This window comes from Xanthomonas sp. 60, assembly GCF_011761925.1.
The window spans coordinates 409,592-524,934 of record NZ_JAASQW010000003.1 but is presented as its reverse complement, the minus strand read 5'-3'; the positions used below and the strand labels follow the sequence as shown (position 1 = coordinate 524,934).

Annotated in this window: 91 protein-coding genes and 2 tRNA genes (1 of these 93 cut by a window edge); 44 read left to right on the top strand and 49 right to left on the bottom strand. The window is 67.7% G+C overall.

Annotated elements, in window-relative coordinates:
- Together FHY09_RS09240 and FHY09_RS09235 are read right to left on the bottom strand one after the other, a co-directional pair.
- Positions 1 to 11,772, bottom strand: partial view of an Ig-like domain-containing protein gene (locus FHY09_RS09240; protein WP_166926374.1) — the 5' portion only. Its footprint begins 84 nt before the window's first position; the window shows 11,772 of its 11,856 coding nt (coding positions 1-11,772); it begins with the start codon at positions 11,770 to 11,772; the stop codon falls past the left edge of the window.
- An 11-nt stretch (positions 11,773 to 11,783) separates the two neighbouring features.
- Positions 11,784 to 13,865: a DUF11 domain-containing protein gene (locus FHY09_RS09235; protein ID WP_166926372.1), complete on the bottom strand. Its 2,082-nt coding sequence runs from the start codon at positions 13,863 to 13,865 to the stop codon at positions 11,784 to 11,786.
- Positions 13,866 to 14,064: 199 nt separating this feature from the next.
- Between FHY09_RS09235 and FHY09_RS09230 the strand changes: the two genes are divergently transcribed.
- Positions 14,065 to 14,610, top strand: coding sequence for a helix-turn-helix transcriptional regulator (locus FHY09_RS09230; protein WP_456362755.1), 546 nt, complete (start codon positions 14,065 to 14,067; stop codon positions 14,608 to 14,610).
- Between the two features lie 17 nt (positions 14,611 to 14,627).
- On the opposite strand, the gene ung is transcribed toward FHY09_RS09230, so the two are convergent.
- The 5 genes from ung to rhlB all read right to left on the bottom strand — a co-directional run bounded on the left by ung (position 14,628) and on the right by rhlB (position 19,743).
- Entirely contained in the window at positions 14,628 to 15,353 is a 726-nt protein-coding gene (gene ung, locus FHY09_RS09225) for a uracil-DNA glycosylase (protein WP_166926370.1), read from the bottom strand.
- Complete coding sequence (locus tag FHY09_RS09220; RefSeq protein WP_166926367.1) at positions 15,350 to 16,192, bottom strand: response regulator; 843 nt, start codon at positions 16,190 to 16,192, stop codon at positions 15,350 to 15,352. The genes ung and FHY09_RS09220 overlap by 4 nt, the downstream gene beginning before the upstream one ends.
- 7 nt (positions 16,193 to 16,199) lie before the next feature.
- Positions 16,200 to 17,168, bottom strand: coding sequence for a permease-like cell division protein FtsX (gene ftsX, locus FHY09_RS09215; protein WP_166926599.1), 969 nt, complete (start codon positions 17,166 to 17,168; stop codon positions 16,200 to 16,202).
- 8 nt (positions 17,169 to 17,176) lie between these two features.
- On the bottom strand, positions 17,177 to 17,863 hold the full coding sequence (ftsE, locus tag FHY09_RS09210; protein ID WP_166926365.1) for a cell division ATP-binding protein FtsE: 687 nt from the start codon (positions 17,861 to 17,863) through the stop codon (positions 17,177 to 17,179).
- Between the two features lie 155 nt (positions 17,864 to 18,018).
- Positions 18,019 to 19,743 carry an ATP-dependent RNA helicase RhlB gene (gene rhlB, locus FHY09_RS09205; RefSeq protein WP_166926362.1) on the bottom strand — a complete coding sequence of 575 codons (1,725 nt, stop codon included), beginning with the start codon at positions 19,741 to 19,743 and terminating at the stop codon, positions 18,019 to 18,021.
- A 483-nt stretch (positions 19,744 to 20,226) separates the two neighbouring features.
- On the opposite strand from rhlB, the gene trxA reads away from it, so the two are divergent.
- The 9 genes from trxA (at position 20,227) to FHY09_RS09160 (ending at position 33,244) form a co-directional block, all read left to right on the top strand.
- Entirely contained in the window at positions 20,227 to 20,556 is a 330-nt protein-coding gene (gene trxA / locus FHY09_RS09200; protein ID WP_166926360.1) for a thioredoxin, read from the top strand.
- A 225-nt stretch (positions 20,557 to 20,781) separates the two neighbouring features.
- Entirely contained in the window at positions 20,782 to 22,584 is a 1,803-nt protein-coding gene (gene rho, locus FHY09_RS09195) for a transcription termination factor Rho (protein WP_166926358.1), read from the top strand.
- Positions 22,585 to 22,725: 141 nt separating this feature from the next.
- A complete protein-coding gene (locus FHY09_RS09190; protein ID WP_166926356.1) occupies positions 22,726 to 23,955 on the top strand; it encodes an FG-GAP repeat domain-containing protein in 1,230 nt (409 codons plus the stop codon).
- A gap of 78 nt (positions 23,956 to 24,033) precedes the next feature.
- On the top strand, positions 24,034 to 25,350 hold the full coding sequence (locus FHY09_RS09185; RefSeq protein ID WP_166926354.1) for a DUF2254 domain-containing protein: 1,317 nt from the start codon (positions 24,034 to 24,036) through the stop codon (positions 25,348 to 25,350).
- Positions 25,351 to 25,380: 30 nt separating this feature from the next.
- The gene (locus FHY09_RS09180; protein ID WP_166926352.1) at positions 25,381 to 26,010 is read left to right on the top strand and encodes a YiiX/YebB-like N1pC/P60 family cysteine hydrolase; all 630 of its coding nucleotides are present in this window, start codon (positions 25,381 to 25,383) and stop codon (positions 26,008 to 26,010) included.
- A 122-nt stretch (positions 26,011 to 26,132) separates the two neighbouring features.
- Positions 26,133 to 27,140: a LacI family DNA-binding transcriptional regulator gene (locus FHY09_RS09175; RefSeq protein ID WP_166926350.1), complete on the top strand. Its 1,008-nt coding sequence runs from the start codon at positions 26,133 to 26,135 to the stop codon at positions 27,138 to 27,140.
- A 344-nt stretch (positions 27,141 to 27,484) separates the two neighbouring features.
- A complete protein-coding gene (locus tag FHY09_RS09170; protein ID WP_166926348.1) occupies positions 27,485 to 30,475 on the top strand; it encodes a TonB-dependent receptor in 2,991 nt (996 codons plus the stop codon).
- Positions 30,476 to 30,482: 7 nt separating this feature from the next.
- Positions 30,483 to 31,502 carry a cupin-like domain-containing protein gene (locus FHY09_RS09165; protein ID WP_456362754.1) on the top strand — a complete coding sequence of 340 codons (1,020 nt, stop codon included), beginning with the start codon at positions 30,483 to 30,485 and terminating at the stop codon, positions 31,500 to 31,502.
- 173 nt (positions 31,503 to 31,675) lie between these two features.
- Positions 31,676 to 33,244: a sensor domain-containing diguanylate cyclase gene (locus FHY09_RS09160; RefSeq protein WP_166926346.1), complete on the top strand. Its 1,569-nt coding sequence runs from the start codon at positions 31,676 to 31,678 to the stop codon at positions 33,242 to 33,244.
- Between the two features lie 34 nt (positions 33,245 to 33,278).
- Here FHY09_RS09160 and FHY09_RS09155 read toward each other — a convergent pair whose 3' ends face one another.
- The 3 genes from FHY09_RS09155 to FHY09_RS09145 form a co-directional block, all read right to left on the bottom strand.
- A complete protein-coding gene (locus FHY09_RS09155; RefSeq protein WP_166926344.1) occupies positions 33,279 to 34,160 on the bottom strand; it encodes an energy transducer TonB in 882 nt (293 codons plus the stop codon).
- A gap of 59 nt (positions 34,161 to 34,219) precedes the next feature.
- On the bottom strand, positions 34,220 to 35,950 hold the full coding sequence (gene aceK / locus FHY09_RS09150; RefSeq protein ID WP_166926342.1) for a bifunctional isocitrate dehydrogenase kinase/phosphatase: 1,731 nt from the start codon (positions 35,948 to 35,950) through the stop codon (positions 34,220 to 34,222).
- A gap of 115 nt (positions 35,951 to 36,065) precedes the next feature.
- Entirely contained in the window at positions 36,066 to 38,297 is a 2,232-nt protein-coding gene (locus FHY09_RS09145; protein ID WP_166926340.1) for an NADP-dependent isocitrate dehydrogenase, read from the bottom strand.
- 305 nt (positions 38,298 to 38,602) lie between these two features.
- On the opposite strand from FHY09_RS09145, the gene FHY09_RS09140 reads away from it, so the two are divergent.
- Entirely contained in the window at positions 38,603 to 39,037 is a 435-nt protein-coding gene (locus FHY09_RS09140; RefSeq protein WP_456362766.1) for a hypothetical protein, read from the top strand.
- A 116-nt stretch (positions 39,038 to 39,153) separates the two neighbouring features.
- On the opposite strand, the gene FHY09_RS09135 is transcribed toward FHY09_RS09140, so the two are convergent.
- From FHY09_RS09135 to FHY09_RS09115, 5 genes are all read right to left on the bottom strand, one after another.
- A complete protein-coding gene (locus FHY09_RS09135; protein ID WP_166926336.1) occupies positions 39,154 to 40,176 on the bottom strand; it encodes a hypothetical protein in 1,023 nt (340 codons plus the stop codon).
- Positions 40,177 to 40,496: 320 nt separating this feature from the next.
- Complete coding sequence (locus FHY09_RS09130; RefSeq protein WP_166926334.1) at positions 40,497 to 41,024, bottom strand: hypothetical protein; 528 nt, start codon at positions 41,022 to 41,024, stop codon at positions 40,497 to 40,499.
- Between the two features lie 70 nt (positions 41,025 to 41,094).
- Complete coding sequence (locus FHY09_RS09125) at positions 41,095 to 41,385, bottom strand: LysM peptidoglycan-binding domain-containing protein (protein WP_166926332.1); 291 nt, start codon at positions 41,383 to 41,385, stop codon at positions 41,095 to 41,097.
- Between the two features lie 114 nt (positions 41,386 to 41,499).
- A complete protein-coding gene (queF, locus tag FHY09_RS09120) occupies positions 41,500 to 42,330 on the bottom strand; it encodes an NADPH-dependent 7-cyano-7-deazaguanine reductase QueF (protein WP_166926330.1) in 831 nt (276 codons plus the stop codon).
- Positions 42,331 to 42,845: 515 nt separating this feature from the next.
- Positions 42,846 to 44,156, bottom strand: a complete 1,311-nt coding sequence (locus FHY09_RS09115) for an amidohydrolase (protein WP_166926328.1) — start codon at positions 44,154 to 44,156, stop codon at positions 42,846 to 42,848.
- A 175-nt stretch (positions 44,157 to 44,331) separates the two neighbouring features.
- On the opposite strand from FHY09_RS09115, the gene FHY09_RS09110 reads away from it, so the two are divergent.
- From FHY09_RS09110 to FHY09_RS09080, 7 genes are all read left to right on the top strand, one after another.
- The gene (locus FHY09_RS09110; RefSeq protein WP_166926326.1) at positions 44,332 to 45,561 is read left to right on the top strand and encodes an efflux RND transporter periplasmic adaptor subunit; all 1,230 of its coding nucleotides are present in this window, start codon (positions 44,332 to 44,334) and stop codon (positions 45,559 to 45,561) included.
- A gap of 74 nt (positions 45,562 to 45,635) precedes the next feature.
- Positions 45,636 to 48,881 (top strand): efflux RND transporter permease subunit, encoded by a 3,246-nt coding sequence (locus FHY09_RS09105; RefSeq protein ID WP_166926324.1) that lies wholly within the window; start codon positions 45,636 to 45,638, stop codon positions 48,879 to 48,881.
- Positions 48,882 to 48,912: 31 nt separating this feature from the next.
- A complete protein-coding gene (locus tag FHY09_RS09100; protein WP_166926321.1) occupies positions 48,913 to 52,044 on the top strand; it encodes an efflux RND transporter permease subunit in 3,132 nt (1,043 codons plus the stop codon).
- A gap of 66 nt (positions 52,045 to 52,110) precedes the next feature.
- The gene (gene yccS, locus FHY09_RS09095) at positions 52,111 to 54,291 is read left to right on the top strand and encodes a YccS family putative transporter (protein WP_166926319.1); all 2,181 of its coding nucleotides are present in this window, start codon (positions 52,111 to 52,113) and stop codon (positions 54,289 to 54,291) included.
- 67 nt (positions 54,292 to 54,358) lie between these two features.
- A complete protein-coding gene (locus tag FHY09_RS09090; protein WP_166926317.1) occupies positions 54,359 to 56,245 on the top strand; it encodes an MFS transporter in 1,887 nt (628 codons plus the stop codon).
- A 108-nt stretch (positions 56,246 to 56,353) separates the two neighbouring features.
- Positions 56,354 to 56,713: a CD225/dispanin family protein gene (locus FHY09_RS09085; protein ID WP_166926315.1), complete on the top strand. Its 360-nt coding sequence runs from the start codon at positions 56,354 to 56,356 to the stop codon at positions 56,711 to 56,713.
- Positions 56,713 to 57,132, top strand: a complete 420-nt coding sequence (locus FHY09_RS09080) for a DUF2752 domain-containing protein (RefSeq protein WP_166926313.1) — start codon at positions 56,713 to 56,715, stop codon at positions 57,130 to 57,132. Before FHY09_RS09085 ends, FHY09_RS09080 begins: the two co-directional genes overlap by 1 nt.
- Before the next feature lie 13 nt (positions 57,133 to 57,145).
- Here FHY09_RS09080 and ampE read toward each other — a convergent pair whose 3' ends face one another.
- The 5 genes from ampE to FHY09_RS09055 all read right to left on the bottom strand — a co-directional run bounded on the left by ampE (position 57,146) and on the right by FHY09_RS09055 (position 60,744).
- On the bottom strand, positions 57,146 to 58,033 hold the full coding sequence (gene ampE / locus FHY09_RS09075) for a regulatory signaling modulator protein AmpE (RefSeq protein WP_166926311.1): 888 nt from the start codon (positions 58,031 to 58,033) through the stop codon (positions 57,146 to 57,148).
- Positions 58,034 to 58,094: 61 nt separating this feature from the next.
- Positions 58,095 to 59,000: an NAD(+) diphosphatase gene (nudC, locus tag FHY09_RS09070; RefSeq protein ID WP_166926309.1), complete on the bottom strand. Its 906-nt coding sequence runs from the start codon at positions 58,998 to 59,000 to the stop codon at positions 58,095 to 58,097.
- 73 nt (positions 59,001 to 59,073) lie between these two features.
- The gene (gene erpA / locus FHY09_RS09065) at positions 59,074 to 59,463 is read right to left on the bottom strand and encodes an iron-sulfur cluster insertion protein ErpA (protein ID WP_166926307.1); all 390 of its coding nucleotides are present in this window, start codon (positions 59,461 to 59,463) and stop codon (positions 59,074 to 59,076) included.
- Positions 59,464 to 59,494: 31 nt separating this feature from the next.
- Positions 59,495 to 59,995 carry a polymer-forming cytoskeletal protein gene (locus tag FHY09_RS09060; RefSeq protein WP_166926305.1) on the bottom strand — a complete coding sequence of 167 codons (501 nt, stop codon included), beginning with the start codon at positions 59,993 to 59,995 and terminating at the stop codon, positions 59,495 to 59,497.
- 5 nt (positions 59,996 to 60,000) lie between these two features.
- The gene (locus tag FHY09_RS09055; RefSeq protein WP_166926303.1) at positions 60,001 to 60,744 is read right to left on the bottom strand and encodes a DUF6776 family protein; all 744 of its coding nucleotides are present in this window, start codon (positions 60,742 to 60,744) and stop codon (positions 60,001 to 60,003) included.
- 218 nt (positions 60,745 to 60,962) lie between these two features.
- Here FHY09_RS09055 and FHY09_RS09050 point away from each other — a divergent pair, with 218 nt between their 5' ends.
- Together FHY09_RS09050 and FHY09_RS09045 are read left to right on the top strand one after the other, a co-directional pair.
- The gene (locus tag FHY09_RS09050; RefSeq protein ID WP_166926301.1) at positions 60,963 to 61,586 is read left to right on the top strand and encodes a DUF4126 domain-containing protein; all 624 of its coding nucleotides are present in this window, start codon (positions 60,963 to 60,965) and stop codon (positions 61,584 to 61,586) included.
- A gap of 30 nt (positions 61,587 to 61,616) precedes the next feature.
- Positions 61,617 to 63,479, top strand: coding sequence for an EAL domain-containing response regulator (locus FHY09_RS09045; protein ID WP_166926299.1), 1,863 nt, complete (start codon positions 61,617 to 61,619; stop codon positions 63,477 to 63,479).
- Between the two features lie 52 nt (positions 63,480 to 63,531).
- Here the strand turns inward: FHY09_RS09045 and bfr are convergent, their stop codons facing one another.
- The 3 genes from bfr to FHY09_RS09030 form a co-directional block, all read right to left on the bottom strand.
- Positions 63,532 to 64,002 (bottom strand): bacterioferritin, encoded by a 471-nt coding sequence (gene bfr / locus FHY09_RS09040; protein WP_166926297.1) that lies wholly within the window; start codon positions 64,000 to 64,002, stop codon positions 63,532 to 63,534.
- Positions 64,003 to 64,126: 124 nt separating this feature from the next.
- A complete protein-coding gene (locus FHY09_RS09035) occupies positions 64,127 to 64,333 on the bottom strand; it encodes a (2Fe-2S)-binding protein (RefSeq protein ID WP_166926595.1) in 207 nt (68 codons plus the stop codon).
- Between the two features lie 132 nt (positions 64,334 to 64,465).
- Positions 64,466 to 65,086 (bottom strand): RNA pyrophosphohydrolase, encoded by a 621-nt coding sequence (locus FHY09_RS09030; protein ID WP_166926295.1) that lies wholly within the window; start codon positions 65,084 to 65,086, stop codon positions 64,466 to 64,468.
- A gap of 118 nt (positions 65,087 to 65,204) precedes the next feature.
- On the opposite strand from FHY09_RS09030, the gene FHY09_RS09025 reads away from it, so the two are divergent.
- Both FHY09_RS09025 and FHY09_RS09020 read left to right on the top strand, forming a co-directional pair.
- Positions 65,205 to 65,281: transfer RNA gene (locus FHY09_RS09025), tRNA-Met, on the top strand.
- A 55-nt stretch (positions 65,282 to 65,336) separates the two neighbouring features.
- Positions 65,337 to 65,411 (top strand) — tRNA-Gln (locus tag FHY09_RS09020).
- A 307-nt stretch (positions 65,412 to 65,718) separates the two neighbouring features.
- On the opposite strand, the gene rpsI is transcribed toward FHY09_RS09020, so the two are convergent.
- Both rpsI and rplM read right to left on the bottom strand, forming a co-directional pair.
- Positions 65,719 to 66,111, bottom strand: coding sequence for a 30S ribosomal protein S9 (rpsI, locus tag FHY09_RS09015; RefSeq protein WP_166926293.1), 393 nt, complete (start codon positions 66,109 to 66,111; stop codon positions 65,719 to 65,721).
- Positions 66,112 to 66,113: 2 nt separating this feature from the next.
- A complete protein-coding gene (gene rplM / locus FHY09_RS09010; protein WP_166926291.1) occupies positions 66,114 to 66,542 on the bottom strand; it encodes a 50S ribosomal protein L13 in 429 nt (142 codons plus the stop codon).
- A 194-nt stretch (positions 66,543 to 66,736) separates the two neighbouring features.
- On the opposite strand from rplM, the gene coq7 reads away from it, so the two are divergent.
- The gene (gene coq7 / locus FHY09_RS09005) at positions 66,737 to 67,381 is read left to right on the top strand and encodes a 2-polyprenyl-3-methyl-6-methoxy-1,4-benzoquinone monooxygenase (RefSeq protein WP_166926289.1); all 645 of its coding nucleotides are present in this window, start codon (positions 66,737 to 66,739) and stop codon (positions 67,379 to 67,381) included.
- 42 nt (positions 67,382 to 67,423) lie between these two features.
- On the opposite strand, the gene FHY09_RS09000 is transcribed toward coq7, so the two are convergent.
- Both FHY09_RS09000 and speD read right to left on the bottom strand, forming a co-directional pair.
- Positions 67,424 to 67,744 (bottom strand): DMT family transporter, encoded by a 321-nt coding sequence (locus FHY09_RS09000; RefSeq protein ID WP_166926287.1) that lies wholly within the window; start codon positions 67,742 to 67,744, stop codon positions 67,424 to 67,426.
- Positions 67,745 to 67,848: 104 nt separating this feature from the next.
- Positions 67,849 to 68,643, bottom strand: a complete 795-nt coding sequence (speD, locus tag FHY09_RS08995) for an adenosylmethionine decarboxylase (protein WP_166926285.1) — start codon at positions 68,641 to 68,643, stop codon at positions 67,849 to 67,851.
- Between the two features lie 172 nt (positions 68,644 to 68,815).
- Here speD and crp point away from each other — a divergent pair, with 172 nt between their 5' ends.
- Both crp and FHY09_RS08985 read left to right on the top strand, forming a co-directional pair.
- The gene (gene crp, locus FHY09_RS08990) at positions 68,816 to 69,481 is read left to right on the top strand and encodes a cAMP-activated global transcriptional regulator CRP (protein WP_166926283.1); all 666 of its coding nucleotides are present in this window, start codon (positions 68,816 to 68,818) and stop codon (positions 69,479 to 69,481) included.
- 63 nt (positions 69,482 to 69,544) lie between these two features.
- Positions 69,545 to 70,306 carry a sulfite exporter TauE/SafE family protein gene (locus FHY09_RS08985; RefSeq protein WP_166926281.1) on the top strand — a complete coding sequence of 254 codons (762 nt, stop codon included), beginning with the start codon at positions 69,545 to 69,547 and terminating at the stop codon, positions 70,304 to 70,306.
- A gap of 122 nt (positions 70,307 to 70,428) precedes the next feature.
- Here the strand turns inward: FHY09_RS08985 and FHY09_RS08980 are convergent, their stop codons facing one another.
- The 7 genes from FHY09_RS08980 to FHY09_RS08950 all read right to left on the bottom strand — a co-directional run bounded on the left by FHY09_RS08980 (position 70,429) and on the right by FHY09_RS08950 (position 78,474).
- Positions 70,429 to 71,145, bottom strand: coding sequence for a haloacid dehalogenase-like hydrolase (locus FHY09_RS08980; protein WP_166926279.1), 717 nt, complete (start codon positions 71,143 to 71,145; stop codon positions 70,429 to 70,431).
- The gene (gene trpC, locus FHY09_RS08975; RefSeq protein ID WP_166926277.1) at positions 71,142 to 71,936 is read right to left on the bottom strand and encodes an indole-3-glycerol phosphate synthase TrpC; all 795 of its coding nucleotides are present in this window, start codon (positions 71,934 to 71,936) and stop codon (positions 71,142 to 71,144) included. The genes FHY09_RS08980 and trpC overlap by 4 nt, the downstream gene beginning before the upstream one ends.
- 66 nt (positions 71,937 to 72,002) lie before the next feature.
- Positions 72,003 to 73,034, bottom strand: a complete 1,032-nt coding sequence (gene trpD, locus FHY09_RS08970) for an anthranilate phosphoribosyltransferase (RefSeq protein WP_166926275.1) — start codon at positions 73,032 to 73,034, stop codon at positions 72,003 to 72,005.
- Positions 73,035 to 73,062: 28 nt separating this feature from the next.
- A complete protein-coding gene (locus FHY09_RS08965) occupies positions 73,063 to 73,641 on the bottom strand; it encodes an aminodeoxychorismate/anthranilate synthase component II (RefSeq protein ID WP_166926273.1) in 579 nt (192 codons plus the stop codon).
- Positions 73,642 to 73,646: 5 nt separating this feature from the next.
- The gene (locus FHY09_RS08960; protein WP_166926271.1) at positions 73,647 to 74,426 is read right to left on the bottom strand and encodes an SIMPL domain-containing protein; all 780 of its coding nucleotides are present in this window, start codon (positions 74,424 to 74,426) and stop codon (positions 73,647 to 73,649) included.
- Between the two features lie 61 nt (positions 74,427 to 74,487).
- A complete protein-coding gene (gene trpE / locus FHY09_RS08955; protein ID WP_166926270.1) occupies positions 74,488 to 75,978 on the bottom strand; it encodes an anthranilate synthase component I in 1,491 nt (496 codons plus the stop codon).
- Positions 75,979 to 76,137: 159 nt separating this feature from the next.
- Positions 76,138 to 78,474 carry an XVIPCD domain-containing protein gene (locus FHY09_RS08950; RefSeq protein WP_166926269.1) on the bottom strand — a complete coding sequence of 779 codons (2,337 nt, stop codon included), beginning with the start codon at positions 78,472 to 78,474 and terminating at the stop codon, positions 76,138 to 76,140.
- A 106-nt stretch (positions 78,475 to 78,580) separates the two neighbouring features.
- Here FHY09_RS08950 and FHY09_RS08945 point away from each other — a divergent pair, with 106 nt between their 5' ends.
- Positions 78,581 to 79,441: an ankyrin repeat domain-containing protein gene (locus FHY09_RS08945; RefSeq protein WP_456362753.1), complete on the top strand. Its 861-nt coding sequence runs from the start codon at positions 78,581 to 78,583 to the stop codon at positions 79,439 to 79,441.
- A gap of 99 nt (positions 79,442 to 79,540) precedes the next feature.
- Here the strand turns inward: FHY09_RS08945 and yegS are convergent, their stop codons facing one another.
- The 4 genes from yegS to FHY09_RS08925 all read right to left on the bottom strand — a co-directional run bounded on the left by yegS (position 79,541) and on the right by FHY09_RS08925 (position 82,143).
- On the bottom strand, positions 79,541 to 80,479 hold the full coding sequence (yegS, locus tag FHY09_RS08940; protein ID WP_166926268.1) for a lipid kinase YegS: 939 nt from the start codon (positions 80,477 to 80,479) through the stop codon (positions 79,541 to 79,543).
- A gap of 111 nt (positions 80,480 to 80,590) precedes the next feature.
- On the bottom strand, positions 80,591 to 81,103 hold the full coding sequence (locus FHY09_RS08935; RefSeq protein WP_166926267.1) for a GNAT family N-acetyltransferase: 513 nt from the start codon (positions 81,101 to 81,103) through the stop codon (positions 80,591 to 80,593).
- Positions 81,104 to 81,107: 4 nt separating this feature from the next.
- On the bottom strand, positions 81,108 to 81,782 hold the full coding sequence (gene rpe, locus FHY09_RS08930) for a ribulose-phosphate 3-epimerase (RefSeq protein WP_166926266.1): 675 nt from the start codon (positions 81,780 to 81,782) through the stop codon (positions 81,108 to 81,110).
- Positions 81,783 to 81,813: 31 nt separating this feature from the next.
- A complete protein-coding gene (locus FHY09_RS08925) occupies positions 81,814 to 82,143 on the bottom strand; it encodes a DnaJ domain-containing protein (protein WP_166926264.1) in 330 nt (109 codons plus the stop codon).
- 140 nt (positions 82,144 to 82,283) lie between these two features.
- Between FHY09_RS08925 and FHY09_RS08920 the strand changes: the two genes are divergently transcribed.
- From FHY09_RS08920 to FHY09_RS08885, 8 genes are all read left to right on the top strand, one after another.
- Entirely contained in the window at positions 82,284 to 83,210 is a 927-nt protein-coding gene (locus tag FHY09_RS08920; protein ID WP_166926261.1) for a phosphoribosylaminoimidazolesuccinocarboxamide synthase, read from the top strand.
- Positions 83,211 to 83,251: 41 nt separating this feature from the next.
- Positions 83,252 to 83,737: an Mpo1-like protein gene (locus FHY09_RS08915; protein WP_166926259.1), complete on the top strand. Its 486-nt coding sequence runs from the start codon at positions 83,252 to 83,254 to the stop codon at positions 83,735 to 83,737.
- A 329-nt stretch (positions 83,738 to 84,066) separates the two neighbouring features.
- Positions 84,067 to 86,898 (top strand): monovalent cation/H+ antiporter subunit A, encoded by a 2,832-nt coding sequence (locus FHY09_RS08910; RefSeq protein ID WP_456362752.1) that lies wholly within the window; start codon positions 84,067 to 84,069, stop codon positions 86,896 to 86,898.
- Positions 86,898 to 87,275: a Na+/H+ antiporter subunit C gene (locus FHY09_RS08905; protein ID WP_166926253.1), complete on the top strand. Its 378-nt coding sequence runs from the start codon at positions 86,898 to 86,900 to the stop codon at positions 87,273 to 87,275. The genes FHY09_RS08910 and FHY09_RS08905 overlap by 1 nt, the downstream gene beginning before the upstream one ends.
- Positions 87,272 to 88,807 carry a monovalent cation/H+ antiporter subunit D gene (locus FHY09_RS08900; protein ID WP_166926251.1) on the top strand — a complete coding sequence of 512 codons (1,536 nt, stop codon included), beginning with the start codon at positions 87,272 to 87,274 and terminating at the stop codon, positions 88,805 to 88,807. The genes FHY09_RS08905 and FHY09_RS08900 overlap by 4 nt, the downstream gene beginning before the upstream one ends.
- On the top strand, positions 88,804 to 89,310 hold the full coding sequence (locus tag FHY09_RS08895; RefSeq protein WP_166926248.1) for a Na+/H+ antiporter subunit E: 507 nt from the start codon (positions 88,804 to 88,806) through the stop codon (positions 89,308 to 89,310). The genes FHY09_RS08900 and FHY09_RS08895 overlap by 4 nt, the downstream gene beginning before the upstream one ends.
- The gene (locus FHY09_RS08890) at positions 89,307 to 89,591 is read left to right on the top strand and encodes a K+/H+ antiporter subunit F (protein ID WP_166926246.1); all 285 of its coding nucleotides are present in this window, start codon (positions 89,307 to 89,309) and stop codon (positions 89,589 to 89,591) included. The genes FHY09_RS08895 and FHY09_RS08890 overlap by 4 nt, the downstream gene beginning before the upstream one ends.
- Positions 89,588 to 90,007 (top strand): Na+/H+ antiporter subunit G, encoded by a 420-nt coding sequence (locus FHY09_RS08885; RefSeq protein WP_166926243.1) that lies wholly within the window; start codon positions 89,588 to 89,590, stop codon positions 90,005 to 90,007. Before FHY09_RS08890 ends, FHY09_RS08885 begins: the two co-directional genes overlap by 4 nt.
- A gap of 60 nt (positions 90,008 to 90,067) precedes the next feature.
- Here the strand turns inward: FHY09_RS08885 and FHY09_RS08880 are convergent, their stop codons facing one another.
- Positions 90,068 to 90,730 carry a hypothetical protein gene (locus tag FHY09_RS08880; protein WP_166926240.1) on the bottom strand — a complete coding sequence of 221 codons (663 nt, stop codon included), beginning with the start codon at positions 90,728 to 90,730 and terminating at the stop codon, positions 90,068 to 90,070.
- Between the two features lie 124 nt (positions 90,731 to 90,854).
- Here FHY09_RS08880 and FHY09_RS08875 point away from each other — a divergent pair, with 124 nt between their 5' ends.
- Positions 90,855 to 91,382 (top strand): hypothetical protein, encoded by a 528-nt coding sequence (locus FHY09_RS08875; RefSeq protein ID WP_166926237.1) that lies wholly within the window; start codon positions 90,855 to 90,857, stop codon positions 91,380 to 91,382.
- Between the two features lie 32 nt (positions 91,383 to 91,414).
- On the opposite strand, the gene hmgA is transcribed toward FHY09_RS08875, so the two are convergent.
- Together hmgA and hppD are read right to left on the bottom strand one after the other, a co-directional pair.
- Positions 91,415 to 92,713: a homogentisate 1,2-dioxygenase gene (hmgA, locus tag FHY09_RS08870; RefSeq protein WP_166926234.1), complete on the bottom strand. Its 1,299-nt coding sequence runs from the start codon at positions 92,711 to 92,713 to the stop codon at positions 91,415 to 91,417.
- A gap of 72 nt (positions 92,714 to 92,785) precedes the next feature.
- Positions 92,786 to 93,898 carry a 4-hydroxyphenylpyruvate dioxygenase gene (gene hppD / locus FHY09_RS08865; protein ID WP_456362751.1) on the bottom strand — a complete coding sequence of 371 codons (1,113 nt, stop codon included), beginning with the start codon at positions 93,896 to 93,898 and terminating at the stop codon, positions 92,786 to 92,788.
- 128 nt (positions 93,899 to 94,026) lie between these two features.
- Here hppD and FHY09_RS08860 point away from each other — a divergent pair, with 128 nt between their 5' ends.
- Complete coding sequence (locus FHY09_RS08860; RefSeq protein WP_166926232.1) at positions 94,027 to 94,515, top strand: MarR family winged helix-turn-helix transcriptional regulator; 489 nt, start codon at positions 94,027 to 94,029, stop codon at positions 94,513 to 94,515.
- Positions 94,516 to 94,571: 56 nt separating this feature from the next.
- Here FHY09_RS08860 and FHY09_RS08855 read toward each other — a convergent pair whose 3' ends face one another.
- The 5 genes from FHY09_RS08855 to FHY09_RS08835 form a co-directional block, all read right to left on the bottom strand.
- Positions 94,572 to 95,948: a pentapeptide repeat-containing protein gene (locus tag FHY09_RS08855; protein WP_166926230.1), complete on the bottom strand. Its 1,377-nt coding sequence runs from the start codon at positions 95,946 to 95,948 to the stop codon at positions 94,572 to 94,574.
- Between the two features lie 144 nt (positions 95,949 to 96,092).
- Positions 96,093 to 97,205: a hypothetical protein gene (locus FHY09_RS08850; protein ID WP_456362750.1), complete on the bottom strand. Its 1,113-nt coding sequence runs from the start codon at positions 97,203 to 97,205 to the stop codon at positions 96,093 to 96,095.
- Between the two features lie 106 nt (positions 97,206 to 97,311).
- Complete coding sequence (locus FHY09_RS08845; protein WP_166926227.1) at positions 97,312 to 97,905, bottom strand: thioredoxin family protein; 594 nt, start codon at positions 97,903 to 97,905, stop codon at positions 97,312 to 97,314.
- 26 nt (positions 97,906 to 97,931) lie between these two features.
- Entirely contained in the window at positions 97,932 to 99,437 is a 1,506-nt protein-coding gene (locus tag FHY09_RS08840; protein ID WP_166926225.1) for an oligopeptide:H+ symporter, read from the bottom strand.
- 229 nt (positions 99,438 to 99,666) lie between these two features.
- On the bottom strand, positions 99,667 to 100,521 hold the full coding sequence (locus FHY09_RS08835; RefSeq protein ID WP_166926223.1) for a tryptophan 2,3-dioxygenase family protein: 855 nt from the start codon (positions 100,519 to 100,521) through the stop codon (positions 99,667 to 99,669).
- Between the two features lie 345 nt (positions 100,522 to 100,866).
- Here FHY09_RS08835 and pdhA point away from each other — a divergent pair, with 345 nt between their 5' ends.
- The 4 genes from pdhA to FHY09_RS08815 are packed head-to-tail and all read left to right on the top strand — an operon-like array spanning position 100,867 to position 104,755.
- The gene (pdhA, locus tag FHY09_RS08830) at positions 100,867 to 101,949 is read left to right on the top strand and encodes a pyruvate dehydrogenase (acetyl-transferring) E1 component subunit alpha (RefSeq protein ID WP_166926221.1); all 1,083 of its coding nucleotides are present in this window, start codon (positions 100,867 to 100,869) and stop codon (positions 101,947 to 101,949) included.
- Positions 101,942 to 103,009 (top strand): alpha-ketoacid dehydrogenase subunit beta, encoded by a 1,068-nt coding sequence (locus FHY09_RS08825; RefSeq protein ID WP_166926219.1) that lies wholly within the window; start codon positions 101,942 to 101,944, stop codon positions 103,007 to 103,009. Before pdhA ends, FHY09_RS08825 begins: the two co-directional genes overlap by 8 nt.
- Before the next feature lies 1 nt (position 103,010).
- Positions 103,011 to 103,364, top strand: coding sequence for an SH3 domain-containing protein (locus FHY09_RS08820; protein WP_166926217.1), 354 nt, complete (start codon positions 103,011 to 103,013; stop codon positions 103,362 to 103,364).
- Positions 103,361 to 104,755 (top strand): dihydrolipoamide acetyltransferase family protein, encoded by a 1,395-nt coding sequence (locus FHY09_RS08815; protein ID WP_166926215.1) that lies wholly within the window; start codon positions 103,361 to 103,363, stop codon positions 104,753 to 104,755. Before FHY09_RS08820 ends, FHY09_RS08815 begins: the two co-directional genes overlap by 4 nt.
- Positions 104,756 to 104,839: 84 nt before the next feature.
- On the opposite strand, the gene FHY09_RS08810 is transcribed toward FHY09_RS08815, so the two are convergent.
- Complete coding sequence (locus tag FHY09_RS08810; RefSeq protein ID WP_166926213.1) at positions 104,840 to 105,475, bottom strand: Rossmann-fold NAD(P)-binding domain-containing protein; 636 nt, start codon at positions 105,473 to 105,475, stop codon at positions 104,840 to 104,842.
- A 103-nt stretch (positions 105,476 to 105,578) separates the two neighbouring features.
- Here FHY09_RS08810 and FHY09_RS08805 point away from each other — a divergent pair, with 103 nt between their 5' ends.
- Positions 105,579 to 107,117 (top strand): GGDEF domain-containing protein, encoded by a 1,539-nt coding sequence (locus tag FHY09_RS08805; RefSeq protein ID WP_166926211.1) that lies wholly within the window; start codon positions 105,579 to 105,581, stop codon positions 107,115 to 107,117.
- Between the two features lie 50 nt (positions 107,118 to 107,167).
- Here FHY09_RS08805 and FHY09_RS08800 read toward each other — a convergent pair whose 3' ends face one another.
- A complete protein-coding gene (locus tag FHY09_RS08800; protein ID WP_166926209.1) occupies positions 107,168 to 108,109 on the bottom strand; it encodes a DUF808 domain-containing protein in 942 nt (313 codons plus the stop codon).
- Between FHY09_RS08800 and FHY09_RS08795 the strand changes: the two genes are divergently transcribed.
- Positions 108,045 to 109,940, top strand: a complete 1,896-nt coding sequence (locus tag FHY09_RS08795) for an ABC1 kinase family protein (protein ID WP_456362749.1) — start codon at positions 108,045 to 108,047, stop codon at positions 109,938 to 109,940. The genes FHY09_RS08800 and FHY09_RS08795 overlap by 65 nt on opposite strands.
- Positions 109,941 to 110,142: 202 nt before the next feature.
- Positions 110,143 to 112,248 carry a phosphoglycerol transferase I gene (locus FHY09_RS08790; RefSeq protein WP_166926207.1) on the top strand — a complete coding sequence of 702 codons (2,106 nt, stop codon included), beginning with the start codon at positions 110,143 to 110,145 and terminating at the stop codon, positions 112,246 to 112,248.
- A gap of 17 nt (positions 112,249 to 112,265) precedes the next feature.
- On the opposite strand, the gene FHY09_RS08785 is transcribed toward FHY09_RS08790, so the two are convergent.
- A complete protein-coding gene (locus tag FHY09_RS08785; RefSeq protein WP_166926205.1) occupies positions 112,266 to 114,668 on the bottom strand; it encodes a DUF3772 domain-containing protein in 2,403 nt (800 codons plus the stop codon).
- 179 nt (positions 114,669 to 114,847) lie between these two features.
- Here FHY09_RS08785 and FHY09_RS08780 point away from each other — a divergent pair, with 179 nt between their 5' ends.
- Positions 114,848 to 115,342, top strand: coding sequence for a lipocalin family protein (locus tag FHY09_RS08780; protein ID WP_166926203.1), 495 nt, complete (start codon positions 114,848 to 114,850; stop codon positions 115,340 to 115,342).
- The last annotated feature ends 1 nt before the right edge of the window (position 115,343 follow it).

Sequence of the window (115,343 nt, the reverse complement as noted above, 5' to 3'; positions counted from 1 at the left end):
CACCACATCGATGCGTGTGGCGGCCGCGACAGCGGGTGTCAGCCGCGTCCGCAGCGCGGCGGCGAGGACGGCCGCCCTCTGCAGCGCGCGGCCGTCCTCTTGCGGCGATGCCGTCAACAGCAGCCGTCCACCACGCGCGCGTTCGACGGCCGCGGCCGCTTTCTCCAGCACCACGCCGTGGTCGGGCACCAAGGCCGTCCCGCCGGTCACGAACAGCCCTTCCCCGAGCTCGATCTCCACCGGCCCGGCGGTGACCGCGCCACCCGCATGCAGTCCACCTTCCGGCAGCACCACGCCGAAGTCGAAGCGCGCAGGCAATCCGGGGGTGATGCGGCGGACCAGCGGATTGGGCGTGGTGAAGCGGGTTCCCGAGGGCAGCGTGGAGGCATCGACCTTCAGGATGAAGTTGCGGCCACGCGCTGCTCCGCCCTGGATACCCACGAGGTGGTAACGCCCGAAGGCATCGGTTTCCATCAGCAGGCCTTCCACCGCCGCCACGCGGACGCCTGGAATCCCGCGCTCACCCGCATCCTGCACGCCGTTGCCATTGCGGTCATCGAACACGCTGCCGACCACCAGGCTTTCATCCAGCAGCGGATCGGCGGTCACCTCCACATCCGCCGAGGCGACATTGCCAATGCTGCGGTCCTGTCCGTCGACGGCGGTGATGCGGTTGGTGTGCGTACCCGTACCGGTGCCCGCACCGACGCGCAGGTAGTACACCACCGTTGCACTGGCGCCGGCCGCCACGTCGATGCCATCGATCCGCAGCGGCTGCACACCACTGGGGCGTGCACTGTTGTCGGCGTCCTGCACCGCAAAGCCGCCCTGCACGAAGGTGAAGCCTGGCGGCAGCGTGTCCAGCAGCGTCGCACCGTTGGCATCGACCTCGCCCACGTTCTCGACGGTGACGGTGTAGCGCACCAGGTCACCGATCTGCACGCTGCGCTTGGCCGACACCTTGGTCAGGCGCAGCACGGCCTGCTCACCGGCCACGGTCACCGCGATGGTGCCTTGATCGCACACGCGCGTCGGCACGGACACGTCGCACAGCTGGTACTGGAAGCTGTCAGTTCCTGCGAACGCCGGCTCAGGCGTGTAGGTGCACAGGCCAGCGGCGCACACGGCCGCGCCGTTGGCAGGCGCTGCCACCACCTGCAGCGAAGCCGGATCCAGCGGTGCGGTGCTGCTGCTCGCATTGGCCAGCGCATCCCAGACCACCGGTTCGCCGTCCGCGGACACCATGCGCGCGTCGGCCACGGTCACCGTATTGGTCGGCACGGCGATGGTTACCGTCGCCTCCGCGCAGAGGGTCGGATCCCCGCGGTCGCAGACCGCGTAATCGAAGGTCTGCACGCCGGCGAACCAGGTCCGGGCGGCGAAGCGGATGCGGGCCCGCGGCATCACTTCGGCCGTGCCATACGGCGGATCGCTGATGAGGGTCAGCACGATGCTGTCCGGATCGATCGGTGCCCCGTCCATGCGGTCGTTGGCCAGCACATCGATCTCGAGCACGCCGTTGGGCGGCAGGTCCACCCAGTCGTCCTGCAGTGCCACGCTGTCGATGCCGGCCTCCACCACCACGCTCACCGTGGCCGTGTCACACACGGTTGGCTGGCTGACCAGGCAGAGGGTGTAGGTGGTGCTCCAGGTCCCCACGCCGACACCCGCCGGGACACTCAACGAACCGTCCGCAGCGAACACCAGTTCTGCCGTGCCCACCGGGGCGAAGGTCACCTGCGCCGGATCCAGCACGCCGCCGTTGAACGTGTCGTTGGCCAGCACGTTGAGCAGGTTGGGCGCCGCCCGGCCCGCGGGAACCGGCCCGCCACTGTCATCCACCGCAAGCAGCGCGATCGGCGCGGCCACCTGCACCGTGGCGATGGCGGTACTGCAGTTGGTCGGCGCACCGTTCTCGCACAGCTGGTAGGTCAGCGCGTACTGCCCCGCGGCCGTGCCCGGTGCCACCGTGACCTGGCCCTGGGTAGTGAGGGTGAAGCCGGCCGGCGCGTTGACCAGCACCGCGACCACGCTGCCGACCGGCGGCGGAGCGACGCCGTTGAAGGTGTCGTTGTCCAGCACCGAGCCGCTGACCGTGCCACCGGTGGCCGGGTCCACCGGCGTGGCGCTGAAGTCATCGTTGACCGCCAGCACGACGTGGGTGGTGATGAGGAAGGTCACCGAGGCGGTGGCACAGACAGCGGCATCCGGTGCGGGCAGGCACACGCTGTACGTGAAGCCGATCTGCCCGGTGGTACCCGCCGGGGGGATGTACAGGTAGCTGCCATCGGGGTTGAACTGCAGGCCCGGCGGCGGTGTGCCCACCACGCTGAAGCGCGCGCCCGGCGGAACGTCGTCGTTGCTGCCGACATTGCCGCTGGACGTCGCGCCCGCCGCCACGGTGATCACATCCGGCTGCGGCGCCGGCGCCAGCAGCAGGCTGACCGTGGCCGAATCACAGTTGCCGGGTGCCGCGGCTTCGCAGACCTGGTAGGTCACCGTGACTGCACCGCGCACCGCACCGGCACCCACGCTGATCACGCCGTTGCCATCGATGGTGATGCCGGCCGGCGCGTTGGGCAGCGTCACCACGACGCTGCCGGGTGCTGGCACGGCCCCGTCGAGCAGGTCGTTGTCCAGCACGCTCGGTGTGCTGCCACCGGTCGGCAGCGGCACCGCGCGGAAGTCATCATCGGCGGCCACCAGATTGCCGGTGTTGACGTTGACCGTCACTCCTGCGCTGCCGCATACCGCCGCATACGGTGCAGGCAGGCAGACCTGGTAGGTGAAGGTCACCGGCCCGGTGGTGCCGGGCGGCGGCAGATAGGTGAAGCTGCCATCGCCGTTGAACTGAAGGCCCGGCGGCAGCGGTCCCACCACGCTGAAGCTGGCACCGGGCGGCACGCCGTCATTGCTGCCCACGGCACCGTCGACCGCCTGGCCGGCGGGCGTGGACACCACGTCGGCGACCGGCGCCGGCACGCGCACCACGGTCACCCGCGCGTTGGCACAGTTGGTGGGCGCCGCGCGTTCGCATACCTGGTAATCGAGGGTCACCACGCCGGCGGTCCCCGCAGCCGGCGCCAGCAGGGTGCCATCCGGATTGATCGCGAAGCCCTGCGTGGCGCCGACCAGCGACAGCTGCACGGCCGCCGGCGCAGGCACCGCGCCGTCCAGCACATCGTTGGCCAGCACGCTCAGGCCCGAGGTGGCACCGGCCGCCAGCGGCACGGCAGTGAAGTCATCGTCGATGGCCACCAGGCTGCCGGTGTTGACGTTGATCGTCACGCGGGTGGTGCCACAGACCGCGCTGTAGGGGGCCGGCAGGCAGACCTGGTAGACGAAGCTCACCGCACCGGTGACACCTGCCGGCGGCGTGTAGCTGAAACTGCCGTCCGCATTGAACAGCAGGCCCGGCGGTACGCCGCCCTGCACGCTGAACACCGAGCCCGCCGGCACGCCATCGTTGCTGCCCACATTGCCGGTGACTGCCTGTCCTGCCGGTGTGGACACGGTATCGGCCACGGGCGCGGGACGGGTCACCACGATCGCGCTCGCGGTGGCACAGTTGGCCGGCGCGGCGCGTTCGCAGACCTCGTAGGTCAGCGTCACCGCTGCAGCAACCGCCGGGGTGGACACCGTACCGTCGGCACCGATCACATAGCCCGCCGGTGCCCCCACCAGCCGCACGGTCACCGTCGAAGGATCCACCGGCGCGCTGCCCAGCGTGTCGTTGAGCAGGACACTGGGCGTGACCGCGCCCGGCTGCAGCGGCGTGCCGCTGAAGTCATCGGCCACGGCGAGCAACGCACTGCTGGTCACCGTCACCGCCACGCTGGCCGAGCTGCACACCGTGCTGTCCGGCGCCGGCAGGCAGACCTGGTAAGTGAAGGACAGTGCGCCCGTGGCTCCAGCGGGCGGCGCGTAGATGAAGCTGCCATTGGTGGCCAGCTGCAGGCCCGCCGGCACGGGACCCACCACGCTGTAGAGCGCACCGGCCGGCGCGTTGTCGTTGCTGCCGACATTGCCGGTGGCCGTCTGCCCGGCCCCTACGGCGATGCTGTCAGCCACGGCGGAGGGCGCGATCACAACGGCCACAACGGCGGTATCGCAGTTGGTCGGCGCGGCGGTCTCGCACACCTGGTAGGTCAGCGAGAGGGCACCGCTCGCGGCACCCGCCGCTGCGCTGATGCGGCCCGCACCGTCGATGGACACCCCGCCCGGGGCACCCACCAGCGTGACGATGACGCTGCCGGCGGCCGGTGGTGTCAGCGCATCGAGGCGGTCGTTGAGCAGCACGCTCGGCGTGGTGGTCCCCGCAGTGAGCGGTGTGCCACGGAAGTCGTCGTCACCGGCATCGAGATTGCCCGCGTTGACATTGACCACCAGCGTGGCCGTGCCACAGGTTGCTGCGAACGGGGCCGGCAGGCAGACCTGGTAGGTCACTGTCTGCGCACCGAGCGTGCCCGCTGGCGGGGTGTACTGGAAGCTGCCATCGGCCAGCAGCTGGAAGCCGGCCGGCGCACCAGCGGGAACACCGAACGTCGCGCCCGGCGGCACATTGTCGTTGCTGCCGACGTTGCCGGCGACTGCGGTGCCGGCGGGCGTGGACACCACATCATCGGCCGGCGACGGCGACACCAGCAGCGTTACGCCGGCACTGGCGCAGTTGCCCGGGGCAGCGGTTTCGCAGAGCTGGTAATTGAAGCTCACCTGTCCGCTGGTCGCGCCGGAGGGCACGCTGACCAGGCCGTTGGTGTCCACGGCATAGCCGGCCGGCGCACCGACCAGGCTGATCACCACGCTGCCCGCAGGGGGCGTGGTGCCGTTGAGCAGATCGTTGGCCAGCACGCTGCTGCCCGACGCGCCCCCGGCCAGGATCGGCGTCGTGGTGAAGTCGTCGCCGACCGCAGCAAGGGTGCCGAGGTTGACGTTGAGCGTCACGCTCGCCGTGCCGCAGGCAGCGCCGTCCGGCGCGGGCAGGCAGACCTGGTAGGCAAAGGCCTGTGCACCGCTGGTGCCAGCGGGCGGTGCGTAGCTGAAGCTGCCGTCGGCACTGAACTGCAGGCCCGGCAACACAACGCCCACGACGCTGAACACCGCGCCCGCCGGCACACCATCGTTGCTGCCCACGTTGCCGTTCACCGGCACACCCACGCCGGTGGTCACCACATCGTCCACCGGTTGCGGCAGCAGCACGACGCGCACCGTTGCGGTGGCGCAGTTCGAGGGCGAGGCGCGTTCGCAGACCTGGTAGTCGAAGGTGCTGGCACCGGACAGCGTGGACGGCGTGCTGATCGTGCCGTCGGGCCGGATCACGAAGCCGGCCGGTGCCCCGATCAGCGTCAGCTGCACCGCAGCGTCGGCAGGCACGGCACCGTTGAGGCGGTCGTTGAGCAGTACGCTTGGCGTATCGGCGCCGGGCGCCAGCGGCGTGGTGCCGAAGTCATCGGCCACGGCGAGCAGCGTGCTGGTGCTGATGGTCAGCGTCACCGAGGTGGCACCACAGAGGGTGCTGTCCGGTGCCGGCAGGCACACCTGGTAATTGAACGAGACCGGACCGACCGTCGCCGCCGGCGGCGCATAGGTGAAGCTGCCATCGGGGTTGAACTGGAGACCGGCCGGCGTCGCACCACTGACGCTGAACTGCGCGCCGGTCGGTACCTGGTCGTTGCCCCCCACATTGCCGGTGACAGAGCCACCGGCGGCCACCGTGACCGTATCGGGCTGCGGCGACGGGGTGATCACCAGGGTGGCCGTGGCCGAATCGCAGTTGGTCGGCGCAGCGACCTCGCAGACCTGGTAGGTCAGCGTCGTACGGCCACTGGCAGCGCCCGTGGCGATCACGATGACACCGTCGCCAGCGATGGACACGCCCGCTGGCGCATTGACCAGCGACAGGCTGACCAGCGCAGGATCGGGGGAAGTGACCGCGTTGAGGGAGTCGTTGCCGAGCACGCTGGTGGTGCTGCCGCCAGCGGCCAGGGGGGCCGCACTGAAATCATCGTCCACCGCGACCAGCGTGCCGTTGTTGACGTTGAACGTGACGCTGGCGTTGGCGCAGACCGCGCTGTCCGGCGCGGGCAGGCACACCTGGTAACTGAAGGACGTGGCGCCGGAAGTCCCCACCGGCGGGGCATAGGTGAAGCCACCGCCAGCGTCCAGAGTCAGGCCGGCAAGCGGCGCACCCGAGAGGCTGAAGATGGACCCCAGCGGTACGTTGTCATTGCCGGCCACCGTGCCCGCCAGCGTCTGCCCAGCCTGCAGCGAGAACAGGTCGTTGACCGGCGCGGGTGCCAGCAGCAGCTGCACGTCGGCCGTTGCACAGTTGCTGGGCGCGGCCAGTTCGCAGACCTGGTAGGCCAGCGTCACGCGCCCGGACGGCACGCCGGTGGGCACGGTGATCGCCCCCGTCGCATCGATGCTGTAGCCGGCGGGTGCGCCGATCAGGCTGAGCGCCACGGCCGTCGCCGGTGCCGGTGTCACGGCATTGAGCGTGTCGTTGGACAGCACGCTGGGCGAGGTGCTGCCCGGTGCGAGCGCAAGGCCGCTGAAGTCGTCCGCCAGGGCGGCCAGATCGCCGTTGTTGACGTTGAGGATCACCGCGGCGGTGGAGCACGCCGTGGCATCCGGCGCCGGCAGGCACACCTCGTAGCTGAAGCCGAAGGCACCGGTCTGCCCGGTCGGGGGCACGAAGGTGAAGCTGCCGTCCGGGGTGAAGGTCAGCCCGGCAGGCGCAGCCGTGGTGATGCGGAACGTGGCCCCCGCTGCGACCGTATCGTTGCTGCCGACATTGCCGGTCAGCGTCACGCCGGCACGCGTCGACAGCGCATCGGCCACCGCCAGCGGCGCCACGGCGATGCGCGCCGCCGCCGCCACGCAGTTGGAGGGCAGCGCCGTCTCGCAGACCTGGTAGCCGACCACGCGCGCACCTGCGGCCACGCCGGCGGCGATCACGATGCTGCCATCGGCGTCGATGCTCACGCCTGCCTCCGGTGCGGTCAGTGTCAGCAGCACGCTGGCCGGTGCCGGCGGCGAGACACCGTTGAGGCTGTCGTTGCCCAGCACCGAGGCGGTGCGCCCGCCAGTGGCAGGGCTCAACGGCGTGGCACTGAAATCGTCATCGGTGGCCAGCAGCGTGCCCGCACTGAGCGTCAGCGTGACATCGGCGCTTGCGCACTCGCCGCTGTAGGGCTGCGCGAGGCACACCTGGTAGGTGAAGGTCAGCGGATACACCGTGCCCGGCTGGGGCGTATAGCTGAAGCTGCCGTTCCCGCTGAACAGCAGGCCCGGCGGCGGGCTCGCCACCGTGTACACGGCGTCGGCCGGTGCATTGTCATTGATCCCGACGGCGTCGTTGAACGTCTGGCCCGAGGGCACGGTGAACGCATCGGCCACGGCCTGCGGCGTGACCACAGCGCGTATCAGCGCGCTGGCACAGTTGCCGGTCGCCGCGACTTCGCACAGCTGGTAGCTGAGCACCTGCAACCCGGCGGGCGCCTGCGCCCCCACCTGCAGCCGCCCGCCAGCGTCCAGCGCGTAGCCGGCCGGTGCACCCACCAGGGTGGTGGTGACGGCGCCCGGCGGCGGCGGGGACACCGCATTGAGCGTGTCGTTGGCCAGCACGCTGAGCACCGCGCTGCCGCCCGGTGCGAGCGGGGCGGAAGTGAGGTCGTCATCGAGCGCGATGACATTGCCGGCGTTGACGTTGAGGGTGGCCACCGCATCGCTGCAGGCTGTGGTATCCGGTGCCGGCAGGCAGACGCGGTAGGTGAACGCCACCGGGCCGGTGAAGCCGGCCGGCGGTTCGTACAGCAGGCGGCCGTCCGGGTTGAACTGCAGGCCGGCTGGCAGCGCGCCCTGCACGCTGTACACCGCGCCGACAGGGGCGTTGTCATTGGCCCCGACGTTGCCGGCAAACAGCTGCCCGGCCGGTGTGGAGAACGTATCGGCGGCAGCCGACGGCGCCACCAGTACCGTGGCCTGGGCCGAGTCACAGTTGCTCGGCAGCGCCGCTTCGCACAGCTGGTACTCCACGATCACCGCCCCGGCCGGGGCGCCGGCGGCAACGGTCAGCGTGCCGTCGGCCGCGAGCGTGATGCCGCTCGGCGCGCCCACCAGCTGCAGTACCACCGCAGCGGGCGCGGGCGGCGTTGCGCCCTCGAGCACGTCGTTGCCGAGCACGCTCGCCGTGCTGCCACCGGCCGTGGCATCGATGGGCGTGCTGCGGAAATCATCATCATTGGCGGCCAACGTGCCAGCGTTGACGTTGAGGGTGACGGTGGCGGCCGCGCACACCCCCGAATCGGCACCGGGCAGGCACACCCGGTAAGTGAAATCCACCGGCCCCTGGGTGCCGACCGGCGGCGTGTAGACGAAGCGGCCGTCCGCGGCGAAGACCAGGCCGGCCGGCGAGGCATCGGTGACCACGTAGGTGCTGCCTGCCGGCACGTTGTCATTGGCGGCCACGCTGCCCGTCAGCACGACGCCTGCCTGCGTGCTGTAGTTGTCGTTGACCGCCACCGGCACCAGCAGCAGCGCGACGTTGGCTGACGCACAGTTGGTGGGCAGCGCGCGCTCGCACATCTGGTAACGGAAGTTCACCGCACCGGCGGCGGCGCCACCAGGGATGCTCACCGTGCCGTTGGCATTGATCGAATAGCCGGCGGGCGCGCCGACCAGGGTCAGCAGCATGTCCGCCGGGTCGGGCGGGATCGCGCCGTTGTACGTGTCGTTGGCCAGCAGGCTGTTGGTCGTTCCACCCGTGGTGGGATCGAGCGGGGCGGCACGGAAATCATCATCGTTGGCGGCCAGCGTGCCGGCGTTGACGGTGATCCGCGCGCTCGCCGTGGCGCACACCGCTGCGTCCGCCCCCGGCAGGCAGACCTGGTAATCGAACGCGGTCACGCCGGTCAGCTGCGCGGGCGGCAGATAGGTGAAGCTGCCGTCGGCGGCGAACTGCAGTCCCGGCGGGGGCGTGCCGACGACCACGTAGGTGGATCCGGCGGGTGCATTGTCATTGACTGCCACGTTGCCGGCGACCTCGCGGCCGACGTTGGTGGTGAACGCATCGTCGGCCGCCTCGGGGCGGATGATGAGCGTGATGCCTGCGCTGTCGCAGTTGCGGGTGGCGGCCTCGCACAGTTCATAGGTGAGCTGCAGGGTGCCGGCCGACGCGCCGGCCGGAATGCGCAGCTCACCGCCGCCTTCGAGGAAGAATCCCACCGGTGGCGCGCCGGTCAATACGAAGGACACGCCGGCCGCAGTGACCGCCTGACCGTTGAGCGTGTCGTTGCCCAGCACGCTGGGCGTGAGGCCGCCTGCGGGCGTGAGCACTTCGCCGCGGAAATCATCGTCCACCGCCAGCAGCACCGACGCCTGCACGGTGACCGTCGCGGTGGCCGTGGCGCACACCGAGGAATTGGGGGCAGGCAGGCACACCTGGTACTGGAAGGCATCCGGACCCACGGCACCGCCCGGTGCCAGATAGGTGATGCGGCCATCGGCTGCCACCGTGGCACTGCCTTGCGCCGGTCCGGCCAACAGGCTGTAGACACCACCCGTCAGCGGGTTGTCATTGCCCGCGACAGTGCCCTCCAGCAGCACGCCGGTCGTGGCCTGGAACGCCTCGCCGGTGGCCTGTGGGGCCACGACCATCTGCACGGTCGCGGTATCGCAGTTGGTTGGCGCAGCGCTTTCGCACAGCCGGTAGACGAGCGTCTGCGCACCGGCCACGGCGCCCGCAGGTACCTGCAGGGTGCCATCGGTAGTGATCGCGTAGCCGGCCGGTGCCGTGTCCAGGCTCAGGATCACCTGCGCCGGCGCCACCGCCACGCCATTGAACACATCGTTGGCGAGCACGCTCGCGCTGCTTGCGCTGCCCGGCTGCACCGGCGCGGACAGCACATCGTCAACGGCATCGAGCGCGTTGTCGCCCACCAGCACATCGACCGTGGCGACATCACACACCGCCGCATCGGGTGCGGGCAGGCACACACGGTAACTGAAGGCGTCCGCTCCAGTGGTACCGGCGGCGGGGGTATAGGTGAACCCACCGTTGGGGGTCACCGTGGCCTCTCCGCGCGAGGCGTCCGCCACCAGACTGTAGAGCACGCCGGCCGGCACCCTGTCATTGCCTGCCACACTGCCACTGAGCGGCAGTCCGGCACCCGGGGTGCTGACCGCATCATCGATGGCATCGGGACTGACGACCAACGTCATCGTCGCGGTGGCGCAGTTGGCGGGGAATGCGGTCTCGCAGATCTGGTAGGTCAGTACGCGCCGACCTGGCGCCGCGGTGGCCGGCACGCCGATGGTGCCGCCGCTGGCGAGATCGATGGTGAAGCCGGCCGGTGCATCGATCAGGCTCAGCTGCACGGCGCCGTCCAGCGGCACGGGGGCATTGCTGAAGCTGTCGTTGAGCAGCACGGGCGCGGTCGTGAACGCGCTTCCCGGCGTCCGCGGTGCGAGGTCGACATCGTCATTGGCAACAAGGACATTGGCGTCCACGAGGATGTTGGCCGTGCCATTTGCACAGACCGAAGCGTCCGGTGCGGGAAGGCACGCCTGGTAGGTGAACGTGCGCGGCGCCGTGATGGTGCCAGCCGGTGCATAGGTGAACGTGCCGTCCGCATTGATCACCAGACCGGGAACGGCCCCACCCACGAGGCTGTAGGTCGCCCCGGCAGGCACGCGGTCGTTGGCCGCGAGGGTGCCGCTCAGTGCGACCGAGCCGCTGGTCACGTTGAAGCTGTCGTCCACGGCGGCGGGTGCCACCACGAGGATGACGGCAGCGCTGGCGCAGTTCTGCGGCGAGACGGTTTCGCAGATCTGGTAAGTCAGCTGCGTGCGCCCCGCCGGTGCCCCTGCCGGCACCGAGACCACGCCGCCGGCATCGATGCTGAAGCCGCCCGGTGCGGTCTGCAGGGCCACGGTGACACTGCCCCGGGCGATGTTGTCACCGCGCAGCGTGTCGTTGCCCAGCACGCTGGGCGTGCTGCCGCCCTCGTTCGGGATGGCGGTGGTGAACGTATCGTTGGTGGCGACCAGGGCGGCCGGCTGCACGGCAATCGGCGGCGTGGTGGCGGTGGTGTCGCCGGGTGTCGGGTCGGTCACGCCCGGCGGCAATGCCACGCTCGCTGTGTTGCCAGGAATGGTCGCCGGTGTCGACAGCGGTGCGATGGCACTGATCAGCAGCACGACGCCGCTGTTGACACCCAGATCGGCCTGCACCGAAACGGCGTTGCCGTTGCCACTGGCCACCGCGCAGGACGAAGCCGCCGAGCTCGGCGTGCACGTCCAGCTGACGGACGTGAGCTGCGCCGACAGGAGGTCGGTGATGGTGACGCCACTGGCGATCGAAGGCCCCTGGTTGGAGACCGTGATCTGGTACTGCACGGCGCCGCCGGCGGGAACCGGGACAGCGCTGGTGATGACTTTGGCGATCGACACCTGCGCCTGCAGCGCCAGCACGTTGCTGTCAGTAGCGGTGTTGTTGCCCAGCGCGCTGTCGGCGATATCCGCCGGCGGACTCACCGTCACCGTGTTGTCCAAGGGGCTGCGGTAAGCCTGGGCGTGCAGCAGCGAAGGCAGCAGCGCGAGCAGGAGCATGCCCGCGCGCCGTGCGGCCGTGGCCCACGTCGTGCTGGTCCGGGGGATATCCTTCGCCGCTGTGGCCATGTCCTTGTCCTCGCCCGCCGCCGGTGTGTGGCCGGCCGCCCAGATGCCTGCACTGCGCACGACGCGGCCCCGCGCCGTGCTTCCCCTGCTCACTCGCATCGCGCCTAGTACGCGGCGGGATCGCTGCTGAAGATCACCGGTACCAGGATCGTGGCCTGCCCGCCGTTGAGCAGACTCACCTCAACGTTGACCACGTTGCCGCCCACCGCACCGCCACCGGCTGCACAACTGCTGCCCGCGCTGGCGCTGCAGCTCCACGGCCCGCTGAGCGTGGCCCCTGCGGGCAAGGCGTCGTTGACCTGCGCGGCGAGCACGTCGTCGGGCCCTGCGTTGCTGACCACGATCGAATACGTTGCCGCGGTGCCGGGTGTGTAGGACGAACTGCCGTCACTCTTGGTGATCGACAGGTCCGCCTGGCGGGTGCGGTTGGTGATGCGGCAGACCAGTGTGACCGGCTGTGGCGAAACCGCTGGCGCCTGCAGCGTGAAACTGCTGCCGGTGCCGGACGCTTCCACGGTGCCGTCCTGGCGGGTGCAGTTCCAGCTGCTCGCATAGCGCCCCAGCGTGGTGCCCGCCGCAGCGGTTTCGGCCAGCGCGTAACTGCCGCCGGGCACGGTGACCACGGCAGCCGTCGCGCCGTTGTTGCCGACATTGCTGGCCGTCCCCACCGCGCTGCCGTTGTAGGTGATGGCAAGGTTGAAGCGTCCGGTGTCGTTGCTCGGCTGGAGATCCTTCACCAACTGCAGCGTGGCCACGCACGACTGCGCAAGGCCTTCCACGGTGAACACCGCCTGCCCGATGCGGATGCCCAGCAGCCCAAGCACGTTGTCCACCACGCCCCCGAGCAACGTGGTCAGCACCGGCGTGACCACCGCGTTGACCACCAGCCGCAGCGGCGGCAGCAACGCACCGACCAGCGAATTGACCAGTGTGTCCACGGGCAACGGCAACGCCAGCGCGCCCAGCAGTGTGACCACCGGCGTACCACTGGTGATCTGCACATCGAGCGAGTTCACCAGCGTGGAGACCAGCGTGGCCGCACTGACCGTGCCCGCCGACAGCGTGCGGGTCTGTGGATACGGTCCGGAGAAGGTGGCCGTCTGCAGGCCGGGCGTTGCCGTGGCATACCCGCGCAGCCCCACGGTCAACGGCACCGCCACATCCGCCACGGGCAGGCCCGCCGCGCTGACGCGCACGCTCAGGTTGAGCGTTGTCAGCGTGACCGGCGACAGCACGCTCGCATCGAGCACGCGGCTGCGGTTGAAGAACACCGCATCACTGATCTGCCCGACGTAGAGATTCACCAGGCCGGGGCGGGCCTGCAGGTTCACCGAACTGCCGACCAGGTTCACCGCCGCGATGGTGCCCTCCGCGCGCGCGACGTCTGCATACACCTGCAGGCGGAGTGCGCTGGCCGACAGCGAGTTCACGTTGACACGCGCCAGGCCCAGCACATTGAGATTGTTCAGCGCGGAAATGAGCGAGGTGACATCCAGGCCCTGCACCAGTTCCAGGTCCAGCTTGATGCGGACGGCCGCGCTGTGGAACGCGGTGCCCGATGGGCCGCAGGTATACACGGGACGTTCCACCACCTGCAGCCACAGGCGTGTACTGGCCAGACCGCTCAGGCCGAGTGCCGCGGTGTTGACGGAGATCGGCTGCGGTGTGGTGAGTACGTTGCTGTAGTTGTAAAGCTGCAGGCCACCGGTGACCAGGTCGAGTACGTTGAGCCGGATGTCCGTGAGCGATCCCACCGGCAGCGCGATCTGCAGCAGGTCCCCGAGGCGGATCGTGCCCCCCGCGCCTGCCACTCCGAGGGGCAGCACCTGCAGCACGTTGGCCGCGGCGGTCTGGCCATCCGCACGCAGCACGTTCACCACCGCCGCACGCAGCGCCCCCACGGTGATCGCCGCGTTGAGGACCTGGCCGGGATCGCTGACCTGGACGCCGCCGTTGAGCTGGGTCAGCAGCGCATTCAGATTGACGTTGGCCCCTGCCAGGCTGTTCCAGTCCACTGCCGTGAGGTTTACAGTGGTTCCCGGAAGCAGCGCGCTGAAAAGGAGGTTCAGCACCGGACTCTGGGTGGAATTGATCGACGCCAGGCGGGGACCGGCGGTGACACAGGCACCTGCGGTACAGGCAGGGGTGGCCTGCTGGGCCTGCACGGGGAAGACTGAAAGAAACATCAACAGCAGCAAGGCGACCACATTTCCTTGCCAGTGCAACGACGATGGTTTCACGCCTTTCTCTTCCACCATGGCCCGCCTCCGCAGGATCAAGGCAACAGCTCGGCATCGAGGGCGGTATATGATCCGCCACCTGGAATCGCTGCTTTGCGTGCGTTGTTACCGGGAAATTCCGTTATGCCCCGGTTTGGTTTGATTAATGCAGCGCACGCGCGGCGCGGTCAAACGCAGGGTTGTGGAAAAGCAGGAAAGAAATACTGGCGTGCGGTCACAGGGGAGCGCCAGCACGTTGTGGGCAGGACCACGGACAGCGGTTCTGCGCAAGCGGGAAAAGAATCACTTCCCGGCAAGCATCGCTTGCCACGACATGGAGAGCATGACCATGAAGGACATGTGGAACAGGATCCGGCGCGCACGTCTCAGCGCCGGGTTGTCACAGGCGGCACTGGCCAAGGAAACCGGCGTGAGGCGCAGCGCCGTCACGCAATGGGAAAAGGAAGGCGGCACTTCGCCGAGCGTCGCCAACCTGGCGCGCATTGCCGTGGTCACCCAGGTTCACTTCGAATGGCTGGCAACCGGCCGCGGACCGGGCCGCCCGGCCGATGGCAGTGACCTGCCCCCACCGGAGGGCCTGCTGGAGGCACAGCGCACGCCGCAGGAATGCGCGATCCTCGCGCTGCTCAGACGCCTGCCCCATCGCAAGCGGCAGATGGCCCACACGATCCTCGAGATGCTGACGGACTGAATGCGGCTGTACCCGTCTCAGGCGTGGGAGGCGATCCGGCGCTCGAGCGTTGCACGAGGTGGCAGTGACCAGTCGATGGCGGCCTGCCCACGGCGCTGCAGGTAATCGTTGGCTGCGGAAAAGTGCCCGCAGCCGAGGAAGCCACGGTGAGCGGACAGCGGCGAGGGATGCGGCGCCTTGAGTACCCGGTGGCGCGTGGTGTCGATGACCTTGCCCTTCTGCTGGGCATAGCTGCCCCACAGCAGGAAAACGAGCCCGTCGCGCTCACGGTTGAGCACGTCGACCACATGATCGGTGAAGCCTTCCCAGCCGCGCTTCTGGTGTGCGCCGGCCTTGCCTTCTTCCACCGTCAGCACCGCGTTGAGCAGCAGCACGCCACGCTCCGCCCAGGGGATCAGGCAGCCGTGGTCCGGGCGTAGAATGTCCAGGTCGCGCTCGATTTCCTTGTAGATGTTCAACAGGGAGGGCGGCACCGGCACGCCTGGCTGCACTGAAAAGCTCAGCCCATGGGCTTGCCCACGCCCGTGGTACGGGTCCTGCCCCAGCACCACGACCTTGACCGCATCGAACGGCGTGGCCTCGAAGGCTGCGAAGATCTGCGGACCCGGCGGGAACACGGACGCACCGGCCGCCTTGCGTTCACGCAGGAACGCGGACAGCGCGCGCATGTCCGGGCGCAGCAGCCAATCGCCCACGCGGGCTTTCCAGCTCGGCTCGAGCTGGATCGAAACGGTTTCATTCATTGCACGACAGCTCTCGGTTCCAGGCGCGCCAGGCGCAGCTGGAACAGCACCTTGGTCACCAGCAGGCGTTCTTCGATGGGTTTGAGCACCAGGTCATTCGCACCGGCCTGCAGCAGCTGCGACTGGTTGGCCGCATTGCCATCGCCGGTCATCACCAGCACCGGCAGGCGGCGCTTGCCGTAGCCGAAATCGATGCGCACGCGCTGCACCACGTCGCGGCCGCTGAGCTCGCCCTTGAGCGTGACATCGGTCAGCACCAGATCGATGCGGTCCGCGTGGCGCCCGAGGGATTCGGCGGTGAGCAGGCTGAAGGCTTCCTCGGCACTCACCACGTGCAGCACCTTGAGCTGCTGGCGCTCCAGCATGCGTTTGGTGGCTTCGGCCACCACGCGGCTGTCTTCCACGTAGAGCACGGTGGCGCCGGGGATCGGCGCGGGCTGCACATAGCCGCGGATGAACGTGGCCAGGGCCTCATGCCCGAGCGCCTTGTCGAAATAGTCGGTCACGTATTCGTTGAAGCGTCGCTGCTCCAGGTGCGCCTGCGCCTCCCCGGATACCACGATGACCGGCACGTAGGCCTGCCCGGCCGCGTCGCGCACGAGGCGTGCCAGGGCCAGGCCATCGCCGTCCTCCAGCGAGAGCGCGGTGGTGACCAGGTCCACCGGACCTTCGCCCAGCGCCACGCGTGCCTCGGCGATGTTCGCGCAGCCCACCACGTCCACGCCGGGCAGGTCGCGCTGCAGCACATCGGCGATCAACCGGCGGACCAGGCGCGAGCCATCCACCACCATGACCCGGGCCGCATCGTTGTCCAGATGCTTCAGTGCGTGCGCGTGCATGCCAGCCTCAGGTATCGGTCGGGCGCGTCTGGCGCAGGAAATGCCCGGTGACCAGCCACGCGCCCAGCCAGCCGACCAGCACGATGCACAGCAGCACGATGGACGAGTGCAGCAGGTCCAGCCCCTTGAGCACGAACGGGCTGCCATAGCTCTGCAAAAGCGCGGCCAGCGGTGCGCGCAGCGCCGTGCCTGCCGCGGCGATCAGGCCCAGCGCCAGCAGCCCGGAGCCCAGTCCGTACCACGCGCCCAGATAGACGAACGGGCGGCGGATGAAGCCATCGCTGGCACCCAGCAGCTGCAGCACGCCAATTTCCTCGCGGCGGGCCTGGATGTCCAGCCGGACCGTGTTGCCGACCACCAGCACCGCCCCGATGCCCAGCAGCACCGAAAGCACCTGCACCAGCCGCGCACCGAAGGCCAGCCACGCATCCAGGCGCGTGCGCCACTGCGCGTCGTGCTGCACCAGGTCGGCCTGCGGCAGCGTTTCCAGCGCGCGTGCGAGGCGGGCATCGTCACTGCCGGCGTCGGGCGTGACCACCAGCAGGCTCGGCAATGGATTGTCCTGCAGCGCGTCGATGGCTTCCCCCAGGCCGGCATGTTCGCGCAGTTCGGCCAGCCCCGCGTCCGGGGTCTGCAGCTTCACCGCGGCCACGTCATCGCGGCTGCGCAACTGCACGGCCAGTGCTTCGGCCCCGGCCACATCCACCGTGTCTTTCAGGAACACGTTGATCTCGCGCGACTGCTGCACGCTGCCAGTGAAATGCTTGACGTTGTCCAGCGCGATCGACAGCCCCAGCGGCAGGGCCAGTGCAAGCGCCATCACGGTGATGGTCAGCAGCGTGGCCCAGGGCTTGCGCCACGCACGGCCGAGGCTGAAGACCACGCTGTGCATGTGGTGCTGCCACCAGATCGCCACGCGCGAGGGCGCGGCCGCGGCGGTGTTGGCCGGCTTTTCGGCCGGTCCGGGAGGGGTCATGGAGGTCGTCACTCGGCCAGATCCTGCGGCGAAATGTCATCCAGCAGGCGGCCATGGTCAAGGATCAGCACGCGCTTGCGCATGCGCCGCAGCAGGGCCAGGTCATGGCTGACCACCAGCACGCTGGTGCCGCGCGAGGGCAGCTCGGCGAACAGGGCCATGATCTCCGCGGCCAGGGTGGGATCGAGGTTGCCGGTCGGTTCGTCTGCCACCAGCAGCTTGGGTTCACCCACGATCGCACGGGCGATCCCCACGCGCTGCTGTTCACCGGCGGACAGCTGGGAGGGCAGTGCCTTCTCGCGATGGCCCAGCCCCATGCGCTCGAGCACCGAACGCACGCGCTTGCCGATGTCGGCGCGCCGCGTGCCGCGCAGAATCAACGGCAGCGCCACGTTCTCGGCGATGCTGCGGTCGGTCAGCAGGCGGTGGTCCTGGTAGACCGCGCCGACGGCACGGCGGTGGCGCGGAACATCACCGCCGCGCACCTTCAGCAGGTTGCGCTCGTCAAACACCACGGTGCCCCGGCTGGGCCGCTCATCGAGATGGATCAGCTTGAGCAGCGTGCTCTTGCCGGCACCGGAGTGGCCGGTGACGAACAGCATCTCGCCCTGGGCCACCTCGAAACTGACGTCGACCAGGGCCTCATGGCCGCCGGCATAGTGTTTGCTGACATTGTCGAACCGCAGAACGCTCATCTCCCGATTATGCAGGAGAGCGGGCGGTTTGGTCGCCTCGGGCGGTGCCCGGCGGTCCCCATGGAACAGCCGCCCGTCGTCACATCGAATCACTACGCCGGGCCGAGGCATCATCGGCCGGGCGGTGCCCGGCGCGATGACGGCAGCCGCGCGCGTTACGTGCCAGCGAGCATGCGACGGATCTTGCGGCCGATGCGGGTCAGGAACGAGTCGCTGGGATCGGTACGCACCGGGCGGGCCACCACCTGCACAGGTGCGCCAGGCGAGGTCGAAGCGGCGCTCGGCGCAGTCGAAGCCGAAGCCGTGGCCTGCGCGCCTTCCACGGCCTGGGCGCCGTCCACCGGCCGCCCGTTGCGACGGCGGCGACGCTTGCGCGGCTTGCGCTCCGAATCCTGCAGCTGCCCGGCGATCGGCGTGGCGTCTACCGGCGCCTGCGCTGCCACGGCGTCCGCCGCCGGCGCCAGCGCGGCATCGGCAACGACCGCAACGGCCTCGCCCTCCACGCGCGGCTTGCGCGGCGGACGTGGGCGACGCTCGCCGGAACGCTCGCTGCGGCCACCGGACGGCTTGCCGCCGCGGCCACCACCACGACGCTCTTCCTCGGCCGCACGCGCTTCACGGGCCTCGCGGAAAATCTGGCTGACGCTCTCGCTTTCCTCGCCCTCTTCACCCGGCGCCGCCGGCGCACGCTCCGGACGCGGCAACGGGTTCAACAGTTCAGCGGTCACCGCTTCAACCGGAATCTTCTGCTCGATGTACGCCTCGATGTCCGGCAGGCCCATCGCATAGCGCTCGCAGGCGAAGCTGATCGCATCGCCCTCTTCGCCCAGGCGTGCGGTACGACCGATGCGGTGCACGTAATCTTCCGCATCGAACGGCAGATCGTAGTTGTAGACGTACTTGATGCCATCGATGTGCAGGCCACGCGCGGCCACGTCGGTGGCCACGAGGATCTCCAGCTGGCCCTTCTGGAAGCGGTTGAGCAGGCTCTCGCGCTTCTTCTGCGGCACATCGCCGGAGAGCACGCCGACACGGTAGCCGGCACGTTCCAGCGCGCGCGCCACGCGTTCGACGAACACCTTGGTATTGACGAACACCATCGTGCGCGCGCCTTCGCTGCGCGAGAGCAGGCCCAGCAGCAGCGGCAGCTTCTCTTCGTCGGCCGGGAAGTACATGCGCTGGCGCACGCGGGCGGCGGTGATGAACTCGCTCTCCACCACCATCTTCTGCGGCTCGTTCATGTGGTCATACGCCAGCTCCAGCACGCGGTGGCTCAGCGTGGCGCTGAACAGCAGCGTCTGGCGCGTGGTGCGCTCGGGCATGCGGCGCAGCAGGAAGCGGATGTCCTTGATGAAACCGAGGTCGAACATGCGGTCGGCTTCGTCCAGCACGCAGATCTCGCAGGCATGCAGCGAAACCACCTTGTGCTGCTTGACGTAGTCGATCAGGCGGCCCGGCGTGGCGATGATCACGTCCACGCCCTGCTGCAGCAGTTCACGCTGCTTGTCATAGTCCACGCCGCCGTAGACCAGCGCGAACCGCAGGCCCAGCTCGGAACCCAGCTTCACCGCATCCTTGTGGATCTGGATGGCCAGTTCGCGGGTAGGCGCCAGGATCAGGGCGCGCGGGTCTTCCGGCTTGCGGTCGGCCAGCGCGGGGCGGCTCAGCAGGCGGTTGGCCACCGCCACCAGGAAGGCCAGCGTCTTGCCGGTGCCGGTCTGGGCCTGGCCGGCGACATCGCCGCCCGCCAGGGCGACCGGCAGCGTCATCGCCTGGATTGGCGTGCAGCGGGTGAATCCGGCTCCTTCCAGACCGGCTTGCAGCGCCGGATGCAGATCGAAGGAGGAGAAGGTCAAATCGGTCAGCGGTTTGTCGCTCATGTGTCCGTCTTGGTATGGCCACCGGCCTGCGGGCGGGAGGCACTGCGTCATCAGGGGATCCGTCGCAAACTGCGGCCCCTGCGGCGGGTCGGCGCGCCGGGACCCGTGGGTCACCGTGCGCCGCTCAATGGCGCAGTTTACCGCAACCTTGCACCCAAACCGGAAGGAGCGTCGCAACCACCCCTGAGAAGGGAGGGCCGGACCCTTCATCCCGCGCTCCGGCGCCTGAACGCCCGGACCACCCTCGATGGGAACGGCCGGCCTGCGCCCGCATGCTTGGAACAGTCCCGCGCAGCACGCTGGGTTCCAGCCATCCTCTATGCCGATCCGGCGTTACAGGTAAACTGCGGCCCAGGCGTCCAGGCATCCGGCCTAACGCACCGCGGAAGGAACTGCGAGGACGACGAGGGGCGTTCCCCCGGGCACGGCCCAGTTCACCCACCTCCGGCTACGGCCGGGTGCAACAGAAGACGAGAACCCAAGATGAGCGACAAGGTTGTACACGTCAGCACGGCTGACTTCCAAAGCACCGTACTCGACTCGAAGGAGCCTGTGCTGGTTGATTTCTGGGCCGAGTGGTGTGGTCCGTGCAAGATGATCGCGCCGGCGCTGGACGAACTGGCCGACGCTTATGCAGGGCGCGCGCGGATCGTCAAGGTCAACGTGGACCATGAGCGCGAGCTGGCAGTCAGGTACCACGTGCGCTCCATCCCCTACCTGGTCGTCTTCAAGGGCGGCGAGAAGGTTGGCGAGCAGATCGGTGCCGTCGGCAAGGCACAGCTGGCAGGCCTGCTGGACAAGGCGCTGGCCTGACCCGCCCGGGCGCGGCAGCCGTCGATGCGGCTGCCAGCGCACCCTGCGGGCGCGTGAATCCCTTGCGCGGCAGGGCTTGCACGCCGCCGCACGGCAGTGCTAGTGTCGGCATATCCGGTACGCGTTCGTGTGCCGCACCCTCTGGACGCCGTTCACTCCAGACCCCTTTCCCTTCGTTCGCCGCCCCAGCCGGGCGCTCGCACCTTCAAGCGAGGAATAACGCTCTTGTCCGATACCACTCCTGAAACCGGCAGCGCCGACGCGCCCGCCGAAAAGCGCGTGCGCAAGCCACGCGTCGCCAAAGCGGCCGCACCCGCCGCTGCCGAGACCAGCGCTCCGGCGCAACCGAACCTGCCCTTGGCCGCCGCGCATGATGCGCCGGCGCCGGCGCGCAGCGACGCCACACCGGCCCCCGTCCAGCGCGATGCCGGCCCGCGTGACGGAGGTGAGTCCGCCGCAGCGTCGTCGTCTGGCGCGCCGTCCGTCGAGACCTCCGCGCAGAATGGCGAAAGCCGTCCGCAGAACCCGCAGAACGGCAATGGCCAGAACGGCCAGAACGGCCAGAACGGCAGTCCTTATAACAAGGACGCCGGCCGGGGCGAGCAGCAGGGCCAGGGTAATCGCCGTGACCGCTTCCGCAACCGCCGCGACCGTGACCGTGACCGTCAGGGCCGTGGTGGCCGCGACGACGGCATGCCGCAGGACAACCACGAACAGCAGCCCTTCGTGCGCACCACGCAGCCGAACGTGCCGGAAGGATTCCCGGTCTATTCGCTGAGCGACCTCAAGCGCATGCCGGCGCAGAAGCTGCTGGAAATCGCCGAACAGCTGCAGATCTCCGAAGGCGTGGCACGTGCCCGCAAGCAGGATGTGATCTTCGCGCTGCTGAAGGTGCTGACCCGCCACGGTGACGGCGTCGCCGCCGACGGCGTGCTGGAAATCCTGCCCGACGGCTTCGGTTTCCTGCGTGCCGCCGAAGCCAGCTACCTCGCCGGTCCGGACGACACATACATCTCGCCCAGCCAGATCCGCCGCTTCAACCTGCGCACCGGCGATCATCTTTCCGGCCGCATCCGCTTCCCCAAGGACGGCGAGCGTTACTTCGCACTGTCCATCGTGGACACCATCAACGGTGAGCCGCTGGAAGCATCGAAGAACAAGGTGCTGTTCGAGAACCTCACCGCCCTGTTCCCGCGCAAGCGCTTCACCCTGGAACGTGGCAACGGGTCATCGGAAGACATCACCGGCCGCATCCTCGATCTGATGGCACCGCAGGGCAAGGGTCAGCGTTCGCTGATCGTCTCCCAGCCCAAGGCCGGCAAGACGATGATGATGCAGCAGGTGGCCACGGCCATCACCACCAACCATCCGGACGTGCACCTGATCGTGCTGCTGATCGACGAGCGCCCGGAAGAAGTGACCGAAATGCAGCGCACCGTGCGCGGCGAAGTCATCAGCTCGACCTTCGATGAGCCGGCCGCGCGCCACGTGCAGGTGGCCGAAATGGTGATCGAGCGGGCCAAGCGCCTGGTCGAACACAAGAAGGACGTGGTGATCCTGCTGGACTCGATCACCCGCCTGGCGCGTGCCTACAACAACGTCGTGCCGAGTTCGGGCAAGGTGCTGACCGGTGGTGTGGATGCCAACGCGCTGCACCGTCCGAAGCGCTTCTTCGGTGCCGCGCGCAACGTGGAGGAAGGCGGCAGCCTGACCATCATCGCCACCGCGCTGGTCGACACCGGCTCGAAGATGGACGAGGTGATCTACGAAGAGTTCAAGGGCACCGGCAACAGCGAAGTGCACCTGAGCCGTCGCATCTCTGAAAAGCGCGTGTTCCCGGCCATCGACATCAACCGCTCCGGTACCCGCCGCGAAGACCTGCTGATCGAGCCGGAACTGCTGCAGAAGATCTGGATCCTGCGCAAGCTGCTGCATCCGATGGATGAAATGGCCGCGATGGAGTTCCTGCTCGACAAGATGAAGAACACCAAGTCCAACGACGAGTTCTTCGGTTCGATGAAGCGGTAACGCCAGCGAACCGTGGTGTAAAAGAGGCCTCCGGTGATCCGGGGGCCTTTTTTCTGCCGCCGGTGATGCGCGGTACTGCTCCGCGCACGCATGACGCAGACTGCGGTATGGTCCGGGGCACTGTGATTTCCGCCGAGCCCCATGCCCCTGCCTGCCCCCTGCCGCACCGTCCTCGCCCTTCTGCTCGTGGGGGTGCCTGCCGCGTCCAGTGCGCAGGATGGGCACACCCTGTTCGCCGATGTCACCGCCACCCACGTCCCCGCCGATGACGCGCTGCATGCGCTGGACGGAGCCCTGCTGGACGCCGATGGCGATGGCGACCTGGATGTGGCCGTCGCCGTGGAGAACGGGCCCAACCGGCTGTATCGCAACGAGGGCGGTGGGCGGCTGGTCTTCGTGGCCGATGTGTTCGGCACGGCGTCCGGTGACCATGAGCATGCGCGTGTTGCAGACTTTGATCGCGATGGCCACATGGACGTGCTGTTCATCGCCGAGGACACCGAGCAGCACGCGCTGTTCCTCGGCCGAGGCGACGGCACGTTCCAGCCGGCAGGCGATCGGTTGCCAGCCACCAGCCAGGCCAACGGCGTGGCCGTTGGCGATGTCGATGGGGACGGCCTGCCGGACATCGTCATCGGCAACACCACCGAAGGGCGTGACGGTCCGGCGCAGCCTTTCCTGTGGCTCAACGACGCGCGCCGTCCCGGCCACTTCGTCGATGCCACCGGCAGCCACCTGCCCTCCATCGATGTGCAGGCCCAGGGCGTGCTGCTGGCCGACCTCGACGGCGATGGCGACCTGGACATGGTGATCGCCAGCCAGGATCCGGTGAACCGGCTGCTGCTCAACGACGGCACCGGGCGCTTCACCGATGCCACCGCGCGGCTCGGCCCGCAGCTGCCAACCGAGACGCGCGAAGTCCACGCGCTGGATGTCGATGCGGACGGCCGGCTGGACCTGGTGTTCTTCAACCTCACCAGCAACAACCAGGCCTGGGACAAGGATCCGCAGACCCGCCTGCTGATCAACCAGGGCCAGGCGCGGTTCAAGGATGAAACTCAGGCGCGGCTGCCGAAGCACCGCTTCTCGAGCTGGGGCGGCAGCGTGATCGATTTCAACGGGGACGGCGCGATGGACCTGGTGGTGGGCGCGATCGAGGTACCGGGCTTCGTGCCGCTGCAGGTGCAGGCGTGGCAGAACGATGGCCGCGGCTACTTCCGCGATGTCACCGCGACGGTGATGCCGGCGCAGACGGTGGGGCGCAGCTGGAGCATGGCGCAGGGCGATATCGACGGTGACGGCACGCCGGATCTGTTCATTGGCGGCTGGCAGTCCCAGGCCAGGCTGCTGCTGGGGCGACACGCGCAGTGACGGGCGGCTGGACGTCTTGATCCGGCCTGCGCGGTCCGCCTGCCAGACTGGACCCACCCGATCGGCTGGAACGTGGCGATGATGACGAAATGGAAGCTGGCGCTGCAACGGGTGACGCGACGCATGTGGTTCCGCGCGACCCTGTACTGCCTGCTCGGGATCGCCACCGCCCTGGCCGGCGCGTTCCTCAAATTCCTGATTCCCGAAGGCTTGGCCGCACGCATCGGCGCGGACTCGGTGGGCAACATCCTCGCCATCCTGGCGGCCTCGATGCTGACAGTCACCACCTTCGCGCTGTCCACCATGGTGTCCGCCTACAGCTCGGCATCCAACAGCGCCACGCCCCGCGCCGCGCGGCTGCTGATCGAGGACAGCCGCACCCAGGGCGCGCTGGCGACCTTCATCGGCGCCTTCCTGTTCTCGATCGTCGGCCTGATCGCATTGAGCACCGGACTCTACGGTGACAGTGGCCGGCTGGTCCTGTTCGGCGCCACCATCGCGGTCATCGCGGTGATCACGGTGACACTGCTGCGGGCCATCGAGCAGCTGTCCCGCTTCGGGCGGCTGGGCGAAACCATCGAACTTGTCGAGCGCGCCACCCTGCGTGCCATGCAGCAGCGGGCCAGGGATCCGCTGCTGGGCTGCCGCGCCTGCGCGGACACCCTGCCCGAGGACCTGGCCCGTCTGGTTGCCGAAGATGTGGGCCATGTGGAGCACATCGACACCGCGCGCCTGCAGGACCTCGCCGAGGCACACGATCTGCAGATCCACGTGCTCTGCCAGCCGGGCACGTTCGCCACCGCCGCGCGCCCGCTGCTGGGCGTGGAAGGCCAGGCCGATGAAACGGTGCGGGCGGACCTGCTGGAATGCTTCACGCTCGGTGACGGGCGCCGCATCGAGAACGACCCCCGTTTCGGCCTGGTCGTACTCTCGGAGATCGCGCTCCGCTCGCTGTCCCGTGCGGTCAACGATCCCGGCACGTGCATCGAAGTGCTCGGCCGCGGGGTGCGCCTGCTGACGGGCTGGAGCCATGCGCTGCAGGGTGCGCCCGAGCCGGACGTGCGGTTCGCACGGGTCCACCTGGCCGCACTGCGCGTGGAAGACTTCTTCGAGGATTTCTTCGCACCCATCGCGCGCGACAGCGGCAGTACCGTGGAAATCCACATCAAGCTGCAGAAAGGGTATGCCGCGCTGGGCCGCGCACCGTCGGCGGCGCTGCGCCGCACGGCGCTTGCCTACGCCCGCCAGGCACTGGCCAGGGCGATGGCGCAGGTCAGCTTCGAAGCGGACCGTGAGGCGATCCGCACGGTCGCAGCGCAGGAGAACGGCGTCGGTGTGGAAAGCATGTGCGCCGGCCCGGGGCCTGCCAGCGTGCGACCGGCCTCCCCGGCATAATGGAGCGCCCCCACACGCTCCGGGATTTTCATGCGCGCGCTGCTGCTGCTGGTTGCCCTGCTGGTCCCGTCGCTGTCATCGGCCAACCCTGCCGCACAGGTGCAGGTCCAGGAGGGCGACCTGTTGTTCGTCACGGCGGCGCGTACCGGGCTCAGCGGTGCGATCAACGAAGCCACCGCGCGCGCGGACGCGCCCAGTTTCGATCACGTCGGGATGGTGGCCTTGGCCGAAGGCGGTGCAACGGTACTGCATGCAGACACGCAGGGTTCGCGCGAGCAGCCGCTGCCCACGTTCCTCGGCGAGGCCCGTGAGCGCGGCCGCCGGGTCATCGCGTACCGGCTGGTGCCGGCACAGCGCGCAGCCATTCCGGAAGCCATCGCCACGGCACGCACGCTGCTGGGCAAGCCGTACAACGCCACCTACGTGCAGTCCGACGACAGCCTCTACTGCTCGGATCTGATCGAACGTGCGTTCCGCGCGAAGGCGGTGTTCGCGCTGCAGCCGATGAACTTCCGCAATCAGAAGACCGGTCAGATGCCAGCGTACTGGACAGAGTTCTTCGCCCGCCACGGCATGCCGGTGCCGCAGGGTGCCCCGGGCACCAACCCCAACGACATGGCCGCCTCGCCGGTACTGGAACGCGTCGGCGAACTGCGCTGAAGCGCCCGTCCAGGGCCCGCCCCTAGGCGCCGGGGGCCACGGCGTGGCAAGGTTGCGCGGCTGGGCCGTGCCGGTGTGCCCGGCGGCCCCATCGCCGCGTCCCAGGGAGGATGTCCCGCACCATGCGTAGTCGAATCGAGGATGTCGCTGCGGCGGCCGGCGTTTCCATCAAGACCGTCTCGCGCGTGCTCAACAAGGAGCCCAACGTCCGCGAGGAGACCCAGAGCCGCGTGCTGGCGGCCGTGCAGCGACTCGGGTACAAGCCGAACCCTTCCGCGCGCAGCCTGGCCGGACAGCGCTCCTACGCGCTGGCACTGGCCTACAACAATCCCTCGCGCAACTACCTGATGGAGATCCAGAGCGGCACCCTGGACGCCTGCCATGCCAACCATTACAACCTGCTGCTGGCGCCGGTGGGCATCGGTCGCCACGCCCTGCCCGACCTCGCCGCGCTGTTCGAGAACTCCCGCCCGGACGGCGTAGTGCTCATTCCTCCGCTTACGGATGACCCGGTGGTGATCGGCTACCTGCACGATCATGGCATCCCGTTCGCGTGCATCGCCCCGCGCGAGGTGGGCCATCACATCGGCGTGCGCATGGACGAGACCACCGCAGTCGTGGAAATGATGCGCCATCTCATTGCGCTGGGACATGCGCGGATCGCGCACATCAAGGGTCCGCGCACGCACGGGGCCTGCCAATGGCGCCTGGCCGGCTACCGCGCGGCACTGCGCGAGGCGGGCCTGCCCTACCATCCCGCGCTGGTGGTCAGCGGCCAGTTCTCCTTCGAGTCCGGCCTCACCGCCGCACGCCAGCTGCTCGATCTGTCCGAGCCCCCGACCGCGATCTTCGCCGCCAACGATGACATGGCCGCGGCCGTGTTCCGGGTCGCCGGCGAACGCGGCCTGCGGATCCCGCGTGATCTGTCGGTGTGCGGCTTCGATGACACGCCCATCGCCAGCCACATCTTCCCGGCGCTCACCACCGTGCGCCAGCCAACGGCCGACATGGGACGACTGGCCACCCAGCAGTTGATCGACCGCGTGCGCGTGCGCAGTGCCGGGGCGATGATCACCGTCGAGCACGCGGTCCTGGTGCGCGAGTCGACCGCCGCGCCACGCCGTCGCTGACCGCCGCTGCGCGCTCCTGCCCGCCGATTGTCGAGCGCTGTCAGCCAACGATGACATCCGCCGCGCAGAATCGTTGCGCAACGCAGCACGAAAGACGCTAGCGCCTGCTCGCGGGCATGGCCCTGTTGCCGCGCGCATCCCGTTGCGCCAACAGGCTTTTCCCGTGCCTGCAGGGTTCCTCGCTGCGTTCATCCGAGCCCCAGGCGACGGCACCGGCCGGCCGCAGATGTCCGTTTGTTGACAACGCTGTCAACGATGGAACCAAATCGCATCCGTCACGCAGCTGGACCGCTGCGACCGCACCGCAACCGCCGTCTTTCGATTTCCCTGGGGAGGGATTCGCAATGAGGAAGTACAAGGCTGTACCCCGCAAGACACTGCTCACCTCCGCGCTGCTCGCGGCCATCGCCGGCCCGGCCTGGGCGCAGGACGCGGCCACCGCCGCGCCCGCCGATCCGGCGACCCTGGACACCGTGCAGGTGACCGGTATCCGCGGCAGCCTGGAATCCTCCATGAACCTCAAGCGCGACAGCCAGGGCGTGGTCGACGGCATCGTGGCCGAGGATATCGGCAAGTTCCCGGACACCAACCTCGCCGAGTCGCTGCAGCGCATCAGCGGCGTCTCCATCGACCGCACCTCCAGCGGCGAAGGCTCCAAGGTGACCGTGCGCGGCATCGGCCCGGACTACAACCTGGTGCTGCTCAACGGCCGCCAGATGCCGGCGTCCAACCTCGGCAACGGCGGCGGCGGACTGTCCGGCTCGCGCTCGTTCGATTTCGCCAACATCGCCTCCGAATCGATTTCGGCAGTGGAGGTCTACAAGACCACCCGGGCCGACAACCCCACCGGTGGCATCGGTGCGACCATCAACATCAAGACCCTGCGCCCGCTCGAAGCGGCGCCGGTGGTCAGCCTGGGCATGAAGGCGGTGCATGACACCTCCAACGACAACGTGCCGCGCACGCTGCAGGGCTCCAATGTCACCGGTGAGCTGTCGGGCATCTTCAGCCAGACCTACGCGGATGGCCGCTTCGGCGTGGCCCTGAGTGCCAGCCACCAGGAGCGTGATTCGGGCTTCAACCAGGCCACCGTGGCCGAAGGCTGGGCGACGCTGCGCGGTGATGACACCAGCGACTGGCGCGCCCTGCCGCAGCCGGGCACCGGCTACTCGGACCGCATCACCAACCGCCCCGGTGCCGAGGACATCTACGGCCGTCCGCAGAACACCGCCTACAACGTCAACGCCGTGCAGCGCCAGCGCACCAACGGCCAGGCCACGCTGCAGTGGAAGCCGCTGGACAACGTCACCACCACGCTGGATTACACCTATGTCGAGAACAAGGTGCAGCAGCAGCGCAGCGAACTGTCGGTGTGGTTCAACTACGGCCCCGGCGACAGCACTTGGACCGACGGCCCGATCGCCGCACCCATCGTGTACAGCGAGGATGTGGTCAACGGCGACGTGGCCATGGGCGGCATGAAGCTGGCCACCAAGAACAGCATGGAATCGGTGGGCTTCAACGTCGACTGGGAAGTCAACGACGCGCTGGACATGTCCTTCGACTACCACCGCGCCAGCGCCGAATCGCAGCCGGATGGCCCGTACGGTTCGGCCGGCGTGCTCGGCGTGGCGGCGTACGTGCGCGGCAAGACCACGGTGGATTACAGCGGTGACCTGCCGATCATCAACATCGCCCTTCCGCCAGGGGGGGTGCAGGCCTCCGATGCGCTGGTCACCGGCTCGGTGTTCCAGAACAGCTACAACAAGTCCGAAGTGGAACAGCTGCAGGCCAAGGGCGTGTTCCGCTTCGCTGATTATTCCGCGCTCGACTTCGGCGTGGGCCACACCCAGGTGGACAACCGTTCGGCCGCGGCGATCCAGCAGCGCGACAGCTGGGGCGGCGTCGGTACGCCGGCCGACTACGATGACAGCATCTGGTACGCCGATGACATGGGCAAGTACTTCAAGGCGTTCTCCGGGCACAACGATCCACGCCTGACCGGCCAGTTCCTGGTGTTCGATTTCGACCGCCTGCGTGACCGTGCCGCGCAGGTCGCCAACGGCGTCGAGCCGGCCTGCCCGACCTGCTACGTGGCCCCTACCGAGTACTCCGAAGACATCCGGACCAGCGAGAAATCCAAGAGCGCCTACCTGCAGTACCGCACCACCTTCGACTGGAACATGCCGCTGCACGTGGCCGCAGGCGTGCGCTACGAGCAGACCGACGTGGAATCCACGGCCCTGGTGCGGGTGCCGACGTCGATCAGCTGGAACTCGCTCAACGAGTTCAACATCACCTACGCTGACGACGGGGCCTTCATCGGCGGGAAAGGCAAGTACGATTACGTGCTGCCCAACGTCGACCTGAAGCTGGACATCAACGACTCGCTGGCGCTGCGCGGCAGCTACAGCCGCAGTCTGGGCCGTCCGGGCTGGACGCAGATCGAGAGCGGGCAGCGCCTGGACAACATCGTGCGCACGCAGGGCGGTACCGGCTCGCGCGGCAATCCGGCGCTGGAGCCGCTGCTGTCGGACAACTTCGACCTGTCCCTGGAGTGGTACTACGGCGATGCCAGCTACGCCTCGGTCGGTTTCTTCCGCAAGAACATCAAGAACTTCATCAGCAACACCATCGCCCGGGAGGATGCCGGCAGCCTGCACACACCGGTGGGCGGCGCGTACTGGAACGAGGCGCTGGCGGCTGGCTGCGTCACCACCGACACCGTATGCATCCGCAACTACATCTTCAGCAACCACGCCGGCGACCCGGGCGTGATCTCCACCGGCGTCAATTCGGCCGGCCAGCAGACCGGCAGCATCGTCGGCCAGCCGGGTGACCCGATCGCCGGGTTCGACATCACCCTGCCGGCCAACCAGCGCTCGGACCATCTCCAGGGCTGGGAAGTGGCGGTGCAGCACCTGTTCGGCGAGTCCGGCTTCGGCGTGGCGGCGAACTACACGAAGGTGAAGTCCGGGCTGACCTTCGACAACCGCAGCCTGGGCGACCAATACCCGATGATCGGCCTGAGCGATTCCGCCAATGCGGTGCTGTTCTATGACAAGAACGCATGGCAGATCCGTGCGGCCTACAACTGGCGCGACAAGTTCCTCAACGGCATCGGCGGCCAGGGTCCCAACCCGAACTACACCGAAGCCTACGGCCAGCTCGATCTGAACATCAGCTACGCGGTGACCGAGCAGCTGACGCTGAGCGTGGAAGCGATCAACCTGACCGACGAAACGATGCGTACCTACGCACGCCACAGCAACATGCTGCGGTATGCCACCCAGACCGGCCCGCGTTACATGTTCGGTGTGCGCTACAAGTTCTGAGGAGCTGATGCGCCTGCCCCTGCCCCGCCCCATCGACGAGGTCCATCTTGCGGATCCCGCGGCCCTGCCTGCCGCGCTCCGTACGTGGACCACGCCGAAGGTGGTGCGGGGGCTGACCGCCGGGTGGCCACTGGTCCAGGCCGCCCGGCACGCCGACACCGCAGCGGTGGCGTATCTCAAGCGTTTCGACCACGGTGCCCTGCCGGTCACCGCCACCACGGCGGCGCCCGCTGCGCAGGGACGGGTGTTCTACAACGAGGACATGAGCGGCTTCAATTTCCGCCGCGAACAGGTCCCCCTGCGCGTGGTGCTCGATACCCTGCTCAAGTACCGCGACGACCCGGATGCACCGACGATCTACGTGGCCTCCACCACGCTGGAAACATACCTGCCCGGCCTGAGTGCGGAGAACCCGCTGGAGCTGGGACAGCCCGAGCCGCTGGGCAGCATCTGGATCGGCAACCGGTCGCGCATCGCCGCCCACCACGATGTCCCGGACAACCTGGCCTGCGTGGCCGCCGGCCGGCGCCGGGTCACCCTGTTCCCTCCGGAGCAGGTCGGCAACCTGTACGTCGGGCCGCTGGACTTCACCCCGGCCGGCCAGGCGGTCAGCCTGGTGGACTTCGCCTCACCCGACCTGCAGCGCTTTCCCCGCTTCGCGCAGGCCATGCAGCAGGCCCAGGGCGCGGTGCTGGAACCGGGCGACGCGGTGTTCATCCCGTCGCTGTGGTGGCACCACATGGAGGGGCTGGAGCCCTTCAACATCCTCGTCAACTACTGGTGGCGGCAGGTCGAGGCATGGCGCGACGCGCCCATGAACGCCTTGATGCTGGCCCTGCTGGCGGTGCGTGACCTGCCCGCGGAGCAGCGCGCGGGCTGGGAGGCGATGTTCCGCCATTACGTGTTCGAGGCCGACGACGCCACGGCGGCGCACGTTCCGGTGTCGGCACGCGGCGTACTGGGCACCCTGGATGCGTCCTCGGCCGCCCATCTGCGCAGCATCCTGCGGCAGCGCCTGGACCGCTGAGCCTGCTGGCGGTGTCCAGCCGGTGCGGGGACCCGCGCACCGGCACGTGGTTTTGGCCATAATGCGTGCCGCAGTCCCCTTCCCCGTGAGCCTTCCAGCGCGCGGTCCCCGTCCGCGCTGCCGTTCCATCCCTACCGATGGCGGCCGCTGCCCTCGTCCGACGATCCGCCTGCATGCGTACGCCGTCTTCCCGCCTGAACCTGGGCACGCTGATCCTCGCCCTGGGCCTGCTGAGCACGCTGCTTGCCCTGGGCAATGCGCTGGCCGCCAGTTATCGCGTGCAACGCGAGCAGCTGATCGGCAACACGCTCGAGTCCAACCGGGTGTATGCCAACAAGCTGGCCGAAACCACGCAGAACTTCCTGCTCAGCGCCCAGCAGCAGCTGGCCTACTCGGCGCTGCAGCTGGGCCGGGACGGCATCGCGGAAGCGGACGCGCAGGCCGAGGCCAGCCGCCTGCAACTGCAGACCAACAGCTTCAATTCGGTGCTGGTGGTGGACCTCGGTGGCCGGGTACTGGCGACCTCGCCGCAGACGCTGCACCTGAAGGACGTCACGCTGCGCAGCGCAGGCAACCGCGAAGCGCTGAAGCGTCGCGCGCCGATGGTGAGCGACCCGTATGACTCTGCCACCGGCAGGCTCCTGATCGCGCTGTCCCACCCGATCTTCAACGCAGACGGCACCTACCTCGGCTACGTCAGCGGCACTATCTACCTGCGCGAGCGCAGCATCCTGCAGACCCTGCTCGGCACGCACTTCTACCGCGACGGTTCGTACCTGTACGTGGTGGACCGCCAGGGTCGCCTGCTCTACCACCTCGACGACGCACGCGTGGGCGAGAAGGTGGACGGCAATGCCGTGATCGATGCAGTCACGCAGGGCCACCGCGGCGCGCAACAGGTACTCAACAGCAAGGGCATCTCGATGCTGGCCGGGTATGCGCCGGTCCCGGCCACCGGCTGGGGCATCATCGCCCAGCGCTCCACCGCGGCTACGCTCAAACCGCTGTCGCAGGTGATGTCCTCGGTGATCTGGCATGCCATCCCACTGGCGCTGCTCTCACTGCTGGTGACGTGGTGGTTCGCACGGCGCATCTCGCTGCCGCTGTGGCAGCTGGCGCGCAATGTCCAGGAAGGCGATACCCGTCGCACCCTCGCCGATGTCGATGGCATCCGCGCGTGGTACTTCGAGGTGGCCCAGTTGAAGCAGGCCGTGGTGTCCAGCTTCACCCTGCTGCAGGAGCGCATCGGCAGCCTCAACCGGGCAAGCCGCACCGATCCGCTGACCGGACTGCTTAACCGGCGCGGGTTGCAGCAGGCCCTGGAAACCTGGCGCGTGCAGGGGCTCTCGTTCGCCATCGTGGCCATGGACATCGACCGCTTCAAACGCATCAACGACGCGTACGGGCACGGCGCGGGCGACCGGGTGATCGTGCACATCGCCGAGCAGATGCGGCGCTGGTCGCGCGAGGGCGATGTGCTGTGCCGCAATGGCGGCGAGGAGTTCCTGCTGCTGTTGCCCACCACCGATGCCGAGGTGGCCCTGCAGATCGCCGAACGGCTGCGTGCGCACATCTCGACGGCGCCGATGCCGGAGGTGGGCACGGTGACGGTCTCCGTCGGCGTGGCCCACTACCCCACCTTCGATGCAGACCCCGAGCAGGCGCTGCGCATGGCGGACAAGGCGCTGTACATGGCCAAGGAACAGGGCCGCGACCGCACCGTGGTCTACCCGTACCGCTGACGCCGGCGGTGGACCGGCATCAGCGCAACGTCGATCAGCCCCCCACCGGCGTGAGCAGCTTCGGGCCCTTCTGCACGCCGGCGAGGAAGACACCCCTGTCGGGCAGCAGGTCGGTCTGCGAGGCATCCTCGAAACCAGGGACGTGCCACGGCGCCTGCTGGCGCGGCCCGGGGATATAGGCGGTCCACTGGCCGTACCGCTTGTCACCGCGGGGATCGGAGGTGTCCAGGTAGAAGTTGACCGGGATGCGCACGACCCATGATTCATCGTCCTTGGCCGGCCCTTCGATCGGGACGCGGAACGACCAGCGGCGTGCTGCCGCCACCGACGCCTTGCTCAGGATGTCACGCATGCGCTGCATGCTGCGCTCGTCGCCGGCGACTCTCAGGTCCACCCGCTCGCTGATGACGTCGTCGGTCTTCCCCTCGCGATTGATCTTCACCAGCAGCATCACTTCGCCCGCAGCACCTGCGTCGTACGCGGCAGAGGGATAGGCCGGAGGCGTCATCCGCCGGACGCCGACCTCGGTAGGATCATTCCCGTCGTACTTACGGAACCCGGCGTTTTCCAGCACCATTTCCAGACCGCCATCGTCTGTCCGCTTCCCGTTGAGCAGCAGGCGCATGGGCGAGGTGGCCGGGACGGCCTTGCCATCCACGCGCCCGGGCTCGAAGCGCCAGCCGCTGATGATCGGCCGCAGATACGCCTGCACGTAGTCCGGGACCTTCTCCTGCTGGTCCAGACGATAACCCTCCACCGTCCCTTCAGCGGAAATGTCCACGCTGCCGGTCAGCAGCATGTTCGCCTGCGCGGTGGCCCGCACGGCGCGGGCATTGCCCTGGGCAGCCGCGCCGGAAGGAAGCACGGCCCCTGTGCCCAGTGCCAGTGCAACGGCGAGAAAAATCGAACGCTTCATCATCAACAACTCCCTGTCATCGAAGCGCCAGCGTAGCGTGGCACCTGTCCCGGCGCCAGTCAGGCCAGCCGCTGCTGCGCGGTATAGGGTGGGACGTCGGCGACCGTCCCGGCGGCAAACCCGGCCTGCAGGCCACGCCACCATGCCGGATCGAACAGATGACCGAAGTGTTCGCGCACGGCCGCCAGCTCGGCCGCGGGCAATCCCATGAACGGCCCGAAGCGCGCGGGAAACACATCCAGTGGACCGACATGGAACCACGGCTCATCAGCCATGGCCTCCTCCTCGTTGCGTGGCGCCGGCCAGTCCCGGAACACACACTCGCTGACGCGGCTGACTTCGTCGTAGTCGTAGAACACCGCGCGGCCGTGGCGCGACACCCCGAAATTCTTCGGCAGCATGTCGCCCGGGAAGATGTTGCTGCGGGCCATGTCCGTGATCGCCTGGGCATAATCGAGCACCGCCGCGCGCACGGCCTCCGGCCCCTGCTCACGCAGGTACAGATCGAGCGGCCGCAGCCGCCGCTGCACGTAGCACAGCGCGATCTCCACGTCCCCCTCGACCAGGCGCACGCTCTGCGAGCACTCGCCGGTCAGCTCCTCCAGCAGGGCCGGGGTGAAGCGTGCGGCGGGAAACCGCAGGTGCCGGTAAGGCTGCGCATCGAGCAGGCGGCCGACACGATCCAGGTTGAACACCAGCGTGTACTTTTCCTCCACCTGTTGGCGGGAGACGGCCTTCGGCCATGCGAACCGGTCCCGGATCAGCTTGAAGACCAGCGGGTAGCTGGGCAGGGTGAACACCGCCATGACCATGCCCGGGGTGCCCTCGGCGCGTACGAGCTGCTCGCTCGGCACGTCGCGGAAGTGGCTGAAGAACGTGCGGTAACGCTCGGTCTTGCCCTGCTTCGCCCGTCCCAGCACGGTGTACAGCTCGTCCACCGGCTTGCCCGGCAGCAGGCTGCGCAGGAACACCACCGCATCACCGACGGTTGCGAGATCAGCCTGGAAATAGCTGCGCGAAACACCGAACAGATGCGCCACGTCGCGCCGCCGGGTGAGCACCGCGTCCGCGCGCAGGCCCGCCGCGTCGTGGGTCAGCGCGATCACGCAGGGTGAGAACCGATGCTCTCCGAAGACCCGGCCCACCAGGTACGCGCGTCGTTCGCGGTAGAACACGGTATCGAGCAGTTCGATGCTGCGCACCGGCTGCGGGCCCCAATGCGCCAGGTCGTCCTGCAGGCGCACCGCGATCGCGGCCGCGCAGCGCAGCGGGTGGGCATACGGCACGGCGAACCGGTAATCGCCGAGCACCCGCATGAAGGCCTCGCTCGGCCGCAGGGCGGACACGGTGTAGGTGCGGCGTGCGACCGGATGCGTGACGGCATCACTGGGCTCCACATCGAAGGCGACGAACTCGATGGCAGGATCCACCCCGCGCGTAGCGAACAGACGCCGCGTAAGGGTATTGAAGAACGTCTTGCACAGCGCCGCATCGATGCGCCCCTCCAGGCAGCGCGCGAACGCCAACCGCACCGGGTGCCACGCGTCGTGGCGCCGCAGGGAGGCGCCGAACCCGGCCTGCAGCGTCTCCAGGGTGGCGGCAATGCAGCGGTCATACAGTGCGATGCGCTCGACCGCATCGTCCTGTGCCTGCAGCCACTGCTGCCGCTCGAAACGCGGCTTCGCACGGCGGGTGATCGCCGCAAAGCGTGCGTGGTAATCATCGAACGCCGCCAGCACGCGCTCGGCCACGTCCCGCGCGTCTACCGAGCCGGTCCCTGCGTGCGACATGAGCAAACCCGGAAGGCGGAGGGAGCTCCACGATACGATGCCGCCGCGCTGGCGGCCAGATGCACAGAGGCCCGCACGATGGCGGGCCCCTGTGTAAATCCTGCACGCCGGTGGATCAGGCCTGCAGCTGCTCCAGCGCCGCGTTGAGCGTGGCGCTCGGGCGCATCGCCGCGGCCACCTTGGACAGGTCGGGACGGTAGTACCCGCCGATGTCCACGGCCGTGCCCTGCACCGCGACCAGTTCCTCGACGATCTTCTGCTCGTTCTCGGTCAGCGCCTTGGCCAGCGGAGCGAACTTCGCCTTCAGGGTGGCATCTTCCTCCTGCGCCGCCAGCGCCTGCGCCCAGTACAGGGTCAGGTAGAAATGGCTGCCGCGGTTGTCGATGCCGCCGAGCTTGCGCGAGGGCGACTTGTCGTTGTCCAGGAACTGCCCGTTGGCTTCATCCAGCGCCTTGGCCAGTACCCGGGCCGCCGCATTGTCGTAACGGTTGCCGAGGTGTTCCAGCGAGGCGGCCAGGGCCAGGAATTCACCCAGCGAATCCCAGCGCAGGTAGTTCTCTTCAACGAACTGCTGGACGTGCTTGGGTGCCGAGCCACCTGCACCGGTCTCGAACAGGCCGCCGCCGGCCATCAGCGGCACGATGGAAAGCATCTTCGCGCTGGTGCCCAGCTCCATGATCGGGAACAGATCGGTGAGGTAATCGCGCAGCACGTTGCCGGTCACCGAGATGGTGTCCTCGCCCTTGCGGATGCGATCCAGCGAGAACGCGGTCGCTTCCACCGGCGGCAGGATGCGGATGTCCAGGCCGCTGGTGTCGTGGTCCTTCAGGTACTGCTCGACCTTGGCGATGACCTGCGCGTCGTGGGCGCGCGCGGCGTCCAGCCAGAACACGGCCGGGGTGCTGCTCAGGCGGGCGCGTTCGACGGCCAGCTTCACCCAGTCCTGGATCGGGGCGTCCTTGGTCTGGCACATGCGCCAGATGTCACCGGCTTCCACGGCGTGCTCGAACACCACCGCGCCGCTTTCATCGGTGACCTTGACCACGCCGTCGGCGGCGATCTGGAAGGTCTTGTCGTGCGAACCGTATTCTTCGGCCTTCTGCGCCATCAGGCCGACGTTGGGTACCGAGCCCATCTTCGCCGGATCGAACGCACCATGGGTGCGGCAGTCATCGATGACCGCCTGGTACACACCGGCATAGCAGCGGTCCGGGATGACCGCCTTGGTGTCCTGCAGCTTGCCTTCGGCATTCCACATCTTGCCGGAGTCGCGGATCATCGCCGGCATGGAGGCATCGACGATGACGTCGCTGGGCACGTGCAGGTTGGTGATGCCCTTGTCCGAGTTCACCATCGCCACGCCCGGGCGCTGCGCGTACTCGGCCTTCAGGTCGGCCTCGATGGCGCTGCGGGTGGCTTCGGGCAGCGACGGCAGCCGCGCGGCCAGGTCGCCGATACCGTTGTTGGCATCGAAACCGGCCTGCTGCAGCACATCGGCATGCTTGGTGAGCACGTCCTTGTAGAACTCGTTGACCGCCACGCCGAACATGATCGGGTCGGAGACCTTCATCATGGTCGCCTTGAGGTGCAGCGAGAAGAGCACGTCCTTCGCCCTGGCATCCTCGATCTGTGCCTGGATGAAGGCGGCCAGCGCCTTGCGGCTCATCACGGCGGCATCCACGATCTCCCCGGCCTTGACCGCGGTCTTTTCCTTCAGCACCGAGGTGCTGCCGTCCGTGCCGTGCAGGGTGATCTTCAGGCTGCCGGCGGTGGCCAGGGTCGCTGATTTTTCGCTGCCGTAGAAATCACCCGATTCCATGTGCGCGACGTGCGACTTCGATTCGCTCGACCAGGCGCCCATGCGGTGCGGGTGCTTGCGCGCGTAGTTCTTCACCGAAAGCGGTGCGCGGCGGTCCGAGTTGCCTTCGCGCAGGACCGGATTGACCGCACTGCCCTTGACCCTGTCGTAGCGCGCCTTGATCTGGCGCTGCGCGTCGTCGGCCGGGTTCTCCGGATAATCCGGCAGGTCGTGGCCCTGCTGCTGCAGCTCGGCGATGGCTGCCTTCAACTGCGGCACCGAAGCGGAGATGTTGGGCAGCTTGATGATGTTGGCTTCCGGCGTGGTCGCCAGCTGGCCCAGCTCGGCGAGGTCATCGTTGACCTTCGCGCCGTCCTTCAGACGCTCCGGGAACAGCGACAGGATGCGGCCGGAGAGGGAAATGTCACGGGTTTCCACGGCGATGCCTGCCGTGGCGGTGAACGCACTGACGACCGGCAGCAACGACTGCGTGGCCAGGAAGGGGGCTTCGTCGGTCAGCGTGTAGAGGATCTTGGGTGTGTTCGACATGGGGGTCCAGGAATCTGCGGCAGTTTTTCGAGGGAAGTCCGGCGCGGGCGCCGAAGCATGTGCAACCTTGTCGCTTTCCCCACTGCCCTGCGGCCTGCAGTGCGGAAGGGGAATCCATCGCATTGTCGCGTTTTCGCGCCTGTGGGGCAAAGACGGACCGTACGCGCCGGTACTGCCGACAGCACCGCGCCCTCCGGTGTCGTGAACCACTCTGGCGTTGTCGGGCCCGTTGGATTAGTGGTACCGCACACCCTGATGGAGCGCCTGGTATGTGGACACCCGCAAGGATTGGACTGATCGCAGCAATGGCCGGCCTGGGCGCCGTGGGTACAACGCACGCGGCGGCGCCACCAGCACCCCTCACGATCGTGCCTGGACCCGTCGTGGCTACCCAGAAACTGCATTACCGGAAGCTGTACGAGGCCAAGCCGTTTCCGGAAGCCACGATCACCTATCACGCCGATGGCACCTACCACATCATCTCCGAAGGCGAGGATCATGCGGGCGTTTACGTCCTGCAGGGAGCGTTCACAGACCAGACCTACACGGTCCGCTACATCTCGCTTCCTTCGCCGGACTGGGGCAACCGCACGGCGTTCCACCAGCTGACCTTCGTCGCCGGCGAGGATGCGCGGTCCGGTGTGTTCATCCAGAATGCGATCACCGATACCGGCGAAGCCATCGCACAGCAGAATGGCCGTTACGAAACGACGATCGTGGCCTCCCCCGTCGTGCCCTGACAGCGCACCGGGCTGGCTTGGACGGCCAAGGAAACGGACGCCGCCCGGCGGCGGCGCCCGGAATGGACGCAGGCGACGTCTGCCTGACAACCGCCACGGCACGGTGTAGCGCGTCCTCAGGCGGTCACGGTGGCTTTCAGTCGACGTGCGCGACGTGTTTCAAACTCGAGCGCCTCCTGTGCCTGCGTGCCCAGCGACCATTTTGCGGTGACCTGCTGCAGCGTGGTGCCCCGTGCAAGGTGCGTGGCACCGATCATCGCGACGATGCCATCTGACAGGTACGTCTGCCCCCAGGGCGTAAGGCCCAGCTGGTCCACCGTGCTCTGGAAGGACCGTGTGCCGCAGAACAGTTTCATTGCAACCGAATCCACAAGCCAGCGCTCCACGGCCTGGACGAGCCCGGGCGTCATCGACGTCGCCACATCCAGGTGACTGAGGGATTGCCGCCATGTCTTTCCCTGACGGATGCCTTGCAGGACCGGCTTCTGGAGCAGGCTGATGCGCTGCAGTGTCGCGGCAGGCAGGGGAGACGCATGGGTTCGCCGCAGGCGCAGTGCCAATGGCACGCGCGGACCATGGCCCTTGACCCTTCCGCGCCAGGCGGCAAGCCCGGCGTCACGGATGGCTTTCCCAGCCTGCCGGAGTTTCCACGCGCTGATGCAGCTGTCGTAGGCCTTTTCTTCGAGCGCTGTGACCCCCAGCAGCCGCCTGCCATGAAAGGTTTCAAGGCTCCATGCCGCAGCGATGTCCTCTGGCGAGCGGCCCCGGGCCAGCTCCGCCTCGCCCAGTTCGCAGACAATCAGCTCTTCCAGCACCCTGACCCCTTCCAATCTGAGTCCCAGGCGCGCTTTCACAAGACAGGCATCGTGCGTTTGCCGGAAGTAATCCAGGCCCACTTCGTGGACCAGCCACCGTTCCAGCACGTGCCCTCCCCTCAGGAACAGATCCCTGACGCCCAGTACAGCGAGGGTTTCTTCCCACCCCAGGCCTGCCTTTGCGCCCTGGAGGAGGGCCTCGCTGACCACGGCAACCTGCTTCACCATGACTTCGTGGGGGTCTCTGCCCTGCAGGGCTGCGATCTGTTCCCGCAGCGGCCTGGTCTCCCGCGCATTCTTCATCGCTTCCAGATGCGTGGCCACCGTACTCTGCACCCGCCCCAGGTTGGCGTGCAGGTACTGCAGGAATTCGCTGAACGTAGGCTGGTTGCTGACGGTCCGGGGGACCGGGCCATCGTTTCCGCAGGGTGGTCGATCTGAGCGCTGCGACATATCGAACGGCCGCCCGCACGCAGGCGGAACTGAGTTTGCAAGCATTGCGGCGTGTACTCCAGGCATGTCAGTTCGACTGTAGCAGCCGATGAAAACGTCGCCTTCCAGTTTCCGCTCGACAAAAAAAAAGGACGCAGCCCTTCGGCTGCGTCCCACGTGAACCCGCGACCGGGAGAGAGGTCGGCGCGGGTTTACTTGACCTCGAACTCCTGCGCCGTGCCAGCCGCCTTGCCATCGACCATCACTTCGGCGCGATACTTTCCGGCGGGCCAGCCATTGGCATTGCGGAAGGTGATGTTGGTGGTCTCAGCGCCGCTGGTGTTCAGGGTAGCGGTTTCTTCACCGGCCACCTGACCGTCCTGGAAGGTCAGCTTCGCGCCGACGTTGGCGTTGGTGGCCGTACCATCGGTCCGGACCGAGACGATGATTTCATCCTTCGGCGAGAACATCGCCGTGGTGGCAACGGACTTGTCGGCTGCCGCCGTTTTGCCCACGGTGACCGAGGACACATTCACCGCGTTGGCGGTGGCCGAATCGGTCATCGGCGGCGGTGCACCGGTCATCGGTGCCGGTGCGCCGGCAGCCGGTGCGGTGGTGGTGTCAGCGGCCTTGTTGGCCGTGCTGTCCACGGTGTCTTCGTTCTTCTTGCAGCCGACCAGTGCGACGCTGCCGAGCAGTGCGACGAGCAGGCCATTGCGGATCGTGTGGGTACGGGTCATCGGTTGTCCTCCAAGGTGGAACAAATAGGTAAATGCGCGGGCCCGGGGCGGGTTGCCCAAGGCACGCTGCTCAGTTCTTCGGCAGCTTCAGGACCTGCCCAGGCTGGATCTTGTCAGGATCGTCGAGAATGTCCCGATTGGCCTCGAAGATCCTGTTCCAGGCGTTGGCGTCGCCCAGGTGCTGCTTTGCGATCTTGGACAGCGAATCGCCCTTCTCGACGGTGTAGGTCGCCTCGACCACATCCGCCGTGCTGTCCACGGAGGACGACACGCCAGAAAAATCGGCCTTCGGAGCCTTGTCTGCCGTCGTATCAACGCTGCTGCTCACGCCGGAAAAATCGGCCTTCTTCTCGGTACTCATCCACACACTCCCGTCTGCATGACTACGTGGCATGCAACGTCTCACACAGGTTGTTAAACGGGGATGGTTTTGGCGTGAAGCCGCAACGGCCTTCCCCGGCGCGGCTCAGGGCGTTTACTGCCGCAGCTCACGGTAAGGCGGGGCCGGCGCCGGGATGGCCGGGCTGGCACGCCACGGATTGATGTCCAGCCCCCCACGGCGCGTGTACCGCGCCTCGACTTCGAGCCACTCCGGGCTGCAGTGCTGGCTCACCTCGCTGAAGATGCGCTCCACGCACTGTTCGTGGAACTCGGCATGTTCGCGGTAGCTCACCAGGTAGCGCAGCAGGCCGGCACGGTCGATGCGGGGCCCCCGATAGCGCACGCTCACCGTTGCCCAATCGGGCTGGCCGGTGACCGGGCAGTTGGATTTCAACAGGGCCGAGACCAGCGTCTCTTCCACGACCTCATCCATCGCGGCCTGCAGGAAGGCCGCGTGGGGCGGGCCGTAGCAGTCGATGTCCAGCTCCAGCCCGTCGATGCTTTCCCCGGCAGGTTCCGCGCGCATCGGCGGCAGGCCGAAGACCACCGCCACGGGGGCGCCGGCGCAGCCCGAAAGATCGCGGGCGATGCAGCTACGCAGGTCTTCATCGGACTCGAAGCGGGCGCTGTTGAGCGAGTTCAGGTAAAGCTTGAAGGACTTGGATTCGATCAGGTTGGGCGACGTGCAGGGCACCTGCACCGTTGCCACCGCGGCATGCGGTTTGCCGCGGCCATCGAGCCAGCCGAGTTCGAAGGCATGCCAGCGGTCATGGCCGATGAAAGGGAGGGCGGTCTCGTCGATACCGATGTCCGCCCGGGCGGCGCGGCGTGGGATGGGAAACAGCAGGCCGGGATCGTACTGCGACGGGTAGGCGACCTCGCGGCCGAGGCTGGAGTCCTGGGGGGTGTTGTTCATGGGCGGCATTGTACCGGCGAACGGCGCAGCCCCTCGTGGTGGGCGCGGTGCGTGCATGGTGGGTTGGCCGTGTGGGAGGCATTCGTGGGGGACGGCAAGAACCGCTCCTGCGGGCCTCGCTTCGCGCCATCCATGGCGCTCAACGCCCCCACGAATGCCTCCCACACGGCCCCGGACAGTATCCGGGCGCGCCCACCACGGAAAGAAAAAATCAAAAGCAGAATCAAATGTAGATTCGGGCCAGGCCGGACCGCACTGCTTGATGCCACCCACTGCCACTGGGTGCCCGGTCGAGCCCGGCACGTCCTTGGCGGCCGGGATGTATCGAAGGTGGGGTGGGGTGGGTTGCCGGGGGCGTTGAGCGCCATGGAGGGCGCGAAGCGAGGCCCGCAGGAGCGGCTTTTGCCGTCGCCCGGCACCCCACCCCGCCCCTCCTCCGGCCACCAACCGCCCGGGCTGCCGCTCTGGCTCTGGCTCTGGCTCCGGCGGGGCGCCGGGGCGCAGCCCCCGGCCGACCACCCCCCTCAGCCCGCGCCGTGGAGATAATCCAGGCTCACCTGCAGCAGCGCCCTCAGGCCCACGTCCAGCGCCTTCTCATCCAGCAGGAACTTCGGCGAATGGTTCGCTGGCGCCTTCGTCGGATCGATCCCCTCTGCCGTCGCCCCCACGAAGAAGAACATCGCCGGCACCTGCTGCGCGAACAGCGAGAAGTCCTCCGCACCCATCTGCAGCGGCGGCTCATACACATTGTCCTGGCCCACCACCGCCTGCAGGCTCGGCAGCATCCGCGCCGTCAGCGCAGGATCGTTCACTGTCGCCGGATTGCCCTCGGCCTCGTAGATCTCCGTCATCGCCGTCGCCCCGTGCGCGGCCGCCGTATGCTCGGCCACGTTGCGCAGGTCCGCGAAGATCTGCTGGCGCATGCCCTCGTCGAAGGTGCGGATGGTGCCCACCATCTCCACCTCGTCGGGAATGATGTTGTAGCGGATGCCACCGTTGATCGCCCCGAACGTCACCACCGCCGGCTGCTGCGAAAGATTGGTGCGACGGCTCACGATGGACTGCGCCGTGCCGATCAGATCGGCCGTGGCCACGATCGGGTCCACCCCGTTCCAGGGGGCCGAGCCGTGCGTCTGCCGGCCGATCACCTTGATCCCGAACCGGTCCGAGGCCGCCATCAACGGCCCCCCACGCACCGCGATCCTGCCCGCCTGCACGCTGGAGAACACATGCAGGCCAAAGATCGCCTCGGGTTTGAAATCGGCGAACACGCCTTCCTTCAACATCAGCGCTGCCCCACCCTCCTCCGGTGGCGGTGCGCCTTCCTCGGACGGCTGGAAGATCAGCATCACCTGTCCGGGCAGGTCCTTCTTCATCGCCACCAGTGCCTGCGCAACGCCCAGCAAGGTGGCGGTGTGCGCGTCATGCCCGCAGGCATGCATCACACCCACGTTCTGCCCGCGGTAGGTGCTGGTGGCCCTGGAAGCGAACGGCAGGCCGGTCTGCTCGGTCACCGGCAGCGCGTCCATGTCCGCGCGCAGGGCGATCTTCGGGCCCGGCCGGCCGCCTTCGATGATCGCCACCACGCCGTGGTGAGCGATGCCGGTCTGCGGCTTCAGACCCATGGCGCGCAGGCGCTCGGCCACCTTGGCCGAGGTCCGTTCTTCGCGGTTGGACAGCTCCGGGTGCTGGTGGAAGTCGCGTCGCCACTCGACCACCTGCGCCTGCAGGCGCTGTGCGGCGGCCGTTACGTCCGGGCGCTCGGCGGGCTGCGCATGCGCGGCCAGCGGCAGGGCCAGCAGAAGGGCGGTGGACAGCAGGGCACGACGGGGCATGGAGGACTCCAGGAAGGGGGCACGTCCCGAATGTAGGGCAAGCGGCGGGCCACGGAAACCGCAGCGGTCCCCGCACCCTCCCATTTGTCATGCAGGCAGCGGCACGGAGCGCGGGTATGCTTGGCACCTTGCCAACCGGGCAGTGACCCGGCCAAGCCCCCCAGGAGTGAACCGAATGTCGCGTTTGTGGAAGATCGTGCTGCTGGTGGTGGCAGTGCTGGTGATCGTGGTCGTGGGCCTGCGCGTGATGGGCGGCGAGAAGGGCAAGGACGGCGCCGCCCCCGGCGAGCGCGGGCAGCCTGCCGATGCCGGACCGGTGCCGGTCACCGTGGTGGACGCCGTGCGCCAGGACGTACCGGTGTACGCCAGCGCCCTCGGCACGGTCAGCGCGATGAACACCGTCACCGTCAGCCCCCAGATCGGTGGCCAGCTGATGAGCATCGATTTCCGCGAAGGCCAGGAAGTGAAGCAGGGCGACGTGCTGGCGCGGATCGACCCGCGTACCGCGCAGGCCAGCTATGACGAAGCGGCGGCGGCCAAGCGCCAGAACCAGGCCCAGCTGGCGACCGCACGATCCAACTTCCAGCGTTCCAACTCGCCCCAGTACCAGCAGTTCGTCGCCAGGACCGAGCTGGAGACACTGCGCAACCAGGTGGCGCAGTACGAGAGTGCCGTCGCCGCCAACGACGCGTCCATGCGTGCTGCGCAGGTGCAGCTGCAGTACACGAAGGTGACCGCGCCGATTTCCGGCGTGGCCGGGATCCGGGCGGTCGACGCTGGCAACGTGGTCAGCGCCGGTACTGCCCTGGTCACATTAACCCAGGTCCAGCCGATCCACGTGGTGTTCAACCTGCCGGAGCGCCAGCTCGCCGAGGTCCGTACGGCGCAGCAGGCGGGCGCGGTGCAGATCGCCGCGCTGGACCGCACCGACGCCCACGTGCTCAGTGCGGACGGCGCTTTGGACGTGGTGGACAACGTGATCAGCAGCGACAGCGGCACCTTCCGCGCGCGCGCGCTGTTCCCCAACGCGGACAAGAGCCTGTGGCCGGGCCAGTTCGTCAACGTGCGGCTGCAGCTGCGCACCATCGGCGGTGGCATCGTGATCCCGACGCAGGCGGTGATGCGCGGCCCGGACGGCGAGTACGTGTATGTGGTGCAGCAGGACAGCACGGTGAAAATGCAGACCGTGCGCAGCGGCGTGGAGGTCGGCGACAGCGCCGTGCAGGTGACCGAAGGCCTGCAGGGCGGTGAGCGCGTGGTCAGTGAAGGCCAGTTCCGCCTCAAGCCCGGCAGCAAGGTCACCGCGCTGAAGCCCGGCCAGACCCCGGCGCCGCCGACCGAAGCCGAGTTGAAGGCCGCGCAGCAGGGTGGCACCCGCCGCCCGGGCGGCGGCGGACCGCGCTGAGCCACGCCCCCCCGTGATCATCGACGCCGGCCCTGCGCCGGCGTCGCCATTGAAGTTCCAGCAAGGATCTGCCCGTGGGTTTCTCGACGATCTTCATCCGCCGCCCGATCGCCACCTCGCTGCTGATGGCCGGCCTGCTGCTGCTCGGCATTCTCGGTTACCGCCAGCTGCCGGTCTCGGCCCTGCCGGAAATCGATGCGCCCAGCCTGGTGGTGACCACGCAGTATCCCGGGGCGAACGCGACCACGATGGCCTCGCTGGTGACCACCCCGCTGGAGCGCCAGTTCGGGCAGATCTCCGGGCTGGAACTGATGACCTCCGATTCGTCGGCGGGCCTGTCCACGATCATCCTGCAGTTCTCGATGGAACGGGACATCGACATCGCCGCGCAGGACGTGCAGGCGGCGATCCGGCAGGCCACCCTGCCCTCGTCGCTGCCGTACCAGCCGGTCTACAACCGCGTGAATCCGGCCGACGCGGCCATCGTCACCCTCAAGCTCACCTCAGACACGCGCCCGCTGCGCGAGGTCAACAACTACGCCGACTCCATCCTCGCCCAGCGCCTGTCGCAAGTGCAGGGCGTGGGCCTGGTGTCGATCGCCGGCAATGTGCGCCCGGCCGTGCGCATCCAGGTCAATCCCGCGCAGCTGTCGAACATGGGGCTTACCCTGGAAGACCTGCGCAGCGCCCTGACCCAGGCCAATGTCAGTGCGCCCAAGGGCTCACTCAACGGCAGGACGCAGTCCTACAGCATCGGCACCAACGACCAGCTGACCAGCGCCGCCGAATACCGCGACACCATCATCAGCTACCGCAACAACGCGCCGGTGCGGCTGTCCGACGTGGCCAGCGTGGTCGATGGCGTGGAGAACGACCAGCTCGCCGCCTGGGCCGATGGCAAGCCGGCCGTGCTGCTGGAAGTGCGCCGCCAGCCCGGCGCCAACATCGTGCAGACGGTCGAGCGCGTACGTGCGCTGCTGCCGCAGCTGCAGGGCGTGCTGCCCGCCGACGTGCACCTGGAGATCTTCTCCGACCGTACCGAAACCATCCGTGCCTCGGTGCACGAAGTGCAGTTCACGCTGATCCTCACCATCGGCCTGGTGGTGGCGGTGATTTTCCTGTTCCTGCGGCGCCTGTGGGCGACCATCATTCCGTCCGTCGCGGTGCCGCTGTCGCTGGCCGGCACATTCGCGGTGATGGCCTTCGCCGGCATGTCACTGGACAACCTCTCGCTGATGGCCCTGGTGGTGGCTACCGGCTTCGTGGTCGACGATGCGATCGTGATGATCGAGAACATCGTGCGTTACATCGAGCAGGGCAAGAGTGGCAAGGAGGCGGCGGAGATCGGTGCGCGCCAGATCGGCTTCACCGTGCTCTCGCTGACCGTTTCCCTGGTGGCGGTGTTCCTGCCGCTGCTGCTGATGCCGGGCGTCACCGGGCGATTGTTCCATGAGTTCGCCTGGGTGCTGAGTATTGCGGTCACGCTCTCGATGCTGATCTCGCTGACGCTGACGCCGATGATGTGCGCCTACCTGCTCAAGCCGGATGAGCTGCCCGAGGGCGATGATGCGCATGAGCGTGCAGCGGCCGCCGGCAAGCAGAACCTGTGGTCGCGCACGGTCGGCCTGTACGAACGCAGCCTGGACTGGGTGCTGGCGCACCAGCCGCTGACCGTGGCCGTCGCCGGCGCGGCGCTGGTGCTGACCGTGGTGCTGTACATCCTGATACCCAAGGGCCTGCTGCCCGACCAGGACACCGGGCTGATCACCGCCGTGGTCCAGGCCGACCAGAACGTGGCGTTCCCGCAGATGGAGCAGCGCACCAAGGCGGTGGCCGAGGCGCTGCGCCAGGATCCGGCGGTGACCGGGGTTTCGGCGTTCATCGGTGCCGGCAGCATGAATCCCACGCTCAACCAGGGCCAGCTTTCGATCGTCCTGAAAGAACGCGGGGAGCGCGATGGGCTGGATGTGATCCTGCCGCGGCTGCAGGCGGCGGTGGCGGCCATCCCCGGCGTCGCGCTGTACCTCAAGCCGGTGCAGGACGTCACCCTGGACACGCGCGTGGCGGCGACCGAATACCAGTTCGTGCTGTCCGACGTGGATGCCACCGAAGTCGGCGACCATGCCACGCGCATGACCGAAGCGCTGCGCAAGCGTCCCGAGCTGGCCGACGTGGACAACAACCTGTCCAACCAGGGCCGCGCGCTCGAGCTCACCATCGACCGTGACAAGGCCAGCGTGCTGGGCGTCCCGATGCAGACCATCGACGACACGCTCTACGATGCGTTCGGCCAGCGCCAGATCTCCACCATCTTCACCGAATTGAACCAGTACCGCGTGGTGCTGGAAGTGGCGCCGGCGTTCCGCACCAGCACCGCGCTGATGGAACAACTGGCGGTCGCGTCCAACGGCACCGGCGCACTGACCGGCACCAACGCCACCAGCTTCGGCCAGGTGACCTCGTCCAACTCGTCCACGGCCACCGGTATCGGCGCGCAGAACACCGGCATCACCGTCGGTGCCGGCGGCATCATTCCGCTGTCCGCGCTGGCCGAAGCGAAGGTTGCCAGCACCCCGCTGGTGGTCAGCCACCAGCAGCAGCTGCCGGCGGTGACGATCTCCTTCAACGTGGCCAGCGGCTATTCGCTGTCCGAGGCGGTGCGCGCGATCCAGCAGACCCAGGAGGAACTCAAGCTGCCCTCGCAGGTGCATGCGCAGTTCATCGGCAAGGCCGCCGAGTTCACCGGCAGCCAGACCGACGTGGTGTGGTTGCTGCTGGCCTCGCTGGTAGTGATCTACATCGTGCTGGGCGTGCTGTACGAAAGCTACATCCACCCCATCACGATCATCTCCACCCTGCCGCCGGCCGGGGTCGGCGCGTTGCTGGCGCTGATGCTCAGCGGGCTGAGCCTGTCGGTGGATGGCATCGTGGGCATCGTGCTGCTGATCGGCATCGTCAAGAAGAACAGCATCATGATGGTGGACTTCGCCATCGAGGCGCGCCGCACCGGCGCCAATGCGCACGAAGCGATCCGTCGCGCCTGCCTGCTGCGCTTCCGACCGATCATGATGACCACCGCGGCGGCGATGCTCGGTGCGCTGCCCCTGGCGCTCGGCACCGGCATCGGCTCGGAACTGCGCCGTCCACTGGGCATCGCGATCGTCGGCGGCCTGCTGCTTTCACAGCTGGTCACGCTGTACACCACGCCGGTGATCTACCTGTACATGGAGCGCTTCTCCGAGCGCCTGGCGCGCCGCCGCGAGCAGCGCGCGCTCAGCCGCGACGGGCACCCGGCCCCGGCCCGGGAGCCGCAGGCGTGAGCATCGCAATCCTGCGTGGAGCGCTTCCGGCATGAGCCTGTCCGGCCCCTTCATCCGCCGCCCGATCGGTACCGCGCTGCTGGCCATCGGCCTGTTCATCGTCGGCCTGATCTGCTACCTGAAACTGGGTGTCTCGGCGCTGCCGAACATCCAGATTCCGGTGATCTTCGTGCACGCCAACCAGGCCGGTGCCGATGCCACCACGATGGCCTCCACGGTCACCGCCCCACTGGAGCGCCACCTGGGCCAGCTGCCGGGCATCGACCGCATGCGCTCGTCCAGCTCCGAAGGCAGCTCGCTGGTCTTCATGATCTTCCAGAGCGACCGTGACATCGATTCGGCCGCGCTCGACGTGCAGACGGCGATCAACTCCGCGCAGGCAGACCTGCCCGCCGGACTCGGCTCGCCGATGTTCTCCAAGGCCAACCCCAACGACGATCCGGTGATCGCGATCGCGCTGACGTCTGAAACGCAGTCGGCGGACGATCTCTACAACGTCGCCGACTCGCTGCTGGCGCAGCGCATCCGGCAGATCGGCGGGGTGTCCTCGGTGGATATCGCCGGCGCCTCCACCCCGGCGGTGCGGGTGGACGTGAACCTGCGGCTGATGAACGCCCTCGGCCTGACCGCCGACGATCTGCGCAACGCCGTGCGCGCGGCCAACGTGACCTCGCCCACCGGCTTCCTGACCGACGGCAACAGCACCACCGCCATCATCGCCAACGATGCGGTTGCCAAGGCCGCCGACTTCGCCAACCTGGTCATCAAGACCGAGGCGGACGGGCGCATCATCCGCCTGCAGGACATCGCCAACGTCTACGACGGCCAGCAGGACGCCTACCAGGCCGCATGGTTCAACCACAAGCCTGCGGTGGTGATGTATGTGTTCACCCGGGCGGGGGCGAACATCGTGGAGACCGTGGACCGGGTCAAGGCGCAGATCCCCACGCTGCGCGGTTACCTGCAGCCCGGCACCACGATGACGCCGTATTTCGACCGCACACCGACCATCCGCGGCTCGCTGCATGAAGTGCAGATCACCCTGCTGATCGCCCTGGCGATGGTGGTGCTGACCATGGCGCTGTTCCTGCGCCGGCTGGCCCCCACGCTGATCGCAGCGGTCACGGTGCCGCTGTCACTGGCCGGCGCGGCGCTGGTGATGTACGCCCTCGGCTTCACCCTCAACAACCTGAGCCTGCTGGCGCTGGTGATCGCGATCGGTTTCGTCGTCGACGATGCGATCGTGGTGATCGAGAACATCATGCGCCACCTCGACGAGGGCATGCCGCGGCTGCAGGCCGCCTTCACCGGCGCGCGGGAGATCGGCTTCACCATCGTCTCGATCACCGCCTCGCTGGTGGCGGTGTTCATTCCGCTGCTGTTCGCCAAGGGCATCATGGGCGCGTTCTTCCGCGAGTTCACCGTGACCCTGGTGGCGGCGATCGTGGTATCGATGATCATCTCGCTCACGCTCACCCCGGCCCTGTGCAGCCGCTTCCTCAGCCCGCATGCGGACGCGGGCGGACCGACGCGCTTCGGGCGCTGGCTCGATGCCGGGCATGACCGGATGCTGCGCATCTACGTGAAGCTGCTCGACTTCTCGCTGCGGCACGCGCTGCTGCTGTCACTGACGCCGCTGGTGCTGATCGGGGTGACGATCTTCCTGTTCGGCGCGGTCAAGAAAGGGGCATTCCCGCCGCAGGACACCGGGCTGATCTGGGGCCGTGCGAACTCCAGTGCCACGGTGTCCTTCGAGGACATGGTCAACCGGCAGCGTCGCATCACCGACATGCTGATGGCCGACCCGGCGGTGAAGACCGTCGGCGTGCGCCTGGGCAGCGGCCGCCAGGGCTCAAGCGCACAGTTCAACGTGGAGCTCAAGGCGCGCAGCGACGGCCGCCGCGAGACCACCGCGCAGGCGCTGGCGCGCCTGAGTGCCAAGGCCGACCGCTATCCCGATCTGCAGCTGCGGCTGCGCGCCATCCAGGACCTGCCCAGCAACGATGGCGGCGGTGCCAGCCAGGGTGCGCAGTACCGCGTCTCGCTGCAGGGCAACGATCTGGCCGCCCTGCAGGAATGGCTGCCCAGGCTCCAGGCCGCGCTGAAGAAGAATCCAAAGCTGGCCGACGTCGGCACCGATGTGGACAGTGCCGGGCTGCGGCAGAACATCGTGATCGACCGGGCCAAGGCGGCGCGCCTGGGCGTCTCCGTGGGCGCCATCGATGGTGCGCTGTACGGCGCCTTCGGCCAGCGGCAGATCTCGACCATCTATTCGGACATCAACCAGTACAGCGTGGTGGTCAACGCGCTGCCGGAACAGACCGCCACGCCGGGTGCGCTGGACGAGGTGTATGTCCGCGCGGGCAATGGCGAGATGATCCCGCTCACCGCGGTGGCCGAGCAGGTGCCGGGGCTGGCGCCTTCGCAGATCACGCATGAAAACCAGTACACCACGATGGAGCTCAGCTACAACCTGGCGCCGGGCACCAGCATGGGCGAGGCCAAGGAAATCATCGCGCGCACGGTGGACGGCATGCGCATGCCGGGCGACATCCGGCTCGCCGAGGATGGCGGGTTCGGCTTCGATTCGGACCCGATGGAAATGCTGGTGCTGGTGCTGGCCGCGATCATGACCGTGTACCTGGTGCTGGGCATCCTCTACGAGAGCCTGATCCATCCGGTGACCATCCTCTCCACGCTGCCGGCGGCCGGCGTCGGCGCGCTGCTGGCCCTGTACGGCACGAACACCGAGCTGTCGGTGATTTCGATGATCGCGCTGGTGCTGCTGATCGGCATCGTCAAGAAGAACGCGATCATGATGATCGACTTCGCCGTGGTGGCCAGGCGCGAGCACGGCCGCAGCGCGCTGGAGGCTGCGCGCGAGGCGAGCATCGTGCGCTTCCGACCGATCATGATGACCAGCATGGTGGCGATCCTGGCCGCCGTGCCGCTGGCCATCGGCATCGGCGAGGGCTCGGAGCTGCGCCGGCCGCTGGGCATCGCGATGATCGGTGGCCTGCTGTTCTCGCAGAGCCTGACCCTGCTCAGTACCCCGGCGCTGTACGTGATCTTCTCCTGCCTCTCCGATCGCTGGCGCAACCGCCACCAGCGGCGGCTGGAGAAGAAGCAGCGCAGGCTGCTGCGGCGGACCGCCGGCCGCTGAGCCGGCAGGTGCCCCTTTTCACGCAGGGGCCGTGATAATGGGCGCTGCTTCCGCTCTCGAGTCCGCATGCCCGCCCCGGAATCCCGTCTGAGCCGCCTGTGGGCGCATGAGAAGGCCAGTTATGGCCTGCGGGTGTTCATCGCCCTGGCCACGGCGATGGCGGTGTGCTGGCATTTCCAGGCGCTGCCGGCCCTGCCGGGCGTGTTCCTCGGCATCATCGCCAGCGCCATTGCCGAGACCGATGACAACGCCTGGGGCCGCACCAAGGCCGTGGTGCTGTCGCTGCTGTGCTTCTGCATTGCCGCCGCCGCCGTGGTGTGGCTGTTCCCGTGGCCCTGGCTGTTCATCGCGGCGCTGGCGCTTTCGACCTTCGGCCTGACCCTGCTCGGCGGCCTTGGCGAACGCTATGCCTCCATCGCCCAGGCTACGGTCACCCTGGCCATCTACACGATGATCGGCCTGGAACAGCATGGTGCGCGTGACCTGCCGGCGGCGATCGCGGCGGTCAGCCATCTGCTGGCCGGTGCGGCCTGGTACGGCCTGCTCTCGATCCTGTGGACGGCGCTGTTCGCCAACCGTCCCGTGCGCGAGCGGGTGGCCCGCCTGTACGTGGAGCTGGGCCGCTATCTGCAGCTCAAGGCCGCGCTGTTCGAACCGGTCCGCGAAGCCGACCTGCAACGGCGCCAGCTCGCGCTGGCCGAGCAGAACCGGCGCGTGGTGGAAGCACTGAACATCGCCAAGACCGCGATCCTCGCCCGTTTCGGCCGCTCCGGCCGGCCGGCGGTGAACTCCGGCCTGTACCTGCGGCTGTACTACACCGCGCAGGATTTCCATGAGCGTGCCAGCTCCTCGCACTACCCCTACGGCGAGCTGGTGGAAGCCTTCTTCCACAGCGACGTGCTGTACCGCTGCCAGCGCCTGCTGGATCTGCAGGGACAGGCCTGCGCCCGGCTCGGCGAGGCCATCCGCGTGCGCAGCGCGTTCGTGTATGGCGACGGCAACCAGCAGGCCGCGCGCGATCTGGCCGACTCCCTGGCCTTCCTGCGCGCCCAGCAGCGCCCGCAGTGGCGCAGGCTGCTGGCCTCGCTGGACCTGCTCGTCCACAACCTGCAGAGCATTGGACGGCGCCTGCTCGATGCCGAGAAATCCGACGCCACGCTGGACAACGTCGATACCCGCCTGCGCGACAACGATCCGCACACGCTGCGCGAGATGTTCGTGCGCGTGCGCCAGCAGCTGAGCACCGGGTCGGTGCTGTTCCGCCACGGGCTGCGCATGGCCATCGCCCTTGTGGTGGGTTTTGCGGCCATTTCCCTGTTCGAATTCCAGAACGGTTCGTGGGTGCTGCTCACCATCGTGTTCGTATGCCGCCCCAGTTTCGGGGCCACCCGCCAGCGCCTGGCCCAGCGCATCACCGGTACGCTGGCGGGCCTGCTGCTGACGTGGGCGCTGCTGCAGCTGTTCCAGGACCTGCATTCGCAGCTGCTGATCGCCCTGCTCTCGGCGCTGCTGTTCTTCTTCACCCGCACCGACCGCTACCTGGTGGCCTCCGGTGCGATCACGGTGATGGCGCTGACCTGCTTCAACCTGATCGGCGATGGATTCGTGCTCATCGTGCCGCGCATGGTGGACACCCTGCTGGGCTGCGCGATCGCCGCCGCGGCAGCCTTCCTGATCCTGCCCGAATGGCAGGGTCGGCAGCTGCACAAGGTCCTCGCGCGGGTGCTGGCCTCCGCAGCGCGCTACCTGGAGGCCGTGCTGGGGCAGTACCGCAGCGGCATGCGCGATGACCTGGCGTACCGCATCGCACGGCGTGACATGCACAACGCCGACGCCGCGCTCTCCACGGCGCTCTCCAACATGCTGCGCGAGCCCGGCCACGTGCGCCGCAACCTGGATGCCGGCTTCCGTTTCCTGGCCTTGTCCAACACCCTGCTCGGCCATCTTTCGGCATTGGGCGCCCACCGCGACCAGGTGGACAGCTTCGCGCAGGATCCGCTGGCGCTCCAGGCCGGCGAACGGGTCCGGCACGCGCTTGACCAGCTCGCCGGCACGCTCGATCAGCGTAGTCCGGTAACCGAGGAGGACAAGGAGGCCGACCGTGCGATGGCCGAGCAGCTGGAGCAGTTCGATGAAACGATGCCGCCGAAGCTGCAGTTGATCCGCACACAGATGGCCCTGGCACTGCGGCTGCTGCCCAGGCTGCGCGCCGCGGCAAACGAGGCGTTGAAGCCGGCCGACCGCTGAGCCCGCATCCCCGGCGCCGGAGCCCACCGGAGCCCATGCTAGGCTGCGCCGGACCCAAGGAGTTCCCATGTCCGGCCACAGTCAGTTCGCCCTGCTCCGCCAGCGCCGTTTCCTGCCGTTCTTCATCGTGCAGGCACTTGGCGCCTTCAATGACAACGTCTACCGCCAGGCCATCATCGGCCTGCTGTTCTACCTCGGCGTGTCCGACGACGAACGTTCGCTGTACACCACGCTGGCACCGGCCATCTTCATCCTGCCCTACTTCCTGTTTTCCGCCCTGGCTGGCCAGATCGCGGACAAACTGGAGAAATCCCGGCTCATCGTGATCACCACCACCATGGAGATCGTGATCATGTCACTGGCCGCCGTCGGCTTCCTCACCGAGAGCCTGCCGGTGCTGCTCGTCGCCTTGTTCTGCACGGGCCTGCAATCGACCCTGTTCGGCCCGGTGAAGTATTCGGTGCTGCCGTCGGTGTTGAAGCCCGAAGAGCTCACCGGTGGCAACGGACTGGTGGAGATGGGCACGGCCATGTCCATCCTCAGCGGCATGATCGCCGGCGGGCTGATCTTCACGCTCGCCGCCGCGCAGGGCCCGGTGGTCGCGGCCACGGCGGTGATCGCGCTGGCCGTGTGCGGCAATCTCGTGGCGCGCATGATCCCGAAGGTCGATGCCGGCGCGCCCGACCTGAAGATCAACTGGAATCCGCTGCCCGAATCACTCGCCGTGCTGCGCATGGCACGCGAGCAGCTGGCAGTGCGCAATGCCATCCTGGGCGTGTCCTGGTTCTGGTTCGTCGGCACCGTCCTGACCTCGCAGCTGCCCAGCTACGCCATCATCAACCTCGGCGGCGAACCCACGCTGTACCTGTTCGTGCTCGCGCTGTTCTCCATCGGCACCGGCGCCGGCTCGATGCTGTGCGAGAAACTCTCCGGGCGCACCGTGGAAATCGGCCTGGTGCCGCTCGGTGCGTTCGGCATGACCGCGTTCCTGCTCGACCTGTATTTCGCCCGGGCCGGAGTCGCCACTGCCCGGGAACTGGGCATCGCGCAGTTCGTCCAACAGCCGGGCAGCACGCGCATCATCATCGACCTGCTCGGCATCGGCCTGTTCACCGGCTTCTTCGTCGTGCCCCTGTTCGCGCTCATCCAGAGCCGCACGCCGAAAGCCCGGATGTCACGCGTGTTCGCCGCGCTGAACATCCAGAACTCCGGCTTCATCGTCGCTGCGGCCGGGGTGGGGCTGGCCGCCCACGCGGCGGGCATGACCATTCCGCAGCTGTTCCTCGCCCTGGCCATCGCCAACGCCGTGGTGGCGATCTACATCTTCACGATCGTGCCCGAGTTCCTGATGCGCTTCCTCAGCTGGCTGATGGTGCGAACGCTCTACCGGCTGCGGCCGCAGGGCATCGAGGCGCACGTGCCGGATGAAAGCCCCGCCCTGCTGGTCTGCAACCACGTCAGCTACATGGATGCGCTGATCCTTTCGGCCAGCATCCCGCGGCCGGTCCGCTTCGTCATGTACTACCGGATCTTCAACATTCCGGTGATGAGCTGGATCTTCCGCACGGCCAAGGCCATCCCTATCGCCGGCGCGAAGGAGGACCCGGCGTTGATGCAGCGCGCGTTCGACGAGGTGGACGCTGCTCTCGCGGACGGCCAGCTGGTGTGCATTTTCCCGGAAGGCGCACTGACCCGCGATGGCAGCATGGCCGCCTTCAAGAGCGGCGTGGAGAAGATCCTGGAGCGGCGCCCGGTACCCGTGGTGCCGCTGGCTCTGCGGGGCATGTGGGCCAGCATGTGGAGCCGGCGCGATACGCGCCTGGGCCGCATGCGCGTGCCGCGCCGGTTCCGCGCCGGGGTGGAGGTGGTGGCCGCCGCGCCGGTGGCAGGCAGCACCGTCACCGCCAAGTCCCTGGAGCAGCAGGTGCGCGATCTGCGGGGCGACCAGGCCTGAGGCGCGAGGCAGGCGTCGGCACCAGGCATGCCGACTGCGCCATTGATGGACGCAAGCGGCGCGCCTTGCCATGATGACGCCGCTTTCTCTCTCTGAATGGACGCCCACATGAGCACCACCGCCCCACTTCCGCCCGCCTCTGGAACCGTTCCCAACCACCTGGTGTGGTCGATCATCGTCACCATCCTGGCGTTCTTCGTCTGCTGCATGTCATGCGTCAGCTTCGCCGGCATCATCACCGGCATCGTGGCGATCGTGTTCGGCACCAAGGTCAACACCCTGCTGAGCCAGGGCGATCTGGAAGGCGCGCGCCGCGCATCCAGAAACGCCAGGACCTGGGCATGGGTCACCACCGGCCTGCTGATCCTGGGCATCGTGGTGTTCGTGGTCTCGCTGGCCACCCTCGGCGTGGACGGCTACATGCAGCAGATGGAACAGTTCCAGCAGCAGATCGAAGCCAACCGCTGATGTCCGTGGCCCACCTCCCGCGATGGGCGTGGGCCCTGCTTCCTCCGGCGGCCGTGGCCGTCGGAGGCGGCGTCTGGCTGCTGCGCACGTTTGATCCCAACAGCAGCGACAGTCCGTTTCCCGCCTGCCCGTTCCATGCGTTGACCGGTTTCTACTGCGTCGGCTGCGGCATCACCCGCTGCCTGCACGCACTCGTGCACGCCGACCTGTCCACCGCGCTGGCGATGAATCCGCTGGTGGTGGGCCTGCTGGCCGTCCTGCCGCTGCTGGCCACGTGGGCCCTCGGCTGGCGTCCGCGTGCAGTGGCGCCAATGGTTGCGCTGCTGCAGCGCCCCGCCTTCTGGCTGACCCTTCTGCCGGTGTTCTGGGTCGGTCGCAACCTGCCCTGGCCGCCCTTCGCCTGGCTGGCCCCGGGCTGAGCCGTCGCAGGGCTCAGGTGGCCCAGCCACCGATCACCAGCAGCGCCAGGACCGCCAACCACAGCAGCAGCATCCGCCAGACCAGGCTCATCGCATCGCGCAGCTCGGGCAGGCGCTGCCACACCGGCAGCAACCCGGCCTCGGTGTAGTCCTGCGCTTCGTCGCGCAGCTCGGCGCTCACGCTGGCACGCGCGACCGCACCCAGGAACGCGATGCCGGCCATCCAGCGCTCACCGTGCGCATGCCGCCACGCTTTCCACGCCGTATCGAAATTGCCAACCAGCGCCATTGCCAGCGCCATCAGCTGGGCCACTGGCCACTCCACCCAGACCAGCACGCGCTGCGCCGCCTGCAGGGGGTCGGAGGGCACCAGCGAGCGCATCGGGCTTGCGGCCATCAGCGCCAGCAGCCGATAGCCCAGCGCACCCGCCGGGCCCAGCAGCAGGAACCAGAACAGCACCGCGAACCAGCGCCGCAGCGCGTTGAGCACAGTCGCCTCGACCAGCGACGGTACATCCTCGCGCAGGCTGCCGCCGGCGGCCTGCAGGTGCATCAGCGCGACCTGGCGCGCTGCAGGATCCTCGGCATCGATGACCGCTTCCACGTCCCGGTCCAGGTCGCGCGGGCCCCAGCACCACGCCAGCACCGCCACGCCCAGCAGCAACGAGGGCAGGCCAAGCAGCGTGTCATGCAGGGCCATCGCCAGCACGCCCATCAGCAGCATCCCCGGCAGCACCGCCAAGGCCACGCCGAGCGGACTGCGCCACGCCGCACCGCCCCGCGCGTCCAGCCATGCCAGCCAGCGCCGGAAGCCGGCAAAACGGCGTACCGATGCCGCAAACGCGGGCGCGACATGGCCCAGGGCCAAGGCGATCAGCACGGCAACCAGGGTAGTGAACATCAGCGGAGCTCCTGGCGGGAGGACAGTAGCGGCGTCATGCGTGCATCGGCTTCACCGTGCATCAGTGCGGCTGCCGGCGGTACCAGTGTTCGATGAGGCTGCGTGAAATGGAGACCGGCGGCGACAGGCGGATGCCTTCCCCGTCATCGTGGACATCACGTGCCAGTGCGGCGCCCACCTCGTCCACGCTGAACCAGCGGGCATCTTCCAGCTCGCCATCCACGCACGGCTCACCGTCTTCGGCCTGGGCGCTGAAACCGATCATCAGCGCGCCCGGGAACGGCCACGGCTGCGTGCCGAGGTACTGGCAGGCCGTCACGCGCACCTGGGCTTCTTCGTACACCTCGCGCACCAGCGTCTGCTCCAGCGACTCGCCAGGCTCCACGAAGCCGGCCAGCACCGAGTAGCGGCGCGGCGCCCAGCTCGATTGCCGGCCGAGCAACAGCCGGCCGCGGTTTTCCACCGCCACGATGATCGCCGGGTCCACGCGCGGGAAATGTTCGGTCGCACACTGCTGGCAGCGGCCCACGAAGCCGGCGCGCTCGAAGCTCACCGCCCCGCCACAAACGCCGCAGAAACGGTTGCGCGAGTGCCAGTACGACATGCCACGCGCGTAAGCGAACGCCGTGGCCTCGCGCACCGGCCAGACCAGCGCAGCCTGCCGCAGGTCGATGCGCTTGGGCGCGCTCACCGGGACCGTGGTGGCCTCCACGGAAAACCAGGCCTGCTCACCGCGCAGGCCCAGGAAGATGGCCGCGCCAGGGCCACCGCCCAGCTCGGCCCCGTGCAATGCGATGGGCTGGTCGTCATCGTCGGTGAAGGCGGTACCGTCCTGTGCCAGCACCAGAATGCGGGCCGCAGGCCAGAGACGGGCGAGCGCGTCGGCATCGCGGCGCAGCAGATCGGCGCGCTCGAGCGGTTCACCGACGAAGGCGTAACCGGACAGCGGCAGGGAAAGAGTCGACATGGCGCAAGCCTGCCCGCATCCGCCGGGGCTGGCAAGTCACCGCGCGTGGCGTGCGCCACCCGCGGCGACCGGATCACATGCTGAAACTGCTGCCACAGCCGCAGGTGGTCTTCGCGTTCGGATTGCGGATCACGAACTGCGCACCGGTGAGGCTCTCGGTGTAATCCACCTCGGCGCCCATCAGGTACTGCAGGCTGAGCGGATCCACCAGCAGCGTGACCCCGTTGGTCGCCACGGCCAGATCATCCTCCGCACGGTTCTCATCGAACTCGAAGCCATACTGGAAGCCGGAGCAGCCGCCGCCTTCGATATAGACACGCAGCGCCAGGTCGGCGTTGCCCTCATCCTGGATCAGCTCCTTCACCTTCGCCGCGGCGGCGGCAGTGAAGTTCAGCGGACGGTCCAGGGACTGGTAATCCGGGGCAGCCGCAGGGGCGCCGGGCAGGGAAACGAGCGTAGTCATGGCTTCAGCATGGGGCCCGCGTCGTGCGCTTTCAACCCATCGCCTCGGCGAGCTTGCGGCGTGCGGCCGTGCTCGGCTTGCCATCGTTCTCCAGCATCGCCAGGCCGTCATGGCCGACGCCCGTCTCGCGGCTGGCGTCGGGCGACGGCAGCGCGGCCATCGGACTGCTGGCATGGATCAGGCGGCCATTCAACTGCGCACCGGCGCTCATCTCCACCACCTGGTAGTGCACGTTGCCGTTCACGCGGGCACTGGCCGCCAGTTCGACGCGTTCGCTGGCATGCACGTCCCCTTCCATCCGGCCACTGATCACCACCACCTGGGCACTGACCTCACCCTCGATGACCCCGTTCTCGGCCAGGGTCAGGGTGGCCCCGCCGGCGCCCTCCTGTGCGATCACCCGGCCAAGGATGCGGCCCTCGACATAGAGCCCGCCGCTGAACTCCACATCGCCGCGGATGACGACCTGGTTGCCGATCAGGGCATCGACGACCAGTTGCCCGTCGCGGCTGGATTTGCTGCTGCCAAACATGTGCGTTACTCCCCGTTGGTGGCCGGTGCGCCGGCCTGTTTCCAGTCGAATACCTGCGTGGCCCCCCCGGTGCCACTGCCCAATGTCACTTTCACCCGTTGCGGGGTGAATCCAGCCGGCAGCATCACGCTGCCGCTGAGCTGCTGGAAATAACGGAACGAATATTCCTGCCCGGGCACCTTGGTGCGCTGGTGCAGTTCGTCCCAGCTTACCGTCGCGAGCTTGCCGCCTTTCACCCCTTCCACGGTGAAGCGCATCTGCCCCTGGCTGATCGCGCCGCGGTTGAGGTTCTGGGTCAGCACCACGGCGTAGCGCCAGGTGCCGGCGACTTCCTGCGAAAACTCGATGGAGTGGGCGTTGAGCCCCTTGCGCTGGCTGGTGGCGCCTACCAGGCGCTCATAGAAGGCCACGTCAGCGCGCAGTGCGGCGATCTCCTCATCGCGTTCGCTGAGCGAGGCCTGCACTTCAGTGTTCGCGGCGCGGCTGATGCGATCGGAGGCTTCCAGCGTCGCCTGGCGCTGGCGCACTTCCAGCAGCTGCTGCTGCGCCGTGGCCGCCAGTTTCTCCGCCTCGGCCAGCTGGCGCCCGACGTCGCCGGCCGGCCGTGACAGCCAGGCACCCAGCAGTGCCGCCAGCACCAGGGTCACCAGCCAGGCCACCACGAGCACGATCAGGCCGCGCCGGTCGGGCGCACGCGAGGGGTGCCCGGGAAGGCGGATCTGCACGCGCTGGGGCGGACGGCTGTTCATGTCAGGGCTCCGGGGCAGCCAACTGCTGCGTCTGCTCGAATTCAACGCTGCCCATTGTAAATCACGACAGCCTCACGCCCCTGAACGTGACCCGGACCTGGCAGAAAGCGCGCAGCGGGAAAGACGGACACTGGCACCGCGGGCGGTGGCGTTGCGTCGCAGCTTGTCCGATAGTGAGCGCCTGCACCCGTCCCGCTGCCGCTTTCCCGGATTTTTCCATGACCGAAGCCCACCTGTTCGTCATCGGCATCCTGCTCGCGTGGCTGGCAGGCATCCGCGTCTACCTCACGGTCTTCGGTGTCGGCCTGGCCGGGCTGCTGGGTTGGGTCGAGCTGCCGCCGGCCTTGCAGGCCACCGAATCCTGGTGGGTGCTGGGCACCTCGGCAGTGCTGGCCGTGGCGGAGTTCTTCGCTGACAAGATTCCCGGCGTGGATTCGGCCTGGGACCTGCTGCAGACACTGGCCCGTGTTCCCGCCGGCGCCTTCCTCGCCGCCGCTACGCTGTCCCCGGAGGGTGACCTGGGCACCGGCACGCTGCTGGCCGGCGCCGGTGTGGCCCTGGCCAGTCATGGACTCAAAGCGGGTACGCGGGCACTGCTCAACACCTCGCCGGAGCCTGCCAGCAACTGGGCGGCCTCAGTGGCCGAAGACACCGTGGTGGTGGGCGGCCTGGCGCTGGCGCTGGCCCATCCCTGGCTCGCCCTGGGGCTCGTGCTGGGCTGCAGCCTCGCCGGGGCGGTCATCGTCGGGCTGGTCTGGCGGACGCTCTGGAAGGGCGCGCGCTGGCTCGCCGGCGGCAGCGGCACGCGGCGCCGTGCGTCGCGGCCGGACCCTGCCGCATAATCCCCTCATCCCCGCATCCGGCGCCCACCCGTGAATGACACCCTCCCGGTCCGCCCTGCGCGCGCGGAAACCCCGCCCGCCGACCTCTGGCAGCGCTGGCTGCCCGCTTCCACCGCGGAGGCCGTCACGACGTCGCCGCCGTCCCTGCCCGCACACGTGCACGGAGCCGCTGTCGTGCCGGTGGCCGCGCCCACCCCCGCCGCGGAAGCGGCCAGCCGCGCCAACGGCGCGCCGGTGGCCGGCGACGCCCCCTACCGCGTACTGGTCGTGGAGGCTGACCGGACGCAGGCGCTGTTCGCGCAGAGCGTGCTGCACGGCGCCGGCATGCAGGCCGACATCGTCGGCGATGCCGAGAGCGTGGCGGCCGCCCTCGAGACGCTGGCGCCGGATCTGCTGTTGATGGACCTGCACCTTCCGGGGCAGGACGGCATGCGCCTGACCGCACAATTGCGTGAACAGCCGGGCATGGAAATGCTGCCGATCGTCTTCCTCAGTGCGGACCCGGATCCGGAGCGTCGCTTCGAGGCGCTCGACAGCGGCGCTGACGACTACCTTGGCAAGCCGATCCGGCCGCGTCACCTGATCGCGGCGGTGTCCAACCGGATCCGCCGCGCGCGCGCCATGCAGGCCCGCTTCGATGGCCGTGCGACCGGGCCACTGCGCAGCAACCCGGAAACCGGCCTGGCCACGCGCCAGCATGTGCTGCAGCAGCTGGACGCAGCAGCGGCCAGTGGCCGTCCCGGTGGCCTGTTCTTCATCGAGATCGCCAGCGCGCTGGGCCTGCGCGAGCAGCATGGCCACGCCGCGTTCGAGCGGCTGATGATGCAGGCCGGACAACGCCTTGCACAGGCTGGTGCACCGCATCTGCTTGCACGCCTGAACGACAACAGCTTCCTGCTGCTCGCCCACGGGATCGATGAAGAAACGCTGGCGTCCATGGCGCATGCGCTGCGCGATGCGCTGTCGGCGCGGGCCTGCATGATCCGCGACGAAGAACCGGTGCATCTGCGCGGCACCGTCGGGTTCGCTCGCCTCTCGCCGCGCTTCGCCGACGCCGCAGCGGCGCTGGAGGCGGCCGAACGCACCGCCTTGCAGGCGCGGCTGCTCAGCGCGGGTGTGGCCGGCTTCGTGCCGCAGGAGGAGGCCGACGCCAACGAATCGCTGGCGATGCTGTCAGGCCAGGTGGAACTGGCGTACCAGCCGATCGTTGCCGTAGCCGGTGGCGGCGCGGCGCATTACCAGATGCTGCTGCGCCTGCGCCAGGCCGACGGCACGGTGCTGACGGCCGGGCAGGTCATCCCCGCTGCCGAGGCGGCCGGCCGCATCGCCGATCTCGACCAGCAGGTCGTCGATCATGCGCTGGGCCTGCTGGATCGTTACCGGCACGCCACGCCGCCACTGCACCTGTTCGTTTCCCTCTCGCTGCGCACGCTGGCGCGCGAGGTCTTCGCCGACTGGCTGCTGGATGCACTCCAGCAGCGCGATGTGCCGGGGGCGGCGCTGGTCATCGATGTGCGCCTGCCCGATGCGCTGCTGCACTCGGGATCGCTGCAGCATTGCGCGGCACGTCTCGGGCAGGCCGGCGTGCGCTTCTGCCTCAGCCAGTTCGAGCCGGGCGCGGAGGCCGACACGCTGCTGGCCACGCTGCCGCTCTCGTTCATCCGAATGGCCAGCCGTTTCTCCCACGACCACGGCGATCCGCAGACCCGCGACGCGCTGCGTGGTGCGATCGAACAGGCCCGCCGGGCCCGGCTGCAGATCATCGGCCAGCAGATCGAAGACCCGCAGGCGGCCGCCGCGATGTGGCTGGGCGGCGTGGACTACATCCAGGGCAACATGGTGCAGGCCGTGGGCGACCAGCTGGACTTCGACTTCCTCAACACGGTGCTCTGAGCGACCGTGGACCCGGCCCGGCGCCGATGGGGCGCCGGCCGCCTGGCAGCCCTCAGTCTTCCAGCTTGCTCAGCAGGTACTTCGGCTCGCCGATGCGCTCGATCAGTTCCAGCTGGGTTTCCAGCCAGTCGATGTGCTCTTCCTCCGAATCCAGGATCTTGATGAAGAGCTGGCGGCTGACGTAATCGCCAACCGAATCGGCGTGCGCCACGGCCTCGCGCAGCAGCACCACGCCCTCGCGCTCCAGTGCCAGATCGCACTGCAGGATCTCGGTGGGATTCTCGCCGATGCGCAGCTTGCCCAGCGCCTGGAAGTTCGGCAGGCCTTCGAGGAACAGGATGCGATCGGACAGCCAGTCGGCGTGCTTCATCTCATCGATCGATTCCTTGTACTCGTGCTCTGCAAGTTCCTTGATGCCCCAGTTCTTGAGCATCTTGGCATGCAGGAAGTACTGGTTGATCGCGGTCAGCTCGTTGTACAGGACCTTGTTGAGGTACTGGATGACCTGGGCGTCGCCTTTCATGGGGGGTGCTCCTGCACACTGAAAACGCCGTCACTGTAACGGCTTCCACGCAGGGATGAAGGAACGCGAATCGTGCTCAGTTGCGCGCTGGCCTGCGCCGGGTGGCAGACAGGCACTGCGGCGCTCAGGCCGCGCGCAGGCCCAGAACGGGGAGCGGCAGCGCCTGCGTCTCGCGCGCCTTGACCAGCAGGTCGGCCGCCATGTCCAGGCACGAGCCACACGTGGACCCGCAGCCGGTGCGCATCGTCAGCTCGCTGACCGTCGCGCAGCCTTCAACGGCCGCCTGACGGATCTGGTGATCGGTGACTCCATTGCAGATGCAGACGTACACGGTGGGCAAGGTCGCTGGCAGGCCCGGTTTGGCCTGCCGCTATTCCACGTCAAACGAGAATGGTTGTCAAACAAGAACCTGAACCATTCTCGGAAAGATTCATGGAACCCTCACCGGACCCAGCCGCGGGCGCTACGTCCCGGTCGGGTCCTTGCCGCTCTTCTTCGGCCAGTAGCCACCCGTGCGAGTGCGTTTGCGTGGCCGGTCATGCCCGGCGGCATGGCCGGGCATCCAGGCTTCCTGGGCCGTGCTTGGCATCGCCGCCACGCCCGGTCCGGCCACACCGCGCGCCATGGGCGCGAGATGGCGCAGCGCACGCGCATAGACGCCCCGCTTGAACATCACCACGTGCTCGACGGGATACCAGAAGTCCACCCAGCGCCAGTGGTCGAACTCGGGCGTCTCGGTATGGTCAAGCCGCACGTGCGACTCATCACCGGTCAGCCGCAGCAGGAACCACACCTGCTTCTGGCCGATGCAGACCTGGCGTTCGTTGCGGCGGATGGCCCGTGCCGGCAGCTTGTAACGCAGCCAACCGGGCGTCGCCCCGAGCACTTCAACGTGCTCGGGCAGCAGGCCCGTCTCTTCATGCAGTTCGCGATACATGGCCTCGACCGGCGTCTCATCGGTGTTCATGCCCCCCTGCGGGAACTGCCAGCCGTCCCGGCGCACGCGGCGTGCCCAGAACACCTGACCGTCGGGTCGCATGAGCACGATACCTACGTTCGGTCGATAGCCGTCCGGATCGATCACGATGCGGACTCCTAAAAATCTACTGGCTGGGACTATCCCATGCCACCCCGCCACCCACAAGCGGATTGAAAAGTGTTGACAGCGGAAGTACACATGCCCAGAATAGCCGGCTCACCAAGGCTATGTAGCTCAGCCGGTTAGAGCACAGCACTCATAATGCTGGGGTCGGTGGTTCGAGTCCACCCATAGCCACCACATCGAAAACGACGTTGGTTTTTTATGTGAAAAGTGAGACAATCGCAACACGTTTTGCCCCGTCGCCAAGCGGTAAGGCACCTGACTCTGACTCAGGCATTCGGTGGTTCGAATCCATCCGGGGCAGCCAAATTAAAAAGAAAAGGCCTGATCGAAAGATCGGGCCTTTTCTTTTTAATTTGGTCACGCATTCCACCTGATCCCCGCGCCTGTCTGCGCGCCCCTTTGAACATCAAGGGGGCCCTTCTCCAGAGAGGCGTCCAGAGTCGGCTCCTTTTCTGCATGACCCTATCTGACATGCAACGCCTCGGGTAGTGCCGCCCGCTGGCCGGCAACCAGGAAATGCGCAGCCCCAGAACGACAAAAGCCCGGCCGAAGCCGGGCTTTTGCTTTTCCATCCAGCGGGCTCCCGAAGAAGCCCAACCAGGCGCGGTAAATCAGCGCTTGGAGAACTGGGTGGCGCGACGTGCCTTGTGCAGACCGACCTTCTTACGCTCGACTTCACGGGCGTCACGGGTCATGAAGCCTGCCTTGCGCAGCTCGGACTTCAGGGTCTCGTCATACTCGATCAGCGCACGGGCGATGCCCAGACGGATCGCACCGGCCTGGCCGGTGGTGCCGCCGCCAGCGGCGGTGACCAGGATGTCGAAGCTTTCGGTGTTCTTGGTCAGCTCGAGCGGCTGGCGCACGATCATGCGCGCGGTCTCACGACCGAAGAACTCGTCCAGCGGACGACCATTGACGGTGATTTTGCCCGAACCCTTGCGCAGGAACACGCGAGCGGTGGAGGACTTGCGGCGGCCAGTGCCGTAGTTTTGAGTGATAGCCATGATTAGATATCCAGAACCTGCGGCTGCTGTGCGGCGTGCGGATGCTCAGTGCCGGCGTAGACCTTGAGCTTGCGGTACATCTGGCGACCCAGCGGTCCCTTCGGCAGCATGCCCTTGACGGCGATCTCGATCACGCGTTCCGGGTGGCGCTCCAGCGCCTGGGCCAGGGATTCGGTCTTCAGGTTGCCGATGTAACCGGTGAAACGGTGATACATCTTGTCCTGCAGCTTCTTGCCGGTGACGGCAATCTTTTCTGCATTGATGACGACCAGGTAGTCGCCGGTATCAACGTGCGGGGTGTAGACCGGCTTGTGCTTGCCACGCAGACGGCGGGCCAGCTCGGTGCAGAGACGGCCCAGGGTCTTGCCCTCGGCGTCGACGAGGTACCAGTCGCGCTGGACGGTCTCGTTCTTGGCGGTGAAAGTGCTCATTAAGAACTCTAGGTAGGTCGGGCTCATTGCGGCCGGGACGGCCGGAACTCTGCCACGCGTTGTGAAAGGTGAAACGCAAGAGGCGGGATTTTACCCACAACCGGCACTCGGCGCAAGTCGCGCCCGGCCGCCGGCTTGGCAGCAGCCGGCCGGAGGGCGAGAATCAGCAGTCCCCCGTCGTTACCGGCCACCCCATGACCGCGCTCCGCCAGACCACGCCGCTCGACCATCTGCTCACCGAGGCCCAGCGCGCCCTGGACACCGTGTTCGGCAATCCGCCCGCGGCCCGCCCCTACCCCGCAGCCGCCACGGACGAACCCGGCATGGACCGCCGCGAGCGCCGCCATGCGGCCGGACTGATGCGCATCAATCATGTCGGCGAAGTCTGCGCACAGGGGCTTTATTTCGGGCAGGCCGCCGTGGCACGCGACCCGGCCACGCGCGGCCACCTGCTCGAGGCCGCCCAGGAAGAAACCGATCACCTGGCCTGGTGCGCCACCCGGCTGGGCGAACTCGACAGCCGTCCCAGCCTGTTCAATCCCGTCTGGTATGCCGGCAGCTATGCCATCGGCACCCTGGCCGGCCTGCGCGGTGATGGCTGGAACCTGGGCTTCGTGGTGGAGACAGAGCGCCAGGTCGAAGCCCACCTCGACGAGCACCTGCAGACCCTGCCCCCGGCCGATCTGCGCAGCCGCGCGGTGATCGGGGTGATGAAGGACGATGAGGCCCGCCATGCCGAGCATGCCGAGCAGGCCGGTGCCCGCCGCCTGCCCTTCCCGATCCCCGGTGCGATGGCGCTGGCGTCGAAGGTCATGAAGACGATCGCTTACCGGTTGTGACGCGCGCCTGCCGGTGCCTACCTGCCACGACCCTGCCGCAGGTCAGCTCGGCGAGACGAGCTTCAGGCCGATCACACCGGCCACGATCAGCGCCACGCAGCCCAGCCGCGCGGGCGAGGCGCTGTCGTTGAACAGGAAGATCCCCAGTACCGCCACGCCCATCGCACCGATGCCGGTCCAGATGGCATAGGCGGTGCCTACCGGGATCACTTTCATCGCCTGGCTCATCAGGTACAGGCTGATCAGTGCGGCCACCACGGTGGCAAGCGTTGGCAGGGGCTTGCTGAAGCCGTTCGAATACTTCATTCCGATCGCGAAACCGATCTCGAAAATGCCGGCCAGCAGCAGATAGATCCAGGCCATGGGGGTGACTCCTCTACATCAACAGAAAAAACGAAACGGCCCGGTGTCTGCACACCGGGCCGTGGACTGTGCAGGCGACGCCCGGAGGGCGCCGCGCACGGGGATTACTCGGACAGGTTGCGTCCGTGGAACAGTTCCTCGATCTCGCGCTTGAGCAGCGTTTCGATCTTCATGCGTTCCTTGAAGGAGATGTTCTTGGCCTTCTCTTCGAACAGGTACTGGTCCAGATCGAAGTCCTTCAGGTGCATCTTCGTGTGGAAGATGTTCTCCTGGTAGACATTCACATCGAACATCTCGTAACGCGACTTGATGTTCTTGGCCAGGAAGTTCTGGATCGAGTTGATCTTGTGGTCGATGTAATGCTTCTTGCCCTTCACATCGCGGGTGAAGCCACGCACCCGGTAATCCATGATCACGATGTCCGATTCCAGGCTCTCGATCAGGTAGTTCAGCGCCTTCAGCGGCGAAATGACACCGCAGGTGGCCACATCGATATCGGCGCGGAAGGTGGCGATGCCTTCCTGCGGGTGCGTTTCCGGATAGGTGTGCACCGTGATGTGCGACTTGTCCATGTGCGCGACCACGGCATCGGAGATCAGCTCCTTGCCGGCCTGCTTCTTGTCGATCACCGGCTCTTCGGAGATCAGGATCGTCACCGACGCACCCTGCGGATCGTAGTCCTGGCGCGCGATGTTGAGGATGTTGGCACCGATGATCTCGGCGACGTCCGTGAGAATCTGAGTCAGCCTGTCGGCGTTGTACTCTTCATCGATGTAATCAATGTAACGCTGGCGCTCCTCTTCGGTGCGGGCGTAGCACACATCATAGATGTTGAAGCTCAGCGCCTTGGTGAGGTTGTTGAAACCTTGCAACCTCAGGCGAGGCAACGGCTTGACCACGGCGGTCGATCCTGTAAGAGAGGGGAAAGGAACAATTATGAGGCAAACGGCCGCTCAGGGGTAATGTGAACGCGTTGCCGGATCTGGCACGCTGTTTGCTCTTAACATTTGTGCTCCGCTAAGCTCAGCGCACAGTCGCAAATCCGTTCGTGCGCAGAGGGAGCGCTCCCACGTGTCAACAGTACGCCTTGCTTCCAGTCCGCTGGCTTTGGACATCGCTACCATCGACCGCTTCCTGGCCCACAGCCATCGGCGCCGTTACCCTGCCCGCACGGACATTTTCCGGCCCGGAGACCCGGCCGGCACGCTCTACTACGTGATCAGCGGCTCGGTCTCCATCATTGCCGAGGAGGACGATGATCGGGAACTGGTGCTCGGCTACTTCGGTGCCGGCGAGTTCGTCGGCGAGATGGGCCTGTTCGTCGAGTCCGAGCGCCGCGAGGTGATCCTGCGCACCCGGGTCACCTGCGAGCTGGCCGAGATCAGCTACGAGCGGCTGCACCAGCTGTTCCTCGGCCCCCTGTCCACCGATGCCCCGCGCCTGCTCTACGCGCTGGGCCAGCAGATCTCCAAGCGGCTGCTCGACACCAGCCGCAAGGCCAGCCGGCTGGCGTTCCTGGATGTCACCGACCGCATCGTGCGCACCCTGCACGACCTGGCCGAGGAGCCGGAAGCCATGACCCATCCCCAGGGCAGCCAGCTGCGCGTCTCGCGGCAGGAGCTGGCGCGGCTGGTCGGCTGCTCGCGCGAGATGGCCGGGCGCGTACTCAAGAAGCTGCAGGTCGATGGCCTGCTGCATGCCCGCGGCAAGACGGTGGTGCTGTACGGCACGCGCTGACGCAACGCCGTCGGCCTGTTGCCCTCGCATGGCGCGCACGGACGCATCGGCTAGGCTGCGCGCATGGAACTGAGCAGTGAATTCTGGTGGTTCATCCTCATCGGCCTCAGCGCCCAGCTGGTCGACGGCGCGCTGGGGATGGCCTTCGGCCTGGTGTCATCCTCGGTGATGCTCAGCATGGGCCTGCCGCCGGCGCAGGTGAGTGCCAGCGTGCACACCGCCGAGGTCTTCACCACCGGTGCCTCCGGGGTGTCCCATCTTGCGGCGGGCAACGTGGACCGCCGGCTGTTCGTGCGGCTGGCCATCCCCGGGGCGATCGGCGGCGCGATTGGCGCATATGGCCTGACCCAGTTGCCGGCCGACCTCATCCGGCCATTGATCTATTTGTACCTTCTGGCGCTTGCGATTGTCATTCTCTTGCGCGCGGCGGGCCGCCTCACGCCCAAGGGCGAAGTCCGGCGGGTGCCGTTGCTGGGCGCCGTGGCGGGTTTCCTGGATGCCTCGGGAGGCGGTGGGTGGGGTCCGGTGGCCACCTCCACGCTGCTGGCGGGCGGCGCCAAGGCGCGCACGACCATCGGCACCGTCAATGCGGCCGAGTTCGTGGTGACGCTCACGGTCTCGGCGACGTTCCTGATGACGCTGGGCCTGCACCACCTGCAGATCGTGGCCGGCCTGCTGATCGGCGGCATGCTGGCCGCACCGCTCGCGGCCGTGCTGGTCAAGCGGGTGAAGGAGCGCTGGGTGCTGGTCGCCGTGGGCCTGCTGGTGCTGGCGATCAGCCTGTACCAGATCGGACTGTCGGCGCTGGGGCTGTTTGCCGGCTGAAGGAGCTGGGTGAGGCCGAGGGCCGGCACCGGTTGCTCGGCCGTGTCGTTGCCGGGCAGCGCCCTGCGCCCCACCGCTTCCGTTTCATCATGCCGGCGCGTCAGGGCCGGCTGGTTCACGGGTCAGGCTTTTTCGCCGCCGCGGTCTTCGCAACCCCAGTTGAGGATCCGCGTGCCCGCTGGCAGGACACGCCGGAACAGGGCCACCGCGCCGTGCTTGGGATTGACCACCACCGGCGCGCGGGCCGCTTGCAGGAGAGGCAGGTCGGCGGTGCTGTCCGAATAGGCAACGGCGATATCACCATAGCCGCGCTCGCGCAGCATGCGCATCTTCTCTTCGTTGTGGCAGTGCCGGGTGGCGCCAACGGCGCCAAAGCGCGGGCCCACCTGGCTGCCGATCACCGGCACGTCCTGATGGGCGACGAACGCCAGGATGGCGCGCGCCAGCTCCGGTGGCGCGCCCGTAGCCACGACCACGCGGTCACCTTTGGCCCGATGCTCGGCGAATACGGTCAGCGCATGCGGCAACAGTTTCGCGCGCAGGGTCGCTTCGTGCCTGAGCACGTACGCATCGATGACCCGGTTGAACTCACGCGCGCGGTGCATGCCGAACGTCGCGATCCAGACATAGATCGAGATCCCGGCGCGACGCGTCGGCAGCATCGCCACCAGCGGACCGGCCACCGGCGTCACCAGCAGGGCCGCCAGCAACCGCAGCGGGTTGCCCTTGATCAGCGTGGCGAACAGGTGGCTGCCGGAATCGCCGTCGTACAGGGTGTGGTCGAAATCGAACACCACCAGCGGCGCGTCATCGTGCGGGGTCGGATAGGGCGTGCTCATGTCGCAAAGAATAGCTGACGCAGCCCCTCACCGGGTTCTTCCACCCGCATGAACGCCTCGCCGACGAGGAAGCTGTTGATGCCTGCCTCGCGCATCAGTGCCACGTCCTGCACGCCCAGGATTCCGCTTTCGGTCACCAGCAGGCGGTCCTTGGGCACCGCGTGGCGCATCGCCAGCGTGGTCTGCAGGGAGACGTCGAAGGTGCGCAGGTTGCGGTTGTTGATACCGATCATGGGTGCCGGCACCTGCAGCGCGCGCTCGAGCTCATCGATATCGTGCACTTCCACCAGCACGTCCATGCCCAGGCCAAGGGCCAGTTCGGACAGCTCGGCCAGCTGGGTGTCTTCCAGCGCCGCCACGATCAGCAGGATGCAATCGGCGCCCAGTACACGCGCTTCGACCACCTGGTAGGGATCGATCACGAAATCCTTGCGCACCACCGGCAGCGTGCACGCCTCGCGCGCCTGCTGCAGGTAAGCGTCACTGCCCTGGAAGAAATCGACATCGGTCAGCACCGACAGGCAGCTGGCGCCGCCGAACTCGTAGCTCACCGCGATGTCGGCGGGGCGGAAATCGGGGCGGATCACGCCCTTGGACGGGCTGGCCTTCTTCACCTCGGCGATCACCGCCGGATCGCCGTTGGCGATCGCCGCCTGCAGCGCACGCACGAACCCCCGCACCGGGGGCGCTTCGGGCAGGCGCGCGCGCAGCTGCTCCAGTGGCACGGCGGCACGGCGCGCGGCCACTTCTTCGGCCTTGCGGGCCAGGATGGTCTGCAGGATGTCGCTCATCATGCTCACTAGAAAGGGACGAAGGGGATCAGGTCGTTTGCTGCGGTCGGTGTCGCGCCGTGCGTGTCAGCCTGCCAGCACGCGGGTGATGTCCACGTACTGCTGCAGCCGCGCGCGGGCGCTGCCATCGGCAATCACGGCCCGTGCGCGCGCCACGCCATCAGCGATGTCGTTGGCCACGCCGGCCACGTAAAGCGCCGCGCCGGCATTGAGCACCACGATGTCCAACGCAGGACCAGGCTGGTTGTCCAGCACCGAACGCAGCAGTTCGATGGAGTGCTCGGGACCGTCCACGCGCAGGTTGCGGCTGGCGGACATGGCGATACCGAAATCCTCCGGGTGGATCTCGTACTCACGCACCCTGCCATCGCGCAGTTCACCCACCAGGGTACCGGCGCCGAGGGAAATCTCGTCCATGTTGTCACGGCCCCAGACCACCATGGCACGCGCGGTGCCCAGCTCGCGCAGAACGCGCGCCTGGATGCCGACCAGGTCCGGGTGGAACACCCCCATCAGCACCGCCGGCGCGCTGGCCGGGTTGGTGAGCGGGCCGAGGATGTTGAAGATGGTGCGCACGCCCATCTCCCGCCGCACCGGTGCGATGACCTTCATCGCCGGATGGTGGATGGGCGCGAACATGAAACCGATCCCGGTCTGCGCGATGGCCTGCGCGACCTGTTCGGGCTGCAGCTCGATCACCGCACCGAGGGCCTCCACCGCATCGGCGCTGCCGGATTTCGAGGACACGCTGCGGTTGCCATGCTTGGCCACGCGCGCACCTGCCGCGGCAGCGACGAACATGGCGCAGGTGGAGATGTTGAAGGTGTGCGAACCATCGCCACCGGTACCCACGATATCCACCAGGTGCGTGGTATCGGCCACCGGCACGGGACGTGCGAACTCGCGCATCACCGTGGCAGCGGCGGCGATCTCATCGACCGTTTCCTTCTTGACCCGCAGGCCGGTCAGGATCGCTGCGCTCATCATCGGCGAGACGTCGCCGCGCATGATCTGGCGCATCAGGTCGATCATCTCCTCGAAGAAGATCTCGCGGTGTTCGATGGTGCGTTGCAGGGCTTCCTGGGGGGAGAAGCTCATCGGATTGCTCCTTGGTGCATCGCGCGGCTCAGCGCTGCAGGAAGTTCTGCAGCAGCGCGTGGCCGTGCTCGGTGAGGATCGATTCGGGATGGAACTGCACGCCTTCGACGGGGAACTCGCGGTGGCGCAGGCCCATGATTTCCTCGACGCTGCCATCTGCGTTCTCGGTCCACGCCGTGACGTCCAGGCAGTCCGGCAGGCGCGTCTTGTCCACCACCAGCGAATGGTAGCGGGTGGCCTGGTAACGGTCCGGCAGCCCGGCGAACACGCCCTTGCCTTCATGCCGGATCGGTGAGGTCTTGCCGTGCATGATGTTGCCCGCGCGGATCACCGTACCGCCGTAGACCTGCCCGATGCCCTGGTGACCGAGGCACACGCCGAGGATCGGCGTGGTCGGCCCCAGCCGTTCGATCAGCGCCAGTGAGACGCCGGCTTCGTTGGGCGTGCAAGGGCCCGGGGAAATCACGATGCGTTCGGGTCGCTGCGCGGCGATCTCATCGACCGTCATCGCATCGTTGCGCACCACCTTCACCTCGGCCCCCAGCGTCTGCAGGTACTGCACGAGGTTGTAGGTGAAGCTGTCGTAGTTGTCGATCATCCACAACATGGGAATCAGGTTCCGTCGCTTATCAGGAAAATGGCGTAGACGTTTTCAGTCACGGTGATGGGGCCGGCCTCGACCGACTCGCGGGTGTACGCAGGCGCCGGGGCCGGCGCGTGGGTCACGTGGATAAGATCCACCGGGCGACCCTCGGCGACGTCCTGGGCGGTTGCGGGCCAGGTTCCGGCCTGCACGCCGTAGGCGAAACTCGGCGCTACATCGGAAATGCTGTACAGCCCGCGCACACGCGTGCCGTACGCCTGGGCCAGGCCCTGCGCGGAGCGGCGTGTCTGCGCCGCCGCCTCACCCTTGAGCACGCGGCGCAGTTCCATTTCCTTTGAATAGGACGGCGACAGGCTGCTCACCTGCACGTTTTCGTTTGCCTGCAGGGCACCGAGGAACGCCTGCATGTCGGCGATGCGCGCAAAGCTGCCACGCAGTTCGCGGCCGACCCGCGTACCGATGAAGGTCTGCCGGTTGTTCTGGTACTCGGTGGCCGGTGCGATCGCCAGGTTGTCCGCGCGCACGCTGCCGTCCACGGCGTGGTGCGCCTTGAACAGGGCCAGCGCGCGGGCGACGTCCTGCTCGACCTTGCTGCGCGCAAGGTCCGCATCCCTGTCCACCCGATCCATCGCCAGCTGCAGCGTGAACCGGTCCGGCATCACCTCGCGCTGCGCCTGCCCCTTCACCAGCAGGTGCGGCTGCGAAGGAAGGGTGTTGGCCTGCGCCCAGGCCTGCGGCGCCAGCGGCGCCAGCAGCGATGACCACAGCAGAATGCTCGACAGCTTCATGCGGTATTCCTTGTCAGGGTGATGCAGGAAATGCCGCAGCGTCGGCCACGGCGCGGGAAACTCACAGGCCCTTGGCCGCCTGCGCGACGGCGCGGAACAGCGCCCGGCCCTTGTTCATGGTTTCGTCCCACTCTTTCTGCGGGTCCGAGTCGTACACGATGCCGGCACCGGCCTGTACATGCAGGCGGCCGTCCTTGATCACGGCGGTGCGGATCGCGATCGCGGTGTCCGCATCGCCGTGCCAGCCGATGTAGCCGATGCTGCCGGCGTAGACGTTGCGCTTGATCGGTTCCAGCTCACGGATCACTTCCAGCGCGCGGATCTTCGGTGCGCCGCTGACGGTGCCGGCGGGGAACGTGGCCCGCAGCACGTCGGCGTAGCTCAGGCCCGGCTGCAGCTGCCCGGTGACCTCGCTGACGATGTGCATGACGTGGCTGTAGCGTTCGATCACGAACTGCTCGCCCACCTCCACCGTGCCGGCCTTCGAGACGCGGCCGGCATCGTTGCGGCCCAGATCGATCAGCATCAGGTGTTCGGCGCGCTCCTTCGGATCGGCCAGCAGCTCGGCTTCCAGGGCCAGGTCGTCTTCCGGCGTGGCACCGCGCGGACGCGTCCCCGCGATCGGCCGCACGGTCACCTCGCCCACGCCCTCGGCCGTGTGCTGCAGGCGGACCAGGATCTCCGGCGAGGAGCCCACCACCTGCATATCGCCCACATCCAGGAAATACATGTACGGCGAGGGGTTCAGCGCCCGCAGCGCGCGGTAGACATCCACCGGGCGCGCCTTGAACGGCACGCTGAGGCGCTGGCTGAGCACCACCTGGAAGATGTCGCCGGAGCGGATGTAGTCCTTGCTCCGCTGCACGGCATCGATGAACCCTTCACGGGTGAAGCCGGAGACGAAGTCGCCTTCGTCCAGGACATCGCTGTGCAGCGGCGCGGGATAACCGGCCCCCGGCGCGCGCAGCTTGGCCACCAGTGCGTCCAGCCGCGCCTGCGCGTCCTCCCAGGCGTCGGCCTGGCGAGGATCGGCGTGCACGATCAGGTACAGGCGTCCCTTGAGGTTGTCGAACACCGCCAGTTCTTCCGAGTGCATCAGCAGGATGTCCGGTGTCCCGAGCTCATCACGGCCCGCCGGCGGGGCAAGGCGCGGTTCGATGTAGCCGATGCACTCGAAACCGAACCACCCCACCAGTCCGCCGGTGAAGCCGGGCAGGCCCTCGAGCCTGGGCACCGAATGCGCGCTGCGCAGTGCCTCCACTTCCGCGAAGGGATCGGCGACCTCCCGGGTCTCGAGGGTCACGCCGTTCTCGGCGACGCTCAGGGCGTGGCCGCGGAAGGTATACACCCGCTTTGCGGGCAGGCCGATGATGGAGTAGCGCCCGAAGCGCTCACCGCCTTCGACGGACTCGAACAGATAGGTATGCGGCCCGTCGGCAAGCTTCAGATAGACCGACAGCGGCGTGTCCAGGTCGGACAGCACTTCACGGACGACGGGGATGCGGGTGTGGCCTTCAGCAGCCTGCTGCTGGAACTGAGCGCGGGTATTCAACACGAATTTCCTTCCGGGATACGGCGTTTTCTGGGCGGACGACGGCAACGGGCCACCATCGCCAGCTACGGCGTGCGGAAGAAACGATTCGCGGGGTCGTCAGAATGGACACGCGTGGACTTTAGCAAGGCTTTGGCCACAGGGAAACCCGGGACGCGTTCACCCCATGGCGGGGGCGGGGGCGGCCTGGTCCTGCTGTGGTGGCTGCATCGCCGGCGCGCCCAGCGCGGGCTGCCACTGGCTGGCCGTGAGCGCCTCGATCCGGGCAGTGCTCTCGCTCAGCGGTGTGGACAGGCCTGTCATCACCTCCACGTGGGTACGGCGCTGGTGGACGTTGCTGAGATCGGCGGTGTCGACCGCGAACGCCCGTGCGCAATCATGGCTGAGCACGACGTGCGCAATGGATTTCAGGCCGTCCTGCCGGGCCTGTGCGGCAAGCGCTCCGGCCAGCTGGTCGCTGTACAGGTCCGGCGTCCGGTCATGGGCCGCATCCAGCCGGTGCACGCCGTTCTGCGCGCCCTTGAACAGGTGGAAATCCGGGTGGGCGGGATCGTTCAACAGAGGGCGCGCGGCGGTGATGGGCGCCTGCGCGCGCGCCTCCAGCAGCCGACGTGCCGCCGCCTCCTGTTTCTCGATCTCGGCATCCAGGCTGGGGATTACCGTATCGATCATTCCATGGCGCGCCGTCGCCTCGCCGAACGCGGCGCCGATGCTGCTCGAAAATCTGGCGGTGTGCACCAGATTCCGCAGGTTCTGCGGCATCGCCACGCTGGGGGTGTGGGTCACCGCGGCGGTGCCCAGGGCAGTACCGGCACCGCCCAGCGAGGCGAGCACGCCGGGCGCATGCGAGGTGACTGCGACGACCTGCCGTCCGCTCCAGTCAGTGGCCTGGTTCACCGTGGCGCCATACTGCGCATAGCCGTTGCGCAGGCCATCGGACGTCCACTGTGCCCCGGCCTTGATACGCGTTGCGACCTGCTCGCCGCCCTCACGGATGGCGGCGGCGTCACCCGTGGCCTGCCGGGTGGCCTGCTCGGCTTTCGCGCCGTGTTCGGCGTGGGACCGTGCGCCGACCTGGCGCACCCGCTCGGCCATTTCCTCCGCGCCCATCCACCCGACCACCTTGGCGCCCCAGTCGCCCAGCGTGCGGTCGCGGTAGCCCTCCACCCGATGCTTGATAGCCTCCACCTGACCCACCAGCTCGCGCCCCTGCGCGAGGACCGCCGCACCGTTCTGTGCGCCCACACTCAGGGTTGCACCGCCGAAATCGACCACGCTGCCGACCGCCCTGCCCTGCACCGTCGCGACCTGCTGGACGACGTCGCCGGCCACGTCCAGCCCTTTGCCACCCAAGGCCCCCATGCGCTCGATATGTTCACCGGCCAGCCGGCCACCGCGCATGCCATGCGCGCCTGCCACCAGTACTGTCGACAGCGGTCCGGCGAGCTCGGCCACCTGGCTGGGCGCGGCCACCTGCGCCCGGTCCACCACGTTGCCGTTGGCGTCGCGCGTCTTGGCGTCCAGCAGGATCTCCATCCTGCCGGCCGCGACCGGCACGTTGCGCAGCGCTTCATTGCCGGGCTTGGTCGCCAGTTGCTCAACGAACTGCGCGGCAGCGGTCTGCGCGCCCGGCGGCAGCATCTCGCGCATCGTCTCGGTGACCCGCGACTGCAGCAACGGCTCCCGCAGCAGCTTGCTGGTTTCGTTGGCGAGCAGGCCATAGCCCCTGCGCTGCTGCTCATTCAGCCGTTGCAGGCCAGCCTGCACATCGTTGAGCACCTCGCCACTGGTCTGGTAGGTGTGCACGGTCTGCTGCGGATTGAAGGTGGGCAGGCCGTTGTCCTTGGCGAACCGCGCCGGCGTATCAGGGTGGAGACCTGCGGCGTTGAACGTAGTGGCGCGCGCACCGGTGACGGCGGAGGCGGCAGACGCCATGCCGCCACCGAGGGAGTGGCCGGCGATTTCGAAGTTATTGCCAATCTTTCTGTTCAGTAGCACTCCCAATCTCATCGCGCGATCATAGTAATCGCTACGCATGCCGATGGCCTGCTGTCCGTTGTTGAGGAAGTCTTCACCTCCCGATTCCCGACGCCCGCTTGGAGCGCTGGAATCGACGATCTGGCCAGTCGAGCCCTTGAACACGACGACCGGCCTTGCGTTTTCGCCGATTACGCTTTTGTCAGGGATGTAGATCTCGGCCCGGAATCCGGAGTCTGGTGGCTGCAGAAGCATGCGAATATCAGCATCCGACATGCTGATCCCGGCAGCGCGCACTGCAGCCGCATCTGAGCTCGCACGAATCCAGCCTAGGGGCGGCTCACCTTCTCGCTTCGCCGAAAGGTAGACATCTGCTGCAAGGGTAGCCATCTCGCGTGCATGATAAGTTTCCTGGAGCCGGTCCGCCTTGTCGTCATTGCCGCTGTCGTGCAGCTGTTGCACGTCATGATTTTGTTTCTGGATGGCGCGGGCGCGCTCCTGGATATCAGAACCATTCATGGCGTTCTCCCTTGTGAAACGAATGCGCGGCGTCGATATCGACAGTTATCGAGTAGACAAGTAGGTTTTCAACCTTTCCTCTCGTATGATTTAAATCAGGAAACCCATGTCAAAGCAAATGCACGCGATGTCAATGAGAGCAGTTTTTTTTGTGACCTGGCTCACGGCCGTCATGCTTACTGGGTGCACTATCCCCTCGGCTCATGGCGCAGATCAATACTTCGAAGGAAAAGCGCTAGAGCTAGCCGTCGCGAGCGAGCGTGGGGACGCTGCCGAAATTCAACGCCTGATGAGAAAGGAGGGAGTGAATCCCGACGTCGAGTTCGCCAAACGCGACGGTATTCCATTGATTGCCTGGCCGCTGCGCGCGCGCAACGTGGCAGGCCTGCGGGCAATGCTGGAAAACGGCGCCGATCCGAACGCACGGCAGGTTCGTACCATTGACGGCAGACCGTTCAGATACAACAACGCGATGGTCTACGCCGTGCGCCTGGACGATCCCGCTTTCCTGCAACTGCTCCTTCAACATGGGGGAGACCCCAACACCCGCAGCGGCGGGGGGGAGTCCCTGCTGTTCCAGGCGTTCATCAGCGGCAATCAATGGAAAAACGTCCAGCAACTGGTTGAGGCGGGTGCAAAAATCAATGAGAGCAACCTGAGTGAATCTGACACGGTCTTGAGCTGGTACACAGGTCGCGGCGGGTTCGACTCTGCTTACTGGTTGCTGGAACACGGTGCGGACCCCACCGTGATGCTGAAGTCATCCGTCGGAAAGCCTGAAAGGATGTTCATCGCCGAAGATATCTACTGGGGCATCACCACGCCGGATCTGTTGCCCTGGCAGAAGAAGTGTCAGCAATGGCTGATTGCACGGAACATCCCACGCCCACCCATGCCGGAAGGCATCCGCCAGAAGCGTGAAGCATTCGGATTTCCTACGAAGGAAGAAGACATTCCGCTGCTGTGAGGCGGCCGGCCAAGGCCCAGCGCCCTGCCGCTTCCCTCACGGCGTCACACGCGACGCGCAGGCAGCAGCCGCCCTGCGCTCAACCGTCGCGCCGCCCCGTCAGGTCGAAGACGACGACAACAACGCGCAGTCCACCGGCAGGTGCATCCGTACGCGTCGCGGCACGCATTCGATACGGAAGTGCCGCGCTTCCACCGGTTCGCCGTCCAGGTTGAGCGTCAGCGGCTGTTCGGCGCGGATCTCCACACGCGTCAGGCGGGTACGGGTCGCGACATGTTCCAGCGCCGCCTCCTTGCCGCCTGTCACCAGCTGTCCCAGCATCGCCCCGACTTCTCCAGTCAGCTCGGGGATGAGGGTCACGTCCAGTTGGCCGTCATCGATCACCGCCTGGGGACACAACGCCTGGCCACCGCCGGCCTGGCGTCCGTTGCCGATACCGAGCGCGATGAACCCACCTTCCCAGTCGAACCCGGGCCCATGCACGCGCGCCAGGATCGGCTCGATGCGTCCGAGCTTGGCGATGCCGGTCAATACATAGGCCAGGCCGCCAAGCACTTTCTTCAGACCTTCGTCGGTCTCCACGGTGACCTGCGTGCCAAACCCGCCACTGGCGACGTTCGCGCACCACCATGTCTTGCCATCGGCGTCGATGCGCAGCAGGTCGATCGGGCGCGCCACACCGTCCGCGATCAGCGCCAGGGCATCTGCCGGCTCCTCGGGGAAGCCGCCGGCCGTCGCGAAGTCGTTGGCCGTGCCCAGTGGCAGCAGGGCCAGGGCGGGCAAGGCGTCGGCCGGCTCGTCACGGTGGGCCAGCGTCTCGGCGACCGCGCTCAGCGTGCCGTCACCGCCACCGGCGATGATCACATCCACGCCCGATTCAATGGCTTCTGCGACATAACGCTCGGCGTCACCGCCTTCCCAGGTGACGCGTACCTCAAGGTCGACGCCACGCTCGCGCCAGGCGTTGACCGCATCGCGCACTTCGGTATCGCCAGCCGACTTGCCATTGAGGATCAGACGCCAGCGCGAGGTACTCATGGGGTGTTCCGGAGTGCGGGTGGCACAGGCTAGCAGCGCCGCGTTCGGCCCCGGTGAACGCCCTGCCTGATCACCGCGGAGGGACCGCCAGCCCGCTCGCCGCCGCGCCCGTCATGATGCAGTCCCCGCGTCCGCTGCCTGGGCAAAGGCGTGCAGGGCGGGGCCTTCGAGGCGGTAGACGGTCCATCCCTCCTGCGCTTTCGCGCCGGCGGCGCGGTAGAAGGCGATGGCCGGCGCGTTCCAGTCCAGCACCGACCACTCGAAGCGGCCGCAGCCCTGTGCCACCGCCAGCCGTGCCAGGTGCTGCAGCAGCGCCTTGCCGGCACCGCGCCCGCGCTGCTCCGCGCTCACGTACAGGTCTTCCAGGTACAGGCCCTTGCGGCCCAGCCATGTCGAGTAGTTGTGGAAGTACACCGCAAACCCCACCGGCACGCCGTCGGCTTCACAGATCAGCGCGCGGGCGCTGGCATCGGGCGCGAACAGACTGCGGGCAATGCCGCCCTCATCGGTCTGCACCGACGCCTCGGCCTTCTCGTAGACGGCCAGTTCGCGGATGAAGCGCAGGATCAGCCCGGCATCGGCGACCGTCGCCTCGCGGATGTGCAGCGCGGCCGCCGTAGCCATCCGGTCAGCCTCGCGCGGCGGCGACATTGGCCCGCATCGCGCTGATCACCTGCTGGTAGTCCGGCGCATTGAAGATCGCCGAGCCGGCGACGAACGCATCGGCACCCGCGGCGGCGATCGCACCGATGTTCTCGGCCTTGACCCCGCCATCGATCTCCAGCCGGATGTCCTTGCCGCTGGCGTCGATCTTCTGCCGCACCACCTTCAGCTTGTCCAGCGCCGAGGGAATGAACGCCTGCCCGCCGAACCCGGGATTGACCGACATCAGCAGCACCAGGTCCAGGTCGTCCAGCACCCAGTCGAGGCTGTCCACCGGCGTGCCCGGATTGAGCACGAGGCCTGGCTTGCAGCCCAGCGAGCGGATCAGCTGGATCGTGCGGTGCGGGTGGCGGCTGGCCTCGGGATGGAAGCTGATGTACGTGGCACCGGCCTCGGCGAAATCCGGAATGATGCGGTCCACCGGCTCCACCATCAGGTGCACGTCGATCGGCGCGGTCACCCCATGCTTGCGCAGGGCCTGGCAGACCAGTGGCCCGATGGTCAGGTTGGGCACGTAATGGTTGTCCATCACATCGAAATGGACCCAGTCCGCACCGGCGGCGAGGACGGTGTCGACTTCCTCGCCAAGGCGCGCGAAATCGGCGGAGAGGATGGACGGGGCAATGATGCAGTTGGACATGGAAGGGGCCTTCGGCACGGAATGGGGGGAGTCAGCGCTTGCGCAGCGTCTTGATGCGGTCGTAGGCCGCATTGACGCGGCGGCTCTTGGCTTCGGCCTGCCTGAGCAGGTCCGGGGCGGCGCCGATGAGCTTGTCCGGGTGGTACTGGGACATCAGGCGGCGGTAGGCCAGATCGATGTCGGCATCGGTGGCCGACGAGGTGAGGCCCAGTTCCCGGTACGGGTTTTCCTTGTTCAGGCGGAACCAGTCCGCATCGAAGGCATGGCCGATGATCAGGCCCAGCACCGCGCCGAACAGGGGATTGGGCCGGAACAGCAGGGCCCCGGCGATGAAACCCAGCAGTTTTCCGTACCAGCGCATGAGGCTCCGGACCGACACGACGAATTGGGCTTCCATTTTACGTCACAGCCGCCCCGGACGGCTTTACACTAGGCCGCCCGCTGGCCAGCGGGCCCGGACGGGTCCCAGGGCAGCCACATCGATCAAGTCCAGGAGTGCCCGTGCCGACCACGTTGTTGCAATCCGATCTTCCCGGCCTGCCCTTGCGCCACCGTGGCAAGGTGCGTGACGTCTTCGATATCCCGCGCGAGCGCCTGCCGCAGGGAACGCCCCCGGGCGACTACCTGCTGATGGTGGCGACCGACCGGCTCTCGGCGTTCGATGTGGTGCTCCCGGATCCCATTCCCGGCAAGGGCGAAATGCTCTGCCAGGTGTCCAATTTCTGGTTCGCCAAAACCGCCCACCTGATGCCCAACCACCTCACCGGCATCGACGTGGCCAGCGTGCTGCCCGAGGGCGTGGACCCGGCCCTGTACGCCAGGCGCGCGGTGGTGACCCGCAAGCTCAAGCCGGTGCCGGTGGAGGCGATCGCCCGCGGGTACCTGATCGGCAGCGGCTGGAAGGATTACCAGCGCACCGGCAAGGTCAGCGGCATCGAGCTGCCCGATGGCCTGCGCCAGGCCGAGAAACTGCCCGAACCGATCTTCACTCCGTCCACCAAGGCCGCCGTGGGCGACCATGACGAGAACATCGATTTCGATGCGATGGTGAAGACGGTGGGCGTGGACCTCGCCGAGCGCGTGCGCGATGCCACCCTGCGGATCTATGCGTTCGCCGCCGATTACGCGCGCGAGCGCGGCATCCTCCTGGCCGACACCAAGTTCGAGTTCGGCACCGATGAAGACGGTCGCCTGTACATCATGGACGAGATGCTGACACCGGATTCGTCGCGCTACTGGCCGGCGGACGAGTACCAGGTGGGCACCAGCCCGCCGAGCTACGACAAGCAGTTCGTGCGCGATTACCTGGAGACCCTGGACTGGGGCAAGACCGCGCCCGGCCCATCGATTCCGGCCGAGGTGATCGAGCGGACCCGCGCCAAATACGCCGAAGCGCTGCAGCGCCTGGCCGGCATCAGCGTCGATTGAGGGGGTGCCGGCCCTGCGCCGGCGTCTTCCGGGAGGCTCCAATGAACAGCGCAGCCCCGTCCACGCGTCCCGTGGACCGCTATTTCGCCAGCTATTCCGACGATCACCGCAATCGCCTCAACCAGGCGATCCATGTGGTCGCGGTGCCCGCGATCCTGTGGTCGGTGGTGGCCCTGCTGTGGTGCCTGCCCCCGTTGATGACCTGGTTCCAGAACGGCGTCTGGGCCGGGCTGGCGATGTTCGCGGCGTGGTGCTTCTACAACCGCCTCTCGCGCCCGCTCGGCCTCGGCATGCTGGTGCTGCTGTTCGTGTATGGCTGCCTGTGCCGCCTGCTGGAGGCCGAAATCGGGCTGCGCGGCCTGGCGATGGTGGCCATCGGCGTATTCGTGCTGGCCTGGGTGGCGCAGTTCGTCGGCCATCATCTGGAAGGTCGCCGCCCCAGCTTCCTGACCGATCTTACCTATCTGTTGATCGGCCCGGCCTGGGTGATGGCCAAGCTCTATCGCCGCCTCGGTTGGGCCTACTGAGTCTTTACCTGAACGAGACGAGGGGTCGGGGCACGGCCTGGTGACGTGAACGGCCTGCGTCCGGGGCTGCGTCGCTCGCCTGCAAGCGCGCTGACCGCCTACATCTCCATAGGATTACAGGCATTGCCGTATGGGCCGATGGGCGCCGGCGGGTCGCCTCGGAACGCTCACCCCTGCCCGGAACCGGTTGCGTACACGTGGCGTGAGGAGGTCTGCAACTTGCTGAATCAGCGCACGTTTCAGGCCGTTGCATGCCCGTTCGCGGGTATCGGGGAAAGTTAACTGCCTGTTAGACTGTCTGACCTGCTCGTGAATCGGCGATTCCCTGCATGATGCCCAGTCTTGTCCTGCTCCTGGCTCTGCCCTTCCTGATGGCGGCGCTGGTCGCGGCTTTCCCCCGCAGTTCACGCACCATCGCGGCCTGGCTGGCTGCGGCCGCGCCGTTGGGCGGCCTGGCGATACTCGGGTGGCTCACGCCTGCGATCCTCGATGGCACCGTGCTGCGCAGCAGTGGGCAGTGGATGCCGCAGATCGGGCTGGACTTCACCCTGCGCCTGGATGGGCTGGCGTGGATGTTCGGCGGCCTGGTGCTGGGCATCGGCGCGCTGGTCGTGCTGTATGCCCGCTATTACCTCAGCCAGCAGGACAACGCGCACCGTTTCTACTGCTACCTCCTGCTGTTCATGGGCGCGATGCTCGGCATGGTGCTTTCGGGCAACCTGCTGCTGCTGATGATCTTCTGGGAGCTGACCAGCATCAGTTCCTTCCTGCTGATCGGTTTCTGGTCGCACCGCAAGGATGCCCGCGAGGGCGCGCGCATGGCGCTGGTGATCACCGGCGGAGGCGGGCTGGCCCTGCTCGGCGGCGTGCTGCTGATCGGCCGCATCGTCGGCAGTTTCGACCTCGACGTGGTGCTCGCCGCCGGCGACCAGATCCGTGCCAGTGCGCTCTACCCCTATGCCCTGTTCCTGGTACTGGCAGGCATCTTCACCAAGAGCGCGCAGTTCCCGTTCCACTTCTGGCTGCCGCATGCGATGGCCGCGCCGACCCCTGTTTCGGCCTACCTGCACTCGGCCACCATGGTGAAGGCCGGCGTGTTCCTGCTCGCGCGCCTGCATCCGGTGCTGTCCGGCACCGAGCTGTTCTTCTATACCGTCAGTGGCATCGGTGCGGTCACGCTGTTGATCGGCGCCTGGAACGCCATCTTCCAGCATGATCTGAAAGGCCTGCTGGCCTACTCGACCATCTCCCATCTGGGCCTGATCACGCTGCTGTTCGGCCTGTCGGCGCCGATGGCCGTGGTCGCCGGCGTCTTCCACATCATCAACCACGCCACCTTCAAGGCATCGCTGTTCATGGCGGCGGGCATCATCGACCACGAGACCGGCACGCGTGACATGCGGCGGCTGGGTGGACTGCGCAGGCTCATGCCGTTCACCAGCGCGCTGGCGATCATCGCCTCGCTGGCGATGGCCGGCATTCCGCTGCTCAACGGCTTCCTGTCCAAGGAAATGCTGTTTGCCGAGGCACTCGATGCCGGTGGACCGGAACAGTGGCGCCTGGCGGTGTCTGCAGCCGCACTGCTCGCGGGTGTGCTGGGCGTGGCCTACAGCCTGCGCTTCGTGCACGACACCTTCTTCGGCGAGGGGCCCTTCGACCTGGACCGCGTGCCGCACGAACCGCCGCGCTGGATGAAGGTGCCGGTCGAGATCCTGGTGGTGCTGTGCCTGGCGGTCGGCATCGCGCCGGCCATCACCGTGGCGCCGGTGCTGCATGCCGCCGCAGGCGCGATCCTCGGGCCGGCCATGCCCGCCTACAGCCTGTCGATCTGGCACGGCTTCAACCTGCCGCTGGCGATGAGCGCCATTGGCATAGTGGGCGGCATCGCGCTGTATGTCGGCCTGCGCCGTCTGCTGGATTTCCACGCGGTGGAGTCCACGCCCACCGGCCGCAACCTGTTCCATCGCAACCTTGACGCCCTCTCGGCGCTGGCGCAGCGCCTGACGGCGGGCATCGCCAACGGCAGCCTGCAACGCATGCTGCTGGGCCTGGTGGTGGTCGCCATCGTGGTGGCCGCGGCACCCTGGCTGGCCGCGCCCTCGCTGCTGCCCAACTGGCCCTCGCCGCAGTCGATGCCCCTGCTCGGCTGGGGCCTGTGGGCGGTCATGATGGCCTGTGCCATCGCCACCCTGCGCCTGTACAAGCAGCGCCTGCTGGCCGTGCTGCTGGCCGGCGGTGTCGGCCTGATGGTCTCGCTGACCTTCGTGTTCCTGTCCGCGCCGGACCTCGCACTGACCCAGTTGCTGGTGGAGATGGTCACCCTGGTGCTGATGCTGCTGGGCATGAACTACCTGCCGGCGCAGTCGGTCACCGAACGCTCGCGGGTACGGCGCTACCGTGACATCGTGATCGCGGTGTGCGCGGGACTGGGCATGGCGGCGATGGCCTACACCGCCATGACCCTGCCACCGAACACGATCGCCGGCGAACTGCTCGCCCGCTCACTGCCGGAGGCCTACGGCACCAACGTGGTCAACGTCATCCTGGTCGACTTCCGCGGCTTCGATACGTTTGGTGAGATCACCGTGTTCGGCATCGCCGCGCTCGTGGTGCACGCCATGCTGCGCCGCTCGCGCATGGCGCCGGAGCAGATCATGCCCGGCCCACCGATCAAGCTGCCGGTGCCGGCCGATCTGGCCCAGGTCATGTTCCCGCTGACGCTCACCGTCTCGATCTTCATGTTCCTGCGCGGCCACAACTCGCCCGGTGGCGGTTTCATCGCCGGCCTGATCCTTGCCGTGCCGCTGCTGATCCAGTACGTCATCCAGGGCACGGCGTCGGTGGAGTCGCGCTTCGGCTTCGATTACATCCGCTGCATCGGCATCGGGTTGCTTGCTGCGGTGCTCAGTGGCGCGGCGTCGATGCTGTTCGGCGTCCCGTTCCTCACCAGCGGCCACCTTGACCTGGTGGTGCCGGTGATCGGCACGGTGCCGCTGGCCAGCGCGATCGGGTTCGATATCGGCGTCTACCTGGTGGTGTTCGGTGGCGCGATGCTGATGCTCTCGATGATGGGCACCATCAAGCCGTCGCGCACACGAACGGCGCGCCGCGGCGAGATCGATCCGCAGAACCGTTCCGCACTGACCGGGGAGTCGCACTGATGGAACTCGCCCTCGCCAGCGCCATCGGCGTACTGACCATGCTCGGCGTCTACCTGCTGCTGCGCGCGCGCAGCTTCGACGTGATCCTGGGTATGACCTTCCTGTCCTACGCCACCAACCTGATCATCTTCGCCGGCGGCCGCCTCGTGCAGGGCAAGCCGCCGGTGCTCAGGCCCGGGCTGGCCGGCAACCTCGGCAACTACACCGATCCGCTGCCGCAGGCGCTGGTGCTGACGGCCATCGTGATCGCCTTCGCGATGACCGCCGTGACCATCGTGCTGGCCATCCGCAGCCGCAGTGACAACCACAGCGACCACGTGGATGCGCATGAGCCGGACGACGATGCGCCACCGCGCCGTGACGAGGACCACGCATGAACCATCTGGCGATCCTGCCGATCCTGATTCCCCTGGTGGGCGCGGCACTGTCGCTGTTCGTCGAGCACCGCCGCTACGGCCCGCGCGTGCAGCGCTCGGTGGCCTGGGCCACGATGGCGGCGCTGTTCGCGGCGGTGCTGATGGTGTTCGCGCGCACCGCCGACGGCCAGCCGATGGTCTACCTGCTCGGCGACTGGCCGGCGCGGCTGGGGATCGCGCTGGTGGCCGACCGCCTTTCGGCCTGGATGCTGCTGACCACCGTGCTGCTGGCCATTGGCTGCCTGATGCACGCGTGCTCGGGCTGGGATCGCCGCGCACCACACTTCCACGCCCTGTTCCAGTTCCAGCTGGTAGGCCTCAACGGCGCCTTCCTGACCGGCGACATCTTCAATCTCTTCGTGTTCTTCGAGGTGATGCTGATCGCCTCCTACGGCCTGCTGCTCAGCGGCGGCCGCGGCCTGCGCATGCGCATCGGCCTGCATTACGTGGTGTTCAACGTCACTGCGTCCACGCTGTTCCTGATCGCGCTGGGCCTGCTGTACGCCACGCTCGGCTCGTTGAACATGGCCGAGATCTCCCAGCGCATCGCCGAGGTCCCGCCCTCGCACCTGCTGCTGGTCAAGGCCATGCTGGGCCTGCTGATGCTGGTGTTCTGCGCCAAGGCCGCGCTGATGCCGCTGTACCTGTGGCTGCCCGAGTCCTACGCGCGTGCGCCGGCGGCCGTGGCCGCGCTGTTTGCAATCATGACCAAGGTCGGCCTGTATGCCGTGCTGCGCGTGCAGACCCTCTGGCTCGGCGACAGCGCCGGGGCGCTGGCGGGCTACGGCCGCGAGTGGCTGCTGTGGGCCGGCGTGGCAACGCTCGCGCTCGGCGGTCTGGGCGTGCTGGCGGCCGTGCGGCTGCGGGTGCTGGTCTCCTACCTGGTGATCATCTCCGCCGCGACGCTGTTCATTGCGTTCTCCATCGGCAACCAGCAGGTGCTCACCGCAGGCCTGTATTACCTTCCGCACAGTACCTTCGTGGCGGCCGCGCTGTTCCTGATCGCCGACCTGATCCGCCGCCGCCGCGGCGGGGCCAGTGATCGCAAGGAAATCATCGCACCGATGCCGGGCCGGGAAACGCCGGCGGTGCTGTTCCTGATCGCCGCGATCTCCATCGCCGGCCTGCCGCCGCTGTCCGGGTTCCTGGCCAAGGCGGCGCTGCTGCAGGGCGTGCCGGAGGCCTACACGGCGCCGGTATGGGCCGCCGTGCTGGGCAGCAGCCTGCTGGTGATCATGGGCCTGGCCCGCGGGGGCATCCGGCTGTTCTGGCGGGTGCCGGCCATTGATCCGCAGGCACCGCGCCCGCGCAAGGCGCCGACCCGTCGCATCGAGCTCCTGGCCGCCTGCCTGCTGCTGCTGTACGGCATCGGCATGACCGTGTTCGCCGCACCGCTGATGCGCCACGCCGATGCCATCGCCAGCGACCTGCTCACGCCTGCGGGCTATGTCGATGAGGTGCGCGCGACCACTCCGGAGATCCGCAACCCATGAGCGCCCGTCCTTCCCTCCGCCGCCGCGTGTTTCCCTCGCCCCCGTTGAGCCTGATGGTGCTGGTGTTCTGGCTGTTGATGTCAGACAGCTTCAGCGTGGGCCTGCTGCTGCTCGGCGCCATCCTCGGCGTGGTGATCCCGCTGTTCGCCGCGCGCATCGACCGCGAGTTCGCGCGCATCGGCACGCTGCGTCCGGTGCCCAAGCTGCTGGTGGTCACCCTGTGGGACATCCTGGTGTCCAACATCGAGGTGGCGCGGCAGGTGCTCGGCAGGGAGAGCAGGATCCATCCCGGCTTCGTCTGGATCCCGCTGGACATCGGCAACATCCATGGCATCGCTGCGCTCACCAGCATGATCACCCTCACGCCCGGCACGGTATCGGCCGCGCTCAGCGATGACCGCAAATACCTGCTGGTGCACGTGCTCAACCTCGATGATCCCGAGCACCTGATCGCCGAGATCAAGCGCCGTTACGAAGCCCCGCTGATGGAGATCTTCCCATGACCGGTTTCCAGTTCATCCAGACCACGCTGGTGGCGTGCATGCACATCGTCGGCCTCGCCATGCTGCTGGCCACCTGGCGGCTGCTGCGTGGCCCCACCGTGCCCGACCGCATCCTCGCGCTGGACACGCTTTCGGTCACCGCCATCGCCGAACTGATGCTGTTCGGCATGTACCTCAACTCCGCGGTCTACTTCGAGGCCGCGCTGATCATCGCCATGCTCGGCTTCGGCAGCACCGTGGTGCTGAGCAAGTTCGTGCTGCGCCGGGACATCGTCGAATGATCACCTTCTTCCAGATCAGCCTGTCGCTGCTGCTGCTGTTCGGCTGCTTCTTCATTCTCGTGGGCGCGCTGGGGCTGGTGAAGCTGTCCACGTTCTTCAAGCGCCTGCACGCACCCACCAAAGCGAGCACGCTGGGCGTGGGCTGTGTGCTGGTCGCTTCGGTCTGTTACCACATCTTCCTGGGGCAGGATCCGCAGCCACGCGAACTGCTCATCACCATCTTCCTGTTCATCACCGCGCCGATCAGCGCGCACCTCATGGCAAAGGCCGCGCTGTCACTGCTGATGGAAACCCGGCCAAGCCTGCCCGGCAACGAGCGCGCCGCCGAGGAACAACTGCCGCCGCCGGAGCCCGTGCGCGAGCACGAGATGCCCGATGGCGAAGGCACCTACACCATGAGTGACGCCGAGAAGTAAGGCGGTTTCCGGGTGCGCAGCGCCGGGAGGGTCCCGGCACTGCCCCGGGCTGCCGCGGTCTCAGCCGCAGCCTTCGGCGTAGTCCACCTGCGGCGAGCGGCCCACGCGCCACTGGCTGACCTTGCCGTTGGCATCCAGCGTGAAATCCACGATGCCGTTGCCTTCCTGCTGCGGGCGCACGCGCAGGTGCTGGGCCTGCGGATCGTATTTGTCCGGGCCGAGGTCGGCGCGCTCCGGGTACAGCTGCTGCAGCTCGCCCAGCGACATGCCCACGCGCCCGCCGCCCGGCGCCACGATGGCCGGCCCGCGTACGTCGAAACGTACCAGCCTGCGGCCTTCGATCATCAGGAACGGACCTTCCGGCGCGGCCTTTTCCGGACGCAGCAGATAGCAGTCCTCGTTGCCGTCATCAGCGGCCAGCGGCTTGCCGGCGGCGTCCGTACCCAGGCCCTGCAGCGGCTCGCCGAAACGGCTGCGCACCTCATCGATGCTCGCGCCCAGCGGCACCGCGCCGAAGCCGTCCAGCCGGGCGGGGCTGTCCGGGCGCGGATCCACCGGCGAACTCACCGCGAGGTCCGGGCTGGCGGAGACCACGTCCGGGCGTGCCGGATCCGTGGCAGAGGCCTCGGCGTTGGGCATGGCCGTGTCCGGCGTGGTTTCCGGCGTGCGGTTGCACGCCGTCATCGAAAGCAGCAGCAGGCCAGCCAGCGGAAGGGTTCTCATCGGCACGCTCCGGGGTATGAAGGATGGGCGCCACGCTAACCCAGCCGGTGTGCACAGCGCATTGTCATCACCCTTTAACCGCCGGCGCTCACCCTCGCTCCGTCCGCCGCACCTGTCCGCGCCCATGCTCCCGCTCAAGACCGACCACGCCAGAACGGTGCTGCAGGGCCACCGTACGGCGCTGGACATGCGCCAGCGCCGCCTGCTGATCCTCTGCGACGGGCAGCGCGACGTGGCCGCCCTGAGTGCCCTGCTCGGGCCGGACACGCCGGACAGGGTGGCGGCGTTGATCGAGGCAGGCTACCTGCAGGCGGTGTCCGGCGCGCCGCCCGGCGTTGCTCCGGTCGCTGTATCAATGGCGCCGCCACCCGCCGTGGCACCGGCTCGGCGGCGCTCGCTCGTCGCCGCGCGGATCTATCTCATCGGCATCCTCGAGCTACAGCGGCACCCGGAGGCGGCCGGTTGGCTACACGCCCTGCAGCAGGCACGCGCGGAGGCCGACCTGGTGTCCGCCATGCAGGACGCGATCACCGCATTGCCCGGACTCACCTCGATCGGCTACGCCGCGCGGGTGCGCGAGCGGTTGCTGGAGGTGATGCCCCCCGAGTACGCCGCAGCGCTGGAAACGACATCTGGCGCAGCCACTACCTAGCCGTGCCGTCCTGCGGGCGGACGGGCGACCCCTCAGCGGAAGTTGTTCTTCAACCCGCTCCAGCACTGCTGGTAATCCGGCTGGCGGTGGTCGGCGGCCAGCGCCTGCGCGGTGGGGCGGATGACCCCACGCGTCTCGAACATGAAGGCCATGGTGTCCTTGATCTCGTCAGCCCGGCCCAGATCGGCGGCCGAGGCCTTGTCGAAGGTCGCCACATCAGGGCCATGGCCGCTCATGCAGTTGTGCAGCGACGCACCGCCGGGCACGAAGCCTTCGGCCTTGGCGTCGTACGCACCGTGCACCAGGCCCATGAACTCGCTGGCGATGTTGCGGTGGAACCAGGGCGGCCGGAACGTGTGCTGGGCGACCAGCCAGCGCGGCGGGAAGATCGCGAAATCCATGTTGCTGGTGCCCGGCGTATCACTGGGCGAGTGCAGCACCAGGAAGATCGACGGGTCCGGATGATCGAAGCTGATCGAGCCGATGGTGTTGAAACGGCGCAGATCGTAGCGGTAGGGCGCGTAGTTGCCGTGCCAGGCGACGACGTCCAGCGGCGAGTGGTCGATGTCCGCGCGCCACAGGCGGCCGTCGAACTTGGCGATCAGTTCGAACGCCCCATCGCGGTCTTCGAATGCCGCATGCGGCGTTTCGAAGTCCCGGGGGTTGGCCAGGCCGTTGGCGCCGATCGGGCCAAGGTCCGGAAGCTTCAGCAGCGCGCCGAAGTTCTCGCAGACATAGCCGCGTGCCTGCCCATCGGGCAGCTCCACACGGAAACGGACGCCGCGTGGAATGACGGCGATCTGCTGCGGCTCGAGGTCGATCACGCCGAGCTCGGTGAGCAGACGCAGGCGGCCCAGCTGCGGCACGATCAGCAGCTCACCGTCGGCATCGTAGAAGTACCGGCCGACCATGTCCCGGTTGGCCGCGTACAGGTGGATCGCCACGCCGGCATGGGCGTCTGGCGCGCCGTTGCCGCCCATCGTATACAGGCCATCGACGAAATCCGCAGGCGTTGCAGGCAGCGGCAGCGGGCTCCAGCGCAACTGGTTCGGCGAGGCTGGCAGGGCGCTGAAATCACTGTGCAGGCGCGGTTGCGCATACGGTTGGAACTCGCCATGGGTGACCGCCGGGCGGATCCGGTACAGCCAGCTGCGGCGATTGCTGCCACGCGGGGCGGTGAACGCCGTGCCGGACAGCTGTTCCGCGTACAGTCCATGGGCCACCCGCTGCGGCGAATTCTGTCCGACCGGCAGCGCACCTTCGCGCGCTTCGCTGGCAAATTCGTTGCCGAAACCGGTCTGGTAGCCGCGCGGTTCGATGGTCTCGCTCATGTCAGCCTTCCTTCATGGGCCGGCTGGCAGCCGGCCCCTCGCTTGCGATCGTAGTCCTGCCGCCGCCGGGCTTCAAAGCACGCCGCGGCGCATCTGGTCGCGTTCGATGCTTTCGAACAGCGCGGTGAAGTTGCCCTCGCCGAAGCCTTCGTTGCCCTTGCGCTGGATGATCTCGAAGAAGATCGGGCCGATGCTGTTGAGGGTGAAGATCTGCAGCAGCTTGCGCTGGTGGGTCTCCGGATCGGCATCGATCAGGATCTTGTTCTTCGCCAGCCGGGCGACGTCCTCGCCGTGCCCCGGCACGCGCTGGTCGATCACCTCGAAGTAGGTCTCCGGGGTATCGAGGAACTGCACGCCCTGCGCGCGCATCGCTTCAACGGTGGCATAGATGTCATCGGTGAAGCAGGCGATGTGCTGGATGCCCTCGCCCTTGTAGGCATCGAGATATTCGTTGATCTGGCTCTTGGGATCGGACGATTCGTTGAGCGGGATGCGCACGATGCCGTCCGGCGCGGTCATCGCCTTGGACACCAGGCCGGTCTTGAGGCCCTTGATGTCGAAGTAACGGATTTCGCGGAAGTTGAACAGGCGCTCGTAGTAATCCGACCACTGCTGCATGTTGCCGAAATACAGGTTGTGGGTCAGGTGATCGATGAAGGTCAGCCCGAAGCCCTTCGGGGCCGGCTCGGCGCCTTCCACGGGCACGAAGTCGCCTTCGTAGATGCTGCCGCCGGCGCCGTAGCGGTCGACCAGGTACAGCATGCAATCGCCGATGCCCTTGATCACCGGTGCGTTGACCGCCCTGGTCTCCGGCTTGACGTCCACGGCTTCGGCACCGTTGCCAAGCGCGGTGGCATACACCTCCGCGCCCGGACGCTGGAAACGGATCGCGAAACCACACGCGCAGGGGCCGTGCTTGGCGGCGAAGTCGGCCGCGAACGAATCCGGGTCCTCGTTGACCAGGAAGTTGACGTCACCCTGGCGGTAGACGGTGATCGCGCGCGAAACGTGCTTGAGCACAGCGCTGAAGCCCATGCTGCGGAAGTACGCGTGCAGCTCGTGGCCACGGCCTGCCGGGGCGGCGAATTCGACGAACTCGAAGCCGTCGATGCCCATGGGATTTTCGAACGTGGTGACCTGCATGCCGAGGTTGGGCTGCGAGGCGGTCTGGACGGTGGTATTCATGGCAAAGGGCTCCAGGCAATCCGCGCGGTCACAAAGAGCGTGCGGGCGGCGGGCAGACCCGCGAGAATGCGGAGTCTTGAACCTCCGTTATAGTTACAGCTGTAACCACCAGCAAGGTGCACCGCAACATGAGCCCACCCGATCCCGCTTCCACCAGCGTGCGCGCTTCGCACGTCCTGCTCGACCTGGAGCAGTTTCTGCCTTATCGGCTGAGCGTGCTGTCCAACCGCGTCAGCAGCAACATCGCCAAGCTGTATGGCGACCGCTACGGCCTGGCGATTCCGGAATGGCGGGTGATCACCATCCTCGCGCTGTACCCCGGTTCCTCGGCGAGCGAGGTGTCCGAGCGCACGGCGATGGACAAGGTGGCGGTCAGCCGGGCCGTGGCGCGCCTGCTGGAGCGGGGTTTCATCAAGCGCGAAACGCATGGCGATGATCGCCGCCGCTCGGTGCTGGCGCTGTCTGCGGCCGGCTTCGAGGTCTACGAGACCATCGCGCCGATGGTGATCGAGATCACCCGCAAGCTGATGTCGGTCCTCAGCGAAGACGAAGAGCAGCTGCTGGAGACCCTGATCCTGCGCCTGGCCGGCGAAGGCCTGCAACGCATGGCCGACTGAGAAACCGGGACGGAACGGGCCCGGTCACCGCGCCGCTGCGGTGCCGGCCAGATCAGTCAGGCCCTGATTCCCAGCCTTCCCCTGATGCGGGCAAGGTCCGGGTTGAGATGGTGTGCAAGGGTGCGCATGGCCGCAGGGAACGCGGGCTGCCGCAGGGCGTGGCCGACCTGTGCGGTGAGCGTGCGCAGCGGTGCTGCGTGCGCCGCTCCGGAATCGCTGTAGGCCCTGGCGTGCTCGGCGAGTTCGCAGGCAAGCTCGGTCCGGAGCCAGCCGATTCCCGGCGGCGACGGAACACTCGAGTAGGCCGCCTCGAAGATCATCGCGGCCAGGGCTGCGGCATAGCGGTGTCGCGCCTCGGGCTGGCCCCCGCCGTACTCGCCGAACAGCGCATCAAGCAACCGTGTCCCGGCGGGCTGGCGCTGCAGCCACGCGCGCACCGCATTCGCCAGACGTTCCACGGCGTCACGGCGTACGTCGGTGTCTGCGATGGTGTTCAGGCTGCACAGCAGGCTCCGCTCGTCGCCCAGCAGGCGCGCGTCCAGCAGCTCCCCTGCCTCGCGCACGCCCGGCTGCAGGCCGTCCGGCAGGGTGCCCGACGCGTCGATCACCGCCCCTGTCAGCGCCGCGTCGGCCAGATCCGGCCAGGCGGTCGCGGAATCGGTGCGGTCAGCCAGGCGATCGATCCGCGCCCCGCGCAGATCGCAGTCCAGCAGGTGTACGCCGCACAGCTCACGCGGCAGCAACGTTGCCCGCAGATCACAATGCCGGAAGGTGGCGCCACGGAGCCGGAGTGCACTCATGTCCTGGCCGGCGAGGTTGACGTCCACCAGTGCGTGCCAGGCGAGGTTGGCGGGAAGGCGGATGGAACGCAGATCGAGACCGTCCAACGGACGCTCGCCAGAGATCGGATTGGAGTCCGCGTCGCGTACACCGCCTCGCTCCAGCAGCTGCTGCGTTCGCGCGCAGACACGCTGCCGGGCGTTTTCGAGCGTCGCCAGCTGCAGCGGAGCGCGGAGCAGCCGCGTGTTCTGACCCCGCTCGGGGACATGACCGACATCCAGCCCCAGCCAGGCGAACAGATTCGTTGCAGGTGTGGTCGAGGTCGCAGGCACCGGGGGTGCGACGACCTGCCAACCCTGACGGTCATCACGGCTGAGCAGGGTCTGGTCGGGCAGGCACTTCACCCCTTCGCAGCCGGCGCTCGAGGCTTCCGCCAGCATGCGGCCCAAGGCCACCAGCAGCCGCACGTGCGCGCGCCATGCCGTGTTCTGCGCCGTCGCCGAGAGCACGCGCGGGAAGGGAGCATTGCGGATCGCCACAAGCGCGTCCATCGACGCGCCCAGCTCCCGGCGCGCATCGGCCAGCGCCGCGACGTCCACCGTGCTCCGGCGCGGAGCGAACGGCGTCGATGATGGGCCAGCAGCAGAGAGCACGGCACCGCCTGGAGGAAGGAGACGCCGCATTCTGTGCGCCGATCAGCGTCCGATGCTTGCAGAAACCGGACCGCCCGCTGGCGCGATCACATTGTGCGCGCCCCCCACGAGCGGCTGCGTCCTGATCGGCCTGCGCCGCTGTTTTCAGCTGAGGTGGCGGCGTTGGGCGAAGACCCAGGGCGCGGCGAGCGCGCCGACGGCGCCGGCGGCGAAGCCCAGCGAGGCGGCGACGCTGGCCGCTTCGATCGCGCCCGGCAACGCCAGCGCGGCGGTGACCAGCAGGGCCGACGGCAAGGCCACGAAGGTGGCCAGGAAGAAACCCCAGCGCGGTTGCCACGTCCGCAGCTGCAGCAGGCTCACCGGCTGCCACGTGTCCGCAGCCGCCTCCTCGGCCTGCGCACGCGCCACCTTGACCAGATCCACCTCGGGCAGCGCCCGGCCGGGGCGGGCCTTGGCCAGCGCCTGCTCCACGGCGTCCACGGCGGGATGGCCGGTGGGCCATGGCTGCGGCGCGGCCACGCCGTAGGCGGACAGCAGCGGCACCGTGATCCACGGCGCCAGCAACGGCTGCAACCGTCGCCTGCCGAGCACGCACCACACCTGTGCCTGGCCCTGCACGGTGACCTGGTAGAGCGCCAGTTCGGCGGCGGCCGGGTACCCGAGCATGCTCACCCGCGCAGCCAGCGTCGAGACGTCCATCGCCCGCAGGAAGCCCGGCCGCGTACGCCCTTCATGCATCCACGCCAGTCCCAGCGCACCGACCAGGCACGCCTCCGCCGCGTCCTTGGCGCCCACCGTGGCCCGCTCATCGCTTGCCAGGAACCAGGCCAGCGAGCGTGGCTCGGCCACATCGGCCTTCGTCCAGCGCCCGCTGTCGCCCAGCACGTGGCGCAGCGGCAGCCGCACCGGCGCGGTCTGGCCGCGTTCGCCGGGGCTGAGGAACGGCAGCACGCTCTGCACGAACGTGCCGATGTCCAGCGCACGCCCGCCCTGCCCCAGCCACACGGGTGGCAGCAGTCCTGCCAGTTTCGGATCGCGCGCGAGGGCGTCCAGCTGCTCCTTCTGTTCCACCAGCCGCTGTACCAGGCCGTTGAGCACTGCATTGTCCGGCAGGGCGATCGAGGGCAGGTGGTGGACCGGCGGCAGGGCATCGGCCTTGAACGCATCCACCCGCGCCACCGGCACGCGCTCAGGCACCGGAGGCGCAGCGTCGTCCACGGCATGGAGGATCGGATGATCGGCGTGGTCGGTGGTCATCAGCGCTCCGGACAGGCGCCTGGCAGGCGCGGCATGAGGTCCTTGGCCTTATCGGCAGCGCTGCGGCGAACTTCAGCGCCGCAGGTCGGCACTCACCGCACGTGCCTCAGTGCGGTGCCCATTCCTGCAGGAAGGCGAGGAACCTGCCGCGGTCGTAGCCTTTGCCCTGTTCCAGGTCGCCGGTGAACTGCGAATGCAGCAGCCGACCGTCCGCGTCCAGCACGAACAGGTGGGGGTAGGCCTTCACTTGCGGATACTGCGAGAGAAACGCGGTGTTCTCGTTGTCTTCGCTGTAGTTGACCTTCATCCACACGTACTTCGCATCGCGCAGGCGGCGCACCTCGGCGTCGCCTTCCACGAACCGGTCGAGGATATGGCACCACGCGCACCACTCACCGCCCACGTCCAGGATGATGCGCTTGCCGGCACGCTGGGCTTCGACCTTGGCCGTGGCCAGGTCATCGGCCGGGTCACGGGCCGGATCGAACGCTGCGTTGAGGCCCGCGATGGCGGCGATGTCCGCCGCCGCCGGGGTGTTGCCCGAGGCCACCGGCACGCTGGGATCAGCGGCCGGCGGCGTGGTCGAAGGCGTGTCCACCGGCTGCGCAGGTGCCTTGCCGGTCTCCGGTCCCGAAGGCGAGCACGCGGCCAGGGCGGCAGCGATGATCAGGGCGGAGCACGAACGGAGGGGCCTGCGCATGGTGGAGTTCCTCGAAGGGAGTGCGGTTACTTGACGCCGTGCATCAGCTTCTGGATCAGCGGCGCCACCAGGAACAGCAGCACGCCCGACCCGACCAGCGCATAGAAGCCGAAGGTATACCCGGCATGTGCCGACTGCACCGTCATGCCACCCTCGCCACTGACCCGCCCGGCGAAGATGCCGGCCAGATTGTTGCCGATGGCGATGGACAGGAACCAGCAGCCCATGGCCATGCCACCCAGGCGCGCCGGGGCCAGCTTGGTGGTCATCGACAGGCCGATCGGCGACAGGCACAGCTCACCCACCGACTGGATCACGTACACCATGAACAAGGTCCAGAACGGAATCTTGCCGGCGCCATCGACCATGCTCGACAGGGCCACCATCAGCAGCAGGAACGCCAGGCCGTTGAACACCAGGCCCAGGCCGAACTTGCGCGGGATGGAGGGGTTGGCGCGGCCCATCTTCACCCACAGCCACGCCAGCAGCGGGGCCAGGGTGATGATGGCGATGGAGTTCACCGACTGGAACCACTCCAGCGGGAAGGTCCAGTCACCGAACTGGCGATCCACGATACGGTCGGCCAGGAAGGTGAAGGAGCTGCCCGCCTGCTCGAAGAACATCCAGAACAGCACGTTGAACATGAAGATCACCAGCATCGCGATGACCTTGTCGCGGCTGACGCCGCCGCCGCGGATGCCTTCCACCAGCAGCATGAGCGCCGGCACCACGAACAGCGCCATCAGCAGGTACTGCAGCGCCTGCGCGTCGATGGTCAGCAGGAAGTAGAACAGCGGCACGCCGACCACGGCGCCGACCAGGGCGACCAGACCCACGCGCGAGAGGCTCTGCTGGCCCGGGGTCGGCTCGCCGATGCCCTTGAGCTGCCGGCGGCCCAGCCAGAACCACACCAGGCTGATCAGCATGCCCACGCCGGCGCAGATGAACACGATCTGGTAATGCGGCATGGCGTCGGTGCCGAAGATCTCGCGCGCCAGCCAGCCGGTGATGACCGGGGCGATCATCGCACCGATGTTGATGCCCATGTAGAAGATGGTGAAGCCCGAATCGCGGCGCGAGTCACCCTGCAGGTACAGCTTGCCCACCAGCGTGGAGATGATCGGCTTGAACAGCCCGTTGCCCACGATGATGGTGGCCAGGCCGAGCTTGAACAGCAGTTCGGTCGGCGAGGCAAGCATGAACAGCCCCACGCTCATGAACACCGCACCGAGCAGGATGGAGCGCTGGAAACCGATCAGTTTGTCGGCCACGTAGCCGCCGAAGATCGCGCCTGCGTACACCAGCGCCAGGTACGCACCGTACAGTTCGCTGGCCGGACGCTCACCACTGGCATCGCCGCCATGGAACTGCGCCACGATGTACAGCACCATGGCCCAGCGGATGCCGTAGAACGCGAAGCGCTCCCAGAATTCGGCCATGAACAGCATCCACAACGGTCGTGGGTGGCCGAGGATTGTCTTGAACTCCGGCACGGCCGGTTCGGGGGTGTTCGCAGTGGCGTTCAGGCTCATGCGGGATTCCTGGTTCGGTGGATGTCGGGCACGTCCGTGTGCCGGGATAACGCGCGAGGATCACCGACTTCCTGCGTTCACGTCAAATAAACACTGTTCGATGCAGAACGGCACCGGGTTGCTGAACTTGCACGGGCAAGCCATGCGACAAAGCTGAACACGGCACGCGTCGCATGCGTCCTCACGGGTGCGCCCGGACGGGCGATGGCCTTGCAGCCTCCGCTCCGCGTCAGCCCTCCAGCGTGGTCCGTACCTGGAACAGCTCCGGGAAGAACGTCAGTTCCAGGGCCTTGGCCAGGAACCCCACGCCCGACGAGCCGCCGGTGCCGCGCTTGAACCCGATGACCCGCATCACCGTGCGCATATGACGGAAGCGCCAGAGCTGGAAGGCGGTCTCCAGGTCCACCAGATCCTCGCACAGCGCGTACTCGCGCCAGTAGCGGTCGGTGTTCTGGTAGATCCGCTCGAACACCGGGTGCAGGGCATCGTCCGCCACGTGCGGCTGGGTCCAGTCCCGCTGAAGATACTGCGCCGGGATGTCATGGCCGAAGCGCGCCAGGTACTGCAGGAACTCTTCGTACAGGCTGGGCGCCTCCAGTGCCGCGCGCAGGCCGGCCTGACCGTCCACATCGTGCTCGAACACCTTGAGCATCTGCGCGTTCTTGTTGCCCAGCAGGAACTCGATATAGCGGTACTGCAGGGACTGGAATCCCGAAGACGGCCCCAGCACGTCGCGGAAACCCATGTATTCGGAGGGCGTCAGCGTTTCCAGCACCGACCACTGCTCGGTCAGCTGGCGCAGCACCTGCTTGCTACGGGCCAGGCCCTTCTGGCACTGCCACACCTGGTCGCGCTGCAGGTAACCGATCGCCGCGCGCAGCTCGTGAGCCAGCAGCTTCAGCCAGAGCTCTGAGGTCTGGTGCTGGATGATGAAGAGCATTTCGTCGTGGTGTGGCGGGCTGGACAGCGGCTGCTGGGCGGAAAGCAGTTGGTCCAGCCGCAGGTAGCCGCCGTACGTCAGGCGGTCATGCAGATCTGTGTGGATGCCGGCCTCGAGATCGCGCTGGTTGTTGTCGACGGACATTGACGCTTGCTACTGCGGGAAAGCCGACACGATAGCAGCCGTCTGCACCTGCAGGGGGTTGCGGCGCATCCGGGACAATGCCTGCCCGGGTGTGGGCCCGCGCCGGCCGTCGTGGAACGCACACTTCCGCAAGCTGGCGCGTGGAACCCCTTACGAACGGCGCGCCGAGGCGTATTCTGATGCACTGCAGCATCGCCTGAATACGTAATCCCGCTTGGATTGTCACCGCGCTTGGCGGCAGGGAAGCGGCCTGCGTTGCTGCGCCGCAGGACGGCTTTTTCCTCCGCCCTCCTTAACATAGCAATTCATATCATTTGTAACTTCCTGTCGAAGGTGTGGCCCGCAATGACAGTTGCCGCTGAGTTCAAGATCGAATACCTCCAGTACCTCGACGCCGACGGCACGCTCGTCCGCGACGACCTGCCCGCCTCGCTGCGCGATCCGCAGGCGCTGGTACCGCTGTTCAAGCAGATGCTCTATGTGCGCGTCTTCGACAGCAAGTCCATCGCCCTGCAGCGCACCGGCAAGCTCGGCACCTATGCCGCCTGCCTGGGGCACGAGGCCGCACACGTGGGCATCGGTGCCGCCATGCACGCCGACGATGTGTTCGCCCCCAGCTACCGCGAATACGGCGCGATGTTCATGCGCGGCGTGCGTCCCTATGACGTGCTCATGTACTGGGGCGGCGACGAGCGTGGCAACGACTACGCCGGCGGTGCCGCCAAGGACTTCCCGTTCTGCGTGCCGATCTCCACGCAGTGCCTGCACGCTGCGGGAGCCGCGCTGAAGTTCAAGCTCAACAACGAGCCGCAGATCGCCGTGGCGGTCTGTGGTGACGGCGGCAGCTCCAAGACGGACTTCTACGCCGCGCTCAACTCAGCCGGTGCCTACAAACTCCCGCTGGTCCTGTGCATCGTCAACAACGGCTGGGCGATCTCGGTGCCGCGCTCGGCGCAGACCGGTGCCGAAACGCTGGCCCAGAAGGGCCTGGCCGGTGGCCTGCACTGCCTGCAGGTGGACGGCAACGACCTGATCGCCGTGCTGGCCGCGATGGAGCAGGCGCGCGCGCGCGGCCTGGCCGGTGAAGGCGGCACTGTGCTGGAACTGATGACCTATCGCCTGTCCGACCACACCACCGCCGATGACGCGCGCCGCTACCGCGACGACGCCGAGGTCAAGGACGCCTGGTTGCTCGAACCGATGCTGCGCCTGCGCAAGTACCTCACCGCGCAGGGCGTGTGGAGCGAGGCCGAAGAGAAGGCGTGGATCGAGCAGTGTGGCGCCCGCGTGGACAGCGATGTCAACGAGTACCTCAACACGCCGGTGCAGCCGGTGGAGGCCATGTTCGATTTCCTCTACGCCGATCCGCCGGCCGATCTGCTGGCCCAGCGTGCCGCCGCCATCGCCCTGGAGCAGCGCAATGGATGAGATCAGGCACAGCGCATCCGCTTCCCGCACCAATGCCGCCGACAGCGCCGCTGTCGCCGGTGGAGACACGGTCATGACCACTAACCCCATCACCCTCATCGAGGCCATCACCCAGGCACTGGCCTGGGAGCTCGAGCATGACAGCTCGGTGCTGGTGCTCGGCGAGGACGTCGGCGTCAACGGCGGCGTGTTCCGCGCCACCGCCGGCCTGCAGCAGCGTTTCGGCGCCAACCGCATCCTCGACACCCCGCTGGATGAGACCACCATCGCCGGCCTGACCATCGGCCTGGCCGCGCAGGGCATGAAGCCGGTCGCCGAGGCGCAGTTCGACGGTTTCATGTACCCGATGGTGGACCACATCATCTGCCACGCCGCCCGCCTGCGGACCCGCACGCGCGGCCGCCTGCACTGCCCGATGGTGCTGCGCGTGCCGTGGGGCGGTGGCATCCGTGCGCCGGAACACCACAGCGAGGCCAACGAATCGATCTTCACCAACGTGCCGGGCCTGCGCGTGGTGCTGCCGTCTTCGCCGCAGCGTGCCTATGGCCTGCTGCTGGCCGCGATCCGCGAGCCGGATCCGGTGATCTACATGGAACCCAAGCGCATCTACCGCCAGTACAAGGAAGTCGTGGTCAACGATGGCGAGGCGCTGCCGCTGGATGTGTGCTTCGTGCTGCGCGACGGCACCGACGTGACCCTGGTGACCTGGGGCGCACAGGTGAAGGAAGCGCTCGAGGCGGCCGACAAGCTGGCCGGCGAAGGCATCAGTGCCGAGGTCATCGACGTGGCCACGCTGCGTCCGCTGGACTTCGCCACCATCGCCGAATCGGTCGCCAAGACGGGCCGCTGCGTGATCGTGCAGGAGGCGCCCAAGACGGCCGGCTTCGGTGCCGAGATCGCCGCGCGCCTGGCCGAGGAATCCCTGTACGACCTGCTGGCACCGGTCGAGCGGGTTACCGGCTATGACACCCACATTCCGCTGTTCCGCCTGGAAATGAAGTACCTGCCCAGCGTCGAGCGGATCGTGGCGGCGGCCAAGCGTGCCGTTGCGGCGGGCTGACATGCGGGCGCGCCTGGTCGGCACGTACCGCAGCCAGTATCCCAATCCGCTGCGGCTGCGCTCGGGGCAGATCGTCGAAGTCGGTGTACGCGACGAGGAATGGCCCGCGTTCGCGTGGGTCCGCACCGACGATGGGCGCGCCGGCTGGGCGCCCGTCGCCTGGCTGCAGAACCTCGATGAAGGCCGGGCCGAAGCCCTGCAGGATTACGACGCGCGCGAACTGGATGTGGAAAGCGGCGAGCTGGTACGGCTGCATCATGAACATGGGGGGTGGTGGTGGTCCGAGCGCGCGAATGGCGCGACGGGCTGGCTGCCGGCCCACGAACTGGAACTGCTGGAAGAGAACTGCACATGAGCCAGACCAAGAATTTCAATCTGCCCGACCTCGGCGAGGGCCTGCCGGACGCCACCATCGTGGAATGGTTCGTCAAGGTGGGTGACACCATCCGTCTCGACGAGCCGCTGGTCTCGATGGAGACCGCCAAGGCCGTCGTCGAAGTGCCCTCGCCGGTTTCCGGCAAGGTGCTGAGCCTGGCCGGCGGGGACGGCGACATCATCCCCACCGGGGCGGTGCTGGCCAGCTTCGAACTGGACCCGAACCTGCCGCAGCGCGCGGACGGCCAGGATACCGGCCACAGCCACGGCCACGCGCCGAGCGCACCGGCGACCCCCAGCACCGGCGAGCCGGCTCCTGCGTCCGCGGACAAGGTGGTGGCGTCCGATGAAGGCGGCGAGATCAAGGAAGGCGGCGAGCGTGACGATGCCGGGACCGTGGTCGGCGCGATGCAGAGCTCCAATGCCGTGCACACCGAGCAGGCCGTTGCCGTAGGCGGCGTCAAGGCGGTACCCGCGGTGCGTGCGATGGCCCGCAAGCTGGGCGTGGACCTGTCCCGCGTACGTGCCAGCGGCGCCGACGGCGCGGTCACCATGGCCGATGTGAAGCAGGCCGCCAGCGATGGCAGCGCCAAGGTCGGCGCGGCACCTGCGCCGGCGGCTGCAGCACCGGTGGCAACCCGCCCGGCCGCTCCGGCACCGGTGGAAAGCCAGCGCGCGCCGCTGTCCGCCGCCGGCCGCCCGATGCGCACGCAGCCCCCGGGCGTAGCCGCCAAGGGGCAGCCGGAGCAGCTCAAGGGCGTGCGCCGCAACATGGCGCGCGTGATGGCCGATGCCCACAGCAAGGTCGTGCCGACCACGCTCAACGATGATGCGGACATCCATGCCTGGCAGCCGGGCAGCGACATGACCTCGCGCCTGGTGCGGGCGATCGTGGTGGCCAGCCAGAAGGTGCCGGCCATGAACGCCTGGTTCGATGGCGAGGCGCTGACCCGCACCCTGCACGCCCATGTGGATGTGGGCATCGCGGTGGATACCGAAGAGGGCCTGTTCGTGCCGGCCCTGCGCAACGCCGACATGCTCGATGCGCGCGGCATCCGCGAGGGCGTCAACCGTCTGCGCGAGCAGGTGGAAGGCCGCTCGATCGCCGCCTCCGAACTGAGTGGCTATACGATCTCTCTGTCCAACTTCGGCATGTTCGCCGGCCGTTACGCCACGCCCGTGGTGGTGCCGCCATGCGTGGCCATCGTCGGTGCCGGCCGTGCCCGCCATCAGATGACCCCGGTGATGGGGGGCGTGGAAGCGCACAAGGTGATCCCGCTGTCGGTGACGTTCGACCACCGTGCCGCAACCGGCGGTGAGGCGGCGCGCTTCCTGCGCGCCATGATGGATGACCTCGCCCTGGCGAGCTGATGGCCGTTCCGGCCATGTGACACGGACGCCGGGCACCGCCCGGCGTTTTTGTTCCACGTGGCCGGACCGCCAGGCAGCGCGGCATCAGTCCACCAGCAGCTGGGCGGGCACTACGTGTTGGCCTGGTCGCGGGACCAGCGCGGCCTCCACCAGCGCCCGCGCGATGACCGGCGCCGGATTGATCCGCCAGGCCCGGGGCAGCACCGGGCCGAGCGCGCCCAGCACGCGGGCGGCGAATTGCTCACCGCGGCGTACGTGCTGCCGCTCGCCGCCGATCAGGCCGGGCCGTACCAGGGTGAGCGAGGGGAATGCCAGCGCACGCAGGTCACCCTCGAGCTCGCCCTTCACGCGGCTGTAGAAGATCGCCGAACCGGCCTTGGCGCCTGCGGCGGAGTTCAACGCGAAGGCCGTTGCGCCCTGCCCTCGAGCCAGGCGTGCGAACGCAAGCGGGTAGTCATGGTCCACACGACGGAAGGCCTCGCGGCTGCCCGCCTGGGCCATCGTGGTGCCCAAGGCACAGATCACCGCATCGACCCGGGCCCAGTCGGGAGCCAGCGGCAGCTGGTCGAAATCCAGCACCGGCGCGTGCAGCCTGGCGTGCGCCACGCCCAAGGGACGTCGTCCGGGCGCGATCACCGCCGTGCAGCGCCGGTCCTCCAGCAGCAGGCGCAGGACCTGCCCGCCGACCAGGCCGGTGGCTCCCAACAGCATCACGCGCATCGCCGGCTCCCATGCAGCATCCTGTGCCCCATGCTATCCGTTCAAGCCGTCGCCTGCGGCGCCGATATGCTCTGATCATCCCTGCCTTTCCCGGAACCGCGTCATGACGGACCCGCCCGCTCTCCGCCCCGCCCCCGGCACGGCCCTCGGCCCGCCGGCAGGCCCGCGCGTGGCCGGCGCTGGACCGTGTAATGAGCGCCCCGCCCTGCAGGGCGGCGGTGCCGTGGCGCTGCAGCACCTGTTCGCCGGTGCGGAGGCCCCCGATACGCTGCTGGCGGCGTTCGCCAACGGCATGGCCACGCTGCCGGGGGAGTTGGGGGACATGGGCGATCGCCTGCAGTCGGCCCACGCCAGCGGCGACTGGCCACGCTATGGCCGGGCGATGCGCCAACTGATCGACAAGTACATCCGTACCATCGAGCAGCAGTCCCCGGACGGCCAGCCCGACAGCCTGCGCCTGCGCGAGCAGTTGCGGCAGGTGCTGGGCGTGACCGTGGCCAGCCTGCTGCAGCACGATGCCACGCTGCATTCCGAAGCGGTGCAGCAGGCCGAGCGCTGGCGCCTGTGGCAACCCGGGCAGCCCCTTGAAGCCCTGGAACAGGCGGTGCGCGAACTCGGCCACCAGGTCGGTGTGCGCAGCACCGCCTGGCAGGAGCGCGACGCGCTGCTGGTGGGGCTGTTCGATCTGCTGCTGGAGAACATCGCCGAGCTGCTCGACGACCGCAGCTGGCTGCACGGGCAGGTGGATGCAGTACGCCAGCTGCTCGGCGGTCCGCTCGATGCCGAGACCATCGAGCGCACCCGTGCGCAGCTGCGCGAAGTGATCTACAAGCAGGGCCTGCTGCGGCAGGGCATTGCCGATTCAAAGGCCGCCATGCGCGGCATGATGGGCGAGTTCGTCGAACAGCTTGATGGCATGGCCCAGAACACCGGCGAATACCATGACCGCATCAGCAGTTACGCCCTGTCGCTGCGTGAGGCGCGCAGCATTGCCGACCTCAACCTGCTGCTGCAGAACGTACTCACCGACACGGCCAAAGTGCAGCAGCAGGCCATGCAGGCGCGCGACCACCTGGCCAGTGCGCGCCAGGACGTGGAACAGGCCGAACAGCGTATCGCCCAGCTGGAGAACGAGCTGCGCCAGGCCGCTGACCTGGTGCGCACCGATCCGCTGACCGATGCACTCAACCGGCGCGGACTGGAAGAACAGCTGCGGGCGGAACTGGCGCGCTCGGAGCGCTCGGGCGAGCCGTTGGCCGTGGCGGTGATCGATCTGGATGGCCTGGGGGACACCAACGATGTCCACGGGCACGCGGTGGGCGATGCGATGCTGCGCCACTTCGCCAGCATCTGCCGGCTGCTGCTGCGTGCCAGCGATGCCATCGCGCGCCTGGGCGGGGATGAGTTCGTGCTGGTCATGCCGGCCACGCCGGGAGCGGACAGCATGTCCACCGTGCAGCGCCTGCAGCACTCCCTGGCGCAGCGGCCCCTGGATGCCGGCACCCAGCGCGTGCTGGTGCGCTTCAGTGCCGGCCTGGCGCAATGGCGTCCCGGGGATACCGCCGAGGCGCTGCTGGCCCGTGCGGATGAAGCGCTCTACGCGGCCAAGCGGGCTGGGCGCAACCGCGTACAGGCCGGTTGAACGCCCAGGCCGGGGGTACCCGGCGCCGCGTGACCCGGGTGCCGGCGGGCTCAGTGCGCGGGCGTGCCGCGCAGCTTCTTGAAGGCCATCACCGCGCCCAGCACCACGGCACCGGCGATCACGCCCACCGTCGCGTTGGCCAGTGCATTGATCAGCCACGCCCACTGCCCTTCGCCACCATGGCCCTGCACCCAGTGGTGCAACGCCGGAATGTTGTGCACCAGGATGCCGCCACCCACCAGGAACATCGCGGCGGTGCCGGCGATGGACAGGAACTTCATCAGCCACGGCGCACTCACCAGCAGGCCGCGGCCCAACGCGGCCAGCGCGCCGGTCTTCTTCGACAGGTACAGGCCGGCGTCGTCCATCTTCACGATCAGCGCCACCACGCCATAAACGAACACGGTCATCGCCAGGGCAACGATGGACAGCGTCAGCACCTGCTGGGTGAAGCTGCTCTGCGCACCCACCACCACGCCCAGCGTGAGTACGATGATCTCCGCGGACAGGATGAAATCGGTGCGGATCGCCCCCTTCACCTTGTCCTTTTCCAGCGCCACCACATCCACCTTCTCATCGGCCAGCGCCTTCAGGCGCGCCTCGCGCTTCTGCGCGTCTTCCTCGGCCGGATGCAGGAACCGATGGGCCAGCTTTTCCACGCCCTCGTAGCAGAGGAAGGCACCGCCGACCATCATCAACGGCACGATCAGCGGCACGTTGTAGCCACGCGAGCCCAGCCAAGCTTCCAGTGCGCTGATCGCCAGCGCCGCCGGCACCAGGATGACCTTGTTCACCAGCGAGCCCTTGGCCACGGCCCAGACCACCGGCAGTTCGCGGGCTGCGCTTACGCCGGTGACCTGCTGCGCGTTGAGCGCCAGATCGTCACCCAGCACACCGGCGGTCTTCTTGGCGGCAACCTTGGTGAGGATGGAGACGTCGTCGAGCAGTGTGGCGATATCGTCGAGCAGGGTGAACAGACTGGCACCAGCCATGGCGGATCCGCAGATACAGGGGGGAGGAGGCCGGATTCTGACCCATCCCCGGCCCGCCGGGGATGAAGACCCGGGATTCACCAGCCGACCACCCCGCTGCGGCCACACTGGCGGCCCTGGAACCGTCGCGGAGATCTGCTTGAACGTGCCCCCTGCCGCGCCCCACGCCGCCACGCCCCTGGTCACCGGCATGAACCGCCGCAGCCAGATCCTGCGGCTGCTGCTGCGCTACCGCAATTCCGGGGTGTTCTCCGGCATGAACCTGGACGCGGCGACCGGCCACGATGTGCCGCCGGACGGCAATCCGGAGCAGTTCGTGACCGACCTGGAGTCGCTGGGCCCCACGTTCGTCAAGCTCGGCCAGATGCTTTCCACCCGTCCGGACATGGTGCCGGCCGAGTTCGCCACCGCCCTGGAGCGCATGCAGGAAAAGGTGGCGCCCATTCCGGTGGCGCGCATCCACGAGATCATCGAGCGCGAGCTCGGCGCCTCGGTGTCCAAGCTCTTTGCCAGCTTCGAGCCGACCCCGCTGGGCTGCGCTTCCATCGCACAGGTGCACCGCGCCACGCTGCACGATGGCCGCCAGGTGGCCGTGAAGGTGCAGAAGCCCGAAGTGGCCGCGCAGCTGCGCTCGGACCTGGAGGCACTGCGCAGCTTCGCCCTGGCAGCCGACCACCTGACCCACATCGGGCGCCGGGTACGCCTGCGCGACTGGCTCAACGAATTCGCCAAGACCCTCATGCAGGAGCTGGATTACCAGACCGAAGCGGAGAACCTGGCGCGCTTCGGGCAGCACCTCAAGCCGTTCGCCCCGCTGTGGGTGCCGCAGCCGATCTGGGACTACTGCAGCAACCGCGTGCTGACCATGCAGCTGGCCGACGGCGTGCGCGTGGATGCCATTGCCGATGTGCGGCGGACCGAGCAGTCGATGGACCCGCTGGCCGCCGCGCTGATCCGCGGCTACCTGGACCAGATCTTCGTGCATGGCGAGATCCATGCTGATCCGCATCCGGGCAACCTGCGTGTCACCACCGATGGCCGCCTGGCGATCTTCGACCTGGGCATGGTGGCGCACATGCCGCCGCGCCTGCGCGAGCGGCTGTTGAAGGTACTGTTCGCCGCGGTGGACGGCCGTGGCGAGGAAGTGGCCGACGAGATCATCGGCATCAGCACGCGCCTGGAATTCTTCGAAGAAGAGCGTTACCTGCGCGAGACCGGGCAGATGATCGCGCGCTATGCAGCGAGCAACCATTATTCCGAAGGCCGCGTGGTGCTGGACATGGTGCGCATCGCCACTGCCTGCGGGCTGCGTACGCCGCCGGAGCTGAGCCTGATCGGCAAGGCCCTGTTGAACCTCGAATCGGTCTGCCGGCTGCTGTCGCCTACGCTGGATACCCGGCGCATCGTTGAAAAGCAGCTGCAGCATGTGATGCGTGCGCGCCTGAAGAAATCACTGTCGGCCGCCAACCTTGCCAGCGAAGCGATGGAAGTGCAGGAGCTGCTGCGCATCGGCCCGCGCAAGATGACCGACATCCTCTCCGTGCTGGCGGAAAACCGCATGCAGATGAAGGTCACGGGGCTGGAAGAATCTCGCTTGATGGAGAACCTGCAGAAGATCGCCAACCGTGTTTCGGCCGGCATCGTCACCGCCGCGCTGATCCTGGCGGCGGCGATGATGATGCGGGTCGACACGGGCTGGCACCTGTTCGGCTACCCCGCCATCGCCATGCTGCTGATGCTCGTCGGCGTGGTGCTCGGCTTCGGAATCATCGCCAGTGCACTGCTGTTCGACCGGCGTGCGCGTGCCCACGAAGAACGCAGCCACAGATAGTTCGCGCGCAGTTCTCACGCGGTTTTTACGCTCAACGGATGCTTCGGCATCCGTTGTCGCATGCGGCAACATTTCAGTCAGGTTCGCGCAGGCATGATCCTGTCATCGACCTGTCATGCAGGTGTGGTTGGCAGTGTCGGTCGGATGGATCAAGCGTCGTTGTGGCGCCCATCACCACTTCCGTCGCTGCCGATACATGCCCATGCTCTGGATCCTGCTGCTCACGCTGTTGCTGCTCACCTGCCTGCTGCTGATTTCCGGCAGATGGCTCTGGTGGAAGGCTGGCCTGCTTTCGCTGCTGCTGGTGGCACTGAGCACATGGTGGCTGGTCAACGCGCTGTCCGGGGATGGGCTCAACGCAGCCACGCTGTACCACCTGGGCGCAGACATGGAAGGCGCCGGGGTCTCGGATTTCAAGCGCCTCATCGCCGGCTACATCGTGCTGCTGCTGGTTTCGCTGCTGCCGCTGGCGCTCACGCGCGTACGGCGCTGGCGCCGGCCCACGTTCGGCACCGGGTACTTCGCTGCCTTCGCCGGCCTGTGGGTGGCGGCGATCGTCATCAGTCCGCTGTACGCCGACGGACAGCGTCTCTACCATCAGCTGCGGCCGGTGGATTTCGCGCAGATCGCACCGGAATACCAGGTGCCCACCCAGGCCTTGCACCGCCCGCGCAACATCGTGTGGATCTACGGCGAGAGCCTCGAGCGCACCTACCTCGATGAGGACGTGTTCCCCGGCCTGATGCCCAACCTCACGCGGCTGGCCGCGCAGGGCCTGGACGTGCGCGGCGTGGACTCTGCCGAAGGCAGCGGTTGGACGATCGCCGGCCTGGTGGCTTCGATGTGCGGCGTGCCGCTGACCACCTCGCAGGGCGATGAGAACAGCATGGACCGCATGGCCAGCTTCCTGCCCAAGGCCGTCTGCCTTGGCGATTACCTCAAGCAGCAGGGCTACACCAACCATTACCTGGGCGGCGCCAACGGGCAGTTCGCCGGCAAAGGTCAGTTCCTGGCCAGCCATGGCTTCGATGAAGTGCATGACCTGGAGTGGTTCAGGAAGCAGAAGAAGATCGGCCGCATCCATTACTCGGCATGGGGCCTGCACGATGACGTGCTGCTGGATACGGCGTACCGCCGCTTCGAACAGCTCTCGCGCAGCGGCGAGCCGTTCATGCTGACCACCCTCACCATGGACACTCATCACCCGGCCGGCCATTTGCCGGTGGCGTGCCGGAACGAGCGTTACCAGAGCCCCCACGGCAACATCGGCCTGCTCAACGCCCTCAAGTGCACCGACCGCCTCATCTCGCAGCTGGTGGATCGCATCCAGGCCAGCCCGTACGGCAAGGACACGTTGATCGTCCTCGCCTCCGATCACCTGGCCATGCCCAATGACCTCAGCCACGTGCTCGCCCGGCAGGAGCGCGAGAACCTGCTGGTGTTCCTGGGCAAGGACATCGCGCCGCGACAGCTGAGCGTGGCCGATACCACCACGCTGGACAGCGGGGCCACGCTGCTCAGCCTGCTTGATCCGGCCATCGACCGCATCGGCTTTGGGCGCTCGCTGCTGGCCGCCGAGCGCGCGCCCAGCGCCAGTGCTGCCTCACGCCGCGAAAAAGGCCGCGATTACCCGCAGTATCTGGCCTTCGCGCGGTCGCTGTGGCTCGGCGAGCCCACCCGCGACCTGCGCATCGATGACCGCAACCAGGTGGTGGTCGGGCTGCAGCAGGTGCAGCCGCCTGTGCTGCTGGAGTACGACAAGGACTGGGCGCTGAAGTCGGTGTACCTGGAGAACACCTCGCGCCAGTTCGACGAGGCGGACAAGGACAGCACGCTGGCCTATGTCGACCGCTGCACGGCGTTCGAGGACGGATCTTCCGAGGGTGACTGGTGCGCCCTGCTGGTGAACCGGGACAACGGCATCAAGCTGTTCCGCGATGACGACCTGCGCAGCGGCATCACGGTGGATACGCCGCTGGACGCCTTCGGTGGGCCGCGTCCGAGCGTGCGCCAGGCGCACATGATCACGCACAAGGGACGGCGCACGCGCGCCGGCCAGTACATGCTGGAACTGGTGGCCAGCACGCAGCCGCAGCGCGGTTTCTGGATCGAGGCGGTGTCTTCCCAGCGCCAGGTGGTCCTGGCCCAGCAGTGGGTGGAAGCGGACGAGCATGGCCGCATCAACCTCAGCTTCGGTCTGGATCACGAAGTGGATGACCTGGAGATCCGCGCGTGGCTCAACCACGCTGAGAAACTGGCGGTGGACACCTTCGCGCTGATTCCCTCGCGGGGGGGCCGCCGCGGCTGAGCGGCGGCCCCGGGACCTTACGGTGCGTCGCTGACGAGGTGGATGTCGGTCGGCGTGGCCAGCGGAATACCGCGGCTGTGCAGTTCCTGCAGCATGCTGAAGAACAGTTCGCTGCGCGTCCCGTACACCTGCCGCGGGCTGGGCACGTAGGCGAAGCTGTTGATCGAGACCTGGCCGTTGCTGATGGAGTCGATGAACACCGACGGGGCGGGATCGTCCAGCACCGCTTCATTGGCCGCGTAGCCGGCCAGCAGCACCTGCCTGACCGCGGCGATATCGGTGTTGAGCGGCACCGTGAACTGGATCTGGATCCGTCCCTGCGCGTTGCCCATGGTCATGTTGCGCACGGTCTTGGTGATCAGTTCCGAGTTGGGCACGATCAGCGTGGACTTGTCACCGACGGTGATCTCCGTGGAGCGCACGTTGATGCGGCGGATGTCGCCCTCCTGGTCACCGATCTTCACCCAGTCACCGATCTTGACCGGCCGTTCGGCCAGCAGGATCAGGCCCGAAACGAAGTTCTGGGTGATCGCCTGCAGGCCGAAACCGATACCCACCGAGAGCGCGCTCACTACCAGCGCCAGCTTTTCGAAGCCGATGCCCAGCGCGCCCAGCGCCCACAGCACAGCCAGGATGATGCCCAGGTAGCGCGCCACGGTGCTGATCGAGTTGCGCGCCCCCAGGTCCAGCTCGGTCTTCGGCAGGTAGGTATCCACCAGCCAGCGCTGCACGGCCTGCATGACCGCCAGCCCGACCAGCAGCACGACCACGGCGATGAGGATGTTGCTCGGCTTGATGCGGTTGCCCGGTCCGATCGGAATGCCATCGGACAGCCACGAAAGCCCTGAAAGCATGCCGTCCAGGCTGCCGAACGGGGCCACCAGCGCCAACATCGCGATCACCACGATGCACACGCGCGCGAAGGCCGACAGCAGCACTCCGGACTGCTCCACCTGCGCGCTGCTCAGCCCGGTGGTGAGCACCACGGTACGGCCGAGGCGGCTGTCCGGATGCAGCATCCAGGTGCACAGATCGTCCGCGAACTTCAGCAGCAACGTGGTGGCCAGCAGGATGATGCCGCCCCACACCAGCTGCTGGGTCACGAACTTGGCGAAGTTGAGGTAGCCCAGCAGCGAGGCGAGGATCGCAGCCACCACCACCACGTTGCCGGCGATCCGGCTCAGTACGATCCAGCCACTGCGCTGCGCCGGCCCGCGCGCGCGCGCATCGGCGGCCTGCGCTTCGGCACGCTCGGCGGCCTCGGCGGTCTGGCGCCGGTGCAGCCGCGCCAGGGTCACCAGCATGGCCATGATCAGGCCGAGGTACGTCAGTGCGATCACCCCGTCCAACGCGGTGGTGTTGATCGCGCTGGTGCGCGCCGCGCGGTCGGTCGCCACCAGCATGATGCTAAGCCATGAAAGCCCGGCAGCACACCAGGCGTACTTGCGCAGGTTGCGCGCGGCGGTGTCATCCAGGTCCAGCAGCCGCCACGAGGGACGATCCGGCGCCAGCAGGCTCGCGCTCAGCGAAGCGATGAACGCAGCGAACAGCGTGGCCGCCAGGAAATGCTCGCTGGCTGTCTGCAGGCGCGGTGCGATGCCATCCACCGACGCCAGCGCGGTGATCAGGATCCAGGCGGCCAGCCCCGGCAGCGCGGTACCCACCACCACCAGCCATACCGCCAGCCCGGTCCGCCGCAGCCGACCCTGCGGCGCGCGCTCGGACGCGGCATAGCGGCGGCCCAGCGCACGCAGCCACAGGCGCAGCGGGAAGAACACCAGCAATGCCAGGCCCAGCCCCAGCAGCGGCGTGGTCCAGCCCTCGCGCTTGACCGCCTCGCGCAGTGCGCGCTCGCCCTGGTGGTAGAGCGCTACCACGCGCACCGTGTCATCCGGTGCCACCTCGGCCACCTGTCGCCACAACGCGGGCGACAGCGGTGAACCCACCTTCCTGGCGAGATCTTCATTGAACTGGCTGGTGCGCTGCTTTTCCACATCGTCGGCCAGCTGCGTGGCCTGCACGGCCAGCACACCGGCGCGCTTGATCGTGCCATCAATCTCATCGCGCTGGCGCGTCAAGGCACGCCGCTGTGCGGCCACGGCCGTGCCTTCGGTGGCGCCTTCGGCCACTTCGCCCAGCTGTGCCAGCTGCTCGTTGAGCTGGTCCACCTGGGGCTGCAGCGCGGCAGCGGCGGCGTCGGCGTCCTGGCGCGCGGTGCGTGCCTGGTCCACCAGCGTGCGCAGGGTTTCCGGCGCGTCGGCATCCTGCAGCGAGGCGCGGACAGATTCGAGTGTGCGTTCGGCCCGCTGCACGAGCGCGGACGGTGCCGGCGCCTCGGGCTCCTGTGCGGACAACGGGGCGGCGGCGGCGGCCAGCCAGCTCAGCAGCAGCAGGGTGGTGAGCAGCCTGCGCAGGGACATCGGACGCTTGAAAGACAATGCGGTGCTACCGTCATGCGCGGACCACCGCGCGTGCGCGGACTATACGATGCGCGCCGTGGGTGCGGGGTCATCATGCGTGCAGGCCTGCACCGCATTGCCTTCACCCGGTTGTGGCAGCCCCGGCGGCATGGTGAGGCACCCCTTCCCGATGCGCCCAGATGACCGATCTGCCTGACCTCAAGACTGTTCCTGATCTGAAGCTGCCGCGTTATCTCGGCACCTGGTACGAAATCGCACGCCTGCCCATGCGTCACGAGCCGGAGGCCTGCACCGACGTTTCGGCGAACTACAGCCTGAAGGACAACGGCAACGTGCGCGTGCACAACCGCTGCCGCATGGCCGGCGAGATCGAGGAGGCTGTCGGTGAAGCCACCGTCGTCGACAACGACAGTGCCCGCCTGGCGGTGAGCTTCCTGCCCAAGGGCCTGCGCTGGCTGCCCTTCACCAAGGGCGATTACTGGGTCATCCAGATCGCACCGGACTACAGCGTCTCGCTGGTGGGCAGCCCGGACCGCAAGTACCTGTGGCTGCTCGCGCGCACCCCCAACCTGGACCGCACCGTGCAGGACCATTACCTCGCCGCAGCGCGCCTGCAGGGGTTCGACCTGACCGACCTCATTCACACTCCGCATACCGGCAACCCCACCGCCTGAC

Excerpts from the sequence above, each read along its gene's own strand:
- rpe (WP_166926266.1), bottom strand. The coding sequence starts at position 81,782 with ATGTCCAACTGCATCATTGCCCCGTCCATCCTCTCCGCCGATTTCGCG.
- FHY09_RS08835 (WP_166926223.1), bottom strand. The coding sequence starts at position 100,521 with ATGTCCGTCGACAACAACCAGCGCGATCTCGAGGCCGGCATCCACACA.
- ftsX (WP_166926599.1), bottom strand. The coding sequence starts at position 17,168 with ATGACCCCTCCCGGACCGGCCGAAAAGCCGGCCAACACCGCCGCGGCC.
- FHY09_RS09160 (WP_166926346.1), top strand. The coding sequence starts at position 31,676 with ATGCGTACGCCGTCTTCCCGCCTGAACCTGGGCACGCTGATCCTCGCC.
- FHY09_RS09080 (WP_166926313.1), top strand. The coding sequence starts at position 56,713 with ATGTCCGTGGCCCACCTCCCGCGATGGGCGTGGGCCCTGCTTCCTCCG.
- rhlB (WP_166926362.1), bottom strand. The coding sequence starts at position 19,743 with ATGAGCGACAAACCGCTGACCGATTTGACCTTCTCCTCCTTCGATCTG.
- aceK (WP_166926342.1), bottom strand. The coding sequence starts at position 35,950 with ATGTCGCACGCAGGGACCGGCTCGGTAGACGCGCGGGACGTGGCCGAG.
- FHY09_RS08780 (WP_166926203.1), top strand. The coding sequence starts at position 114,848 with ATGACCGATCTGCCTGACCTCAAGACTGTTCCTGATCTGAAGCTGCCG.
- FHY09_RS09060 (WP_166926305.1), bottom strand. The coding sequence starts at position 59,995 with ATGTTTGGCAGCAGCAAATCCAGCCGCGACGGGCAACTGGTCGTCGAT.
- FHY09_RS08845 (WP_166926227.1), bottom strand. The coding sequence starts at position 97,905 with ATGCGCAGGCCCCTCCGTTCGTGCTCCGCCCTGATCATCGCTGCCGCC.
- rplM (WP_166926291.1), bottom strand. The coding sequence starts at position 66,542 with ATGAGCACTTTCACCGCCAAGAACGAGACCGTCCAGCGCGACTGGTAC.
- FHY09_RS08980 (WP_166926279.1), bottom strand. The coding sequence starts at position 71,145 with ATGAGCACGCCCTATCCGACCCCGCACGATGACGCGCCGCTGGTGGTG.
- FHY09_RS09140 (WP_456362766.1), top strand. The coding sequence starts at position 38,603 with ATGGCCGGCCTGGGCGCCGTGGGTACAACGCACGCGGCGGCGCCACCA.
- FHY09_RS08915 (WP_166926259.1), top strand. The coding sequence starts at position 83,252 with ATGAACAGCGCAGCCCCGTCCACGCGTCCCGTGGACCGCTATTTCGCC.
- FHY09_RS09110 (WP_166926326.1), top strand. The coding sequence starts at position 44,332 with ATGTCGCGTTTGTGGAAGATCGTGCTGCTGGTGGTGGCAGTGCTGGTG.
- FHY09_RS08890 (WP_166926246.1), top strand. The coding sequence starts at position 89,307 with ATGACCGGTTTCCAGTTCATCCAGACCACGCTGGTGGCGTGCATGCAC.
- FHY09_RS09235 (WP_166926372.1), bottom strand. The coding sequence starts at position 13,865 with ATGTTTCTTTCAGTCTTCCCCGTGCAGGCCCAGCAGGCCACCCCTGCC.
- FHY09_RS08820 (WP_166926217.1), top strand. The coding sequence starts at position 103,011 with ATGCGGGCGCGCCTGGTCGGCACGTACCGCAGCCAGTATCCCAATCCG.
- FHY09_RS09185 (WP_166926354.1), top strand. The coding sequence starts at position 24,034 with ATGATGACGAAATGGAAGCTGGCGCTGCAACGGGTGACGCGACGCATG.
- FHY09_RS08840 (WP_166926225.1), bottom strand. The coding sequence starts at position 99,437 with ATGAGCCTGAACGCCACTGCGAACACCCCCGAACCGGCCGTGCCGGAG.
- FHY09_RS08810 (WP_166926213.1), bottom strand. The coding sequence starts at position 105,475 with ATGCGCGTGATGCTGTTGGGAGCCACCGGCCTGGTCGGCGGGCAGGTC.
- nudC (WP_166926309.1), bottom strand. The coding sequence starts at position 59,000 with ATGTCGACTCTTTCCCTGCCGCTGTCCGGTTACGCCTTCGTCGGTGAA.
- queF (WP_166926330.1), bottom strand. The coding sequence starts at position 42,330 with ATGCCGCCCATGAACAACACCCCCCAGGACTCCAGCCTCGGCCGCGAG.
- FHY09_RS09170 (WP_166926348.1), top strand. The coding sequence starts at position 27,485 with ATGAGGAAGTACAAGGCTGTACCCCGCAAGACACTGCTCACCTCCGCG.
- FHY09_RS09000 (WP_166926287.1), bottom strand. The coding sequence starts at position 67,744 with ATGGCCTGGATCTATCTGCTGCTGGCCGGCATTTTCGAGATCGGTTTC.
- trpD (WP_166926275.1), bottom strand. The coding sequence starts at position 73,034 with ATGAGCTTCTCCCCCCAGGAAGCCCTGCAACGCACCATCGAACACCGC.
- FHY09_RS08850 (WP_456362750.1), bottom strand. The coding sequence starts at position 97,205 with ATGACCACCGACCACGCCGATCATCCGATCCTCCATGCCGTGGACGAC.
- ampE (WP_166926311.1), bottom strand. The coding sequence starts at position 58,033 with ATGTTCACTACCCTGGTTGCCGTGCTGATCGCCTTGGCCCTGGGCCAT.
- FHY09_RS09230 (WP_456362755.1), top strand. The coding sequence starts at position 14,065 with ATGCAGCGCACGCGCGGCGCGGTCAAACGCAGGGTTGTGGAAAAGCAG.
- FHY09_RS08800 (WP_166926209.1), bottom strand. The coding sequence starts at position 108,109 with ATGGCTGGTGCCAGTCTGTTCACCCTGCTCGACGATATCGCCACACTG.
- FHY09_RS09130 (WP_166926334.1), bottom strand. The coding sequence starts at position 41,024 with ATGACCCGTACCCACACGATCCGCAATGGCCTGCTCGTCGCACTGCTC.
- ung (WP_166926370.1), bottom strand. The coding sequence starts at position 15,353 with ATGAATGAAACCGTTTCGATCCAGCTCGAGCCGAGCTGGAAAGCCCGC.
- FHY09_RS08895 (WP_166926248.1), top strand. The coding sequence starts at position 88,804 with ATGAGCGCCCGTCCTTCCCTCCGCCGCCGCGTGTTTCCCTCGCCCCCG.
- trxA (WP_166926360.1), top strand. The coding sequence starts at position 20,227 with ATGAGCGACAAGGTTGTACACGTCAGCACGGCTGACTTCCAAAGCACC.
- yegS (WP_166926268.1), bottom strand. The coding sequence starts at position 80,479 with ATGAGTACCTCGCGCTGGCGTCTGATCCTCAATGGCAAGTCGGCTGGC.
- FHY09_RS08910 (WP_456362752.1), top strand. The coding sequence starts at position 84,067 with ATGATGCCCAGTCTTGTCCTGCTCCTGGCTCTGCCCTTCCTGATGGCG.
- FHY09_RS08795 (WP_456362749.1), top strand. The coding sequence starts at position 108,045 with ATGGAGACGTCGTCGAGCAGTGTGGCGATATCGTCGAGCAGGGTGAAC.
- FHY09_RS08805 (WP_166926211.1), top strand. The coding sequence starts at position 105,579 with ATGACGGACCCGCCCGCTCTCCGCCCCGCCCCCGGCACGGCCCTCGGC.
- FHY09_RS09165 (WP_456362754.1), top strand. The coding sequence starts at position 30,483 with ATGCGCCTGCCCCTGCCCCGCCCCATCGACGAGGTCCATCTTGCGGAT.
- FHY09_RS08925 (WP_166926264.1), bottom strand. The coding sequence starts at position 82,143 with ATGCGCTGGTACGGAAAACTGCTGGGTTTCATCGCCGGGGCCCTGCTG.
- FHY09_RS09220 (WP_166926367.1), bottom strand. The coding sequence starts at position 16,192 with ATGCACGCGCACGCACTGAAGCATCTGGACAACGATGCGGCCCGGGTC.
- FHY09_RS09085 (WP_166926315.1), top strand. The coding sequence starts at position 56,354 with ATGAGCACCACCGCCCCACTTCCGCCCGCCTCTGGAACCGTTCCCAAC.
- FHY09_RS08945 (WP_456362753.1), top strand. The coding sequence starts at position 78,581 with ATGTCAAAGCAAATGCACGCGATGTCAATGAGAGCAGTTTTTTTTGTG.
- hppD (WP_456362751.1), bottom strand. The coding sequence starts at position 93,898 with ATGAATACCACCGTCCAGACCGCCTCGCAGCCCAACCTCGGCATGCAG.
- FHY09_RS08815 (WP_166926215.1), top strand. The coding sequence starts at position 103,361 with ATGAGCCAGACCAAGAATTTCAATCTGCCCGACCTCGGCGAGGGCCTG.
- FHY09_RS09180 (WP_166926352.1), top strand. The coding sequence starts at position 25,381 with ATGCGCGCGCTGCTGCTGCTGGTTGCCCTGCTGGTCCCGTCGCTGTCA.
- FHY09_RS08960 (WP_166926271.1), bottom strand. The coding sequence starts at position 74,426 with ATGAAGCTGTCGAGCATTCTGCTGTGGTCATCGCTGCTGGCGCCGCTG.
- FHY09_RS08935 (WP_166926267.1), bottom strand. The coding sequence starts at position 81,103 with ATGGCTACGGCGGCCGCGCTGCACATCCGCGAGGCGACGGTCGCCGAT.
- FHY09_RS08785 (WP_166926205.1), bottom strand. The coding sequence starts at position 114,668 with ATGTCCCTGCGCAGGCTGCTCACCACCCTGCTGCTGCTGAGCTGGCTG.
- FHY09_RS08860 (WP_166926232.1), top strand. The coding sequence starts at position 94,027 with ATGAGCCCACCCGATCCCGCTTCCACCAGCGTGCGCGCTTCGCACGTC.
- FHY09_RS08825 (WP_166926219.1), top strand. The coding sequence starts at position 101,942 with ATGGATGAGATCAGGCACAGCGCATCCGCTTCCCGCACCAATGCCGCC.
- hmgA (WP_166926234.1), bottom strand. The coding sequence starts at position 92,713 with ATGAGCGAGACCATCGAACCGCGCGGCTACCAGACCGGTTTCGGCAAC.
- pdhA (WP_166926221.1), top strand. The coding sequence starts at position 100,867 with ATGACAGTTGCCGCTGAGTTCAAGATCGAATACCTCCAGTACCTCGAC.
- yccS (WP_166926319.1), top strand. The coding sequence starts at position 52,111 with ATGCCCGCCCCGGAATCCCGTCTGAGCCGCCTGTGGGCGCATGAGAAG.
- FHY09_RS08875 (WP_166926237.1), top strand. The coding sequence starts at position 90,855 with ATGCTCCCGCTCAAGACCGACCACGCCAGAACGGTGCTGCAGGGCCAC.
- FHY09_RS09190 (WP_166926356.1), top strand. The coding sequence starts at position 22,726 with ATGCCCCTGCCTGCCCCCTGCCGCACCGTCCTCGCCCTTCTGCTCGTG.
- coq7 (WP_166926289.1), top strand. The coding sequence starts at position 66,737 with ATGACCGCGCTCCGCCAGACCACGCCGCTCGACCATCTGCTCACCGAG.
- rpsI (WP_166926293.1), bottom strand. The coding sequence starts at position 66,111 with ATGGCTATCACTCAAAACTACGGCACTGGCCGCCGCAAGTCCTCCACC.
- FHY09_RS08965 (WP_166926273.1), bottom strand. The coding sequence starts at position 73,641 with ATGTTGTGGATGATCGACAACTACGACAGCTTCACCTACAACCTCGTG.
- FHY09_RS08885 (WP_166926243.1), top strand. The coding sequence starts at position 89,588 with ATGATCACCTTCTTCCAGATCAGCCTGTCGCTGCTGCTGCTGTTCGGC.
- FHY09_RS09090 (WP_166926317.1), top strand. The coding sequence starts at position 54,359 with ATGTCCGGCCACAGTCAGTTCGCCCTGCTCCGCCAGCGCCGTTTCCTG.
- FHY09_RS09115 (WP_166926328.1), bottom strand. The coding sequence starts at position 44,156 with ATGCCCCGTCGTGCCCTGCTGTCCACCGCCCTTCTGCTGGCCCTGCCG.
- trpC (WP_166926277.1), bottom strand. The coding sequence starts at position 71,936 with ATGAGCGACATCCTGCAGACCATCCTGGCCCGCAAGGCCGAAGAAGTG.
- FHY09_RS09055 (WP_166926303.1), bottom strand. The coding sequence starts at position 60,744 with ATGAACAGCCGTCCGCCCCAGCGCGTGCAGATCCGCCTTCCCGGGCAC.
- bfr (WP_166926297.1), bottom strand. The coding sequence starts at position 64,002 with ATGAAAGGCGACGCCCAGGTCATCCAGTACCTCAACAAGGTCCTGTAC.
- FHY09_RS08790 (WP_166926207.1), top strand. The coding sequence starts at position 110,143 with ATGCTCTGGATCCTGCTGCTCACGCTGTTGCTGCTCACCTGCCTGCTG.
- FHY09_RS09145 (WP_166926340.1), bottom strand. The coding sequence starts at position 38,297 with ATGTCGAACACACCCAAGATCCTCTACACGCTGACCGACGAAGCCCCC.
- ftsE (WP_166926365.1), bottom strand. The coding sequence starts at position 17,863 with ATGAGCGTTCTGCGGTTCGACAATGTCAGCAAACACTATGCCGGCGGC.
- FHY09_RS08900 (WP_166926251.1), top strand. The coding sequence starts at position 87,272 with ATGAACCATCTGGCGATCCTGCCGATCCTGATTCCCCTGGTGGGCGCG.
- FHY09_RS08880 (WP_166926240.1), bottom strand. The coding sequence starts at position 90,730 with ATGAGAACCCTTCCGCTGGCTGGCCTGCTGCTGCTTTCGATGACGGCG.
- erpA (WP_166926307.1), bottom strand. The coding sequence starts at position 59,463 with ATGACTACGCTCGTTTCCCTGCCCGGCGCCCCTGCGGCTGCCCCGGAT.
- FHY09_RS08950 (WP_166926269.1), bottom strand. The coding sequence starts at position 78,474 with ATGAATGGTTCTGATATCCAGGAGCGCGCCCGCGCCATCCAGAAACAA.
- FHY09_RS09175 (WP_166926350.1), top strand. The coding sequence starts at position 26,133 with ATGCGTAGTCGAATCGAGGATGTCGCTGCGGCGGCCGGCGTTTCCATC.
- FHY09_RS09155 (WP_166926344.1), bottom strand. The coding sequence starts at position 34,160 with ATGAAGCGTTCGATTTTTCTCGCCGTTGCACTGGCACTGGGCACAGGG.
- FHY09_RS08905 (WP_166926253.1), top strand. The coding sequence starts at position 86,898 with ATGGAACTCGCCCTCGCCAGCGCCATCGGCGTACTGACCATGCTCGGC.
- FHY09_RS09125 (WP_166926332.1), bottom strand. The coding sequence starts at position 41,385 with ATGAGTACCGAGAAGAAGGCCGATTTTTCCGGCGTGAGCAGCAGCGTT.
- FHY09_RS09050 (WP_166926301.1), top strand. The coding sequence starts at position 60,963 with ATGACCGAAGCCCACCTGTTCGTCATCGGCATCCTGCTCGCGTGGCTG.
- FHY09_RS09100 (WP_166926321.1), top strand. The coding sequence starts at position 48,913 with ATGAGCCTGTCCGGCCCCTTCATCCGCCGCCCGATCGGTACCGCGCTG.
- FHY09_RS08985 (WP_166926281.1), top strand. The coding sequence starts at position 69,545 with ATGGAACTGAGCAGTGAATTCTGGTGGTTCATCCTCATCGGCCTCAGC.